Source organism: Blastocatellia bacterium (assembly GCA_016713405.1).
Classification (GTDB): domain Bacteria; phylum Acidobacteriota; class Blastocatellia; order Chloracidobacteriales; family JADJPF01; genus JADJPF01.
The window spans coordinates 230,686-346,028 of sequence record JADJPF010000027.1; the positions used below are offsets into that span (position 1 = coordinate 230,686).

A 115,343-nucleotide genomic window follows, 5' to 3' on the forward strand; every position below is an offset into this window, starting at 1 on the left:
GGGTTAGAATTAAGATTAATAGGATCAATTAATAAAGTACGGATAGTTGTACCTTCAATCATTGCAGCACAACTATTGCTAGTTCCAAAATCAATTGCAATCCAGTCGTTATAATCTTGAGGCTCAATAAATTCAAAAGTTAGCTGTATTGGTAAGGGCCGAACTCGCTCACAAATTAATTGGGGGTCATAATAATGAAGGTTAAGCTCTAAATATTTACGACAGGGTTCAAGAATTTTATTTGAGTCTATTTCTAAAGTAATTAAACAATTTTCATTTGGCCCAAGCTTACTAATATTTTCTGGAGTTAGCTTTGACCAGTCAGGAGCATTTGAAAAAGAAATGTTTTGAGCCGTTCCCTTACCTTCTTTAGTAATTGAATCAAAAAAATTTTTTAGTTGTAAAGTACTAGAAAATATTCCAGAGCCAATAATAATAGCTTGATCTCCAATGTTATAACGCTCTATTTGATCAACAATATTTGGTACTTCTACTACTTGGAGTTTTAATAAAAATTGTCGGCTACCTAGTTCTTGAAACCCTATTGTTAAGTTTAGCTCTTTTTCTTGAACAGGGATTTGTAATTTATAAGGTTGGTCATTTTTTATTTGAACAGGATTATTTATTAAAAACTGTGAGCCAATATTAATAGAACCAATGCTAAGCAAATTTTCTGTGTTAGTTTCTACTTGACATGTAAAAACAGGCTGGCTTATTGGTAGACGTAGGAAAAATCCTTCTGAAAGACTTCTAAAATTAGGCACATCAGGAAAAGTAAGACGAATTTCTGGAGGTTCTTTTAATTGAACAGAAATATCTATGGGTTTATCATGGTAGCGAAATTTTAATCGACCGCTACGACGGCCAAAGGTATTATTTTCTGATACATGAAGATTTATTTGTAAAGACTCATTTTTTCCTAATATAGTTGGCTGATTTGGTTCAACCTTAGCATCTATGTCTATTACCTCAAATGAATCTATTTTAATAGGAATTAACCCATCGTTAGTAATACTAAAACTTTTTGTATAGGATCCTTTATCACTAATATAAACAATTAATTCTTTTGGAACAGAAATGCTTGTAATACTTTTACCACAACCAGAACAATAACTATCTGTTTGAGATAAAATATCCCATTCACAATCAGGGCAGTTAATTACATTACCAATAACAAAATGCTGCCCACTGCTAGTAAGTTGAGAAATTATAGGATTTTCTGTCTTTGCTGGGGGCAAAACATCTTTATTAGATAAATCAGATGAATCATTAGACTCTTCATCAAGATCTAAAAAGAGGTCTTCATCATTTTCTAATGAGTTTATAGGTTTTATAGAGTCATGTTTTTTATCAGCAATAAAGGTGCTAAAAGGATCAAGTTTACTAATATCAGAGATATTTGTATTTGGTAAAAAATTTTTTTCTATAGCTATTTTATTTTCTTCTAGGTTTGTTGGGGGAGTAATTTTTACTGTTGGTGGTACTAATAAATCTGGAGGAGTTAAAACTTGGTTTACTAATGATTGTAATTGTCCCCAATTTCCTACTTCAGCAGGCTTAGAATCAGTTGAGTTGTTTTTAGATATAGCAGGTTTATTTAGGTCATCTGTTTTTGGAACAACTTCTGTTTCAATATTTGGTATAAGAAACTTTTCTGTAGGAGGAACACTAGTTAAACTAGGTTCTACAATACTTGGTAGATTTATACTTGCTATTTTTTCTGTAGGAGGGACTTTTTCTTCTTTAACAGCGGATTTAGTAGTTTCAGCAAAAACAGGTTTTGCCATTGGAGGAGTAAAATTGGGGGGTAAAGGTAAATCGTTAATTGATGCAACAGGTTTGTTATGTGGAACTTGTGGTAGATTAGTTGATTTAGGAGGCGTTCTAACTGGAATTGGACGGGGTGCAGAAGTTATTGGTAAACTTTCAGCTACAACAGGACTTTCTTGATTGCTTTGTAAAGGATCTGAGAGTAAATGCTTGATGCTATTGGGTATTTGCAAATTAGGATTATTTTGTGCATTACGTAAATAATCTATGACTAATTCTGCAATTGCTCGTTGAGCAGGACTTTTACTTTCATTTTTACGCCCTTGATAAAAGCGAAAAGTACGAAAATGGGCTTGTCTGATCTGTTCATCAGAAGCATTTTCATTGGTAATTCCTATTAACCGCCAATAATCTTTCATTTTGCTATTTTTATATAGTTAAACAGTAGTAAATAATGACTGCTTGTAAAACAACTCCAACGATATAAAGCATTCCTACTAGCATTTTTACACCACCAGAAGGTTCTCTAGTTGAACTACTCATAAAAATTTACTCCTAAAAAGATATGGGATTTTAGCATAAATTTTTTCTTACCTGTCTATAGCCTAGCAGGTTTACTTTTTATATTTTAATCACTTAAAAAACACAACTAAAATTTTTGGACAAACTTTGCTTAAATGTGCCAAAAAATAAGCTTTAAAACAAATAAAGCAAGCCAGTAGCTTGCTTTATTTGCTAACTCAAATCTAAATTTTTAGCCACGAACGTCTATTGTTTGGATAAGCAAGAAAAGACGTGAATTAACAGGACGACCATCTTTAGTTCCAGGCTTAAAGGAAGTACGCTTTAACACATTAACAACACGCTTTTCTAATTGCTGATTCTTAGGTGAATCAACAATTTGTACTAGTTCTGCTCGACCTTTAGAAGAAACATCTGCTACTAAAAATAAATCTTGCTCTGGTGCTAAAGCATGTGCTTTGGCTAGGTCTGATAAAGCTCTGGAGGATTGCACGCTAGGAGATGTGTCAAAGTCATCTGGTAACGGCAAATCAATAGTCTCGCCTGGTGTCCAAATTACACTAACATGGCCTTGTAGTTCTCTAATAAAAGCTGGTTGAAAGCTATACATTACCGTAGCAAAAAGTAAACAAGTAACTAAAAAGCCTGTTGCATATGACACATATTGAGGACGAGCATAGAAAAAAGTATTGACTAACCAATTGCCAAACCTAGGATTTGCTGGCTTACAAATGTGAGCAGCATTAATTTGGGCAATAATATTTGGTGCTAAATCTGGTGGAGGCATTGATGAACCCAATTGTTTTAATAACTGGGTTGTATGCCTAATATCATCAACATAATCAAAACAATCTGTACAAGAGTTCATATGTAACAAGAACTCTTGGTTTTCTTGTGAAGGAAGTTGATGATCTAAGTAAGCAGAAGCGTTTTGACGCAAATATAAGCAGTTCATAATTACTCGCTAAAAATTCATCTACTCTCTGACCCGCGAAATGTCTGTAGCAGAGCGGGTGTTGCTGGCCTACGACGTAGCACGTCCTTTTAACACTCTGCACAAACTTCGGCCCATCGGTTACAACAGGTCTATTTGGCGAGTCAGAGGTAGTGAATGTTGTTTATTTGCCTAAAACAGGCAAGTTAAAACCTTTAGACTCTCTATTAATACAAATATCTAGTGCAAAACTGCTAAAACTAAAAAGAACTCTTTAGTAGCTCACGTAATTCTTCACGACCACGAGCAATACGGGATTTTATTGTCCCAACAGAAACTTCTAAAGTCTCAGAAATTTCTTCATAACTTAAACCTTCAATATCACGTAAAATTACTGCAACACGAAAATCAAATTTTAACTTTTCTAAAGCTGTCACAATCATTTTACGCTGTTCGGCTGCTAATGCCCGTTGTTCTGGGCTTTGTCCTGTTGCAGCTAACTTTTCTGAAAGAGGAGTTTCTTCTGGACTACTAATATCTAAAGAAACAGTTTTTTCTCTTCGTCGTCGTCTCCACCAACGTTGTTGGTTTGCTACTTGATTAACAGTGATTCTATAGATCCAAGTTCGCAGTTGTGCATCACCACGAAACCGACCAATATTGTTGTAAACTTTTAAGAAAGTATCTTGAGTAGCATCACGGGCATCTTCCCTATCATTAGAAAGTCTAAGAGCTAAATTATAGACGCTAGTATTATATTTATTAACCAATTCTTCAAAGGCATAACGCTCACCTGCCTGGATACGCGCTATTAAGCTTTCATCCTCTGCCGCTATTACTTCTTGAGTAGTAGCTGATAGATTAAGCTCACATTCTTGGTTAATTGCAACTAACTCACTTGCTCTCATCATGTGGTAGTGGCCCTAGATTTAACAAAAATTATTTTTACTACTTGTTGGTTGGCTTCAGATAACTTAGACCCCGGTTTTTTAGAAAAGTTCCCAAAATCGGAAAAACTTTTTGATAATATTTTTGTGATGCTAAGTTTAAGTTTTACAATAGATAACACAAAACTTCCAATTAGGTCAACGCTACTTTCTGGAATTTTTAGGAAAAATTTTTTATTTTTAGTGAATCCTTTTCTATTTTTAATCTGTAATGCTATTATCAGTAACACCTCTTATATTAATTTAATTTTTTATGAATATTTTTATTGCACCCGTAAAAAGGAGAATTTTTTATGTACGGGAAGAAACCCTGGTTATTAGAACGTAGAGCATTTTTAAGATTAGGGGCCGGTTTAGGTCTAAGTTCTTTGCTTTTTGGGTGGGCAAACCCAATTCAAGCAGAAAATCTTTCTAAACAACGCCCAATTATAAACACAAATGTTACTCCAAGATCATCAGCACGAAATACTTTGCTAATTATGCTTAGGGGAGGTGCCAGCCATATTGATACTTTTGATATAAAAGTAGGTAGTTGGACACCTGATAAATTAGGAGTGGGAAAAAATTCTGCTAATGAGTTATGGCCCGTAGGCGTAATGCCACAATTAGCAAAACAAGCTAATAAGTTTTCTTTAGTTCGCTCCTTACAACATACAGAAGTAGTACATGAAAGAGCCGAGTATTATGTAGAAACAGGCCGACGCTTAAACCCAGGCCTTAGAGCAGAGATCCCGCACGTTGGCGCGGTTGTAGCCTTAGAGCAGGAAGCTAAACGTTCTAATACAGATATTTTTCCTGGATTTATGTTCTTTGGTACAGGGGGTTATACCAATAATGGATTTCTTAGTGCTAGTTTCTCTCCTTTTATCTTAGATAATCCTGGCGAAGGTATAACTAATTTACTTCCTCAAGACGGACTTTCAGCCTTTAACCGTCGCCGAGAAGCCTTAAAATTACTTAATGATGTAAATAATGGTGAGACAAATGCTTCCCGACAAAGTTTTTCTGTCTTTCAAGATCAAGCAGAAAAAATGATGCGTGATCCTATGACAGCCCCTACATTTGTAGTCTCAGAAGATGATAAAAGACGCTATGGAAATAATTATTTTGGGGTCTCAATAGCTGCGGCAAGAAATGTTTTTAAGGCTAATCGAGGTACACGCTTTATTGAAGTAGATCAATATGGTTGGGATAATCATATTAATATTTATGATGATCGTCCCTTTAGCCTTCCTGCCCTTTGTCGTCAATTTGATATGGCGTTGTCTGCTCTCTTAGACGATCTATCAAACACACCTGGACAAGATGGAAAAACGCTTTTAGATGAAACATTTATTGTAGTAACAGGTGATTTTGGTCGTACAGTTGGACAACTTAATACCTCAAAAGGTCGAGATCATTATCCTTATGCTTTTTCCGCTCTCTTTGCTGGTGGAGGTGTAAAGGGAGGTCGCATTATTGGCTCAACTGATGATAGTGGTGCTGGTGTACTTGATTTTGGCTGGAATAAAAACCGTCCTATACACCTACCAGATATTGTAACAACTATGTATTCAACACTAGGTATAGATTGGACAAAAACCTTAACCAACACTCCTTCAGGTAGAGTCTACCGCTATGCAGATCCTGCGGCGGTAGGTGATGAAGATAGTTATGAAATCACAGGGTTATTTTAAGAGGAGTAGAAAAAATGAAACGAATAATACTTTTTTTATTTGTAGTAATAGTAGCAGTATTAATTGTAGTTCCAACACCAAGCCCGCAAGCAAAAAGAAATAATACTAAATCTCCTTGGGTAGCCCTAAAGAAAGCTAATGCTCAGTCTAAAGATCCTCATGCTGGGATATTTACTAAGTATGATACAGTGACAGAAGTTTCTAAACAAACCAGAGAAGTAACCGCTAGTTTACCAAAAAGTAAACGTAATAAAGACTTAGCTGCTAAAACTGCACAACCTGGAAGACTTCCAACTAACAATATTATTGATCAAGAAATTTTTGCTACTCTTGCATTAAAAGGTGTAACACCAGCAGAACTTGCAACAGATGAGGAGTTTTGCAGACGTATTTTTTTAGATCTAACAGGTCGTCAACCTAGCCCAGAAAGATTGTTAAAATATGTTGCAGATCAAGATTCAAACAAAAAATCAAAGCTAATTGATGAGCTTATAGGCTCAGATAAATATGTTGACCGATGGACACAATGGTTTGGGGATTTAACACGTAATTTTGCTATAGCTATGGATGCTTCTGCACGTGATAGAAATGCTCAATATCGCTATTTACGAGATTCTGTAACTAGCAACAAACCATTTAACCAAGTAGCTACAGATTTAATAACTTTTACTGGCAACTATGACCAGGGGCCAGGCGGATTTTTAATAAGACCTGTTTTTGGAACTGAAATTGCGCAAGATGCTTATGATGAAATTGCTGCTGAAGTTTCAAGAACTTTTCTTGGTACTCAAGCAGTTTGTGTTTCTTGTCACGACGGAGCAGGTCATTTAGAGCAAGTAAATTTATATTTTACAAACAAGAAACGTGCTGAATATTGGGGACTAGCTGCTTTTTTTGCTCAAACTAGTTTTAGGATTTTTGGTGCGCAAAATGAACAAATCCGAATTAGCAATGAGCCTCGTGGTCAATACATAGCCTCTACAAGAGAGGGTATGCGTCCACCTCGTGTTGGTGGCACTATTGAACCAAGTTATTTATTTACAGGTGCTAAACCAAACATAAATGAAGAACCTAGAATAGCACTAGCACGGCTACTTACTTCAGATCCTCAGTTTGCAAGAGCTTTTGTTAACCGAGTTTTTGCACATTTTTTTACTGTTGGCCTGGTTGATCCAGTAGATCAATTTGATTTAGCTCGCCTAGATCCTAATAATCCACCTACTGCACCTTGGGAGTTACAGCCATCACACCCAGTTTTATTAAATGAACTAGCAACATTTTTCCAAAAAAGCGGTTATGATTTTCGTGCTTTAGTCCGCTTAATTGCTAATTCACAAGCTTATGCTCTTTCTTCTCGTTATGATGAAAGTGAGTGGAAAGAAGAATATGCCCGTCTTTATGCTCGTAAATTAGTTCGTCGTCTTCAAGCAGAAGAGGTTTTAGATTCTGTGTCTGATTCTACTTTCCGCCCAGGTGCTTATGCTGCAATGGGCTTTTCTCAAAGCTTTCCTTCTGCTATGGCTCTGCAGGTGTTGAAGAACCACTACTAGCAACTATATCTCGTAGTTTACCACCTCAGTCTGATAACCCATATGTTGTTTATAAGTTTTTGCAGGACTTTGGGCGAGGGGATAGAAATACAGTTTTTCGTAACAATAATGGTTCAATTACACAAGCTTTTAACTTATTTAATAGCGAGTTAATAATTAACCGAATCAATAACCCTAATGGACTACCAACACAGTTAGCAAAAACTCTTCAAGATGGTAAAGCTAGTCCAGAAGAAGCTGTAGCATTTCTTTACCTTGTAACTATTGGCAGGCAACCTAGCCAAGGTGAAATAGATCGCTTAAAACCATTAATCAAAAATGGGCCAGAAACAATTTCAGATTTGCAATGGGCATTATTTAATCGCTTAGATTTTCTTTATAACTACTAGAATTTTCTCCTAAAATTCTTGTTTGTTTTTTAAGGCAGCTACTAAAAAAGCTGCCTTTTTAATTTCTATCGAATATCAGAAAAAAATAAGTCTTGTTTCGCATCTTTGCGGCCATAAATATACATTAGTTTTAAGACTCGTAAAGTAGACCGATAAATTCCTAGGCTATAGAATTTTCGGGAGCTAGTAATAGCTGATAAAGGTAAGCAAACAGGCGTAGTTAAACTTAAAATTCTTTGGCTAATTTCAATATCTTCCATAACAATATTTTCACGAAATCCACCTAATTCTTGAAAAAGTTTTTGCTCAATAAATAAACATTGATCACCATAAATAGTTTTTGTAACTCTAAAACGCAAATTATGTATTAAAGAAACAATTTGTAGCCAAGGATGAAGACTATCAAACTTATGCCAAAAACAAGCAACCTTAAAAGAGGGACCAATTACAAGTTCAGAAAGTTTATTGATTGTATTTGGGGCTAAAAAAGTGTCAGCGTGTAAAAAAAGTAGCCAATTTGCTTTAGCTAGCTTTGCTCCAGCATTCATTTGTGAGCCACGCCCTTTATTAGCTTTAATTACTTGAGCTTTAGAGTAAGAAATAGCTATTTCCAAAGTTTTATCCGTGCTACCACCATCAACAATAATTACTTCATAGCTACCTGTTTGACTAAAAAGAGAATCTAAAAACTCTTTTAAGATTTTTTCTTCATTAAAAACAGGAATAATAATTGAAATCATAAGCTTTTTAAGATGTAGCAACTTTTGATGATAAGTTATCGACTTTATCTAACACAACTTGTGTCCAATTTTTGTCATCAGGTTTAACCAAAACAACATGAAATCTATGTCTTTGGCCTTCTATTTTAACTGCTTCAGAGTCGTCTATATGCAAATCTATTCCAAAAGCTGGAGGATATTTAGAAATTCCTTTAGGGGCCATCCCACATTCAATCATTCTTTGATGAATTTCCTGATTAATTATTCCCTCTAGCTTAATTCCATAAAGATTAAACCAAAATCTTAAGTATTTAGTTGAGCGATTAGACGAAGTATAAAGCCAAATTGTATGATTGTTAGCAATTAATTGCTTTATTAAAGCAACTGTACCTAATCTTAGACGTTCTGGAAACCAAAGTTTGAATAAAAAAGCTAGGATATCTTTTTCATGTGGCAAATTTTTGTCGCTACAAATTAAAGTGTTATCTAAATCAAAGGAAATCCGCATAAAATTTAAGTTTCTATTTGAGAAATAGCTATTTTAATTGCTTGAATTGTTGCTTGAACGGCTTCTAAATGAGTGCGAAAGCAAAGTATTGCTACACGCAAGATTACTTGACCATTGATTACAGTGCTAGAGATAAAAGTTTTTTGTGTAGCATTAATTTTAGACAATAATTCGCGGTTAATTTGGTTAATATCACCTGATTTTGGAAGGTAGCGAAAGGCAACAACAGAGAGTTGAGCTTCTGCAACTATTTCAATATTAGGGATTTGTCTTAATTCGTCACATATATAACTGGCTAAATCTAGTTTCTCGTCTAAATATTCACGAAAACTTGCTTCGCCATAGAGTTTAAGCGGTAGCCAAAGGCGAAGTCCTCGAAAACTACGAGTTAATTCTGGAGAATAATCATTAAAATTTATGATTTCTTCTGCCAAATCTAAGTCTTGTAGATAGCTAGCCGTCACTTGATGAGCGCGTTTAAGAAATTCACCGTCTCGTACTAGTAAACAACCTGTTCCATAAGGCAAGAATAACCCTTTATGAGGGTCTAAAGTTATAGAATCTGCATGCTCAATGGCGGAAAAAAGCTCTTTTCCTCGCTCAGTTAATATAAAAAAGCCTCCATAAGCCCCATCAATATGTAGCCAGATGTTATTTTTATGGGCAATTTCTACTAATTTATCTATTGGATCAACTGCTCCTGTGTTTGTAGTACCAACATTTCCAACAATTAAGAAAGGAGTTAATCCGCTTTCCTTATCTTGTTGAATTGCTGTTAGTAAATTATCTGGATTTAATCGAAATTCTTTGTCTGAAGCGATGATACGAACATTTTGAGGTGGAAAACCTGCCATTAAAGCTGCTTTTTGTATAGATTGATGAACTTGATCAGAAGTGTAAATCATTCCTGAAAGAAAATTTTCTGGTAAAAGTGCGCGTCGGGCTGTAACAATCGCCGAAAAATTAGCCATTGACCCGCCAGATGTAAAAATACCCTTAGCTTTATTTGGATAATTGACTATTTTGCATAGCCAGCGAATAACTACCATTTCTGCTTCTACACCAGCAGGGGCAATTCCCCAAACTCCTACATAACGATTAGTTGCTGCTGCAATAAACTCTGCTACAGCCGCCGCAAATATTCCTCCACCAGGTATATAAGCCTGATATGTTCCTCCAGCCGTGTTAACAGAATATTTAAGAATTTGATCTTTTATGAGTGTAAGGATTTCCTCAAGCTCCATTGGATTTTCTGAAATTGGTTGGCGAATAGCGGAAAGTTCAGAATCTATGTTAGTAGGAATATTAGAGGCTTTTTGCTCTAGTATGTTAGATAGATAATTGATAACTAAATCTGCTGATTGGGAAATCAGGTTGTGCATCTGCTCGTTAGTTGGTTCTAAAGACAAAGATAACTTATCCAGACGAGAAATGTCTTTGTTTGACATAGGGTAGGTTTTAATTACTCCTTAAAAATACTTAGGATCTTAATGCTTATTGCCGCGACGTTGTTCGCTACGTCGAACTTCATCAACATCATAATCACGCATTTTGCTACCGGGCCCGCGTTTTTCTTCCATTTCGCTTTTACCACTAGCACGACGCAAGATTCTCATTGCTCGATCTTTTGCTTTTTTAACTTCTTTTCTGCCATCCTCAAATTCTACTTCTACAGCAGGAGAAACAGGATCAGGAATTAGTTTAACTATTGTTCCGTAAAACATACCTTGTGGTGCAGCAAAAGATATTTCATCGCCAATGCGGTATTCAAAATTGCTGTTTGTTTGTGAAACAGCAGGTTTAGCTTGAGGTTTACTATTATTTTGAGCTTTATTAACTGGAGGTTTAACGTTATTTTTCATATGTTCTTAAAAAACACTCCCTATAGTTTTTAGGTAAGATGCTCTTTATATTACTATGATTTTAAGATTTAGGAAAATACCACATCTCACTTCATTAGCTAAATTCTTAAACAAAAGACACTAGAATTTTATTTAATGTATTAAAAATATAGAATTTTATTAATTGTTGCTTAAAAGGATCATTTATGTCACAAGAAAAAATTTTGGTTGGAATCATAATGGGTAGTAAATCAGATCTAACAACAATGCAGGAAGCAGCTAAAGTTTTAGAAGATTTTGCTGTTGGTTATGAAATAAAAATAGTTTCTGCACATCGTACACCTCAACTTATGGTTGAGTATGCTACTACAGCAAAATTGCGAGGTTTGGAAATAATTATTGCTGGTGCTGGAGGTGCGGCTCATTTACCTGGAATGACAGCATCTTTAACCACTTTACCTGTTATTGGAGTACCTGTAGAGTCTCGAACGCTAAAAGGCATAGATTCTTTGCTTTCAATTGTTCAAATGCCTGCTGGAGTACCTGTTGCAACAATGGCTATAGGTAATGCTAAAAATGCTGCTTTGATGGCAATAAGAATATTAGCAATAAAAGATGAAGTATTAGCTAATAAATTAGAAGAATATATAGATAAAGTAGCTGAAGAAGTAAAAAATACTGTGATTTAAAGAAAAAATTAAGCAAAGTTGATATTTTGGTTATAGTCTGTTATTTTTGAACCTGCCTAATTCATAGGGTTTTTAGCAATTACTATAAAGTTATTTTATTTTGAGCTTGGGAGGGGTATACAAAAGTTAAAACTAACAAAATAGCTTTTGTAAAATATTAAGTATGAGTACTGACAATGAACTATGGCAAGTGTTGTTAGCAGGAGAAATTACAGATATTGACCTAATAACTCTAAGACAATGGGTTATTGAAGGAAAAGTTCAAAAAACAGATAAAGTAAGAAAAAATGGTGGTGGGAGTTGGTCTGATGCTGCTCGTACCCCTGCTTTAAGGGGGGCTTTTTCTAGTAATCTCCAACAACAAACAGCACCACCTCCCCCAATACAAGTAGAGACTAATATGCAAGATGTTGCTGCACAAACGGAAAATAATGTGTGGGCAAATCAATATGTAGATAATGCTCAGTATGCTAATAACCCAGCCTATGATGCTAATCAAATGGCTAACCCTATTTATCCGCCACCTGAAACGCTTTCACCTCAAGCAAATGCTTATGCAGAAAGCCAGTCTGTTGAACAACCTTCTTATTTACCAAGTGATTATGTAGCACCAGAACCCACTCCAGAACCACCATCAACAGGAACTGTTTTCCAAGGTGAAGCCCCTCCACAAAAATTTTTACAACCTGAAGCTTTACCAGCAGCTTTTAGAGAAAAACCTAAAGTCAAAAGAGTTTCTTTAGAAGATCATGCTAAAAAAATGCGCTCTCAGCAAAGTTTAGTAGGTTTAATTGGTTCAGGCTTAGGTATTTCTTTTGTATGTGCAGGTCTTTGGGGGATAGTTGCTTTAGCTACATCAATTAAATCTCCTTTTGTTGCTCTACCAATAGGCTATTTAGTAGGTGACACAGTACGTAGATATGGGAAATGCTATGAAAATACTTATGGAGCTATTGCTGGAATTTTTGCTATTTTAGCGTCTTTTTTAGGCCAGTTAGTAGCAACAGCCGTAGTTACTGCTCAACAAAATGGCTTTAATGGTGGACAAACGCTTGGTCATTTAGAACTTTCTGCTGCTTATGTCACCTTAAAAGAAAGTTTTGGATTTTTTAATTTAGTCCTTTACTTAATTTCGGCTTACATTTCCTATTATTTTTGTTTTAGAACAGATACTGATTTAGATTAGTAATTATTTTTCAATAACTTGTAAACCTCTATTTGCCAAGTGAAAATCCAGCACTTGACCACCAGCATTTGTTAAAGCTTTACTGACAGCCATCTTTTTATCTGCTGGAGCAAGGAAAGTTACACAGCCACCACCACCAGCACCACAGACTTTTGCTGACCACGCGCCGTTTTGATGTGCTACATTCATTAAATGCTCAATTGTATCCGTAGTAACACCAGGAGCTAGCACTTTCCGAGTCTGCCATTCTTGATCTAATAAATCTGCTACTTTGCTAATATCCCCATCAAGCAGAGCAGAGCGCATTTCAGCAGTAATATCACGAATACGGTCAAAAAGGCCAAAAATGTTTTTATCTCCATCAATATGAAGCTTGGTAATTTCCCAATTATTTGTTCCGCTAAAATGTGGTTTGCCCGTGTAGCATAAAACTAAATGTTGTTCTAAATTTGCTAAATCTATGGTAAGTGGTTCTAAAACAATATCTTCTACATTTAAGTGAATAGAATTAGCTGCCCCATACATTGCAGGATAATAATCTTGTACTCCGGCAGGGACACGAATAACTTGAGTTTCTAAGTTTTTAGCAATTGTTAAGAGTTCTTTTTGAGAATAATTTCTTTTTGTAAAGTGATTTAATGCACCACAAACAGCAATTGCTAGGGTTGATGAGCCTCCAAGCCCTGAGCCTGCTGGCGCGTTGCAGTCAGTTGTTAATGTCAGACCGCTTTGAGGCTTAAAGAAATCAATAATTCTAGCTAATAATTCTAATTCATTTGCTTCTAACAGCTTATCTAAGCTAGTTTCTACCTGTGTATTAGTATCTTTGGATATTATTTGGACTATATCATCATTTCTGCTAACTAACTGGCAATTGGCAGTTAGGCTTATTGCTACATTAACTGTTTGAGCATTTGGATGAAATAAATAAAGCGGCCAAATGTCTATTGTACCGCCAGCAAGATCAATACGTGTTGGGGCAGATGATTCAATTATCACAAACAAATCCTTTCAATTTCTATTAGTCTTCTTTTGGTGCTTCACTAGCTGTTGGCTTAGGTTTAGGTTTATCTTCGGTAGCAGTATTAGCAGGTTTATTTGGAGTTGCTCCTGCTGTAGATGTTGGTTTAGGTTTTGGTGATTCACCTGCTATTGGATTTGATGTTGCTTTTGGTGTAGGTGGTTTAGGTTTTGGAGTTGCACTTACACCATTAGAATTTTCACTTGTTGGTGTAGCCACAGGTTTCTTTATTGCTGGAGTCGCATTTGGTGTAGCGTTGCTTGGGTTTGTTGTACCGGCTCCAGGTGTAACAGTAGGTCTAGGTGTTCTTATAACTGATGTAGCCGCAGGGCTTGCACCTGGTGTAGGGTTACTAGTTGTACCACCAACAGCAGGTGTTGATCCTGGTCTAGGTGTTGTTATGTTTGAAACGGGTGTTAAAGCAGCAGCTATATAGGTTTGATAGTTTTCCTTAGTAATAACAGCTTCTTTTACAGTTAAACCATTGTTAGGAAGTTTAGCTGGTTGTCCATTAATTTCTAATTGTACTACAGGTAAATTACCAATAGTTACTTTTAATTTATCATTAGCCTCAAAATCTTTTGAGGAGTTAGAAGGTACAATCAAAATTTTAGGTTTAATTTCATCATCTGTTAAAACGCTAACCCAAGATTCACCTTTGCTGGTTTTTAAGGTCAAAACCACTTTTTCTATAGTTGGTGTAGGAGTTGGGCTTGGAGTTGTGTTAACTACCGGGGTAGGGCTAGGTAGTTCTACTGTTGGTGTAGGTGTATTGCTGACTTGAGAATAAAAATTATTTTTATTTAAGTATTGCAATATTCCATAAGTGCCACCACCAATTAAAGCTAATAAAACTATTAAACCTACCCAAAGTGATATGGGGTTTGAGTCATTGGAAAACTCTTTGTAGTTTTTCATTGGTTCAGCAGGTTCTTCAACAACAACTTCATATTTACGGTAGCGAGCTAAGATGTCTTCTTCATCTAAATCTAAATATTTGGCGTATGTGCGGATAAAAGATCTTGTGTAAACGCCTCCAGGTAGTGCTGCAAAATCATCTGCTTCAATTGCTTGAAGAAAACGCACGCCAACACGGGTTTCTTCAGCCACTTCTTTTAAGCTAACTTTTCGCTCTTCTCTTTTGCGTTTAAATTCTTGCCCTAGAGTTTCCACTGCAAAAACTCCTGCTAGTTTAATTTTGGGTTTATCTTACTCGCTCAAATATCAAAAGTCAAAAATAGCATATAATTATTGAGATAAAATAATTTTTATCTCACACTATTTAATTACTTAAGATACTTTAATTACTATTATAGTACAGTCATCACTTTGTATTACATTGCCAGAAAATTCACGAACCGTTTTATAAATAGTTTTAGTCAATTCTTTAGCTGTTAAATAAGAATAAGTTTTCACTGTTTCTACTAATCGTTCAATACCAAATTCTTCTTCAAGTGATTCTATTGGAGTGCTTTCTGTTATTCCATCAGTATAAAGTAGAATGATATCACCTGATTTTACTGGATGACTATATTGTTGATATTGCTGCATTGGAAAGAGTCCTAGCAAGAGATCAGCAGCGGCTAAAGTTTCATAACTACCATCAGAATGTAAAATTAAAGGTCGATTATGACCAGCATTTAAGTAAGATACTGTGTGATTACTTTGATCTAAATCCAAATAAACAGCCGTAACAAATTGATCTAGGAAATTGTTTTGTCTAAGCAGTTCATTCATTTGGTAGAAGGTTTTTGATAAAGAGCATTCGCTACAAAGCTGGGCCCTTAGGCTAGCTCGAAAAGATGCCATAATTAAGGCTGCTGGTACACCTTTACCAGAAACATCAGCAATAACTATACCTAAACGGTCTTCACTTATTTTAATAAAATCAAAATAATCTCCTCCAACTTCTGCTGTAGGTTGGTTAAGACCAGCGATTTCATAATGACCTAAAACAGGGTCATTGGTTGGAAGTAAGGTTTGTTGAACTTGTCTAGCAATAGCAAGTTCTGCTTCTAGGCGTTGTTTTGCAAGTAAGGCTTCGTGTAGACGTGCTTTTTCAATTGAAATAGCTGCTTCATTAGCAAAAAACATTAACATCTCTAAATCATATTTAGTATAAGCACCTAAATGATCAGACTCTAAATTAAAAGCTCCTATAATTCTTCCATTAACTCTAATTGGTGCAACAATTTCTGATTTAGTAGTTCTACGACCTGGTAAGTAGCGTTTATCAGAGCTAACATCAGGCACAACAGCACCATTGCCAGTTTTTATAACCCAACCTACAATCCCATCCCCAACTTTCATATAAACACAAACATCTGTTTTAACATCGTGATAACCTCGGATGGTATGAGCAACAACACGTTTTTGTTTGCTAACACATTCAATAATATAAATACCTGCTGCATCATAATCGATAAAGGATCGTACCATATCAATTATATGGTCAAGAATTTGGTCTAAATCCAAGCAAGAGCTAATCTTACGGGTTAGATCCATCATTAATTTTAGTTTAGTTTCTGCCGGTAATTGTTGGCGTTTAGTTGATACTTTTGCGGTCATAAAACCTCAATAGATTTTAGCTCACTTAAAACTTGAGCAATTGTCTTGTAATCAATAAGTTGCTGTTCTTTACGTCGTCTACCATTTACAACGTGCGGGCTAGGATGATACAGGGGAACTAATTTGCGTCCATACCAGTCAAATGCTTTGCCTACATCATTTAATGAAAGTTTATGTGTTTCAATAGCTTTTAACGCGCTTAAGGCTACTGTGCCTAAAGTAGCTATTATCGGAGGTTGAAGAAGATTAATTTGACGTAACAAAAACGGCTGGCAATTCTTAATTTCCTGACTGCTAGGGCGTACATTACAATCGCCTTTGCGTGGGTTACACATTACAGCATTAGTAATAAATATATCCTGACGAGTTAAATTAGTAGCTGTAAGAAATAGATCAAAATTACGTCCCGACATATCACCTACTAATGGAATCCTAGTACGATCTGCTCCACGTTGACCAGGTGCTTCAGCAATAAACATTACTTTTGGTTGTAGTGTCCCATTAAGCTCACTTAATACGGCAGTCCGATCTTGTAGTCTAGTACATAGACTACAAGCAGCAGCTTCTTTTGATAATTGAAAAAAAGCTGTTTCTAAACTGACCATTAAACTTAACTCCTACTTAATCTTAAAAGAAACTTTATTTCCTCCTGAGTTAGCACTTTCATCATAACAACGTAAGGTGATTATATGCTCGCCAGGTTGGAAAAGCTCTACTTTTACTACAAAATTTTCTTTACGTGAATCAGCTATTCCATCTTCAGGAAATATTACTTGCCAACTGCCTCCATCTAAACTGTATTCAGCACGACGCAAAATACTTAAATTATCTGTAACAGAAAAAGTAACTTCTATTTGACGACCATTAATTTTAGGTTGGGAGACAGAGACTTGAGGCGGAATATTGTCTATGTCAATTGTGTCGCTTATTAACTCACCTTTTAATGCTCGATCTGAAGAATTACTTGGGCTATCACTAGCTAAAACACGAAAGCTATATTTACCATCAGCTAAGGAATCAGCATCTAATGTGTAGTAATTATTTTTTAGGTCAGTTGCTAGTAAATGCCAATCAGATTCATTAGTAGTTTTATAGTAAAGAGAATAAGTTAAGCTATCACTATTACGGTCTTGAGCTTCCCATTGAATTGACCGCGCCCCTTTTTGGAATACTTTACGAGGTTGGATATTAATTGGCAGACCAAAGCTAGTTGGATCAAGTCCTGCTGAAATAATGCCTGGGTCTATTGGTTGCTGAGGAATATCTTGTAGTGCTACACCGGCAGGTAAAATACTAATTTTAGTAACTTCAGGAGCAACATTTCTTGGTAAATAGGCGACTTTTACACCTGTTAATGAGCCATTAGGAAGAAGTTTTGCTTTCCATTGAATAAATCTAGCCGCAGGGCTAGAAATTGGTTTTCCTTCAGTTCCTTGATAGGGACTTGACCAGTCGCTCCAAGTATTATCTGGTATAGTAGTATTACCGCTTCGAGTTTGCAATTCTACATTTCCATTACTCCGCCAGGAGATTTGCCCCCAGCTAGCTGTTAACTTAGTGTCATGAATTGGAGAAGTATAAAAACCTTCTTTAGCTGTATCTGACCCTAAGCGAAATAACTTACCACTATTACTTGATGCTACATAAATATTGTTTTGACTAGAGATAAGCGAGCTAGTTTGTTCTTCAGATGATTGGACTAGCAAGGTAGATTTTTTAGTTTTTGGGTCAATAGAATAAATTCGCCCTTTTTGTGTTGTTCCTACTAAAACTTGACCATCATTTTTTATAGCCAAACTAAGTGCTGTAGTATCTTTAGTTGTCCAAATTACATCATTTCCACCATCAGGAGTAATTTGATAAAGAACAGCTTTAGAGCCACTTGTATCAGTGCTACGGCTTTGAGTAGTAGTTGTTGTGGTAGTAGTTGTGCTAGAGCTATCTGCTACTATTATGTCATCATCAGTAGCGGCTGAAATTGTGACTGTAACAGTTTCACCAGCAGTATCATTGTTTGTTGTAGTGCTAGCAGTACTGGATTTATCAGGGTTTTGACCGCTAATAGCTAACGCATAAATAGTTCCATCGGGTGCTTGTGCTAGTTGATGAATTTCTTGTAAAGGGCTATCAAAAAGAGCAAACATTTTTCCAGTAGGGGCAAATCTTAAAACTAGACCATTTCCATCAGTTCCAGCTAGCAAGTTACCATCTCTATCAGGAGTAAGACAAATAATATGCTTTTCATTAGTTTTAGCAAAAACACTATTTTTACCTTGAGAGTCTACTTTGTAAATAACTCCTTTATCTCCTGTACCTACAAAAAGATCCCCGTTTTTATCAAAAGCAAGAGACCAAATATATTTATCTTCAGGGTCAAAAAACTCTTTAACCTTGCCATCAGGGTTAATGCTATAGACTTTTCCATCTGGTGAAGTACCGACGTAAAGATTGCCAAGTTTGTCAGTTGTTAGGGCGGTGATATCTAGTTCTGAGGAATCAAAAAAGACTGAGCCTTTGCCGCCTTTATCTACTTTATAAACTCGTCCGTCATGACCTGTACCAAGATAAATATTTCCTGATATGTCAGTGGCAGTTGCAAAAATAAAAGGTTGTTCGGTGTTAAAAATCTCGCTAAATGCAGGCGAAAGGCTTATTAACCCATCATCAGAAATTGAGACACCTTGTAGATCACCTTTTTGAATATCTGTTAGTTTATCAACTTCCCAAAAAGCTACCCCTCCTAAAGCTAGGGCTAAGTTAGTTGTTAATAATAAACTTAAAACACAGCCTATTATTTTTATTGTTTTCAAGATAAATTCCTTTCTGCTTAAGCTTTTAGCATAAGAGTTTTAATATTTTTAATTGTTTAATATTTCTTTTATTGCACCACTTTAATAGTAATTGTTTGTTGACCACCAATTAGAAAACTAGCTGGAGGAACTTCTTGAGTAAGAACATTTGCAACAGGTAAAGCCAGATAGCCGCCAGTTGAACGATCAGAGTCTAAAGTAGCCATCATTGAAGGCGGAAGACTAGGCATTGCTTGGTTATTGATAATTGCGCCTGTGTCAGGATAATAAAGCTTAACATATAGCCGGTCGTTTCTTGGTAAATTGCTAATAGCCTTAACTAAAGCGGCTAGATCTTTTGGGTTAGCATTGATTAAAGTGCGTTGTTCTAAAACGGCCATTGCAGTTCCATCACCTATAGTTAAATTTAACTTGCCCAAAGGAGCATCCATTGGAATGGTGACAGGGATTTTTTCTATATAGGTTTCTCCCTTTTGGTTGCGAGCAAAAGCTTGTACTAAAACTTTTTCTCCTCTTTTAACTTCTGTTTTATCAAGAGAAACACGTAGCAAAGACCCACTAGCACGACGGTCATTAGATTTAATATCTATTTCAATTTCTTCTACATCTACAGGAAAACCACTACTATAAAGGGTTGAAATTGGATAGCCAGCATAAAGTATTGCTGAAAAATAAGAGCTAGCCGCAGAAAAACTATTACCAAAGCTAATTTGTGGTTGATCCTTTAGTTTAATTTTTCCCTCTAAATTAATAGTTAAATCCCCTAAACTTCGTTCAGTGGCTACAATAGAGTTTAATGTAGAAAACTGTACCAAAAGAGGTGTTAGAAAAGGATCTGAGGCAATTTCCATTTTGTAAGTCTGTTTTTTTCCTCGGCTAGTGGTGATATTTACTTTTAAGGGTACTAACTTAGCTTCAACACCTAATCGGCCATAAATTCCTGTAGCGCGGTCTTGAACCATAGCACCAACTAGTTTTTCGCTAACACCTAGCTTAAAAGAATTTGAAATGCTTGGAACAATTGTAACTACACTAGATTCTGACATAGGTAATGTGCTACCACCAATTCCGCCGGGAGCAAAAAAAGGATGTCCAAAAGCATATATTTTATCTTTATCGCGCCAGGTGACTGTACCAAAAGCAGCCGCGCTTAAGTCGCCTCTTGCGAAATATTGAAATGCTGTTGGGTCAATACCACTAACGGCTAAAGGTGTAGCAATTGGCATCAAATTTTGCCCTAAAAATGGGGTTAAAGCTGGGACGGATAAAATAGCTTGGGTATCTATTGGAAGAGGAGTTAAAGCCATTTTAGGTTGAGTAAAACTAAAGCTATTTGCAGTATTAAAGTTGTTATTGATATTAAAATTGGGATTTACGCTTGCTGCTACAAGCTCTTGAAATGACATGCCAGCATCATAACGTTCTTCAACGCTTTGTTCAGCATTTGAAAAAACAGATAACATATCTTGAATAGGGGTAATTGCTCCAATAGGCTCTTTTGAGAGCGGAAAACTATAAGCAATTGCTCCAAGAAGTTTTCCATTAATAAATACTGGGCTTCCACTCATACCTGAAAAAACGCCGCTACGGTCTGTTTGTGGGCTTTTAAGCCGCATAATGATGACCGAGCGACTAGGATGGGCAACAATGCTTGGATATTTGCCTAGTATTTCTACTTCAAATTCTTCTGTTTTATCTCCAGCAAAGATAGTGCGTCCCACACCTTTTAAGCCAGGTTTTACTTCTGATAAAGGAAAAAATTCTGTTTCATTTATTTCTTGTGCTAAAGAGGTGTTAAGAAACAATAACATTAAAAATACCGTTAAAAATAGCTTTTTCATAAACTTACCTTTGTGTTTTCAGTTTGTTTAGTAAAACTAAAAAATTTATAGTTTTGCTAGACAAATTTTCTTTATGCTTTTTCTGAAATTTTCGCTTGAAATATTTCTAAAAAATGAATATAACTTTCGCTCGCTAAAGGTGTCAACTAGGCTTTTAATGTTTCTTAAAAGTTAAAGATAAACAATAGCATTAAATTTTATTATGTTAGAATGTATACATTTGTTTGTATATAAAGTAGACAAATTCTCTTAAATTTAAGCAATAAAACTTTTAGCAATAAAAAGTATCAACTAAGTTTATTTTATTGAAAATTAAATAGTTGGCTCTATATACTGTATCTACTTTTTTCCTTTCTTATATTGGCACGGAAAATGCTTTCTTACGTCTAAAGTCCCTAACCTTATAATAAAATATCTGGCTAAAATAAGATTTAACAATAAAACTGACTACAAAGTAGCCAACTTGGTATTTGCTTTGGGTAACTTAAAAACTTTTAGGAGTGAAAACAATGAAGACCAAGTTATTTATTTTAATAGCTATTTTTTCGTTAGCTATTTCGTTAGCTTTCTTAAACTCTAGTTACACAACAGTTACGGCAAATCAAAAAACATTTAGTGAAACACAAATAATACCTTTAGCTCCTGTACAAGTGACAAACACGGCAGATAGTGGAGAAGGTTCACTTAGAGCAGCAATTGCAATTGCCAATCAAACTGCTGGCACAATGATACAATTTAACATTCCAAAAACAGACCCAGGCTTTAATGGAACAGTTTTTGTTATTAGGGTAAATACAGCACTCCCAACAATTACGCAAGCCACAACTAGTATTGATGGCACAACACAAACTGCTGTGGAAAATACTAATCCATCAGGCCCGGAAATAGTTCTGGATGGTAGTTTGGCACCTAGTATGACAGATGGTTTAAGAATAGGTGCTAGCTCTTGTACAGTAAAATCTATAAATATTCGTAATTTTTTTGGAGGCAGTGGAATTTCTGTTATTGCTGCTAGTCGTTCTACTACAGTCAATAATTGTTTTATTGGAACAGATGAAACAGGAGCCATTGCAGCAGGTAATCTAAATGGTATCAGCATTTTAGCTGCTTCAAATGGAAGTATAATTGGAGGAACTTTAGCTACAGGTAATATTATTTCCGGTAATATTGCTACAGGTATTATAATTAATGGAATAGGTTCAGATAATAACTTGGTTGCAGGAAATATTATAGGGTTAGATTCTAATACTAGCCGTAATCAACTGCCTAATTTAGGTGATGGGATTATGGTTGCTGGAGGTGCTAAAGCTAATATGATTGGCATGAACACTTCAGACACAGCTAACATTATTGGTGGTAATCTAGGTAATGGAATAAATTTTTTGGGTAGTGGTACAAACAATAACACTGTTGCAGGAAATTTTATTGGGGTGCTTAGTAATAATGCTGCTCGGGGGAATGCGTTATCAGGTGTAATGTTTGCTGATAACGCAAGCATTAATACTGTAGGCCCAGCTAATGTTGTTGCTTTTAATTCTCGTAATGGTGTTACTGTTGGACAAACGATAACTGGAAATGGAGTAAATAGAAATACTATTACTCGTAACTCTATTTTTAGTAATGTTGGTTTAGGTATAGATTTGGGTAATAACGGGCCAACAGCAAATGACGATAATGATGTAGATAATGGCCCTAACACATTAATAAATTTTCCACAAATTACGTCCGTTGTTAATAATGGAAATTCAATTATTGTTACAGGTACAGTTGATGTTGCTAATCCTATGACTGCTAGAGTAGAAATATTTACTAATGCTTTACCTGTTCCAGGTAGCGACCCTACAGGTTTTGGAGAGGGTCAAACCTTTGTTGCTTCACCTACTCCTAATGCACAAGGAATGTTTACAGCTACTTTTACTTCTAGCCCAAACATTGTAGTAAGTGCAACTACAATAGATTCTATGGGTAATACTTCAGAATTTTCTGCTGTTTTTCAATTAGGTGGAGGTCAGCCAGATTTAGTAGTTAGAATGCTAGTAGTTACCCCTACAACGGTTAATGCTGGTGGTATGGTTCAAGTGGCATTTACTTTAGCTAATCAAGGATCTGCAACTGCTGGTACTACTCGCCAAGATATAGTTTTATCCACAGATAACACTATAAATGCTCAAGATACAGTTTTAGCCTCTGTAACAGCACCTGTTCTTAGCCCACAAGCTACACAACCATTTACACAAATGGTAACTATTCCAATGACCTTAATGTCAGGACAATTTTTTATTGGAATAATTGCTGATGCTGGTGTGGCTGTAACAGAATCGGACGAAACTAATAATACAGCTAACACTATGATAACTGTTAACTCTATGCCAGATTTAGTAATTAGTGGTTTTAGAGTTACACCCACTAGTGCTAATCCTGGAAATAGCTTAAGAGTGGAATTTACTATATCTAATCAAGGTAGTGATAATGCTGCGGCAAATGTTACAGAAATTAGATTATCTTCAGATCCTATTTTTGGTAATGCAGATGATAGCTTACTTAGAATGGAACAGGTAGCAATGCTTAGACCTGGTGATGTAAGTAGATTTTCTATTGATACGACTATACCAAATGCTACTTTGCCAGGAAGCTTTACTGTAGGTGTGATTGTTGATGCTCGAAACACAGTTATAGAATCAAATGAAATGAACAACACTGCTACAGGAACAATTTCTGTTGGTGGTTTGGTAGATATTAGTTTAACAAACTTAACTTTAACTCCTAATCGAGGTGGAGCAGGTACTATGGTAATGGCTAATTTACAATTAGCTAATCGGGGAAGTTTACCAACTCAAGGAGTAGCAGTAGAAATTAGATTTTCTACAGATCCAACCATTACCGCTACAGATCCACTATTAACATCCCTTACCAGCAATCCAACTAATGCAGGTGATACACTTACTTTAAGTGCTAGTTTCTCTATTCCAGATAATGTTAACCCAGGACAAGTATTTATTGGGGCGATTGCTGACCCACAAAATCTAATTACAGAAACTAATGAAGCTAATAACAGCGTTAGTGCTAGCTTTATGATTGCAGATCAAGCAGCACCAGTTGTAAGAGTAACTAGTCCTAACGGGGGAGAATTAGCTACCGCAGGTGATACATTCAATATTCAATGGACTTCAATGGATGATGTAGCAGTAATTTCACATGATATTTTCCTTTCAACAGATGGAGGAAGTACTTTTAATTTAGTAATTACTACAGGTTTATCTGGTACAGCTAATAGTTTTGTTTGGAGTGTTCCAATGGGCTTAAATACAGGGCTTGCTAGAGTTCAAGTTCTTGCTCGTGATGGGGTAGGAAATATTGGAATGGATGCCTCAGACAACAATTTTGCAGTTGGAATAAGACCAATATTACTTGGGCCAACATTTAAGCAAGGAAAATTGACTTTCCTAGTTTCTAATTCAAATATTGCTACTGGTGCTACATTAACTATAGTTAATGGAAGTAGCCGAGAAACTTTTGCTACTACGCTTAACAATACAGGTACAAGATTTGTAGTTAAAAGAGGACTTCTAGTACTCCAGGCAGGATCACCTTAACACAAGCCATTCCTCAAGGTGTACCAGTAATGTTAATTGTTACTAATCCCAATGGGATAGCGTCACTACCCACTACTTTCCAAAGATAGTAAGAGGGTTAAATTTGACATTTGCAGCAGCATTTTCATAAACTTGTAACTTAGCAGTATGCAGGCAAAAAGTTGTAAAAAGTTGTAAATTTATCAAGAAGTTAAATTAGTTAAATTTTGTTTTGGTAACTGTAGTAATAAAGCGCAGTTACTATAAAACGAGGAGGAGAATAAATGAGGAGCAAGCGAAAATTTTGGGTTATTGCATTAACCCTAGCCTGCTTTTTTGTCGGAGTATCTTTTTTGCTCCTGACGCCCAACAAAGGAAAGGTTAGTGCGGCGGGCGCATCAGCAGATGCTTCAAAAACTAGCCCGGCTAGGATTACTTTGCATGTAAGTGGTAGACATAAAGATCTTCAATTTGAAGATGCAGCAGACCTACCAGAAGCCTTAAACGCTAGTCCAGAAAGTCTTGGTCAAGCACTTACATTAGCAAGGTTTGATATTAATAATGATGGTACACCAGATTTACTTTCTACCTATTCTACTAATAGAGGAAATGAATTACGTGTACGCTTAGGCAATTCTAATGGTTTAGATTCTTTAGCCACTAGCTTTCCAATGGGTAACGATTTACCAAAAGCAATGGCATTTGGCGATTTTAACCTAGATGGTTTCCAAGATGTTATTACTGCCAATGCCGAAGCAGGGACTTTTTCGCTGCTCTATGGCAATGGACAAGGAGCCTTTACCACAGGGCCAGTTGTTAATGTAGGTGGCAGTCTTTCTGCTTTAGCTGTTGCAGACATTGACCATGATGGTATTGATGATGTTATTTTATTAGATGAAGCTAATAGTAACCTTCGTTATTTTCGTGGTAATGGAGATTTAGAAAAAGCTGAAGCTAAAGTTATTACTCCAAAAGATTTAGGTCGTTTAGCTGATGTTAAAATAGCTGATTTTAATAATGACTATTTCTTGGATTTAGCTATTGCTAGCAATTCAGGTGTTTCTATTACTTATGGTGATGGAAAAGGTAACTTTGGTCGGGAACGTCGTTTGGAAAATAGTAATACTGTTACAGGTATGTTAACTACAGACCTAAACGGTGATCATTTCCCAGACCTTGCAATTTCTACTCCTGATAGGGTAATGGTTTGGAACAATCGTTTAGAAAAAGGTTTTGCTAAACCAAAAAGCTTTGCTGCTGGTCAAGGAGTCAAAGGGCTAGTTTCTGGTACTTTTAATGGGGATGATTTAGCCGATTTAGCTGTTATTAGCCAAGATAGTAGCCAAGTTTCTGTACTCTTAAATGAAAAAGGTCGTAACTTTTCTGCTCCTTTAGCAATGGATGTTGACGGCGGTGCAGCATTAATAACTAGTGGTAATTTTAGAATGCATATGGCCGAGATGGTATTGCTATTGCTAAACAAGACGGCTACAACGTTTTAGCTATTCAACCTAATGTAATTACTCTTCAAGTATCCACATTATTTGATGAAAATGATTGTCCAAGCTGTACCTCTGCACAATTAAATGCTTTACTTGGCCCACTTGGTGCAAGAGGCGGCGGTACAGGTATAAGCTTACGTGAAGCTATTACAGCCTTAAATAATGACTTTTTAGTTAATGGAACTATAAATCAAGGTGCTGGTTTCCAAACTTTATCTAGCACTTCAGGCCCAACTAATGTAAACGTTGAGTCTGATACTCGTTCTTTCTGCGGGCCACAAGCCAACGGCCAAATGTATTGGTTTATTGCTTTAACAGGCGACTTACCACCAATTCTAGCTCCTAGTACTATGATTGATGGCACTGTAGTTAATACAACTACAGCAAGTGGTGTTAATAACACTTTAGGCCCAAGAGTTGTTTTAAGTGGTGGCGGTTTTGTTATCACTTCATCTGCTCCTAACTGTACTATTAGAGGTTTATCTATTATCAATACTCCAAACAATGGTATTGTTTCTAATAGTAACGGTAATATGATTAATACAAATAACATAGGGTTAGATTGTGATACTATTACCCCTGGCCCAATTAATGGTAATGGCATAGTCTTAAGTGGCTCTTCTAACAGCACTGTGTCAAATAACTTTATAGGTACTGCTGCACAAAATGGTATTTTGGTCAATGGTATTTCTATACAAGTTCCTATTCCACAAAATAATACTTTTAATAATAACCGAATTGGTATTAACCGAGTTGGTACTACTTTAGTTCCTGGTACTATCTTAAGTATTGCTAATAGTTTAGATGGTATGCGTATCCAATCAGGTGCTACTGGTAACAGAATTACTAATTGTACTATTGGTGGTAATTTAGGCTATGGAATTAATGTTAGAGATAATATTACAAGCAGTGTAACTATTCAAAATTGTAATATTGGTATAGATCCTAGCGGTCAAATGGCTAGACCTAATGTTTTAGATGGTATTGGTCTATCAACAGTAGGAAATGCTAAATTTAACACTGTCACCCAAAACCTAGTTTCAGGTAATGGTGTTATGGGTATTACTCCTATAGGTCTTGGTAATGGTATTTCTTTAAGCAGTGGAGATACACAAGCACAATTTAATACTGTTGCTATTAACAGAATCGGTGTTAATTCTACAGGTTCAGTTCAAATACCTAATTTTGGTGCAGGTATTTCATTTACTGGTGCTGCTAATGGGAATACTATTGGTGGTACACAACGTGCTAACTTTAACCAAATTTCTGGTAATGGTGGCCCTGGTATTATATTAGGTAACATAGGTACTGTAGGTGTTGCAGGGATTCCAAACCCAAATAACAATGTCATTCAATTTAATGATATTGGAGGTAATAACTTAGGCACTGGTGCGCCGTTTGATCCGGTCACTCCAGCAATGCCAGCACCACGTAGTAATAAAGGTGGTGGTATTTTTGTTGGTTTTGCTGCTTTTGCTAATGTTATTGCTAACAATAACATTGCTTTTAACAATGATACAGCATCACCACTACAACCTAATCCTGCTACTACACCTCCTTTTGCACCAACTAGTGGTATTACTTATCTTACTAGCACTACTGGTGTACCAGGTAATTTTAATACATTTACCCAAAACAATATTTTCTTGAATCCTCCAGATGTACCCCCAACTACACCAAATATTTTTGGGTTGGCTGGTAATGAAAATATGAATAATGCGCAAATTATTGCTCCTACCTCTCCAAATGCGCTAAGTTCTTTAATTAAAATAGATTCTGCTATAACTATTACCAGCACTGGTCAAACAACAATTAAAGGTACAGCAAATTTCTTAGATAATGGTGTACCAGGTAATATTAACAATGCTGTAATTGAAGTATTTGTAAGCAAACGAGGTGCAGAGTTTAATGCTCCTTTAGGTAATCCATTAGATCAGTTTGCAGAGGGGCAATTATTCTTAAATGGTGTAATTTCCTTCCAACCAAATCCAGTAAATAACAATGCTGTTGATTGGTCAGCAAGTTTAATTATTCCTGCTCCATTCTTAACACCTGTACAAACGCCAACAGTATTTTTAACTGCTACAATTACAACAGGTGATGGAAGCACTTCTCCTTTCTCTATTGGTGTAACGCCTCAATTTGTTAGTGGTGTTGGTCAATGTTCATTTACTGCAACACCTAGCCCAATAACTTTTGCTAATGTTCCTGTTAACACTACAAGTAATCAAACAGTAACTTTAACAAATACTTCAAACTCATTAATTACCTTTACTAATATAGCTTTCTCAGCAAATAATGCTAGATTTGCTTTAAGTGGTTTACCTAGCCTTCCATTTACTTTAGGAGCTAGCCAAACGCAAACCTTTACAGTGTCATTTACACCAACGGATAATACTAACCAGAGTATAACGTTAAATATTTCAAATAGCTGTACAGGGACAACATCAATCAATATAACAGGTAATGGATGTCAGTCTACTATTGCTGTTACTCCAGCCTCAGTAGATTTTGGTACGGTTAATATTGGTAGCAGTGTAAATATGACAGTTACTGTTACTAATAGTGGTTGCCAACCTCCAAATACTACCTTTACCTTTACTGCTGCTCTTGCTGCTACAAGTGGTGCTGCATTTAACATTGTTGGTGTACAAGGTAATGTGATTACTTTATCGTTTACTCCAGGTATAGCTACACCTACAGGGCCTCAAACAGGTACATTATTAGTTTCCAGCGTTGGTGCTTCTAATACTCCTGTAAGTGTTCCATTAACTGGTAATGCAGTTAATCCTCCAGCACCTGTTTTAAGAATACAACCTAATAACGTTAACTTTGGAGATGTTCCTGTTAATACTACAGCAACACAATCAATTACTTTAGCAAACGGTGGTAATGCTACATTAACTTTAAGCAATCCAGTTGTCCAAGCTGGTGCAAATCAAGGGTTTTCTGTAACTGCTCCAGCACGTTTAAGCCTAGGGCCAAATGAATCAACTACTTTCCAAGTTTCCTTTACTCCTGGTCAACCAGGTGCTGCTAATGGTTTAGTAGCTGTTGCTTCTAATGTCCCAACACAAACTATTACATTATTAGGTAATGGTATTGCTCCATCAGCTAACCTTGTTACAACAAGTGTTGATTTTGGTTTAGTACCAACCGGTCAAGCTGCTCCACAACAAGCCGTAACTATTAGTAATAATGGTACTGCACCTCTTACTATTAGCTCTATGTCTATTTCTGGTGGTAATGGATTTTCTGTTATCACAGTTGCTCCTGTAACAATAGGAGCAAACACAATAGGAACAATTACAGTTGGCTTTACACCTTCTAGCCCAGGGCCTAAGAATGCCACATTAGTTATGTCTACTAATGATACTCAAAAACCAACTTTAAGCGTCCCGCTTACTGGAAGTGGTACAGATAATGTTGCTCCTATAGTACAAGTTCTTTCACCTTCTGCAGGTTTAGCTGTTGCCGCAGGACAATCATTTATGGTTAGTTTTAGTGCTACAGATAATATTGCAGTAGCTAACTTTGAAATTAGACTTTCTACTAATGGTGGTGGTAGTTTTGATACTACTATTGGTAGTGGAATAGCACAAAGTGGTCAAAATAACTTTAATGCCATTGCTCCAAATGGCATAGAAACAACAGCCGCTAGAGTTCAAGTATTAGTTAGAGATACTAATAACAATGTTGGTATGGGTAATAGTTCAGCTAACTTTACAATTGGTCAACCACCAGTTCTCTTTAACCCAACAATTGCTAATGGTAGATTTACTTGTTTCTCTACTAATTCTAACATTCAACCAGGGGCAGTACTTGTTATAGGTAATAGCACCTTCCCATTAAGTCTTACCAACAATGGTAATAGATTTAGAGTGGGAAGAAATGTTGTTGGATCTTCAGGACAACGTATTAGTGATTTAGCACGTCCAGGTTCATCAATTACTATTACTGTCCGAAATCCAAATGGAATTTCTTCTTCTCCTGCTAGTGTAGTTGCTCAATAACTTAGTCTATACTACAGAAATCTTATTTAGCCGAGGTTTGAAACCTCGGCTTTTTTATTTTCGCTTTAAACAAAATTTTCCGTCTATTGCTAAAAAATAATTAACTTATCAATAAATGGAGATTATTATGTTTAAGCTATATAAAAGTAATTTTTGTTGTGATTGTGGAGAAAAACTAATAAAAAAATATTTCTGGCAAAAAATATTTTTTTATAGCTATTTTTGTAGTAAATGTATTAAAAAATTGGAAAAAAGCTTTCTACTAAAAAAAATTTTATTAATTTTTTTGGTTAATATTATTTTTCCAATAATACTAATAAATATTTGTATGTCCAATAGGTCACTAGATATAACTGCTAGGGTTTCACCTACTCCTATGCCTTTTGTAGATAGTAAACCTTTAGCAAGTAAACTTGTTGTTGAAGAAGAACGACTATGTGGTGCTAAAACCCGTAAAGGCAAAAAATGCCAACGTAGAATAAAAAAACCTGGTTATTGTTGGCAACATAAAAATTTAGATAAATAGCTTAAAGCCTAATATGGTAAATACTTGTACAGATAAAATAGAACAAAAATTATTAATTGATGGTTTTAATTTGATTGCTGGAGTTGATGAAGTTGGCCGAGGTGCATTAGCGGGGCCAGTCCTTGCCGCGGCAGTGATTTTAGATCTAAATAATATACCTAAAGGGTTAAATGATTCTAAACGTTTGAGTCAAAAACAAAGAGAAAAATTAGCAGTAGAAATTAAAGCATCAGCCCTAGCTGTTTCAATTGCTGAAGTTTCTCCAGAAGAAATAGACAAAATTAATATCCATCAAGCTAGCTTAAAAGCAATGACCAAGGCCATAACAAACTTAAAATTGCCCCCTAACTATCTTTTAATAGATGGATTTGCATTATCAAAACTCAAAATAAAACAACAAGCTATTATCAAAGGTGATAGTTTATCTGTTTCAATTGCTGCTGCATCAATTGTTGCTAAAGTTGCTAGAGATAAACTAATGTATAATTATGCACTCTATTGGCCTAATTATGGATTTGAAAAGCATGTAGGATATGCAACTGTCTTACACTTAGATAGCTTACGTAAATATGGCCCGTGTGATATTCATCGTCGTAGTTTTCGGGGAGTAGAAACATTAGACTTACAACCTACTTTACCATTAATTGTTAGTTGATAGTAAAATAACCCTAAAGATGGCTAAATGCTACACTTTTGGCTTTCTAGCGTTTTAGACAAAGCGGTTGACAATAGAGCAATCTGTATGTTAGTTTTTAGCCTTAAACCCTTAATAAAACAGTCAACTCAAAAACTAGTCTTCACTGCGGAGCGGCCGGAGTATGTCATTCAATAAAGCAAAGGTATTAAAATCGGCTGAGAAATATGTCCAGCAAGGAAAAATCGTTGCTGCAATAGACGAATATAGAAAGATTGTCGATGCCGACCCTAATGATCTTACTATGATTAACACCTTAGGGGATCTTTGTGTTCGTGCTGGCCGAACAGAAGAAGCAATTCAAAATTTTTCTCGTATTGCAGAAAATTATCGTGAAAATGGCTTTACCCTAAAAGCCATTGCTATGTATAAGAAAATCAGTAAGTTAGAACCATCCAACTTTGAAACGTCCTTAAAGTTAGCCGATCTTTATGCAAAACAAGGGTTAATTGTTGATGCTCGTCAGCAGTATTTAATTGTTGCTGATGCCTATAAACGTAACGGACAAGCCAAAAGAGCCTTAGAGGTACTACAAAAAATCGCTGATTTAGATCCAGAAAATACGGCTGTTAGACTTAAGCTAGCAGAAAACTACCATTTAGAAGGACTTAATGATCAAGCACATGATGCTTATTTATATGCTGGTCAAGAGTTTGCTAAAAAAGGGAAACTACCTGATGCTATCTCTGCTTTAACTAAGGCTATTTCAATAAATCCTTCTGGAAAAGCGTCCTTAAAATCTTTGGCAGATGTGTATATTCAACAAAATGATATTCATAGTGCTGTAAATATGTTGTCTGCTGCTCTTGAACGTAACCCTAATGATGTAGATATTCTAGTAATCTTAGGCCGTACATATATTAGTGCTAAATTACTAGAAGAAGCAGAAGCTACCTTTAGCCATTTACTTGAATTAGATAAATCTCGCTATGATTACTTAATACAAGTTGGACGAGCTTATTTAGAAGTAGGCAAATTTGATCGCACTATCGGAGCAATTGATCGCTGTATGGATCTTCTTATTGCTCGTCGTCAAGAAGAAAAGGGTGTTACTTTATTAAAAAATATCCTAGAGTATGATGCTAACAATATGTTGGCATTAAAACGGCTAACAGATATTTATACACGTATTAGAGAAGATCATAACCTAGCTTCAACACTTAATCTAATTGTAGATGTAGCACTACGTAAAGGACAAAAAGATGAAGCTATTAAGTCCTTAAGACAACTAGTTGAAATTGAACCAGATGAACCTTCCTATAAACAACGTTTAGCTAGCTTAGGCGCAGCAGTTGAACCAAGTAAACCTGCTTATTCTATACCTACAAGTTTTGAACCAGCAATTGCTGCAACTACACCACTTTCAGCTAATAAACAACCACAGACAGATAGCCAAATAATTGAAAGACAACTACGAGAAGCAGAAATGTTTGCTAGTAGAGGTTATGCTGATAGTGCTGCACAGATATTAGAAGACCTAATTAATCAGTATCCTAATCATATTGAATCAAGATTAAAAATTAAACAGCTTTATATAGATGGGGGATTGGAAGAAAAAGCCGCTAATCAATGCTTAGAGTTGGCTAAGCTTTATGAAGCAAAAGGGGATAGGGCCCTTGCTTCTGACCTAGTGTCAGAAGCATATGATCTTAATCCTGCTTTAAATAAAACAGCTAAAAATAATGGGCAAAATTTTGCAAAAACAGCTTCTGATGGAATTGAAATAGACTTAAATGCTAGTTTGGACGGAGATTTTAATTTTGAGCAACCATCATTTGCCCAACCAAAATCCGATCCATTTAATGTAGCTGCTAAGCCTCAAAGTACAACCTATCAACCACAAGCTTCTACTCCTAGCGGATTTGATTTATTTAGTAAACCTGCTACTCCATCATCAAACGCAACTTCAAATTCTTCTTTGTCCTATGGGTTGCCAGATCTATTTAACCAACCACCCGGCCCATCTGCCTCAACACCTGCTCCAACAACTCCTATGGGCGGATTTGATTTCTTTAACCAAACACCACAATCATCACCACAAGGAGGAATGCCAGACTTATTTAATCACGCAGCAGCGTCTCAGTTTCCCTCTAAGTCATCTGCACAACCTCCTTCATCAATTGCAGATATTTTTTCAGTTAGTTCACAATCATCATCAAGTGTGGCGGCTGTTCCACTAGGTTCAAAAGGCGAAACCCCTGCGTTACCTAATGCTAATTTTGAAATCAATATTGAGGATACTAATACAGGTAAAATTGCTAAAGACAAAATTCTTAAAGATGAATTAGAAGGTGTAGATTTTTATATTGCTCAAGGTTATATGGAAATAGCCCGGAGTACATTAGAAGACCTTGAAAAGCAGCATCCTAACCATCCTGAAATTTTACGACGCTTTGCCCAAATGGGTATTAATCGCCAAACACCTGCATCAGCACCAGTTGCTAATTTATTAAAAACTAGCTCAGATTTGGAAGTAATAGAGGAATTACCTAATTCAGCAATCCTTGAATCAAAACCAAAAGAAGGTGCAGGATTTGAGCTTTTTGGAGGTATATCAAATACCTCTTCACAACCTCCAGCAATACAAAGAACTGCTCCACCTCCACCAACACCAGCACCTATTCCAGATGCTTTATCTGCTCGCGCTCAAACAGCTATGCCTCCTCAAGGAGGATCGCTATTTGATGATTTGATTTCTAATGTTGAAGCAGAGCTAGATGATATGCCTACTAGCGATATGATGCCAATAGCCGCAGCTAATAATAAATCTGCTGTTGATAAATCAACTTCTTCGACCTCATCCTCTGCTATCTCTGATCAATCAGACTTAGGTTCTATATTTAAAGATTTTGTTAATGAATTTGAAACTGCTGATAAACCAGATTATGAAACTCATTATAATTTAGGCTTAGCTTATAAAGATATGGAACTCTTTGATGATGCAATAGAGCAGTTCCAATTAGCTTTTAAGGCTACTTCTCCAACTAGTGGGGATGGAAATTATTTTAACTGTTGTAATATGCTAGGATATTGTTTCTTAAGAAACAATATGGCACGCCCTTCTGCTGTTTGGTATAAAAGAGGACTAGAGGCTCCAGCACGTTCAGAAGAAGAATATCAAGCAATGCGTTTTGATTTAGCAGAAGCTTATGAGCATTTAGGTGAGAATGATAAGTCATTAGAATATTTACAAGAAGTTTATGCCTTAGATATAAACTATAGGGATGTTGGTACTAAAATTCGTGAATTACAAGAAAAAATGCGCGAAGAACAATAAATCGTTGCTTACCTAATAAGCTTTTAGTAGTTTATTAGCTATGTTGGGGGCTTGTGTCAGCAAAAGTAACTGTTATTTTTTATATTGCAATCTGTTTTGAGATAGGTATTGTACTACTTATTGCACCTTGGTCAGGGTTTTGGGTAGATAATTTTTTCCTGGAATACATCACTTCTTTTTTACATTGGCAAAAATTAGTTGGTATTGTTCAAAGTGGTTATGTTCGTGGTGCAGTCTCTGCTTTAGGTGTTGTTAATTTGGTGTTTTGTGTTTGGGAAATAAAAAATTTTCACAAAACAGTGGCTACACTTTCTCAAATAGAAAAAAAAGAAGATGAATCTCCCCAACATCAAACTATGTCTGATAACTGATCGTAAACAATTACTTTCTACACTTCTTAATCATCAACTTTTTGATTTAGACACAACACTTTCCCAACTACTAAATTTCTGTCAAACTGCTGCACAAGCAGGAATAGATATTATTCAAGTTAGAGAAAAAGATATTCCAGCAGATAAACTTTCTAATTTTGTTGCTAAATTAACCAAAGAAACAAAAAATACTAATGCTAAAGTTTTGGTAAACGATCGCTTAGATATAGCTTTAAGTTATGAAGCAGATGGAATTCACCTTCCAAGCAATTCTTTTCCTATTAATAAAGTAAGAAAACTAGTAGGTAAAAAGTTTATTATTAGTGTTGCTGTACATAGCATTAAAGAAGCTCAACTAGCAGCTAAAGAAGGGGCAGACTATGTTTTATTTAGCCCAATATTTGATACTCCTTCTAAAACTATTTATGGCCCGGCTCTAGGTTTAGCCGCTTTAGAACAAGCAGTAAAGTCTGTAAAATGCCCTATAATTGCGCTTGGCGGAATAAATCAATCAAATGCCAAAGAGGTATTAGATTCTAAAGTGGCAGGTTTAGCTGCTATTAGGTTATTTTTAGAAACTTCAGATTTACCCAAATTAGTAAATGAGCTTAAAAGGTAAAAAGCAACCTGTAGTACTATCTATTGCTGGTTTTGATCCAACATCTGGTGCAGGGGTCACTGCTGATATAAAAACTTTTGCTGCTTTTAATTGTTATGGCTTAGCTGTCACAACTGCAATTACTGTTCAAGATACAGCAAAAGTACATAGTTCTATGGTTTTAAGTGCTGATTTGGTTACAAAACAACTTAATGCTTTATCTGAAGATATTGCGTTTGATGTAGTAAAAATAGGCATGTTAGGTGACAATGAAATTGTATTAGCAGTAATAGATTTTTTAGTTTCCCAAAAAACAAAATTTGTCATAATAGACCCTTTGATTTATTCAACTAGCGGGTATCCTTTACTTGAAGAAACAGCTAAAGAGCTAGTTATAAATAAGTTATTCCCATTAGCTACTTTGATTACCCCTAATTTAATGGAAACTGCTATATTGCTTAATGAAACGATTTTAGATTTAGAAGATATGAAACAAGCCGCAGCAAAACTAAATTTAATCAGTAAAACAGCAGTTTTAATTAAAGGGGGACATCTATCAGGAGATCCAATAGATTTGTTTTATAATGGCAAGGATTACAAGATTTTTTCTTCTCCACGTATAAAACAAACTGCACATGGAACAGGTTGCGCCCTTTCTTCCGCTATAAGTGCAGCCTTAGCTTGTGGAAATGATTTGATAAAATCTATAGAGATTGCTAAAAACTTTCTGACTAATTCTTTAATGTCAGCACAAAGATTAGGGCGAGGAGATAATTTGCTTAATCATTTTTCTAGCTTTTACTAATATGCCAAGCTTAGAACCAATAGACGAAAAAATATTAAGTGAATACCCTATACCATTAGCACTAAAATATCAAAGAGTGTTAATGGAGGAAGATTCTTTTGCTAAAGCAAGATCACTAACAGGTGCATTTGAAGCATTATTGAAATATTGTTTATGTATCACAATACAAGATAGTTACCGTACACGCTTAGTTACACCTCAATTTTCTAGTGCAAATCTTGAGCAAATACTTAACCTAAAAGCAAGCTCTATATTTAAGTTACTAATAGATAATTTATTTTTATTTAATCATAGCCAAGAAACTATATTTGAACCAGAACTATACCTACTGTTTTATTCTGAATTTAACCCTAATGCACAATTACGAAATGATACTAGTGGGCTGATAATGGCACTCTTAGAATTTGCTAAGGAATATCCTTATAGAGGGGAAGTTAAAGCTAATGAATTTGAAGCAGAGGCAGATTTTCAAAGCTATTTGCCTTTATTAAAAGGGCTTTATGGGCAAGCTATTTTTCTAGCAAATTTACCTTCACTTTATTTTCATGATCCTATGGATGAAATTGAGGCAATAGCACAACCTTCAACAGCTAGTTTGGCAACGGCTGAAATACTGATGGGGGCATATGCTATTAGTCAAGCTATGTCAAATAGACGATTTCCCGGCTGTCCTTTTGGCCGAATAGCCTTAAAATCTCGTCGTAGTAATATTTTACTAAGTCTTCATCCATTAGTAATGTTAGTAGAAACGATAGAACTACTTTCTACAACTTCAGATGATAGTTTATCTATCGGGCCCTATAGTCATATTTTATGATGAAATTCGAGGAATAGACCAGGAAAAATTATTAAAATATTGGTACTCGGAAATTTCTAAACAAGCTCAAACGTCAGAAGCTCCTAAACTTGCCTTGACACCACAAGGAGGTATTTTTAATAAGCTTACTGAGTGGATAAAAACTAATCGAAGTTCTAATAAAACCCGTATCCAACTAGCACAACAAGTTAGCAAATATATTGAGCAACGTAATTTTAATGCTGCCATCACAGAATTTGAAAAAATTGCTGAAGCTGAACCAGATAATTTAGCTATAGCGGCTAGATTAGCAGAACTTTATTTGCCAGCTAATAAACGTTTAGAAGCTAGTTATAATTTTGGAAAAATTGCAGAACGTTGCTTAGAATTAGGTTTAATCCCTCAAGCTATGTTGATGTATCAAAGAGTACATAGACTTAACCCTAAGGATATAACTTCTAGCTTAAAACTAGCTAATATATGTTCAGAACAAGGTTGTAAGGAAATAGCTTTACAACAATGTGAAAGGATTGTTGAGAATGCTAGTCAAATTAATGATAATGAAGGAGTTCTTAAAGCACTAGAACTTGCTGTTAGTCTCTCGCCAAACGATGCTAATAATCAAAGACGTTTAGCTACTATTTATTTAACAAAAAAACAAAAACCACAAGCTCTAAAATGTTTACTTGCAGCAGCAGAAACACTTTATGCACAAAATGAATACAAGCAGACAGCAGAAGTTTATGAAGAAATATTAACGGTTAAACCTTTTCATCAATTAGCATTTACAATGCTTGGTTATATTTACTTACAACTAGGTGATAATGAAAAAGCTATTGAAATGTTAGTTCCGTCTTGCCAAAGTGAACCTACTAATGTTGATTTACTAAGAGCTTTAGCACATGCTTACTTAAAAGCTAATGAATTAGAGAATGCTTATAAGACTTTTTCTTCTTTATTTAGATTAGATAAAAATTTTGCTAGTGAGTTCCTAGAACTTGGACGACGATTTTTATATGATGGAAATTTAGATTATGTAGGGTTAATTGTTGATGAATGTTTACAAATATTAGTTTCAGAGCAAAAATCCCAACAAGTAGCAAGTTTACTTGAAAGTTGTTTAAGTCAAAACTCTCATCACCTACCTACTATAAAACGCTTGGTTGATTTTTATATATTAATTAATGATGAGGTTAATCTAAAACGCTTACTTCAATCTTTAGCAACAGAAGCACGCTCACAAGGGCTTTTGGAAGATGCTAAAACGGCCTTAAAACAATTAACTAGTTTGGAACCAACAAATCGTAGTTATCTTATTCAACTACAAGATTTAGACCGATATCAGCTATAAATTTTCTAGCACTTAAAAATCCTTTTTTAGATATCCCTAAAAACTACTGTAGCAATAAGCTTTGTGATGTTGCAAAAAATAAGCAAAGCGAGTAAATTGACTTTATTCTATGACAAACTTTGAGCGAATCCTTATTTATTATCGACGTTATTGGGGCAAGTTAACTGTAGGCTGTCTAATAGTTATACGTTTTGCAATTGATGACCTACAAATTCAATTAACCCAAAAAAAACTTTTTACTTATGGACTCCTGGTTTTAGGTGTTGCTACTCTAAAAGGGATTTTTCTATTTAGTCAACGCTGGATTTTAGTTGTAATGTCTCGTGATATTGAAAACGATTTACGGAATGACTATTACGAAAAATTACAACAATTACAATATAGTTTTTTCCAGCAAAACCGGGTTGGAGATTTAATGGCTAGGGCTACTAGCGATATTAACGAAGTAAGAATGTTAATTGGCCCAGCGATTATGTATTTTCTTAATACAGTAGTTGTAACCATTGTTGCTATTCCTGTAATGATTGCTATTAGCTTAAAACTAACTTTGTTAGTACTAGGAAGTTTACTAAGTGTTTCTTTAGTAACTAAGTATTTTTCTACACAAATACATGATCGTTTTGAGAAAATCCAAGAATATTTTGCTTCCATAACTGCACGAGCGCAGGAAAATTTAACAGGTGTTCGGGTAATTCGTGCTTATAGGCGAGAAGATTATGAAATAGAAAAATTTCAAGAATTAAATAAAGAGTTTGTCATAAGAAACCTGGGTTTAATTAGAATACAAGCATTGTTTATGCCAGTACTTCGCGCTTTGGTAGGAATTGGCCCAGTAGTTGTGCTTTGGTATGGTGGTAGTTTAGTTGTTAATCAAACTATTAGTTTAGGCAGATTTGTAGAGTTTAATATGTATTTAACTTTATTAATTTGGCCGATGATTGCTTTAGGTTATGTTATTAGTCTTTACCAACGTGGTATGGCTAGCATGAAACGAATTAATAATATTTTAAATACAGAAGTTACTATAAAAGATGAAGGTAAAGAACAAATTAAAGAAGTAAAAGGTGAAATAGAATTTCGTAACCTAACTTTTAGCTATGGTGAAAAGACAGTACTAAAAAATATCAACTTAAAAATTGAAGCAGGGCAAACTATTGCAATTGTTGGTCATACTGGCTCTGGCAAGTCTACTTTAATTAATCTAATTCCACGTTTATTTGACTCTGCTCAAAGTCAACTTTTTATTGATGGTTATCCAATTCAAGATATACCTCTAGCAACTTTAAGGCAAGCAATAGGCTATGTCCCACAAGACACTTTTCTTTTTGGAGACACAATTGCAGGAAATATTGCTTTTGGAGTAGAAAAAGCAGATCCTAAAGAAATTGAAAATGTTGCTGAACAAGCAGGGCTTTTAGCAGATATTAAAGCTTTTGCAGAAGAGTTTAATACAATGGTAGGAGAGCGGGGAATTACCCTTTCTGGCGGGCAAAAACAGCGAACTGCTATTGCTCGTGCTTTGATTCGTCAACCTAAAATTTTAATTCTGGATGATTCTCTTTCTGCTGTTGATACTGAAACAGAAGAGCGTATCTTAGGACACTTAAAAGGTGTAATGTCTGGTCGAACAAGTATTATTGTTTCCCATCGGATTTCTACTGTAAAAATGGCAGATTTAATAGTTGTACTTTCTGATGGAGAAATTATTGAACGTGGCACACATGAAAAACTTTTAACTCGTGGTGGTGCTTATGCAGAACTTTATGAGAAACAGTTACTAGAAGAGGAGTTAGCAGCAACTTAATGGCTAGCGAAGAAGAAGTTAAAGGGAAACTTTATGATGGGGTTTTAACAAAAAGGCTTTTAGGCTATGTACACCCTTACATCAAATATATTGCTATTGCTGTTCCATTAATTACTTTTAATTCTATTGTTGAATTAATTGGGTTAAATATAACAATGATGGCAGTAGATCTTTACTTAAAACCTATTGCAGAATCACAGTTAAATTTTATTTCCCGTCTGCTACAACAATCTTTCAAATTGCTAGATTGGAACCCTTCTATTTCAGAAGCTTTACTCTTTTTTACAGGGCTTTATCTCCTCGTAGTTATACTAGGGTTTATTTTATCTTATTTACAGGTAGTTATTCTTAATACAATGGGACAGCATATTATGTATGATATGCGTAAAGAAATATTTACACAGTTTCAAAAACTCCCATTACAATTTTATGATCAAAATCCTGTTGGACGTTTAATTACTCGTTTAACTACGGATGTTAGCTCACTTAATGAGTTAATGACATCTGGTTTTGTTGCACTAGTTAGTGATGTTTTAACTTTAGTTGGAATTTTAACCTTTCTATTTTTAGTTAATTGGCAACTGGCTTTAGCGATTTTACTTGTTTTACCAATGATGATTGGTGTTACAGCTTGGTTTAGGAAAAATGCTTCTGTTGGTTTTAGAAAAGTTAGGGTAAAAATAGCTCTGCTTAACTCTTTTTTACAAGAACATATTATGGGAATGGCTATAGTACAACTATTTAATAGAGAAAAAAGAGAATTTGAGCAATTTAAGACCATAAATGATGAGCATCGTCAGGTAAATATAGAAACAATATTTTATTATGCAGTTTTTTATCCAGCTATTGGTTGGGTAAGTGCTTTAGGTACAGCAGTTATTGTTTGGTATGGAGGGCTACAAATCTTAGAAGGCACATTAACTTTAGGAGCATTGATTTTCTTTATTCAAGCCACACAACGCTTTTATGAGCCTATAATGGACTTAAGCGAAAAATATAATATTCTTCAAGCTGCAATGGCTTCTGCTGAAAGAATTTTTAGCCTTTTAGATACACCTATAACTATTATTTCTCCTGAAAAACCCTATAAAACAACAAAAATTAAAGGGGCTATTGAATTTCGCAATGTTTGGTTTGCTTACCAAGATGAAAATTGGATTCTAAAAGATTTGTCTTTTAAGATTGAGCCAGGCCAATCTATTGCAATTGTTGGTCATACTGGTGCTGGTAAAACAACTATATCTAGCCTACTAATGAGATTTTATGATATTCAAAAAGGACAAATTTTTATTGATGGGGTAGACATTAAAGAATTTGACTTAAAAGAACTAAGACAAATTTTTGGGGTTGTATTGCAAGATGTATTTTTATTCTCTGGTGATATTGCTACTAATATTACTTTAGGCGATAAAAATATTACTGAACAAAATATGCTGGACGCAGCTAAACAGGTACATGCTGACAAGTTTATTTCTGAGTTAAAAAATACTTATAAATCCGAATTAAATGAACGAGGATCAACTTTATCCGTAGGCCAACGTCAACTACTTTCTTTTGCTCGTGCGCTAGCATTTAACCCTAGAGTATTAATTTTAGATGAAGCTACTTCGTCAGTTGATACAGAAACAGAATTATTAATTCGGGATGCGGTTAAAACTTTGCTTGCAGGTCGAACTTCTTTAATTATTGCACATCGTCTTTCTACTATTCAAAGTGCAGATAAAATTATGGTAATGCACAAAGGACAATTACGCGAAATGGGCAATCATCAAGAATTACTAGCTAAACGGGGTATATATTATAAACTTTATCAACTTCAATATCGGGAGGAGCCGGTAAGTACCCGGTAGTATAGTTTTGTTTTGGAAATACCAACCTAGTAGCTTAGTTTTTACATTAGCTAGCATTGCCTGGGTATTGATTATTAGTAGTTTTTCAACTAGCAGTTTTGGAGCTAATAAAACTGCTTCTTATATTGAGGTTTACTTAAGAGAGCTATTTCCTACCTTTCAAACTTCTACAATTCATTTAATTCATATAGCGATTCGTAAACTTGGGCATTTTATAGAGTTTGGGATTTTTTCAGCACTAATTTTTGGGATTTTTGCGGCAAAAAAAAACTCTTGGAAAATAAACTGGCTACTATTTAGCACAATTATTGTAATAATAATTGCACTCTTAGATGAATACCATCAATCATTTGTAAGAAATCGTAGTGCTTCATTACAAGATAGTTTAGTAGATATTTTAGGTGGGCTAACAGCGTTATTAATACTTTTTAAGATAAAAAAGACTAAATTTAACAAATAGGATTTCCAGAAATACAAACTAGCAATAACGCTCTAGGCTTTAATTTTTATTTGGTTTATGATTTTTTGAAAAATTAACTTATATATTTTATTTTTTAGGAGATATTTGTGTTATATACCGCTTCAGAATTAAAAAAAGGCATGTTAATTGAGCTTGATAAAGTTCCTTATTTAATAACAGATGTTGCACATCAAACCCCGTCGGCGCGAGGTGCTACAATGCTGGTAAAAGCTAAGTTAAAAAACATGCTAAATAAACAAAGTTTGGAAAAAACTTTTCGTGCTGCTGATAAAGTTGAAGAACCAAATTTTGAAACTAACCCTGGGCAATTTCTTTATTTAGAAGGGGATAGCTATGTTTTTATGGATTTAAGCACCTATGAACAATTTAATTTAACAACTGAAGTTTTAGATCAAGCCGTTTATTTTCTTAAAGATGGGCTAGATTTAAGACTCCAAATTTATAATGGTGAGGCAATAGGGATAGAATTGCCAAATTCCATTGATTTAACTGTAACGGAAACCGAACCAGCCTTAAAAGGTGCTACAGCATCGGCTCAAACTAAATCTGCTACTTTAGAAACAGGGCTTCAAATACAAGTCCCTCCTTATATTGAAATTGGAGAAGTTGTTAAAGTTGATACTAGAACACAAACTTTTGTTTCTCGTGGTGGAAAATAGTAGTGAAATAAAGATAAAATATTGCTAAAATAGGCTTGTTTTATCATCTGTTAACCAAATTAAAATATCAAAAAGGAAGAAAAATTATGTCAGTATTAATTGAGACAACAACAGATGACTTCATTTTTTACCCTGAAAGTGATGGCAAGCCTATGGCGGAAAATACTAAGCAATTTGAATGGATAGTGACAATTAAAGAAGGGCTAAATGCAATGTTGCCTAATGATTTTGTTGCAGGTGATTTGCTTTGGTATCCAGTAAAGGGAAATCCAAAAATTTCCCAAGCCCCTGATGCAATGGTAGCAATAGGCCGTCCCAAAGGTCATCGAGGTTCTTATAAACAATGGGCAGAAGAAAATATTGCTCCACAAGTTGTTTTTGAAATTCTTTCTCCTGGTAATACTGTCCCAGAAATGCTAAGAAAATTTAGCTTCTATAACCTTTATGGAGTAGAAGAATATTATGTTTATGACCCAGATGATAACTTGTTTTGGGCCTGGGTACGTCAGGAAGGGAATTTACAGGAAATTCTTAATGTTACAAATTGGACTAGTCCAAGACTAGGTGTTAGGTTTGAGCTAACTAATGAAAAACTAGAAATTTATCGACCAGATGGAGAAAAATTTCTAACTTATGAAGAATTAGATAGAATTGCAAAAACTACCCAAGCCGAATTAGCTAGAACTCAAGTTACAACTCACAGCTAGAGACAACCCAATCAGAGCTAGAAAAAGAACGATTAGAAAAAGAACGACTTAAGCAAAAATTAAAAGAATTGGGGATAGAGTAACTTTACTTATAGTAAATGTCTTCCGCCATCAACCCGAAGGCATTCGCCTGTAACAAAGTTAGTACGGATAAAAAATTTTACAGCTTCGGCGATTTCACTTGCTCCACCCCAACGTTTTAATGGGGTTTTGGCCGCAACTTCTGTTACTAATTCTGGAGGTAGATTAACTGGAGGTATGATTGGGCCTGGGGCAATGCTATTAATTAGTACTTCTGGAGCATACTCTAAGGCAAAAGCTTCTGTTAAACCAATTACAGCTTGTTTAGCAGCATAATAAGAAACAAAGCTTGGGTATTCGGTACGTCGGCTTGCAACTGTCCAATCAACAAAATTAATTATACGTCCTGCGCCTTGTTTACGCATAATAGGAGCAAGTTTATTTATACATAAAAAAGTATTGGTAGCATTAGAGTTATAGTCAGCTTGCCAATCAGCTAAAGTTAAATTTTCTGTTGGTCGTGCAATATAAGTTGAAGCCATATTAAGTAAAATATCGATTTTGCTAAACTTTGCTAAAGCTAAATCTATCACTTCATTTATAGCAATTTCTTGGCTTGTATCTACTTGTTTAAGAATAACTTTAGCTCCTAAATCCTCTAATTTAGTAGCAAGTTCTTTCATTACATTTTCAGAGGTTAAGTAAGTTAGCAAAAATGCAGACACGCCTTCTTGAGCAAGGGAAATTGCTACTTCTTGCCCAATACGCGCCCCACCTGTTAACATCACAACTTTATTAAAAATTTCCATATATACTTTAATTACTATGGTTTATTAAAAATTTTATCTTCTACTCCAGCATTTATAATAACTTCTTTTACTGTTGTTGCTGCAAAATCTTGACCATTACGTTTTAATAGGCGTTTCATAGGAATTTGAACACCATTAAATGACTTAAAATCTAAGAAAAGTTCTTCATTAGTAAAAGTATTGCCGCCTACCTTAGCTTGAGATGATTTTCCAATAATCATATTAGTTTTTGGCTCAAGGTAAACTTTAATTTCATGTCCTGTGTTTGTAGTTAATAAAACTGTGTTAACGCTTTGTTCTTGCCATGTATTTTCATCTAAAAATGTTACTTGATAATTTTGCTGGTCAAAATTATTAAGTATGGAAATAGGATCACCTGCTAAAACATTTTGAAATTCTAGGGTTTTATCTCCTACTAATTCTTGGATTCCGCCTGGGGTTTGTGTCCAAGCAATTTCTCCATTATAAGCATTTTTAATTACACCAAAAGGGCCTGAAATAACGCTTAAAGTTTTATTTGGAAATTTAATAGTAGTTTCATTTGTAGCTTCAAAACCATTACCTCCTAAAAGTAATTGTACAGAGCTAATAGTTTTGATGTCTTTAATTTCGCTTAAAGGTTTTTCGCTTTTTGCCTTACGTGCTGATAAAAGTAAGTTTTTTGCTTTTGCTACTAGATCAGCTTTTTCTATATTTTTATCTTGAGGTTGAAAAGACTGTTCTTGTTGTGAAAAAGCTAAAAAGTTTAATGTTAAAACTAAAGAAAAGCTAAAAATTAGTAACAAACTTTTTTTCATAACTTACCGCCTAAAAATTTTTATTAAGGTTTAGTTGCAAGCAACAAAGGAAAAGGAGATGGAATTTTATCTAAAACTTCAAAATCTATTAACCCTACATCCTCAGTCCATTGTTTATATTGTGAGACAGGAAAAACATCCCCCTCGCTAGTAAAAACAAGCATATTTAATGAAAAAAGCAACGCGCTTAAAGGTGCTGTATAGTCTTCATTTGGCAGGACTTCAGCAATTAATAGTGTTCCACCGGATTTTAATGCTTGAGCAGATTTTTTTATTAATTTTCTACTACGTCTTTCACCTTCGCTATGACAAATATGCCCCAAAATTACTAGATCATAACAATTTTTACCAAAAGAAATCGTGTTTAAGTCTCCAGCTAAATAGTCATATTGTGAATCTATTCCAAGTTGTGAGCTATATTGACGAGCCACATCTAAGACTTTAGGAAAATCTAATGCAGTTACCTTTGACTCTGGATATTGTTGGGCAAAACCTAAACTCCAAGCAGCAGATCCAGCAGCAACATCTAAAACGCTTTCAATATTTTTTTTCTTCTTCTTAAAAGCGGCAGCAGCAGCACAAGAAACTGCAAAGTTAGCAGGAAAAAGAGCTTTAACTAAATGGCTAAAAAACTCTTCTCCGTTCTTTTGACTATCAAATTGAAAAGAAGATTTTCCAGATTCAATGCTTTGAGGGAGGTTCTTCCAATTATTTAATATATCTACTCCATGCGCTACCATATCACCTAAATAAACAGGGCGGCCACGAACTAAAAATGCGTCTGCGTCAGGTTCTAAAGCATAAATTTTTCCTGTTTTGGTTAATAACTCCATCCCTACTAACACATTAAGCAACCGCTCAATAGCATTAGCAGAACATTTAGTTATCCGTGCTAGATCACGAGGCGAAGACTTACCATTAGCAATATGAGTAAAAAGATCATAATAGACCGCTGTATTTAATGCTATTGTTTCTGTTCCAGCCCAAATAATCCGTCCAATTTTTTCTGGTGTCACCATACGCGGTTTGCTGTTAGTCATAATGTTTCCTTTTTCAAGAGGTTCTAAATATCTATTCTAAATCTCTGATACAAATTATTTCTCCCTCAGATAGTTGTACACGAACCTTGTCGCCTGGTGCAACTTGGTTTGGGCGTTTTACTAGTTGATTATTTTCTGTCCAAACCAATGAATAACCACGAGATAAAACAGCTAATGGGCTAAGAGTTTGTAATTTAGTAATATTACAGTGAAATTGATCTGTTAGTTTTTGTAGCTGTTTATTTAAATTGGTTTGTAATTGCAAAGAGAGTTTTTGTAATTGATTTTTAGATTGCTGCAAAGAACTTTTTAATTCTGTACTAGCTAAGCGGAGTGCTAAATTGTTTACCTCATCTTGCTCTAATGAGAGTTTTTCTTGGAGAGATCTTTCTAAACGGTGAGTTAAATTAGATAACCTATGTTGATATTGAGATAATTTTTTCGGTAAAACATCAAAACCAGGCTGAGACTGCAAACTTGTTAGTTTGTTATGTTGGTTAAGTAGTAAATATTCTAAATTATTAAGTAATATTTCCTCGTAGTAAGAAACTAAATTTGATAATTCGTCTTGGCGTTCAGCTACAATTTCAGCCGCTACAGAAGGTGTTGGGGCGCGATGGTCAGCAACAAAGTCTGAAATAGTAAAGTCTATTTCATGCCCAACGGCTGAAATAATAGGGATACGAGATGCAAATATTGCTCTTGCTACAATTTCTTCATTAAAAGGCCAAAGATCTTCAATTGAACCCCCTCCGCGACCTACAATCAACACATCAATATCATCACGAGTATTAAAATAATTTATCCCTTCAGCAATTTCTGCTGCTGCTGTTTCCCCTTGAACATGTGCTGCATAAATTGAAACATTGACAGATTTATTACGTCGATAGAGGACTTGCAAAATATCTTGGATTGCTGCTCCAGTTGGACTTGTTACAATGCCAATAGCTAAAGGAAATTTTGGCAAAGGTTTTTTATATATTGCATCAAAAAGACCTTCTGCTAATAGTTTATTCTGTAACTGCTCAAATGCTTTTTGTAAATCACCTTTTCCTATAGGCTCAATGCTGCTAACAATTAGCTGATAATCTCCACGATTTTCATATAAAGAAATCTTACCGCGAAGTTTAGCTTTTATTCCATCACTTGGACGAGGGCGAATATAAATATTTTGATTGCGAAATGCTGCACAACGTAGTTGGGCTGAATTATCTTTTAAGATAAAGTACCAGTGACCAGAGCTATGAACCTTAAAATTTGAAATTTCACCTTCCACCAAAATATCATAAAATTCTGCTTCTATAAGATCTTTAATTTGAGTAGTTAACTCGGATACTGTAATGGCTTTAGGCTGGTTTATAAGTAATTCTAATAAAGACATGCAATGCTAGCAGATTCCTAATGATTTTAAGATATCTTTCCATGGAGTTTGTATTGTTTGTTGCTGAGAAGTTACATTAAGCTCAACTTGATATTTACCTTCTGTTACTGAAAAGGCTCGGTATAGTGCTTCCATGCCTGTACTAGCATCACAACGAGCATCAATAATGTTTCCATTATCAAAATATATTTCTGCTTTAGTTTTATCACTAGTTAGTTTGACACAAGCACGAGTTCGACCAAAACAATGAATCATAATTAGATCCGTAACAGATAATTCTGGTATTCGCCCCTTTAATGCCATACGGCCTCCAAATCCCTAACAAATCAATGACGCTAGATATAATATTTTTTTGATTATTTTTATTAAAAGTAGATTGTGTCTTTGTGTTAATAACAATAATACACGATGGCTTAAGGTGCAAGTCTAAAATCTTAGCTACAAGTTGATTTGTTATTTTATTTTTCTGCAAAAACTTTCCAAAATTTTCCAAACTTTTTTCTATAAGTTGTCTTCTAACTTGGTACAAGCATAAATTACTTACTAAAGATATAATATTGGAGTTATTATGCGTAATAAATTATTTTTATATTTAATTGCTTTTTAGCTCTAACAGGTTCTTTTACATTATTTACAACTACAACAAATGCACAAAATTTTGATCCATTTTCTTTTACTGTTGATGCTAAAGAATAGGTCATAAAAAGTAATTTTATGGTAGAAGGACAACAACGAGTAATAGATTTGATTAACAAAGATTAACGATAATTTTCGCAAGCCTCAATAAAACTAATCCAGTAAAAACACTTGCTAGGTCATAACTAAAAAAAGTTGTGACCTAAATTTATCTAAGCAGGTTTATTTAATTTTTCTAAATCACGCAAGCTTTCGGATGTTGTAATAATTAAAAGTTTTACACCTGTTTCTAGGATGAAACTTGGGTTTGGATTCCAATCTACTTCTACTTCTGTTTGATAAAGTGCAATGGTAAGTTCTAATCGGCTACGCAGTTGATCCAATGACCAGCCAATTAGTTGGGATCTTTCGCTTACAACAAACTCTACAGTGTTAAGTTGGACATTATTAAATACAAAAGAATTTATTACATTATGCTCTGTCACTGCTGCTGCAAAAACTGGTGCAGCAATAGCGGAAGTGCTAAAAACACAATGAATATTAAAGCTTTTAGCAATTTTACGGGCTAAAGTTTCGTCAAACATTCGCATAACAATCCGAATATTAGGCGATAGAGATCGAGCATCAATAGCTATTTCTAAATTTGCTAAGTCGTCATCTGTAACAACAATTATTGCTTGGGCTTTAGAAATATTTGCTTGTTTTAAGACTTCTTCCCGACGTGCATCAGCAATAATTACAGGAATATCTAGTTTACGAATTTCTTCTACAAATAAAGATTCTTTCATTTCTATAACTACACACTCTAGGTTATTACGTAGTAGATTTTGCACAATTCTATAGCCAACATGCCCTAAACCGCAAACAATTACATGATCTGTATAAGTTGAAGCTAGCAAAATATGCCATTCCTTTCTTTGGCTACGTTTTTGGAAAAGCAAACTACCTAAACGTGCAATAGTATCTGTAATTATTAGAACTCCTAAAATAGGGAGCAAAATAAATAAGTATTCTAAATAAGAATCTTGTGGATAAGCTAAGATGGGTTCTCCAAAAATAGCATGAATTGTGTAGTAAAAATCTTCTGTCCAATTTGTTCTTCTATTGTGCGGGTAAGGGTAATAATAATGAATTAAAGTCGTTCCTAAAGTTAACTCAATAATAAGTAGCCATAGAGAAAAGCGAAATTCATGTTGAATGATACGCAGCAATCTCAGTTCAGTAATAGCATACCTTTTTAGTTTGCGAGCGAATTTTTGAGCCGATTTATATAATTTTGAATATTTATAAATTGGCACAAATTATTTAGCTAAAGTTAAGTTGATGGATTTTAATCGCTCATTGTCTACTAGCCATTGATTATCAAATCGTCTAATTTGATAATCTCCTTCAAAGGTTTGTTTTGTTGCATCTGTGTCAATAAGTCTAAACTGAATCCGCAGTAACGCGCTAGTTTCACTTTTAATCATTACTTTAAGTGTGTTTAGTTCTACAGCTTTGATTTCCTTAAACCGACGACGAAGAGAATCTATAGTTTGTTGACCTTGCATTTTTGCTGATAAGGTTTCATAAGCTGCATTTAATTTTGCATTAGCTGCTTCTTCTGTTATTCCTAATTGAACCGCAGCCGTTAAATTAGCATAAAAAGAAAGAAGTGCTAGGGCTGGATGATTTGGAACTTGTGAAAAATCTTTTCCATCCCATCGGTAAATCGTGTAGCTACTATCTCCTTTTCCTTGAGTCTGTAACATTATTAAATCATCTTGTTTATCAAAGTCTATATCTGTTATCAAAGCTGGTTGCCAAGCTTTATCTGTTGTAAATGGAGAACCTTTTTTATAAAGGTTTGCTGACTGAGCAATTTTTTGAGCAACTCCATTTTTATCAATATTAAATAAAACTGCGTAAGTGCCTGTTGGGTAAGGTGCTTTTGGATCATTGCCACTTTCTACAGCAATAAAAGCTAATACTTCTTCTGTTTCAGCTTGTGTAAATTTGCCTATTGTTCGACTAAGAACAGAGATTTGATGACTTTCTATATCACCTACTTGATAGCGAATTTCCCGGCTAGGTTTTTCTTTATCTTCTGAAGGAGTTTGATAGCTTAAAGATTGATTGGGATAAAGTAGCCTTAAAACCCCAACATCATCAAGTTTGACATATTTTTCTAATAGGCTATTAGTATTATTCTGAGAGCTATTTTCTTGCGGATTAGAAAATACAACATTATAAAAGCAAATGGTGAGAACTAAAGCTAGTAAAGCTTTTTTAAGCATATAGTTTTAAGCCAGTAAGTTTTTAGTTTACTGGCTAAACCTCCTAGAATTTTTATTTTTATTTTAATTTTGAGCCGTTTGTTCTCGGCGATAAGGTGCGCTTAAATACTGTTGAGCAATTTGTTGTGCATTATCATGATTATCGCCTACTTGAATTGCTTTTTGATATTCAGCAACAGCACGTTCTCTTTGTCCTAAAGCATCGTAGCAGTTGCCACGCTTAATATGTGACCAAACTTGCACCCAACGCGGTTGTAAGTCTAATTCTAAAGCTTCACCAAAACAATCATTAGCTTTAGGGTAATTTCTTTGCTCAAAATAAAGTAGCCCTAAATTATACCAAGCCCAAGAACTACTGCGGTTTAATTTAATAGCCGCTTGGAATTGTTGCTCTGCTTCAGGATATTCTTGATTACGAAAATGCTCAATTCCTCGTCGGACAATAACAGAAATGCGAATTTCTTCAGATACTTTTAGCAATTTGCTATCAGGATCTACTATAACATCTAAAGGTTTTCCCTTTGCTTCAAAGCTAAAATCTACACTTCTGCCTGTCATATTTAGCTGAGTTCTTTCTGAACCACCTTCATAAAGAAGTTCAACATCTATAGGCATACTAAAAGTGTCCACTTCTTGGTTTATTGTTCCACGAATCCTAAAAGTGTTATTTTTAGTTCTTAGCATTTGATAATCAGCGCGAAACTCTGGAACGCCTGTAGCATCAACCCATTGACCAAAGAAGTAGCGCATATCTTTTCCTATTACTTTATTAGCCAATGATTCAAAATTAGAAATAGCTGCTGGTTTTCCTTGGTATTCCTGGTAATAAGTTTTAAGTAATTTATCAAAAGTTTCTTCACCTACAACTAGTTTAAGCATTCGATAAACAAATGCGCCTTTGTAAAACATAATTGATCGATAGGCTTCTGATTGATCATCAAGCTCTAAAGGAGCGCGAGCAATAGAGGTTTGTGATTCAAATGCCATGGCTCTTTCCATTGCACCACGAGCAACTTCACGAAAAACTGTTTCTGGGGTGTTAGCTTCTAAAACAGCTAAAGCACTATATTGAGCTAAACCTTGAGAGAGCCAAACTTCATCAAAAGACTTAAGCACTACAGCTTGACCCCACCATTGATATGCAGTCTCTCTATAAAGTAGTTCTCTAGGAACATCTGTTAAGCGAAAAGTTTTTTCTGAAAGAAGTGTAACCCCAGCACCAGTTAAACTATCTAATGATTCGTTATCAATCTCAGCAAAAACTAATTTGTCACCAAAAGCATAAGCACCAAATTTATTATTATAAAAATCAACTGCTTGGCTAACTGCTTCAGCATATTTTTCTGCTGCTGCTTCACTACCAGGTTTAATATAAAAATTTATTTCACCTGTAGATGTCTTAATATTTCTGGTGATATAACGAGCTATAGCAAATGTTCCTGGCAGTACAGCTTTAGTGCTAACAAAAGTATGTATATTTCTTGGCCCACTTATTGGTGCCGTAGGTTCTTGGTTGTTTGCAACAACATAAGAAACTGGTAAAACTGGTAGTGTTGGTTTACCTGTTTTAGGAGTAGGTTTTGTAGTAGCAGGTTTAGTTGTTTTACTAGGTCTTTTTGGAGTTGGCTTAGTTGGTTTTTTAACTGGTTCTGGTTCTGGCTCTGGTTCAGGTGCTGGAGGGGGTTCTACAACAAAAGGTTTTGTTTCTATCGCTTCTGTGCTTAATCCTGCAACTAAATAATCTACAGGTGTAATTAAAGAGATTTGATAAGTTGCTGTATCAGCGGCATAACCATGAAAAGGAAACCAACGTGCAGCATAGCTTAAGTAAGATCCTTCTTGTCCAATATATGCAAGCCGCTTGTTTGCTAAAACGCCTCCTTGAGGAGATACTAAGATTCCTTCATAAATAAAATTTAGTGTTACAGGTTGATTTGCCGCTATTGATGTTCCTAGATCAATACGAACATTTAGCGCGTCTACTGTATCTTGAACAAATTGTAATTCTTTGCCATCTTGATTAGTGATTTTACTAATTTTCAATGCTCCATTTATTTCAAAAATTACTGATAGAGTGTTCTTCAATGCTTGAAATGTAACGGCAGTATTAGCACGCAATGTATTAGTCTCAGGAATTAATTCAGCTTCAATTTTATAATTAAGAATATCAATAATAGGTTGATTAGGTTGATTTTGATTTGGTAAAGCAAATACATTATTAAAAATTAGAAAAAATACTAAAATTAATCCAAAAATATTTATTAAACTCCATGGCATTTTTTTCATCACAAGAAAAGGTGAACTCTATTTTCTCGATAAATTACTTAATTAATAGACTTACACCAACCTCCAAGTTTTTGGAATAAAGTAGTTTATAGACATACTTAAGTCTAAAGACTAACCCTAGCGGAAAATTTATTTTTTATATTTAATTTTTTATATTTGATAAAGCAAACTGTTAAATTATCTGTTAGAGAAAAAAACACTTAATAAAAAATAATAGTTCGATTATATCACCAGAGCAAAGAATTGCAATTATCTGCTCATCTTTTGTAAGGCTAAGATGCTACAACCCTATAATTTAGTTGTGTTTAGATCGGCGGCTAGATAAGCTTTAGGGCTTATCTTTTTTAGTAAGGTAGGGCAACAGTTAATAAACTATATAATTAAAAATCTGCTGAAATATTTAAATGTTGTTTTATTAAACCATAAATTTGCAGTGGGCTAAAAGGCTTAGTTAAATAGCCTGTCACCCCAATTTCCTTTTGTTCCTCATCTGAAGGGCTTTCCCCTTTAGCCGAAAGTAGGAAAATAGGTATTGATTGAAACCGGCTATCTTGTCTTAAACGACGACAAACAGAGATCCCATCCATGCGAGGCATTTCTATATCTAAAAATATTAGATCTGGTTGGTGTTGATAGGCTAGTTCTAAACCATCTTCGCCATTAGAAGCACTAATAAGTTCTAACTCATCACTTCTAAATAATTCAGTAAAGATTGCTACAATAAATGGCTGATCATCGATAACAAGTAACTTAGGTTTTTCACTCATTATTTTATCCTAAAGAGTTGACTTAGTATTATTAAATGAAGATCGAAAATTAGCTGATAATAAGCCTACCTATAGAGATATGTCAATAGGCTATGATGAGCTATGCTTAGCTATTTTCTTTTTAAGATAAAAATATACTCATGCTTAAAAATATAAAAACCCCCAACCAAAGCACGATACCGCCATAAGTCTTTTTGATTTCGTTTGCCAGTAGTGTCTTCAAAATTTTTGACTACAATGCTTTTTAATGAAAAACCTAAATTTAATATTTCATTCATTGCTAAAAAACCAAGCGGAATCCAATCACCATCAACATATTTATCGCCAATAACTAGAACTAAATAGCGTCCTTTGTCCAAAATACTAGCTGCATTTGCTGCAACATTTTTTAGCATAACCAAAAAATTACTTACAGAATTAGCATTAGACAAATCTTTTGGATCCTCACTAAACTTAATAATGTCAAAATAAGGTGGGTGCATTATTACTAGTTGGACAGAATTAATACCTAGTTGTTTTAGTATGCAATTGTAATCAATTGCAGCACTATCTTGATTAAGTATTTTCCAAGTAGTTAAATGATTATTAGGCTCGCTATTAATAAAATTAGTAGCTTTTTCTACAATATTTGCTTGAAGTTCTACACCAATGCAGTTTCGTCCAAGTCTTTGAGCTTCAATTAAAGTTGTCCCACAACCTAAAAAAGTATCTAAAACCCAATCACCTTTTTTAGTATATCTTTTCATCATTTGGTTTGGAATTTGTGGAATAAAATTTCCCCAATAACCAGCAGAATGTACTCCGCTACTATCTCGTCTATCTATTATCCATAAACTATCAGTTAATATTTCATCATATTCTTTCCAGCGATTTATGTTTATATCATTAATATCACTAGTTTTTATGCTTGTTACAGCTTTTTCTAGCCGCTTAATATAATAAATTGCTCGGTCTAAAGTTTGAGCATCTTTTATTTGTAATAATTCCTTAGTCAAATAATCTTGGTTAATTTCTATTGATTCTATATTTAATGAGTTTGGAAGAAATAAAGAATTATTATCTGTGTCTGATAAATTAGTGATTAGTTGAGTAATGTTATTTTTTAAGTCAGTTATGTTTAAGGAAAGCTTTAGTTCTTCAAGGATCTGTAAGAAGTTATTTTTGTTGAGTTTAATAATTTTAGAAAGAGTAGACATTTTAAGAAACTATATGGGAGTACAAACGAAATTCTTGTACTCCCAAACTTTGTTAAAAAGTTTTATTTAAGCTGTTTGAGAGTTGGCTTTTCCTTCGCTTAAAACAGCTTGAGCCGCAGCAAGTCGCGCAATAGGAACACGATAAGGTGAACAGCTAACGTAATTTAGCCCTGCACGATGGCAAAAAGCTACGCTGCTTGGTTCGCCGCCATGCTCGCCACAAATACCAACTTTAAGATTTTCTCTTGCACCGCGTCCTAGTTGTACAGCCATTTCAACTAGTTTTCCTACACCTTCTTGATCTAGGACTTGGAAAGGATCTTCGGCAAAAATCTTTTTCTCTACATAAAGTGGTAAAAAGCGACCAGAGTCGTCTCGGCTTAAACCGTAAGTTGTTTGAGTTAAATCATTTGTGCCAAATGAGAAAAATTCTGCTACTGTAGCGATTTTATTTGCTGTTAGTGCGGCGCGAGGTAGTTCAATCATTGTTCCAACTAAATAATCAACGCTAAGACCTTCTTTTTCAAAGACTTCTTGAGCCACTTTGCGAACTAGGGTTGCTTGTGAAATTAGCTCTTTTACATCGCTTATAAGCGGGATCATCACTTCAGGAATAACCGTTACACCTTGTCGTTTAACTGTAACAGCAGCAGAAAAGATTGCTCTAGCCTGCATTTCGGTAATTTCTGGGTAAGCAATACCAAGACGACAACCACGATGCCCTAGCATTGGATTAGCTTCATAGAGGCTTTTAATTTTATTGGTAAGCTCAGCACTTGGAATGTTTAGCTTTTGTGCTAGCTCGTCAATTTCTTCTTGTTCATGTGGTAAAAATTCATGTAATGGTGGGTCAAGTGTGCGAATTGTTACTGGATAGCCATCCATTGCTTTAAAAATTCCAATAAAATCTTCTGTTTGGAATGGTTCTATTTTGCTAAGTGCGTGTTGTCTTTCTTCTTGAGTTTTAGCCACAATCATTTCTCGCATAGCATCAATTCGGTTGCCTTCAAAAAACATATGTTCTGTACGACATAGCCCAATGCCTTCAGCACCAAATTTTCGTGCTACTTCAGAGTCATGCGGAGTATCGGCGTTGGTTCTAACTCGCAGTCTTCTAAATTCATCAACCCAAGTCATAAATTTATGGAAATTTTCATCTGGACGAGGGTCAATCAATTTAACTTGACCTAAAATTACACGTCCTAAAGTGCCGTCTACAGTGATGTAATCACCTTTATTTACTACCTGAGTGCCAACTCTAAATAGCTCTTTTTCATAGCTAATACTTAAATCACTACAACCAGCAACACAGCATTTTCCCATTCCTCTAGCTACAACAGCAGCGTGACTTGTCATTCCACCCCTAGCCGTTAGGATTGCTTGAGCAGCAACCATTCCATGAAAATCATCTGGCGCGGTTTCAATTCTAACTAAAATTACTTTTTCGCCCTCTTTAGCTAAAGTTTCTGCTTCATCTGGAGAAAAGACAACTTTACCACTAGCAGCACCTGGGCTAGCAGGCAAGCCTTTAGCTAAAACCTCTAATTTTTCTGATGGGTCAATCATTGGATGAAGTAACGCATCCAAATGGCCTGGCTCTACTCTAGTGACGGCTGTAGCTTTATCAATAATTCCTTCTTCAACTAAATCAACAGCAATTTTTATTGCTGCTGCACCTGTGCGTTTAGCATTTCGGGTTTGAAGCATCCATAATTTGCCACGCTCAATAGTAAATTCTAAGTCTTGGACATCCTTATAATGTCGCTCTAGCATTTCAGCAACTTTAACAAATTGGTCATAGACTTCTGGCATATCTTCTTTTAGTTGTGAAATTTTCTTTGGTGTACGAATGCCTGCCACAACATCTTCACCTTGAGCATTAGCTAGATATTCGCCAAAAAGTTCTTTTTCACCTGTTGAAGGATTACGGGTAAATGCTACACCTGTGCCAGAATCATTTCCCATATTGCCAAAGACCATTGCTACAACATTTACAGCAGTTCCAAGATCGTCAGAGATTCTATGAACACGACGATAATCTATAGCGCGTTTTCCATTCCATGACGCAAAAACAGCACGAATTGATAACTCTAATTGTTGAAGGGGATCTGTTGGAAAATCATTACCAGTTTCTTTTTTAACTAACTGCTTAAATTGGTGGCAAACTTCTTTTAATGAATCAACTGTTAAATCAGTGTCTTCTTTGACTCCAACTTTATGTTTTTGGTGGTCAAAAATATGCTCAAATTTTTCTGGGCTTATATCAAGTACAATCTTGCCAAACATTTGTATAAATCTGCGGTAGGCATCATAGGCAAAACGTTCATTTTGGGTTAAAGCAGCAAGACCTTGAAGGGTTTCTTCATTAAGCCCTAGATTTAATACTGTATCCATCATACCAGGCATACTAAATTTAGCTCCAGAACGAACGGAAACAAGTAGCGGATTTTCTTTATTTCCAAACCCTTTTCCAGTGGCTTGTTCTACCTTATTTAATGCTGCTAAAGTTTCTTCCCACATTCCTTGAGGAAATGCTTGATCGGCTTTGTAATAAGCTGTGCAAGCTTGTGTGCTTATAGTAAATCCTGGTGCAACAGGTAGCTCTGCATTAGTCATTTCTCCTAGTCCAGCACCCTTCCCCCCAAGTAAATCTTTCATGCTTGCATTACCATCTGCTTGCCCATTGGCAAAAGATATACATAATTAGTCATAATAATGGCCTCACCTTATTGAAAATAAGATATTTATTGTTAGTAGTTAAGTAAGTTTAGATTCTGCTTGTACTTGATTCATCAAGCTATAAGAACGCAAATCTCGCTCAATAGTACGACGAATTAAACGGTAACTGATATCTTCTATTGCTGTTAAATGCTCAGTTGGGTTAGTTTGCCCAGCAAAAATACTTGGATTATTACGTAGTATTGATGCAAAGCATTGTTTTAACTCACTAGAAATTGCTATTCCTCTTGCACCACTACAACCATAGCATTGAGGCGCACCGTCAGGTGCTAGCCAAACGCCACTAGACTCAGCAATTTCACTACTACAACCAACACATTTATTTAAGTCAGGAAAAAATCCAGAAATTTTAAGTAACCAAACTTCAAAATATCTTAATAAACTTGATAGTGAAAGCTCTTTGCTCATTGCCTCCATTGTAGCTGTAACTAGCCTGTAAAGTTTTTCATTTTTTTCATGTGCTGGGGAAAATTCACAAAGTAGTTCTGTAAGATAAGAAAGTGCTGCTGCATTTTCTGTTTTGCCTGCATAATGAAATGGAGAGCGCAGAATTTCACAATTAGAAATTTTTACAAGCTCACGGCCTTCTTTTTCATGATAGGTTAAACTTACTTCTGTAAATGGTTCTAAACTAGCACCAAAACGGCTTTTCATCCTTCTTGCTCCAGAAGCAACCCCTCGAATTACACCAGAAGACCGAGTAAGTAATACACAGATTTTATCTGCTTCTGAAAGTGGAAAGGTACGTAAAATAAAAGCGGTTGTTTGATGAAGAGGCATAATTTTATAGGTGTTTTAGAGGTTAGGTTAAATTTTTAGTAAATTAAGAATTTACCTGTTATAAATTAATTAAAAATCATATTTTGGAGGGCTATCTTTTACTTCAATATAGCTTTCAGACATAGAAATTATTGATCCTGTAGCTTGTTTGATGTAATAAACTTTAATGCCTTTTTTTAGTCCTTTGCCTTTAATTTCTCCTACATAACTACCATTTTTACTTACATAAGCATGTTTTCCTACAACCTCATCTTCCTTACGGTCATTAACTACCATTAAATAAATAGCTAACATTACCGAAGAAGCAAAAACAGCAATAAGGACTTGTTTTAGAATGCGTTTCCATAAAGCTTCTGAGCGAGGCATATCTTCCGTATTTGATGATGGTGATGATAGTAATGACATAGTTTTATCCAACTAACTTGTAATGACCAAGTTGCTCAACAACTTGACCTGATTGGATTAACTTTTCCAAATGTGCAAGAACAGAACGTTCGGCAAGTTTGTGCATTTTTTCTGGCACATCTGTATAAACTTGTTTGACGATTTCTGCAACAGTACTTGAGCCTTGTTCAATGGCTTTTATTATATTAGTTTCGCGGGCAAGACGATGAGAAATATATTGATTTACTTTTGCATGTGCGCCCCCCATTGGCGCACCATGCGCACCAAAAATAGCGGTTATAGGAAGTTGACCAACTCGATTTAATGAATCTAAATAATGCTGCATATTTCCTTCAGGCGGATCTATTACTACAGTTCTCATTCCAACAATTAAATCGCCAGAAATTAATGCTCCAGTGCGTTCTTCAAAAAAGCAAATATGATCTTGAGCATGTCCTGGAGTGTAAATTGCTCTAAGTCGCCAATCTAGATCTCCTGGCAATAGAATTAATTCATTATTTTCAATTATTTGGTCAATATGAAAAGCTTCTCCAACTTTTTTGTGTAAGTGGATGCGCTCGGACAGGAATATTTAAGCGATTTTTTAAGTTTGCTACCCCACCAACATGATCTGGATGAAAATGTGTAAGCAAAATTTCGCGGGGTTTACAGCCTTCTGCTATTAAGCTATCAATAAAATTAGCTAGTTGAACTTGTTCTTCTTCATATGGTGAAGCAGGGTCAATAATAACAAATTCTTCTCTACCAACAATATAACAATTTGTGTGGGTTGCAGGTGGTAAGGTAGGTGTTAGAACAGGAAAAGCAAAATCCCATCATACATTTCAATTTTACGTACAATACTACGATTAGCTTCAGGAACTGACATTAAACGTGCGCTTATATCTATTGATAAACCTTCAGTCAAAGTACGGATTATATGAAGTGTTGGTGGGGCTAATAATACTTCGCCCTTTTGCCATGAGTTTAATGCTTGTTGAGGAGCTATCCAACCACCTTTTACTAGTTCACCAATAATAATTTCTGGCTCTTGATTCTTAGGCAACCATCCAAGAAAAAACCAAGTATCAAAACGACGTGGAGCAAAAGGAGGTGTCACCCAACGGCCTGCTGGAGTAAGCAAATTAGCATCTAGGCTTGCTCCAGTTGTCATTAAAATAGATTTAAAACTACGTGATCCTTTTAATAAATCTTGTCTAAGGGAAGCTAGTTGCTCTTTGGAAATATGCTCTATTCCTAAGGCAATTAACACTCCAGTTTCTTCAAACATTTCTCTTATAGCACAAGTTATCATTTGTGCTGATTCAGGGCTTTCTGCATTTAAGACAGGAATTTCTCCATCTGCTGTATCACGTTGTCCACCAGGAAAAGCTGTTACTCCAGCCATAAAAGCTAAAGTATCAGCCCTTTTTACCCAATACAAATGAGGATCCCTAGTGTTACGCATTAATACAATAGATGCAGCATCTTTTGGGATACTTGGTTTAGCAGTTCCTGTCATAATTTGTTGTTTTTACCCTAAATAAGTATAGTTAGTAATTTTCTTTTCATATTCATTATGTAGCTCGGCTGCTTCTGCTTCAGTCAATCGACCTATTTTAACTTGTTCATGAAGTTGTTTTTGGAAATTTTCCCAAAGAAAATTTTTATCATATCGAGCTAAAGCTAGCACATCTCCTAAGTTACTGCCAGTAATAATTTTTTTGATTAAATAATTTTCTCTGTTAATAATGACATGCGCTTCGTTTAGTGTTCCAAAAAGATTATGAAAATTTCCCATTACTTCTTGATAAGCACCTATCATAAAAAATGCTAAATAATAAGGATCTTTAGGTGAAAAATGATGTAGCTCTAAGGTTTCCTTAATATCTTTTAAGTCTACAAACTTGTCAATAATACCATCTGAATCACAAGTAAGATCTACTAAGGTTGCATGCTCAGAAGGTTGAGAGTTAAGCTTATGGATTGGCATTATTGGGAAAAGTTGCTCAATTGCCCAACTATCAGGAACAGAACGGAAAATGCTAAAATTGCAGAGGTATTTAGCACTAAGAATTTTTTGAAGATCATCAAACTCTTCACTAATAAGCTTAGATTGTTGAGCAAAACGGTTAGCTCTTTCGCAAACTTCCCAAAATAAAGCTTCACCTTTTGCACGGTCTTCTAGTGTGATCAAACCTAAATTAAATAAAGTAAATAGCTCTTCTTTATGCTCTAAAGCATCATGGTAGTATTCCCGATAATTTTTAGAGCTAACATGCTCTACTAAATCTTTTAATTCAATAACTACCTGTGGGTCATCTTCATTAGTAGTTACTTTAGAAATATCATCTAATACGGTTTCGATTTCATCTTGAATATTAGTAATAATCATTGCATGAAATGCTGCAACAATTCGTCCAGATTCTGTAACAATATTTGGTTCCGGGATATCTTCGTCCTCACAAACGCCTTTAATTGTATAAATTACATCGTTTGCAAATTCCTGCATTGTATAGTTTGCTGAGGAATCAAAACTAGTTTTGCTACCATCATAATCTACTCCCATACCTCCGCCTACATTAAGGTATTCTACGTCAATATGCATGGCACGAATTTTACAATAAACACGGGCTGCTTCTTTCATAGCATTTTTAACACGTTTGATATCAGTAATTTGTGAACCAATATGAAAATGAAGCATCTTCAAACAGTCCAGCATATTATTTTCTCTAAGTATGCGGACGACTTCTAGCATTTCGCTTGTTGTAAGACCAAATTTAGCAGTTTCTCCACCAGATTTTTCCCAACGTCCTGACCCACGAGAATAAAGTCTGGCACGAATACCAATATTTGGCTTGATATTAAATTCTTTTGCTTGATGTAAAATTATGTCTAACTCTTCTACTTTTTCTATAACTAAAATTAATTTTTTTTCCCGCTCGAAGTCCGATAAAAGCAAGTCTTATATAGGCTTCATCCTTAAAACCGTTACAAACTAGTAAAGAATCTGGGGATTGTTCTACGGCTAAAGCACCGTAGAGTTCAGGCTTTGAGCCTACTTCTACACCAAAATTATAGCGTCGGCCCTCTCTTAAAACTTCTTCTAAAACATCTCGTCTAGGGTTAACTTTCATTGGGAAAACACATAAATGATTACCCTTATAGTTATATTCTTTAATAGAGTTCTGAAAACTACTAGTAAGCTTACGGACTTGGTGAGAGAGTAGCTGAGGAAAACGAAGGATTATAGGTAATTTAACGCCACGACGTAGCAGATCTTCTACTACTTCTAAGACATCAACGCTAGAAACATCATCCTCGGCAGGTCGGACGATAAGATGCCCTTTTTTATTGACACCAAAAAAACCTGCACCCCAATTTTCAATGCCATAAGTTTGTATTGTTTCCTCAAGCGTATTTTTCATGTATTTTTTTTCTTTCTGCCTCCAACTATAAAAGTAAATTTATTTTATTTTATAAGCGACGAAATTTAGCAAATTAACTAAAGGGTGTCAAAAGCTTTTTTCTTGTTTCTTAGGTGATTTATCTGCTAGAAAAACCGTGATTTATCGGTACTTTTCCTTGACATAAGCTTGCTGCTTCCGTTTAGATAACTTGTTTAGTTATCCAGACGGTGACTAAGAGGTTAATGCTAGTAATTTATACTAAATAATATCTTTGTTATTTTACGTAAAATTTAATTTTTGGAGGATTACCATGGACGCAAAAACGGTACTCCGTTTTGCTGTTGATAAACAAGTAAAATTTGTAGATCTACGTTTTACTGATCTAGTTGGGCAATGGCATCATATGACTTTTCCCATAAATCAACTTTCAGAAGATTCTTTTGTAGACGGTTTTGGGTTTGATGCTTCTAGTTTAAGAGGATGGGCAGCAATTAATGAATCAGATATGTTACTACTACCTGATGCTAATCGTTGTTGGGTTGATCCATTTTTTGAGGAATCAACACTTTGTATAATTGCTGATGTTGCTGATCCGATCACTAAAGAACCTTATTTTTTAGACCCTCGTGGTGTGGCTAGACGTGCTGAGAGCTATTTGCAATTTACTGGTGTTGCAGATACTTGCTTTTTTGGCCCAGAAGCAGAATTTTTTGTTTTAGATAGTGTTAGCTATCAAAATGACCCTAATCATTGCTTTTACCTAATTGATAGTGAAGAAGGTAATTGGAATAGTGGACGACAAACTAATAATTTAGGTTATCGTATTCGCCATAAAGAAGGTTATGTTCCTGTCCCACCTGTAGATAAACTTCAAGACTTGCGCTCGGAAATAGCTCTTAATCTAAATGAAGTTGGTATTGAAGCAGAATGCCACCATCATGAAGTTGCTTCTGGTGGTCAATGTGAAATAGATTTTCGCTTCTCTACTTTGCTTGCTACGGCTGATAATGTAATGCTGTTTAAGTATATTGTCAGAAATACTTGCTATATTTATGGTAAAGCAGCTACCTTTATGCCCAAACCTTTGTTTGGCGATAATGGAAGCGGAATGCACTGTCATCAAAGCTTATGGAAAGGTGAAAAGCCGCTTTTTGCTGGTGAAGAATATGCAGGGCTTTCTAAAACAGCACTTTACTATATTGGCGGACTCTTAAAACATGCTCCTGCACTAGCTGCTTTTGTTGCACCTACGACTAATAGCTATAAACGATTAGTTCCAGGCTTTGAAGCACCAGTAAATTTAGCTTATTCAGCGCGTAATCGATCTGCTGCTGTAAGAATCCCAATGTTTTCACAAAATCCTAAAGCAAAGCGTATAGAGTTTCGTCCACCTGATCCAAGTTGCAATCCTTATCTGGCTTTTGCTGCTTTATTAATGGCTGGGCTAGATGGAATTCAAAATAAAATTGACCCAGGTCAGCCGCTAGATAAAGATATTTATGATTTGCCAGCAGAAGAGCTAAAAAATGTTCCTAGCTTGCCAGGTTCATTAGAAGAATCTCTAAAAGCACTTGAACAAGACCACGATTTTCTTCTAAAAGGCGACGTTTTTACAGAAAATTTAGTCTCTCGTTGGATTGAATATAAACGTAAAAAGGAAGTTGATGTCATCCGCCAACGTCCACATCCTTTAGAATTTGCTATGTATTTTGATATTTAATTTTTTCTAGGATCGTCAATTTAATTTAAGCTTAGATTGACGATCCTATTAGAAAGAATCCGCAAAGACTGTGGATATTGCCCAAATGATTGCTATTTGAAAATCTACTAAGAAGTTTTTATAAAATTATAAATACCTATAACTACTTTGTTTATAAATATTTACAATTATATTTAATAGCTCTTTTCTTAAAACAAAGTTTTGAAAATCAATAATTGTTAACTAAATTACTTGGCATAAATATTGCTGAATGATTGTTGAGAACTAATCAACAAAAGGAGGCTTTATGGATCAACTTAATAGCCAACAACCTATTATTGATTTACAACCTGGACAAGGACAACAACCATATTATTCCCAGCAACCTTTGGCAAGTAATAAAACTCAAGTACTTTCCTTAGATTTTAATATTGCTGGGCTACTTTGTTATGTTCCTTTTGGTGTAATTTTTGCAGTAATCTTTCTAGCTACAGAACCTAAAGAAAGCCGTTTTGTACGCTTTCATTCTCTACAATCAGTGATGCTTTTAGCTGTAGCTATTGTGTTTTCGATTGTACTTAGCATAGTTGGTACTATTTTTAGCTATGTGCCTGTTATTGGTTGGATGTTAGCACTATTGATGATTCCTGTTTCTTTAGTAGTTTCACTAGCCTTTTTGGTAATGGCTATAATCGCTATGATTAAGCCTATCAAAATGAAATGTGGAAAATGCCAGTTATTAGCAAACTGGTAGAAAATTTTGAAGCAAAACAAACTTTTTAAGAATTTGTTGCTAGTTTTATAACTTAATTGTTAAAAAGTTGTGCTATGACTAGTGGCACAACTTTTTAATTAAAAGTTTTATTCTAAATAATCTATTTGTAACCCTATTGGGTCAGCACCTGCGGCTTTGATATTATCAATTACATTAGTAACAAATTCATAACGAATATCTTTAGGGGCCTTAATAAATAGAGTGCGTTGGTCTAAACTACGTTGTTGTAAAATTGTGCTTAATTGGCTACTTAACTCTATTAACTCCATAGGCTGAGAATTAAGCGTAAGTTCAAGATTACGACTAATACTTACTACTAATAAAGTTGGAGAAGGGGCTAAAGACTCTTGGCTTAGATCAGGTTTTTCTGGGGTCTTAGTGTCAAATTTATGTGGTTTAACAGGCGTAATTACCATAAAAATAATTAGTAATACTAGCAAAACATCTATTAAAGGTGTTACATTAATAGATGGAGAAGTAGAAGGGGAAGTCTTAGGTTTTTCCATAAAATTTTCTCCAAAGTAAAAATTAGAAAGATTGATTTTTTTGACCCCAAAGATAAAATTTTGTTCCTAAAACTAGCATAGCTAAAATTAATAGTTGAAAATTTTTAACTCAAAATTTAACGGTTCACTTTTGGAAAAAAATATTTCTAACCAATCAAAAATTGCTGTAATAATTCCCGCACTTAATGAAGAAAAAGCTATTGGAAAAGTGTTGGCAGAACTACCAGCTATTTACCAAATAATTGTTGTAGATAATGGAAGTAGTGATCTTACTTCAGTAGTAGCAAAGGGCTTTGATGCTGAAGTAGTATTTGAACCAAAACGAGGTTATGGAAAAGCTTGTTTAAGTGGGCTAGAGTTGGTTAAACCAGAAGTAGACATTATTGTTTTCTTAGATGGGGATTATAGCGATTATCCAGAGGATTTACACTTAATTGTTAAACCTATTATTATTGATAATATGGATTTAGTAATAGGTTCAAGGGTTTTGGGAAATAAAGAAAAAGGTGCGCTTACTCCACAACAAATATTTGGTAATTGGCTGGCTACTAGGCTAATTAAGCTATTTTGGGGTTTTAACTATAGTGACTTAGGGCCTTTTCGAGCCATTAAAGCAAGTAAGCTAAAAGATTTACAAATGAGCGACTTAAATTTTGGTTGGACAGTAGAAATGCAAATTAAAGCCTTAAAACATCAACTAAAAATTAAAGAAGTTCCTGTACGCTATAAGCAACGCTTAGGTAAATCTAAGATTAGCGGTACATTAAGCGGAAGTATTAAGGCTGGAGTTAAGATTCTCTATCTAATTGTAAAATATGGTTTAAATAGCCAATTATTTACTTTAAGACAAGAAAATAAAGTAAATAATCTGTTATTATAGAAGATTTACTAATAGTAAAACTATGTCTTTTAAGATATTAATAGCAAAACAAAAATTCTAACTATCGTATTTCAGCTAACTGTCTTTTATGAATAAACAAAAAGCTGTAATTGCTGGGGCAGGCCCAGCAGGTATTACTGCTGCATATGAATTGCTTAAGCGCACTAATATTAAACCTGTTATATTTGAATCTACTTCGGCCATAGGTGGGATTGCTCAAACCTTTAATTACAAAGGAAACCGAATTGATATAGGAGGACATCGTTTTTTTTCTAAAAGTGAACGTATAATGCAATGGTGGTTTAATATTTTGCCGCCTCAAGGCGCACCTGCTGCCGACACAGCAGAAAAAAATCATGATGTTGAGTATGCTGTAGAAGTTTTGGTGGATTATATTTGTCCGGAAGCAAATAATGGGTATCAAGTAAGTAACTATTTCCCTAACAATTTAAGTAACTCTAAAAAACGTGTAGCACCTGACCCAGAAAAAGAAGAACAAGTCATGTTACACCGACCAAGACTTTCTCGGATTTTCTACCAACGAAATTTTTTTCCTTACCCTCTAGGAATAACCTTATCTGTAGCTAAAAAGCTAGGTTTTTGGAATACCTTTCTTATAGGATTAAGCTATATTAATGCACAAATTTTCCCAGTAAAAGATGAAGTTTATTTGGATGAGTTTTTTATTAACCGTTTTGGACATCGACTTTATAGCACTTTTTTTAGAGACTATACAGAAAAAGTTTGGGGAGTAAAATGCCATGAAATTCGTGCTGATTGGGGAGCGCAACGAGTTAAAGGTTTATCATTAAAACGAGCCTTAACGCATGCTATAAAAGATTTGCTAAGTAGTGATTTTCAAAAAGCACAAAAAGAAAGAGAAACTAGTCTAATTACCAGGTTTTATTACCCTAAGTATGGGCCGGGTCAAATTTGGTAAACCGCCCTAGATCAAGTGCTTTCCTGTGGTGGAGAAGTTTCTTTTCGCTCTCGTGTTTGTGGGGTAGAACTTGTGGAAAATAAAGTTCAATCTATAAGCGTTGAATGTTTGGAAACAGGAAAAAAACAACAAATTAGCTGTGATTATTTCTTTTCTACAATGCCTATCAAAGAATTAATTAATATGATTACACCCCGACCGCCAGAAAAAGTTATACAAGTTGCAAATGGGCTGCAATATAGAGATTTTTTGACTGTAGGATTGCTTGTAAAAAAGCTTAATATTAAAGAAAAAGATGGCCGAATAGATACCGAAGTACCAGATAATTGGATTTATATTCAAGAAGGTGATGTACGGGTAGGACGAGTGCAAATCTTTAATAATTGGAGTCCCTACATGGTGGCGGATAGAAAAAATACTACTTGGATTGGCTTAGAGTATTTTGTTAGCGAAGACGGAGAATTATGGAAAAAGCCTGATAGTGAGCTAATTTCTTTTGCAATCAAAGAGATGGAAAAAATTAGTTTTTTATTAGCTGAAGATGTGTTAGATGCTTGTGTACTTCGTATGCCTAAAGCCTATCCAGCTTATTTTGGTAGCTATGATGAACTAGATGTAGTACGCAATTATGTTAATCAAATTCCAAATTTATTCTTAATTGGACGTAATGGAATGCACCGCTATAATAACCAAGACCATAGTATGTTAACCGCTATAACTGCGGTAGATAATATAATTGCTGGTAAAGAAGATAAAACAAATCTTTGGGATATTAACCTAGATATGGTTTATCATGAAGAAGCCGGATAATTTTATGTCATTTCTATAATGAACTATCTTTAAGTTGGCACTGTTATAAGGCTTATAAATAATTAAATTTTTAGGAAAGTTTTATGGAAAAAGATTCAATAAATTTAGTAGCAATTGGAGGAGGTACAGGACTAGCCAGCCTACTTTCGGGCTTAAAACATTATGTAAATGATGGAAGAAATTATGATAATTTTTGGGGTATTTCCTTAGCACAATTAACAGCAGTAGTAACTGTAACTGATGATGGAGGATCTTCAGGACGTTTAAGGGAGGAATTTCATATTTTGCCACCTGGAGATATACGTAATTGTATGGTTGCACTTTCTGAAGATGACCAATTGCTAACAAAATTATTTCAATATCGCTTTTCTGGTGATGGAAACTTAAATGGTCATAGTTTTGGAAATCTTTTTCTTACAGCCCTAACAGGTGTTACAGGTGATTTTTTACAAGCAATTAAGCTTTCTAGCGATGTTTTAGCCATACGAGGGCGTATTTTTCCTTCAACAACTACAGATGTGGGTTTAGTTGCAGAACTTGACAACGGCCAAGTTATAAAAGGAGAAACAACTGTATCTAAGTTTGGCCCCAGAATAAAACGAATAGGTCTTTCACCAGAAAAATGCTTGCCATTAGAAGAAACCCTCCAAGCCATTCATCAAGCAGATATTATTACTTTAGGCCCAGGGTCACTTTTTACTAGCATTATTCCTAACCTACTTGTTTCAAGCATTCCAAAAGCAATTGCTGAATCTTCAGCGATAAAAATCTTTATTCTAAACATCATGACTCAACCTGGAGAAACTACTGGCCTAGGTGTTAAAGAACATTTATCAGCAATTTTTGATGCTGCTCCAGCACTAAACCTTGATTATATAGTAATTAACTCTGAACCAATACCTATAAGCTTACAAGACACTTATTTAGCTGATGGTGCTGTCCAAATAGGATTATCTGAGTCTAGGGAACAAGAAATTTATTTTTTTCAACAAGAAATTAATGTAATAGCAAGAAATTTATTAGATGAAACGTCTGATAAAGTAAGACATTGCCCTAAAAGCCTAGCTACAGCCATCTTTGAGGCTTACCAAGACAAACTTAGAAAACAAACCACAAAATCAGAAACCCTTAAATTAGAAGAACTTAATGTTTAGTTTCAAGTTCCAATTAAAAGTAATTCCTTAGAGTTGGAATTAGTAGATAGAGCATACTTATACTTACCATAGTATTCTATTTTAACAACCTGCTTATACTTTTTCATAAGCTCTATAATCTCTAATTCTGATGGTATCCCATCACTTCGATAAGAAACTACCAAAATACTATTTTGATAATGGTTAAACAGCTTATCAAAAGCAGATAAGATTTTATTTTTGTCTGTCCATTCATTAGCTTGTCGAACAAAACGCCGATGCTTAGATTTATAGTCAATTTTAGTTTTCCAGTTGGGATAATCTGCAAGACCTTCTAAAAAATGGTAAAAATTAAGATAATCAACTGCTATGCCTTTGTTAGAGATGTAAGGCGGATCTATATAAACTAAATCATAACTTCTATTTAGATTTAGCGCGTCTTGATTATAAACAATATTTTCTTGTCCATTGTCAAAAACAGCTTGATTAGCTTGCTGAACAAAATCTCTAAACCATTTATCAAGCGGTCTATCCCATGAAGTTTTATTCCCAAATGAGCGTTTAACATCTGCTAGGCGGATATAAAGATTTTTTCTATGAAAAAGATTATAAGGTCTTTTAATTATGCAAGCTTGGCAAAGTGCAAAAAAAGCAACGGCAAATTTATATTTATTGTCTAAGTGTCGAATATTAGTAATTATTACATCAATTAGAGCATTTTCATCATCTGTAAAATATATTTCTGAAAAATTTTCTTGGACAAAATCAGAGTAAGTAATATTTGGATGTTTTTCTAATAACCAGCTTATTTCATCATTAGTTAAAAGAATATTTTTGTTTTCTATTAATGCTAGTCCAATATAGTAATTAAAATTTAGTAAATCGTTATAAGTAACTTGTTTATTTTTTGTTTTGAACAAGTAAGAAACAGAAGCTGTTCCACCAAAAGCATCTAAAACACTTGTAAATTTCAAATCAGAAACTTGTTGCCAAATCCATTCTATTAATTTAAGTTTGCTTCCTTGATAGCGTGTAGAAGGAAATATGGCTTTTTGAGATAAAGTTTTTTGTTTGTGAGAATTTCTTAACATGCAAACAGTTTAACATTTCCTTACATAATTTTATGTTTTTAAGTACACTGTAAACTAAGTTTTTTGACATTTTTATTTCTTAAAGCCCCAACGGGGCGACAGATATGTAGCGTAGGGTTTTAACCCTAGGTATAATAATTAGGCATTTTCAAAGTGCCGTGTTTTTCTTTAAGCAAGCTCAGTCCCAAAAATAAGTATTCTCAATATTGCTAAAAATAAGTAATTATAGGGCTAACCGATTAGCCCTATTTTTGTTTTATGCAAAAAATATGATATTGCTATTGACTTTTAGTTTACATTTTGCGAACATTACTAAAAATAATAAAGATTTGGCTTAATAAACCTAATAAACTAATCAAAGTCCACCACGGAGATATACTATGCAGCAAATAAGCAAATTAATAGAAGGTATATTTGAATATGAGCTTTATTATTCTTTCTTACAGCAGGATTCGAGAATTCAGTCTGATTTATCCAGACGCAAAAGAACCTTTAGATAGATGGTATGAAATAACAGAAAAAGCAGACTGGGAAAGTATTTCCGACGCTAGACAAGAACTTCCTCATGCTGACGCTATAGGCGATTGTACTTGCTTTAATATTGGCGGCAATAAATATCGACTGATTACCAAAATTATTTACAAAAAGAAAAAAATATTTATCAAACATATTCTAACCCATTCAGAATACGACAAAGGACACTGGAAAGATGATTGCTGAACCTATTCTCAATACAGAAAAATACACCCAACTTTTAGCTAAAACTATTCCTGTGGTTATAACTTCTGAGCAAGACTATGAGCGTTTACTTAAAACGGTTGAGGTTCTTTTTGACAAATCTATGAAACAAGACCTTTCTCCTGAAGAAGACGCTATTTTTGAGCTATTAACCACTCTTGTCCATAAGTATGAAAAAGAACACCTTGTTAAGATTAAATCTGACCCCGTTGGAATGCTTAAGTTTTTTATGGAACAACACGACAAACAACCTAAAGATCTTTGGGATGTTATTGGCTCTAAAAGTATTGTTTCTGGAAATTTTTAGTGGCAATCGTAGAATAAATATCAGTCATCTTTAAAAAACTAGCTAAGTTTTTAATACTTCTCCTACGCATTTTCTTGATTTGGGTGCATGAAATTTCTTTTAACCACTGCACCCACTCCTCTACATCTCCCTTCTTCACCCTCCATTTATTGTTAAGCTTAGTTGCCTTCAACTTACCTTCTTTAACCAGTGTCCTCACCGCACCAACTGACTGAGATGTCACTCCTGCGACTTCCTCAAGGGTCAATATAAGTTTTTGCTCAACAGGGAAAATTACACTGTTAGCATGCTTGGGTTAGCTGTGCTTCTTTGGAAAACTTTTCAAAAAAGCAAATAAGCTCTCTAACATATAAATGTTAAAAATAGATTATTTTTTGCGGGTTGCTGTCAAGGTTGCTGTCAAACTAAAAAAGCCACTTTGTTAGTGGCTGTAAGTTATTGATTTTATTGATGGAGCTAAGCGGGATCGAACCGCTGACCTCTTGAATGCCATTCAAGCGCTCTCCCAGCTGAGCTATAGCCCCTAAATGAAACTTTAAAAATTTTGCTAAGAAGTTGATATTTATATACCTTTTCAAATTTAGGTTTCAATAACTTTTTCCGGTTTTTTAAGTTTTTAATACAATAACTTATCTGTTACTCAGACTTGCGCTTAAGTTCTGTCAGCGGTTAGACTCCTATAATTTCCTACAAGAGAAATATAATTTCCTAGAAGTAAATTTAGGTGAAAGCTATGTTAGAGCAATATATCTTGGCCCTTGACCAAGGAACTACTAGTTCACGAGCAGTTATTTTTAATAAAAAAGGTGAAATTGTTTCTTTAGCCCAATATCCTTTTGCACAACATTATCCACAACTTGGTTGGGTTGAACATGACGCTAAAGAAATTTGGTCAACTCAACTTGCCGCAGCAAAAACAGTAATAGAAAAGGCTGAAATTACACCTAATCAAATTGCTGGTATTGGAATTACTAATCAGCGTGAAACTGTAGTTTTATGGGATAGAGAAACAGGAGAGCCTTTATATAATGCGATTGTTTGGCAATGTAGGCGTACATCTGCTTTTTGTGATGAGCTACGCGCAAAAGGATGTGAAAATTTAATTCAAGAAAAAACGGGGCTTCTGATAGATGCTTATTTTAGCGGTAGCAAGATTCGTTGGTTGTTAGATAATGTGCCAAACGCCCGTGAAAAAGCTGAAAAAGGACAATTAGCTGTAGGAACTATAGATAGCTGGTTAATTTGGCAACTTTCTGGCGGACGGCTTCATGTAACGGATCCTTCTAATGCTAGTCGGACAATGCTTTTTAATATTCATACAATGGAGTGGGATGACGAGCTATTAGCTTTATTTGATATTCCTAAAGCTATTTTACCTACAATAGTTGCTTCTAGTGCAGTGGTTGGAGAAACTGACCCATCAGTTTTAGTGACTAATATACCTATTTGTGGAGTTGCTGGAGATCAGCAAGCTGCTCTTTTTGGACAAGGATGTTTTGAGCGTGGGCAGGTAAAAAATACTTATGGAACAGGCTGTTTTATGCTCTTAAACATAGGGGAACAGGCTGTTAAATCAAATCAAAAGCTACTTACTACAGTAGCTTGGCAAATAGGAAATGAAAAGCCGCTTTATGCTTTGGAAGGGTCGGTTTTTATTGCTGGTGCTGCGGTGCAATGGTTAAGGGATGGGCTACAAATCATAGATTCAGCAGCAGAAACAGAAGAATTAGCAGCAAGTGTTGCTGATTCTGGAGGAGTTTATTTAGTACCAGCATTTGTTGGACTGGGTGCGCCTTATTGGGATCAATATGCTCGTGGTGCAATAGTTGGAATTACTCGCGGCACAACACGCGCTCATATTGTGCGAGCGACTCTTGAAGCAATTGCTTATCAAACTAGAGATTTAGTAGAAGCTTTTTGTCAGGATGCGAAATGTGAATTAAGCGAAATTAGGGTAGATGGTGGGGCTACGGCAAATAATTTGTTGTTACAACTACAAGCTGATATTTTAGGTTTGCCTGTAGCACGTCCAAAAATGGTAGAAAGCACTGTAGCAGGGGCAGCTTATTTAGCTGGTCTAGCTTGTAATTACTGGAAAGACAAAGACGAATTATTAGAATTAATTGGCTCGTCTCTAACAAGGTTTAAGCCTAATTTGGAAGAAGAAAAACGAAAGCTAAATTATAAGAATTGGCGACGTGCTGTAGAAAGAGCAGCAAATTGGGAAATAGAGTAATTAAATTTGTGTAGTTTTATTAACTAGTTATGAAAGTTATTATTTTAGGAACAAGTTCTGGAACACCAACTAAAGATCGTAATGTTTCATCCTTAGCTATTTTTATTAATGGGCGATGGTTATTGTTTGATTGTGGCGAAGGAACTCAATACCGGCTTTTACGCGCACCAGTTAAACTTGGACAATTGGATGCAATTTTTCTTACTCATTTGCATGGAGATCATATTTTTGGGCTGCCTGGGCTACTTGCAACTTTAAGTATGCAACATCGGGAGCAAGAACTTTCTATTTATGGGCCTCGAGGAATTAAAGATTTTATTACTAGTAGCTTAAAATTTTCATTTACAAGATTATCTTATGAAATAAAAATTACAGAAGTTGAGCCAGGTATAATTCGTCAAATAGATGGCTATAAGATTTCTTGCCTACCGCTAGATCATCAAGTCTTAGATTTTGGTTATGCAATACTAGAAGATGACCCTCCAGGAAAATTTGATTTAGCTAAAGCAAAAGCCCTAGGCATACCACCTGGCCCAATGTATGGTAAATTACAATTAGGAGAGAGTGTTGTTTTAGCTGATGGTCAAATTATAACTAGTAATCAAGTTCTAGGGCCACCACGCAAAGGGCGCAAAATTGTTTATTGTACAGACACTAGACCTTGTGAAAATAGCATTACACTAGCACAAGAGGCTAATTTGCTGATTCATGAGGCTACTTATGCAGAAGATTTAGCAAGTGAGGCACGTCCGCGAGGTCATTCTACAGCCTGTCAAGCAGCTACAATTGCACAGAAAGCAAGAGTAGAACAGTTATTAATTACGCATTTTAGCCCACGTTATTTAGATAGTAGTATGTTACTTTCAGAAGCACGTAGTATTTTTCCTATGACAATTGCTGCTCGGGATTTACTAGAAATAGAAATAGCAAGGAAAGACTGAGCTAAATATAGGGAAATAGTCCATTAAAGATAGGTTTTGCTAAAACTTGGTAAAAGATCAAGAATTTCTTGGAACCTCTAAAAAAACCTTGCGTATATGCCGGCAACCAGTCAAACAAAAATTTCATTTTTAATTTAATTAAAAATCCTAAATATCTTGTAGTCATTTTTAGAGGAAAATTTATGAAAAAAGCCCCTTTTTTCTTTTGTCCTTTCTTTAACTTTAGGTGGTTCTTTAACTAGTTTTGTTTCAGGTGCTAATGAACAAGATGAGATTAGAAAATCTTTTAACCTTAATCCACAAGCAACGGTTTCTTTAGACAATGTAAATGGTTCTGTAACAATAAAAACTTGGGATCAACCAAAAATAGAAATAACTGCGATTAAAACAGGAGATTCCAAAGAAAAAATAGATTTAGTGGATATAGTTATTAAGGCGCAACCCGATAGTGTAGATATTGATACAATTTACCCTAAAGGTATTAAAAATGTTAATGTTGCAGTTAAATATGAAATTACTGTACCCAAAAATGTTAATCTTAAATCTATTCAAACGGTTAATGGTAGCATCAATATAACTGGGGTAGAAGGTCGAATTCAAACAGAAACAGTTAATGGTTCAATTACAATTACTGGTGGAAATACAGTATCTGCTGAAACGGTTAACGGTAGCATCAAGGCTACTTTGCTTCAACTTCCTGTTAATGAAAAGGCTAGCTTTGAAACAGTTAACGGTAGTATTAACTTATATTTACCCAATAGTATTGATCTTGATCTAAGTGCAGAAACGGTAAATGGAAAAATTAAGTCTGATCTACCTGTTATGGTTACTAGTCAAGTAAGCAAAAGGGAATTAAAAGGAAAAGTTGGTAGAGGTGGAGCTAAATTAAATTTAGAAACAGTTAATGGGTCAATAACACTTAGTCAAGGCTCATTACAATAGTAGAAATTATTAGTTATATAAAATTCTCCTAAATAAAATTGTAAGGCTTGTTACTACTGCTCCAAAAAGTTTTCAGACTGGGGTTTGAGCAATAGTAACAAGCCTTATGTTTTATGAGAGTTTGTAAAAATACTTGTTAAAGCAATAGTTTGACACTACAAGGGTTTATTCATATAATAACTTGGCGATTAAAAAAGTCTAAAATTACAATTTACAAGTAAAATTTCCTAACATTAATTAAGTTATGAACCATCTCCCTACCGCCGAAGTAGCAGCAGGAACTATTATCGACGGCAAATATAAAATAACTACCCTCCTTGGGGAAGGTGGAATGGGTAAAGTTTTTCGTGTTGCTCATGTAAATTTAGGTAAAACATTTGCTCTAAAACTAATGAGCTTTTCTTCTTTAGATGGTGAGTCTAGGCTTGCTAATAGTCAAGATGCTAATCGTTTGGTACGCTTTAGAAGAGAAGCTGAAGCCTTAGCCAAAATTAGCCATCCTAATGTAGTTAGCATTGTAGATTTTGGTGTTACTCCAGACGAACTTCCTTATATTGTTATGGAGTTTATAGATGGTAAGGCTTTACGTGATTTACTGGAAGAAAAACTCTCTCTGAAAAACAAGCAATAGCAATTACTAAACAAATTTGTGCAGGTATTTATGAAGCACATAGTTTAGGTATTATTCATCGAGACTTAAAACCAGAAAATATTATGATCCAACGTCTTGCTACTGGAGAAATAATGGCTAGAGTGTTGGATTTTGGTATCGCCAAAGTAAAAAAAACTACAGATGAAAATATTAATGTAACAGGTGATGATACTCCAGGTACTATGCGTTATATGGCACCAGAGCAGTTTATGAATCTGGACATAGATGCTAGAGCAGATATTTTTACTATTTGTTTGATCATATACGAAATGCTTACAGGGAAATTCCTCCTGTAATGATTGGGAAATATAAATCATTAAAAGAAATGCGACCAGGTGTTACACCTGCATTAAGTGATTTAGTAAGTAAGGGATTATCTTTATCTCCTGAAGATCCTACAAACAGTTTTAGAATTAAGAAATGAATTAGAAAAAATAGAAAAAGATATTTTAGATAAAACAAGTAATGATAATCTTGTTGAGTTTAAAGAAAAAAATGCTTCTCAAGTAAATCAACCATCTACTCATACTTCACCTTCAAATTCAGTAAAAACTTCACCTTCAAATAATAGTGAGCATGCTGTTCTTGATACAGCTAATTATGCTCGTACTAGTGCGGTAAATAGTATTGTTAGTATTAGTCCACCAGAAACCAAACCTATAAGTTGGTTCCGTTATGTTACTATTGGACTAGTAGTGTTACTATTATTAGGTGGAGCAGGTTTTGCGTATATAAAATTAAACCCCAAAAATGCGACTGATAACACAGTAAAATTGGCTGAAAGCTTGATTCCAACAATGGTTACTATTAAAGCAGCCCAATTTACTATGGGAACTAATAAAGGGGATGATGTTTTACAACCAGAGCATCCAAGGAAAATAGCAGCTTTTCAAATTTCTAAGTTTTTAGTTACTAATAAACAATATGCTGAATTTGTTTTACAAACAAAGTACACTCCTCCGCCACATTGGAAAGCTCTAACACCGCCAGCAAATATTATGGATGAGCCTGTAGTAAATGTTAGTTGGTTGGATGCTAAAGCTTATTGTGATTGGTTAACAACTAAAACAGGTAAAGGCTATCGTTTGCCCCTAGAAGCCGAGTGGGAATATGTTGCTCGTAATAAAGAAAAGTTACGTATAGAAGAATTATTTAAGCATTGGGAATGGACACAAGATCCAGTTCGTCTTTATCCAAACTCTAAAGCTAAATTACCTGCTGACTTAACAAGTACAGATAATGTTCGCATTATTCGGGGCAATACAGATGGCGCACCCGTTCATAATACGGAAACTTTTCGTAGTTGGCAACTAGATCGTTATATTAATGAGACAGTTAGCTTTCGAGTAGCATATGAAGAACCTGGGAGTTAATTAAATAGAATGAGTAATTCTACAACAAAAAGTTATTATGACAATTTAATAGGTAAAGAAGTTAAAGGTTATCTAATAGAGAAAAAATTAGGTGAAGGTGGGATGGGAGCAGTATTTAAGGCTATTAGAATAACAGATAAAACTTTAATAGCCATCAAAGTTATTTCTCCAATGCTACTAGTTAATTCTAGGTTTGTTAAACGTTTTCAAAGAGAAGCAAAAGTTGGTAAAGCCTTAGCACATAATAATATTATCCAAGTTTTAGAGTATGGAGAGACTGAAGATGGATTGTTATTTATGGCTATGGAATTTGTTGATGGTGAAACACTTAGAGCTTTACTTTCAAATTCTGGGCCTCTACCAACAAAACGTGCTATTGAAATTATGAAACAGTTATGTGAGGCCATAGATGTAGCTCATAAAAGAGGTATTTTGCATCGAGACCTAAAGCCAGAAAATGTAATGCTTACTAAAGATACAAATGGAAAAGAAATTATTAAGCTAGCCGACTTTGGTTTAGTGAAAATGATGCAACCTGATGGAGAAATTACTAAAGGCTCTGCCTTAACAGAAGTAGGAGAAGTGTTTGGGACACCTCATTTTATGCCACCAGAGCAAATAATGGGACAAACTGTTGGCGCGCCAGCAGATATTTATAGCTTAGGTGTAATTCTTTACCAAATGTTGACAGGTAAGACCCCTTTTGAAGGCTCTGATGTACGCAATTTGTTAGTCACAAAAGTAAGTCAAGATCTTCCACCCCCTTCTAAGAAATTTTCTTTTATTAACCCAGCTTATGACAAAATTTTTGGTACTGTTTTAGCTCGTGACCCAGAAAATCGTTATAAAAATGCTATGGATTTTTATAACGATTTTCAAACTACTGCTCAACAGATAGAAAATGGGGTCTTACCGGCTAATGGACTAATAACAGAAAAAAATAGCCCAATAACAGAAAAAAAGCCTGTGACTACTTCTAGTAATGAGCAAAATAATACTACTGTTACTCAAGCTGTAACTGCTGAGACAAAATCTAATGCTATGTATGTCATTATAGGAGCAATAGGTTTAGCTATATTAGCTGTGTTAATAGTTGTTTTAACAAGATAAACAAGGTTTCTTATTAGTAAATAACAGACTAGTTTTAATCACTAATTTTAATTAAGTAGGGCTTTATGTTAAATCATTGGCACTTAACAGGAAAAAAGGCTTTAATTACAGGTGGGAGTAAAGGAATAGGCCGAGCAATAGCCGAGGAATTTTTGCAACTAGGGGCAGAGGTTTGCATTGTTGCTCGTAGTGAAGAAGAAGTTGAAAAATAGTAAATGATTGGAGAGAACAAGGTTATTTAGCTCAAGGACTTGCAGCAGATATTGCTGACCTTACACAACAAGAGGAAATATTTACTACTCTTAAAAGTTATTGGGATAAGCTTGATATATTAGTTAATAATGTTGGTACTAATATCCGCAAAAAGACCCTGGAATATAGCATAGAAGAATATCAATCAGTTTTGCATACAAATCTTACTTCAATGTTTAAAGCCTGTCAGTTAGCCTATCCTATGTTGAAAAATAGTGGAAATGCTAGTGTAATTAATATAGCCTCTGTTGCAGGTCTTACACATATTCGTACCGGTTCACCTTATGCTATGAGTAAAGCGGCTATTTTACAACTAACACGCAATTTAGCTATAGAGTGGGCAAGCGATAATATTCGAGTTAATGCTGTTGCTCCTTGGTATATTCATACTCCACTAGCAGAAAATGTACTAAAAAATCCAGAATATTTAGCAGAAGTTTTAGCTAAAACGCCAATGAAACGTATAGGAGAACCTAGGGAGGTTGCTACTACAGTGGCATTTCTAGCTATGTCAGCCTCATCTTATATTACTGGGCAATGTATTAGTGTTGACGGTGGCTTTTTGGTTGATGGGTTTTAACTTCTTTTTATGAAAAGCGAAAAAGTTAAATTTTTAGTAGGTATTATCTTAGGCGCGATAGTTATTTTAATTGCTTTTAATTATCAGTCTATTTATCAATACTTTTTTACTAAAGAAATAACAAAAATACCTGAAAAAATTCCTACTCCAATAATAGAATATAAAGAAACTAAAGTAACATTCTTAGCTGTTGGCGATATGATGATGTCACGTGGAGTTAATAGCGTAATTGCTAGAACTAATGACACACTACGCCCATTTAGTGGGCTTGCAGAATTACTAGATAGCACAGATTTTAATTTTGGGAATTTAGAATCTCCTATTTCTGGCAGTGATAAACCAGGCCCTCCACATAGTCTTGTTTTTAATACCCCTATTAGAAATGTTGAAGGATTAAAAAGATATAAATTTAAGGTACTGAATTTAGCTAATAACCATGCTTTAGATCAAAGAGCCGCAGGACTTGAGAATACTAGAAAAGTTTTGGCAGAAAATGAAATTACTTATTTAGGTGTAGGAGCAGATTTAAGCGAGGCTTGGAAGCCTAAAATTATTACTGTTAATGGCTTAAGATTAGGTTTTCTAGGGGCTTCCTACGCTTCTGTAAATGATGGTGGTGTAGCAAGAAACAACCTAGTAGCACGTATTGAAGATACAGAATACTTAAAAAACAGCTTGGAAAGCTTAAAAAAAGATGCTGATTTTATTGTAGTTACTATGCATGCTGGAGTAGAGTATGTACGCCAACCACATCAACCACAGATAGATTTTGCACATGCAGCAATTGATTATGGAGCAGATTTAGTTATAGGCGCACATCCTCATTGGATACAAATTATTGAAAAATATAAAGATAAATATATTTTTTATTCTTTGGGCAATTTTATTTTTGACCAAGAATGGAGCCAAGACACCAAAGAAGGTCTTGTCTTAAAGGTTTCTTTAGAAGGTCAAATAGCTATTAATCCACCACTTAACACATCAAATTTTAGGGAAAAAGCTAAACTAAAAGAAATAGAATTAATTCCAGTAATTATTGAAAATTACAGCACCCCACGCCTGGCTAAAGAAGAGGAAAAAACTAAAATCTTAGCTAAAATTAGCCTAACAGACACAATTTTAACAACAGACACACAATTGCAAGAGATTGTAAACAAAAAATAATGTATTAAAAATATTACTTATCAAGGAGATTTGACAATGGCTAAAAGCTGCGCAATAACTAGATCTGAATTTCGTGAACACGCCAAAGCAGTTAAAGTAGAAATTAATGGTGTTCCTATGTTAGCAGAAGTAAAGGAGTTTTCTACAGGCTCTTTTGGTTGGTATTTAAGCGGAAAATCAGTAATAGATATAAATGGTAAACAAGTAAGTGTTCAAATAGGGATGAATTTAACTATCGTAGGTAGTAAAGATGTTCCTAAAGATGAGTAATTATTAAAATTTAATTATCCATAAATTTTGCTAATATTTCATTATTAACCTGCTTATTTTTCTTTAATCAAGAATAATCTTATTCAAAAGCTTTGGTTAGGTTGTTTATTACAACTTAACCAATTTTTCTTTTAATCCTCAATAATTTACATTTCGCTTAAATTTTAAGAGAAATAAAAAATTCCTCTTGAAGATTCGCTTATATTTTTAGTAAAATATATTTGAAATTAAAAAGTAATAAAAATTTTTTGATGCTAGAAAATTCAATTTTTATTTACTAAAAGCTTATTACTTGTGAAATAAGTAATTATGGTTATTTTAATAGCTATTATAATTATAGCTTTATATTCAAAAAATAAAATAAGCAAAATTAATTGTATAAAAATCTAACAATATAGGAGACAAAATAATGGCAACAACACAAAAACCCAAAATTAATCCTTTAAGCCGCCGTCCTCGTCAACAAAGACTTGTTATGGCAATTAGAGGAGGTGCAGGAGTAGGGAAAAGTCATTTTGTTCGTAGTATGTCAGAAGCACAAATGGGGCGTTTATGTATTTTTGATGTTGAACGTAAAACCCGCTTACTTAAAGGAGTTGGGACTTTATTTGATGGTATTGAAATAGAACATTCTGATGAACTTCCAGAATTTATTGACTGGGCAATCTTTGGCGAAGGACTAGAACAAAATTATGGATGTTTTGCGCTAGATTCCTGGGCATCTTACTTTAGTGCTAAACATAGCGAAATGATTGCTGCTGTCAGGGAAAGAACCAATGACCCATTAGCACAACCTAGTGCAGAGGAATTAGCCGCAGATCAAATGATTCTCCAAGGTGTTTTAAGAAAGTTATGTATTGAAAGCGGTAAATCAGTAGTTATTATTGACCAAATTCCAGCTAAAGGTAAGGAAGCAAAGGAAGATAATGAAGTTGGTCGAGTTCTACCTATGACTGCTAGCGGTTTAGAATATTTTGTTGACATTATGGTAGAAGTTTCTTTACAAGAACGTGACGGAGAAATAGTTAGAGTTTTTCAAGTAATAAAAAGTAATTCTTCTGCCTTTGAAGTTGGTTTTGAAATGGTTGGAAATGTTACTTTTAAGGACTTTTTAGACCATATGAAAAAAGAAACTACAGAACTACCTATGGACGTGCCAAAACCAATTACAGTGCCAATTACTTTAGAAGAAAAAACACCAGCTTTATCAGTTGTATCATCAACAATTACTATAAAAGACTTAATTGAAAAGGCTGTAAAAAATGGTTTTAAGCAAGCTGATATTATAACTGCTGCTAGGGTTTATCATAATCAGCCTAATATTTATCACTTAAGTACAGAGCAAATCTTAGACCTAGACCATCGTATGACAGCAAGGATTGAAAAACTTAAATCCCAACAAGATATTTCTGTTGTAGAAAAAGAATTACCTGTACCAATCCCAACAGAAAAAATTGCTGCTCGTAGCCTTAAAAGAGCTTAAGTAAAAGATAGGAAATTTTGCTAAGGGTGACATAAAAAATGTTGCCCTTATTGTAATCCAATCAATTGCCTAAATTTTTCATACATTATATTTAAGGAAAGCTTGCCTTTAAGAATAGCCTTATAATGTTGAGTTTTTTGGTTGATGATGTCAGCTTTTAATGCTTCTAATTGGTTGGTTAACTCTGTTTGTAACTCTAAATTAAGGGTTTTGGCTTGATCTAAATTTAATATTTGTGTTGGTTGATTAAAAGATATAAATACTTCTGGCAGTTGTTCATTAAGAAATTCATAGCGAAAAGTAACTGCAACTAACTGCACTTGAGGAACATGTTTTATTAACCAAACTAAACCGCGTAAAAATTTAATAGGTCTAATATCATTAGGTAGTAGTTCGCCTTGAGGAAAAATCCATACTGCACAAGTTTTCTTGTTTGAATTATTTAACAAATTAGCTGCATACTCTAGTGAACGATAAGCACTAATGGGGGACTGACGATCTATAGAAAAAGCTCCTATCCAGCGAAAAAAGCTATATTTGCGTAGTTGTTTTGCCATCATCATTAAATAACCATCAAATTTAAGCAAGTCCCGAGTAAGATAAAAAGCAATAAGTCCATCCCACCAATTACTATGATTAGCATAAAAAATTACTGGATATTGTGGATTAATATTTCTTAAGTTTTCAAATCCTACTGTCCAAATTTGATGAAAATGGCGTTTAAGCATACCTCGATTAACTAGGGCAAAAACCCTTTCTACATTAACATCTTTGCGAGCGGTAATTATTGGTTCCATTTAATCTTAAATTCTTTAGCAATAAGCATTGCACAAGAAACACCTGAAGCCGCTACAGCACTAACACCTTGGCCAGGAAAACAACTATCTCCAGCACAATAAAGATTTTTTAATGGGGTAAGGTTTTTAGGCTTAAAAAGCAAATCTTTTCCATTAGTAAAAAGCGGGCCATAGCTGCCTTCTTTACGTGCAAGATATCGTTCATTAGTCAGGGGACTAGCAGCAATATAAAAGTGTGGAGGTGATTTTAATGGGAGTCTTTCTAGTAATTTTGCAGCCGCTTTTTCTTTCCATTCTTTATAATCTTTATCTCTTTTACCATTAATAAAGCTATGCACAGTAAAGGCATGTACATTATGACAATCACTAGGTGCAATACTACTATCTAAAATAGAAGGTATAGAAAGATAAACCGTGCCTCCATCTTTTTCCATTTCTTCCCAATCTTCTAAAATAATATGATGTGTTGAATAATCTGAAGGAATAGCTGATGTAGGTACACCACAAAATAAACTAAAAAAGCTACGCGAGGCAGGAAATTTTTTATAAGGTTTAAGTAAGTTCTTAGCTACGTTTTCATCTGTAAGCATTTCTGCTGTATTCCATGCAGTTGCATTAGAAACAATTACACGTGCTTTAATTTGCTCTCCATTCTTAAATTCTAGTCCAACAGCTTTAGAATTTTCACAAATTATTTTTGTAACTTTTTGGCGGCAATAGACTTTACCACCAAATTTTTCTATTCCTCTAACCAGAGCATAAGGAATTTGATTTACTCCACCAACTGGGTAGCGAACCCCTCCAACATGTCTATCTGCAATAACTATTGAAGCATTAATTAAAGGTGTTTCTTTTGCTCCAACCAAAGCCCAGCTATAACATTCTAGGTCGATAAAGCGTAGCAACAATGGATCTTGAAAAGTTTTGCGGGCTAGTGTCCCTAAATCCTTAAAGGAATTAACCGCCAATTTAATAGCACTAAATGGACGCTGAAAAGTAAATCGCATTCCTGCTGAAGGATCTTCTAAGGAAATATAATCTAGGCTATCCATCATCGCAAAAATATTTGCTAATTTATCATAGAATTTACGAATAGCATCTTTTTCCTTTGGAAATAGGGTTGTAAGCTCTGTTAAAAAGCGTTCTCGGTCATAATGGGCGCGAACTTGCCAAGCGTTTGGCAAATGATAATGTATTTGAATAGGGTCAAGTATAGATGTTACAGGCTCGTCTATTTCTGCCAAAATTTTATGTAAAAAATTAGCTTTTCCTGTTTTGCCTAATGTGTAAAGAAGTGAAGCACCAACATCAAAACAATAACCTTTGCGGTTAAAGTGCGATGCACTACCCCCTGGAACATAATGTTGTTCATATACCGCAACTTTTAAGCCACGCCGAGCAAGTAAGGCTGCTGTAGTTAATCCACCAACTCCACTACCAATAATTGCTACATCTACTATTTCATCCATGAAAAATACTAACTTTCTGATAAATTTTATTTTATTAATTGTAAGATTACCGACTAGATAACTATTTGCAATTAAAAGAGAAATAAAAATTTTTGTGATTTTTAGATTTTTTCTTTCCTGATTTTTTATAAACTTTGGTAATATTTACTAAATTATTTATTCAAAACAATAACATTTTAGTTTGTCTAAACTTTAGACACAAGCCATTACTAGTTGTTGCCTAGTTGGTTAACCAACAAAGATTTTAAGCTTTGATTTAGTATTTTATTTTCAATGCCTTGAACAAGAAAGGAAATTTTATGAATAAAGTCAATTTTGCTATTAATATGCAAACAATAAAAATTTTTATTGTTTCATCAAGTCGCCCCATTATTGCTGGCTTAACAACTTTGGTAATGCTAATTGCTATTCAAGCAGCAGTTTCTGCACAAGGCAATACAGGGATTAATTTTGTTGGAGTAGGTTCTTATGCTGTTACAGGTAAATATATTGATATGAAAGTAGATAAAATAGTTAATAAAAGAGCAGCTAAGAGTAAAACTGGCAGTTTACGAGTCAGCGTTTGGGCAACAAAAGAAGCTTATAATGGTGGAACTATAAATGGTTATGTATTAGGGCGTTATAGTATGGAACCCCTACAAGGTGGTTTTACTAGAAGCAATGTTGCTGTTAGTGTACAGTATGCACCTCCTCCTAAAGGTACTTATGTAATTGTAATGACTTTGGATGAATTTGACAGTAGTCGTCAATGGGTTACAGCAGACTTTATTACTTTAAAAATTACAAGCTTTCTAGCTCTTGCAAAAAATAAATTTATTGATAAAAATGCAGGTTTCTACGACCTGCATTTTTTATTTTATCGGCAAATATTTTAGACAAAATATTAAAAATATTAGACAATATTTAGACAAATATAAAACATAGCTATATGTATAGTTAAATCAATTTTGTAGTTTTGCCTTTTAATGGAAACACAAAATTTTATGAGTAAAAATAATTCGGTAATAATTATTGGCGGTGGGCTTGCAGGATTAACAGCAGCAAAAAGGCTTTTAGATTCAGGTTATCAAGTGCAGCTTTATGAAGGAAGAAAGCTTTTAGGTGGAAAGGTTTCTGCTTGGCAAGACTCGGACGGCGACTGGGTGGAAAGTGGATTACATGTTTTCTTTGGTGCTTATGAAGAAATTTATGAGTTAATGAAAGAGCTAAATGTTTACAATCAAATTATTTGGAAAGAACATGTTTTAACTTATACTTTGGATGAGGTAGAACGCTTTGAATTTCGCACTACTTCCTTGCCCAGCCCATTTCATTTACTGCCAGCAGTATTTCAAAACCGATATTTTAATTGGTTAGAAAAACTTTCTTTAGCTAAAGCTTTACAACCAATGCTTTTTGGGACAGATAATTATTTTCGTAGCCAAGATAGCAAAACTTATAGTCAATGGCATAGGGAGTTTGGCATAAGTGAAAAGATGTTAAAGAAAATGTTTTTACCTATGTCTTTAGCATTAAAGTTTTTACCTCCAGAAGAACTTTCTGCAAAAATAGTTTTAGATGTTTCTGGTACTTTTTTACGTACACCTACAGCATCTAAAATGGGCTTTTTAAGCGGTTCACCAGCAGAAAAATTAACCGGCCCTTTAGCTAAATATATTACTGATAAAGGTGGAACAATTTACTTAAATAGTCCAGTAGAAAAACTTAATCTAGGGTCAAATAAAATTACAGGTGCAGTACTAAAAAGCGGGGAAGTGTTAAAGGCAGATTATTATCTATTAGCTTTACCTATACATAAATTACAAGCAATTTTGCCCAGTAGAGTTAAGGAAGAAAAATTTTTTAGTAATCTCTATGAATTTGAAGGAGTTCCAGTAATTACTACACAACTTTGGTTTAATCAACAAGTTACAGGTATAGACAATATACTTTTTTCTCCAGATGGAATTATTCCTGTTTATGCTGATCTTGGCAATACTACTAAAGATTATTCTTGTCAGGGAAAATCTAGAATTGAAGCAGTTGTTGCTCCGGCTCGTCAAATTTGGGATTGGGATGACAAAAAAATTGTTGCAGAAGTTTTTGCTAATATTAAAAGCTATTTTCCAAAGTTATCAACAAATGCTAAAGTAATTAAATCAACTGTGGTAAGAATCCCAAGATCAGTTTATTGGCCTAAGCCAGGTGTTGATAAATTACGCCCCACACAAACTACACCAATAGGGAATTTATTTTTAGCTGGTGGTTATACACAACAGCGTTTCTATGACAGTATGGAAGGTGCTGTTAGTAGCGGAAACTTAGCTGCAAAAGCTATTGAGCAAGCTACTAGTAAACAATTAAACTCAAAAGCAGCGGTAAAATCTTAGTATGATCCAGGTAAATGTTAATGAGTAGAGATTCTTTTGTTGCTGCCAAAGAAGCTTTTGAATATTGTGAAAAAATTGTTCGCCATCATGCAAAAAGCTTTTATTTTTGTAGTCATTTTCTTCCTTATCATAAAAGAATAGCAATGTTTGCTATTTATGCACTTTGTCGTACATTAGATGACATAGTTGATGAATCCGCCCCAGAAAATAAGCTTATAACTCACCGTTTGTTAGATGAATGGCAAGAAAAACTAGATATTTTATATAGTAATAAAACTGTAAAAGAACCTATTTTAGTAGCTATGAGAGTTGTACTAGATTCTTATTTGGTCAATAAACAACATTTTTTAGACTTAATTGCTGGTGTAAGAATGGATTTGGAACCACAACCATTTAAGAATTTTGATGAACTTCGCCTTTATTGCTATAGAGTTGCTGCAACCGTGGGGCTTATGGCATCAGAGGTTTTTGGCTATAGTGACGCTAGTGCTTTACCTAGAGCGGAAAGTTTAGGAATTGCTATGCAGTTAACTAATATTTTGCGAGACGTTGGAGAAGATTTAGAAATAGGAAGGATTTATTTACCTACAGATGAGCTAAATAAGTTTAATTATTTAGAATCAGACCTAAAGGCTAAAAGAATTAATAAAAATTTTATTGCCTTAATGAAATTTCAAATTCAGCGTGCTTATAGCTTTTATCAAGAAGCTGAACTAGGTATTAAATTACTTAGTCCTGATAGTCGTTTTACAGTGCTAGCTGCTAGTAGACTTTATGGAGCAATACTATCTAAAATAGAGAGTAACAATTATGATGTGTTTTCGCGTCGTGCTAGTCTAAGTTTATCAGCTAAGTTATTATATTTGCCTAATATTTGGGTAACACGCCAAATTAAATTTGCCTAAAACATTATAAAGACATGTCTAAAAGTGCCTTAGATTTTGAACTTTTAATAAAAGATTGGTCGCCTATAATTGAAAAAAAGTTGGAGGAAATACTTCCTAGCTTTCCTAATATTTCCGATCCTATTTGGCAAAAAGCTATTAGATCTGCTGTTTTTGATGGAGGAAAACGTACTAGACCTTTTTTAACTATAATGGGCTGGCAGACAATTAGCTCTAATGAAAATTACCAAATAGATTTGATGCTTGAAGTTGCTGTTGCCATAGAATTAATACATTGTAGCTCTTTAATTTTTGATGATTTACCTTGTATGGATAATGCTACGCTAAGACACGGGACTAAAGCTTTACACTTAGAAATTGGCGAAGATAAAGCTATTTTGGTTGCATTAGCTTTGCTATTAAAAGGTATTGAATTAGTAATTTTAGTAGCAAATTCTTTAACTTCTTTTAAGCAATCTAATGCTTTAGTAATAAATTTAATGCAGACAATTGGAACAAATGGATTAATTTGTGGGCAGTGGTTTGACCTTTGTGCTAAACAAAGTGTTAGAAATGAAACAACCGATGCTAAATTGCTAGCACTTCGTAACTTAAAAACTATGCCTTTGATTAAGTTTTCTCTTTTAAGTGGAGCAATTTTAGCTGATGCTAATGAAGAACAGCAAATAGCTCTTAGCCAATTTGCTGAATATATAGGGGATGCCTATCAACAAGTAGATGATTTACTAGATTTTATTGGAGACTCAATTTTACTTGGCAAAGATGTTGAAATAGATAAAAAAAATGACCGTCTTAATGATGCTTATCTTTCTTTAGACCAAGCTGTAATTTCTATAGAGGAAAAACTTGAGCAAGCTCGTAGTATTATCAGAGGTAATTTTTCTACAAAACAATATCCTGATAAATTTACTGGCCTAATTATATTTACTTATTATCTTAGTCGGCGTTTTCAAAATATTGTAGCCCAAAACACTGATAAATAAAGAGTTTAAGTTAGTAAGCTAACCAAAGAATTGCACGCCTTAGCACTTGAATATTTTGATGTTGAAGCCCAATATCAAATTTATCGCATTGCTGACTACGTTCCAGAAAAATTTCCCATAGTTGGTTAACTTCTTCGTTTGCTTCCTGTTCAATATGCCTTAAAGTTTCATTTAATTCAAAATTAATTTTATCTAAGGAAGTATCTACACTACCGCGAGATATTTTAGGCTTTAATGCACGTTTAGCACTATTAAGGAACATAGAAGTTAAGCGAGTTTTACTAGTAAATATTTCTGAGCGTTGTTCAATATTTTTTAGTAAATTTGGTTCAGGTAAGGGGTCTTTACGACCTTTGCGCTCTTGGGATTCTCTAACTTGTTCTAATTTTAATTCTACTTTGCGCATTAAATCTCTTAGTTCAGGTTCCATTTCTGTTAAAGCAATTTCTGAAACCTTATCTAAAAACTCATCGCGTGTTTGTCCTGGTGTTGAGTAAATTTTGAAAACAGGGTTATAGAGTAAAGAAAATTTTTCTTTTCGTACTAAGCTACTGATTAACTCATCTTGCATTTCCGCCAAACGACTAGCAGTAAATAAAAAGTTTCCAGTTTGTTTGGGTAAGTCTGAAAGTGGAATACTAGAAAATTTAGTTCCTGGGGCTAAACTAATTATTGGCTCATCCCAGTTTATAGGCAAGTCATTTTCTGGATACCAGGCTGTGTAAATACGTTCTTCGCTATGGTGATAAGTAGCTCTTAGACTACGAAATGTTAATTTACACTCAATCATTATAGCAGGGTAATAAGCAGATGTACCGGCTGCAACAGGGTTATTTAACCAAAGGTGAGGAACAAGAGCAGAATCTTGACTGCTAGATCTCATAAGTATTGATATTTAAGAATAATTTAGAGTTAAAATTAAAGATTTTTATTAATTTAGTAGGCGAACTATAGCGAATTGTTAAAAATAATTCAAATGCAAAATTTTAATAAAAGCGAATTTTCGGCAAATTATTCCAAAAGACGTTGGCCTGCTTCTTGAGGCTTAACCATTATGGTCTTGAAGTCTGTAAGAAGTGCCATTCCAGCTTTAGCTTTTCTGGGACGAGTAACATTTTTTTTTCTCTGTATATCTTACGGCTGCTAAATTTTCTTCTTTTGCTTTAGAAAAAATGCTGCTAATGCGGCTGCCCTCATAAATTGTCCGGCTTGGTATTATGCTACGCTGTGGGTTACGGATTAATAAGATGAGAACCTGGATAATCAGCTGTATGAAGCCAAATATCCAAAGGTTTAGCTAGTTGAAAAGTTAGTTGCTCGTTGCCTTTATCATTGCGTCCAACAAGAATTTCATAACCATCAGAAGATAAATAGCAGCGTAGCCCACTTGGTAGGGTGGATTGTTTTTTAACGTCCGTTTTCTTAGTTACTTTACTGTCAGCAGGTTTTTCTATATTGTCTAAGTCTAGTTCTGTTTCAGCAGCTAGTATTCTACTAAGTAAATTTTCTTGCTTAGCTAGCTCCTTTTCTGTCTCAGCTAGACGTTTAGCTACAGCTTGTTGACCTCGTTTAGCACGTTGATATTGCTTAAAGTAATCTTCTGCTAGCTGTTTTGGAGATTTATTTTCTGTAATAGATAAACTTATTTCTTTTTGTTCTGGGTCAAAATAATCTATTAAAAAGAGCTTGTTATTTTCTTTATGTAAAGTACCTAGATTAGCTAAAATTAGCTCTCCTAAACGTTTATACTCTTCAGCTTGAGAAAACTCTTTTTCTTCGTTGTGGAGTTTTTTAGTTAAAGATTCTAATTTAGTAATGGCTGATTTGGCTTTAGCTTTTAAGCTATTAAACCGATTTTGAAAAACTGTTAATTTTGCAAGTAAATTAAAATAGTGTTCAGTTGCCTCATTAAGGGATAAAAACTTTGTTGGAACCAAGTTTTTAGCTATTGCTAAATCTAAATAAGTTAAAATTAAGTTCTTACGAATATCTACTTTTCCAATAGATAATTTACTTAGAGATTCTAAAGCATAAATACGCGCCTGTTTTGGTTCAGATAATTCTTTTAGAATAGATTTTAATGCTTCAAATGGTGGTTGGTTTGCAGAACGAAAAATAAGCTCTTTTACTAGAGTAGGGGAAAATCCACTTAATTTGCTTGCTAGTTCTGGTAATTTAGTAGTTTTAAGTAATTCATTAAATTGGCTTTCTGTTAACTCCTTAGCAGGTAGTAAGTTTTTTTCTAAAGGCAGTAAAGAAATATTTATATGCTCTGGAACTTCCCGTAAACTAGCTAAATAAGCATTGTCTACAAAAAGATGAGCATTAGCACCGCGTCCCATTAAATCTAGTAGTAAGGTTAAAGTTATTGCTTTTCCTGTAATATCAAAATTAGAAAAGTTAATTCTAATACGGCGTTCATCAGTTTCTTTTACTAGTTCAGTTAATGTTGCACCAGTAAAATACTTACGCATAAAGTTAGTTAAATGGCTGGCAGAATGTTCTGTTGCTAAATTTTTAAGTTTATAGGTTAGAAAAAATGCAGGACGATTTGGAAGTAAAGAAAAATAAAGGCTTAAGTTATCTGAGCGACGTAGATTTACTAGAAATTCCATTGCCGAAGGTTCATATATTCGGCCAACTAACTGATTTGTAACTAATGGCACTGCTTCAAGTACAATCTGATCTAAGAGATAATTTTCCAGTGCCATAGTTTAAGTTTTAATAATCACGTACTACTAAAGTACTAGAAACAATATCGTGCAAAGTGCGTTGTTCAGGGTCTAAAAACATCCAAACAAAGCCTAGACCTACTAAAGCTACAGAAACAAAATAGCTAGCTGCACGAAGTAGAGATTGAATAAAAGAAGGTGATTCAAAAGTGTTGCTATTTACAACTCTTGTGCCTACAAACATCATGCCAAAGGTGCGAGCCGCAACAAATACCATCATGGTTAAATAGATTAAGCCAGTAAAAAAGCTAGTACCTGACAAAATATATATTATTCTTTGATCGGAGAAATCGACTCCTAACGTATAGCTAGTTGCCCAAAACATTGCACTGACTAACAAAATAATAAAAAGGTCTATTGTTGCAGCAATTAAGCGTTGTGATTTATTAGGTCTTTCGCTTGAAAGAGTTCGGTTTTGTTCACAAACTGCTATTAATTCATCTAAGTAATTTGGGCCTGATTCAGACTCCCTAATTACTCTTACAGATGGTTGTTTGGGTTGCTCTATTGGCTGTTCTAGCAAACTTTCTAAAACTGATTCGGCTTCTTGTGCATTAACTTGTGGAATTTCTATTTCATCAGTTATAGGCAGTAAAACAGGAGTTTCTACAATTTCTTCTATTATTACAGGTGCTACGGCTGTTGCTCCTACTGTTGGGGTAGAAACGGTTTTTGCTGATGTAGCTACGGTTTTAACTACAGCAGAAGTAATCTTAGCTTTTACACTTGGAATTGTAGTTATTATTTCAACATCTGGTTTAATAATTGGAGAATTATCCACTTCTATGTTAGGTGTAGGGCTAACAGCTAAAGAACTAAGATTATGTGCTTCTGGTAAAGCAGTAGATTTGGCTTTAGCAATTTGTTGTGGTTGAGGGAGTGTTGAAGGACTATTTACGGTTTTACTTGCTGCTATTGCTGCTGCTGCACCTATATATTGTTGACGTTTTACAGCTATTTCAGAAGCACGTTGAACCCTTTTAAGTGCTGCTTCAACTACTGGATTACTAGTGCGATCTTCAGAATCAATATTAGCATTAATACTATCAATACTGGTACTAATGCTATTAATAGCTAAGCCAGTGTTATTTATTGGGGGGTTAGTTTGTTGATAGCGTTGGGCTGCGGCTTCTAGTTCTGCTTGCAACCGCCCACGAGCTTCTTGCATATTGCGACGCTCTTTTACTTCTCGCACTTTAGCACTTAGTTCAGCACGCCAATTATTATTGGGGTTAGCAGCTTGCTGCTTAGTTTTATCAGCCGGTTTGTTTGCTGCTAAAGGAAATTCAATTAAAGTAGAACGTTCTAAAGAAGTTTCTTTGATTTCTTTTGCTTCTTTAAGTTCCTTTGGAAATCTAAACCCACAATATGGGCAAACGCTAGCTTTTTCGCTTTGTTCTTTAGCACATTTAATACACTTCATGACTATATTTAGATTGACCCCTCAGAATCTAATATTTTTATTTTTTGGGCAGATTTTTTGAATACTTGGTGAATTTATATGAGTCTCTAAGATGAGCAAACTATAACAAAAGCTTTTGTCAAGATCAACCTTCTTATACAATTAAAAGTTGTATCTATAAGGATATAATCTATATATAGTTGATACATAACAGTTAAAGTGGAAAATTAAAAAAGATCAGAAAGCTAGCTTTTAACTTTCTGATCTGGTTAGGCTGATCACTGTAAAAACTCACTAGTAATTTTAATTCACAGATCCTTCATAGATATTATTATCTGGTGCCTTAGGTTTATTATTTGGTAAAGGTGCCAAATTTGGTGCTTGGCTTGGGTCTGTTAAAGGTAGATCAGCAATTTTTTGAGGTTTAACTTTTAGTTCTTCTTTATTAATATCAAACATGCGTACAAACTTTGATTCTTGATAATCTTTAGCCGAAACCGTAAATTCATACTTTGCTTCTTGTTTTGGTGCAAGTTGTGCTGGTTCCAATGTAACTACCTTTTTATCTGTTAAACGTACATCTCCACGCTTAGTAAGTAAAAATTCTAGCTGTACTTGATTTATAGGCTCTTGAGAAAGATTAGTAACTACCCCACTAAAAGTAACTGTATTCTCTGTTGGATTAACAGAGTAACGGTATTCTTGCATTGAAACTAATGGCACTACTTTCTTAACTAATCCCAGCTTAACAGAAATATATGGAGGTAACTTTTCTCCAATTATATTACGTAGGTTTGGAACAGAATAAACTATACCAACGAAAACCCCAAACAAAACAAAAATAGGTAATGTCCACAAAATAAGGGATTTAACCCTAGCAGCCTTGGTCTTAACTTCTGGAACAGGGTCAGAAAATTGGTTAATGCTATTAAAAAGTGGCATTTCAATGGGTTTATTAGCTGATTGAGAATTTTCTAAAATAAGATCTTCAATAGCTTGAGTTTGAAGAGTAGAGCTTTCTAAATCTACCTTTTTGGTGTCAGATGCTTTGGCTAACTCTATGGGTTTTTCTGCCCAAGAAGATGCTTTTGCTTGCTCGGTAATTTTGTTTGTTAGAAACTCATTATTTTTATTATTTTCTGAAGCTTCTATTTTGTTAACTGCTTGTTGAATAGGTGCTGGATCTGCTTTTTTAACCTCTGTTTTGAGTGGTTCAATGGCAGGGTTAACTTCTGTTTCTTTAGCAACTTCTTTAGCAACTTCTTTAAGAATTTCTTGCACTACTTTATCTGAGGTTTTTGCAGTAGTTTCTGTTGGGCTTATTTTATTTATATTTTCTGATGCTAACTTAATTGTTGCATTAGCTGGGGTTTTTTCACTATTTGCTACATTTGCTATACTTGCTAAACTTGCAGTCTGATTTGATAGTATAGATTGAGAAGCTAGGCTTAAGGGGGTTGTGTCTGATAAACTAGCAGCTTGTTCTACTATTTCAGCGTTTTTATCTAATTTGTCAGTAAGAGATGTAGCTAACAAGTCAGTGTTGAGAGAGCGTTTTTTAGCAGAAGGGACTTGTTCTAAATTACCAGTGGTTTTACTACTTTTAAGAGCTTTTGTTTCGCTATGTTTAGGGTTTTCTTTCATAACTTTTTAATCCTAAGTTAGGTTCTAAAAATCTAATGTCTTAAACTTAGTAGTCAATACGTTTGACTAAACTTTCTAAAATTAAATTTTCCCAAATACCTTTTGATTCACATACAACCCAAGTGCTACCTGTCATTGTTTGCCTTTCGCCTTCAATTTTAGCACTAACGCTTATTTTTGAACGCGATGGATCTAATGGTTCTATAACCATTTGTAGTGTATGACGACCGCGCGACCAATTACGAGATTCAATTGCCGGACAACTGGAAAAATGCTCTAGTTGGCTAACTGTAAGTGTGCCTCTGGTAAAGATGACTGGCTTTGCTACCAAGATGCCTTCCTCTTTTTTAGATTTCTCTGTATCTAAATCAATATTCATATCTTTCAACATTGCTATGGTTGCTTCTACTACTACATCTCTAGGCGAAGTAGCTGTGTAAGGATTTGGTAATAAACCTTTTTCTTTTGGCTTATCAAAGTTAATTTGTGCAATACAAATACTAACACTCAGAAAAAGCACTGCGATAAATATACTAAGTTTACCCATATAAAATATCCTTCAGCTTTATAAAATTAATGTTAGAGTAACAGTCTAGCTTTAGGCTTTCAAGTTAGTTATGAGGAATTTTAGTTTAACTAATTTATCTTTCTTTAATACTAGAAAATAATGAGGTTAGTAAAGTAAAATAATAATATATAATATTTTACTATAATAAACATCTTTCTTAGATTCGTAAGTTATTATAAGTATTTATCTGTTTAACTTCTTCTCATTTATAGCCTAAAAAGTACTTTATGGAAATAGCGGAATAATTTCCAGCAAAAACTATAATTTCAGCGAAAATTCGCTTGACGAGAAATTTCGTTTTGCTTATATTAGGTCGATCACTCCATACAAAATTTTATAACCTTGCAATTTGTTGAAAGGAAAGGTGTATCTAAACCTATGGGACAAGATAGTCAAACCCAAACAGATAAACAAAAAGAGTTAAATCAACTATTGCAAGAAGAAAAAATTGCAGTTCTAGCACCTGTTAGCACAGAGTTTGCCGAAATTCTTACTCCTGAAGCCCTTAAGTTTGTAGCTAAATTAGTAAGAAATTTTTCTAATAAACGAGAAGAACTTTTAGCCAATCGATCAGCTAGACAAATTGAGCTAGACAATGGAAAAATGCCTGATTTTCTTGCTGAAACTGCTGCAATACGCTCTAGCGATTGGCAAGTTGCACCACTTCCCAACGACCTACAAGATCGACGAGTTGAAATTACTGGCCCAGTAGATAGAAAAATGATCATCAATGCCTTAAATTCTGGTGCTAAAGTCTTTATGGCTGATTTTGAAGATTCACACTCGCCAACCTGGGATGCAACAATTCAAGGGCAAATTAATTTAAGAGATGCTATTAGTGGGGCTATTACTTACAAAAGCCCAGAAGGAAAACAATATAAATTAAATCAAAATAGAGCAGTTTTAATGGTGCGTCCTAGAGGTTGGAATCTTTTGGAAAAGAATGTTTTGATTGATGGCAAACAAATTTCTGCTTCAATGTTTGATTTTTGGCTATTTTTCTACCACAACGCTAAAAATTTAATAGCTCAAGGCAGCGGCCCTTATTTTTATCTTCCTAAAATGGAAAGTCATTTAGAAGCAAGACTTTGGAATGATATTTTTATAATGGCTCAAGACTCTCTTTCCATTGCTCAAGGTACAATTAAAGCTACTGTTTTAATTGAGACAATTTTGGCTGCTTTTGAAATGGATGAAATTTTATACGAGCTAAAAGAACATTCTGCTGGGCTTAATTGTGGACGTTGGGACTATATTTTTAGCTTTATAAAGAAATTCCGTAATCACCCAGATTTTATCTTACCTGATCGTGCGTTAGTGACTATGACAACGCATTTCCTCCGTAGCTATTCTTTATTGCTAATTAAAACTTGTCATCGTCGTCGAGTCCATGCGATGGGCGGTATGGCTGCACAAATCCCAATAAAAAATAATGAAGAAGCAAACAACATTGCAATTGGAAAAGTTCGTGCAGATAAAAAACGAGAAGTCACCAATGGACATGATGGAACCTGGGTTGCTCATCCTGGATTAGTCGCTATTGCTATGGAAGAATTTAGCTTAATGACTACACCTAATCAAATTGAACGATCAAGAGACGACGTTGAGATAGTTGCAAAAGATTTATTAACCGTTCCTACAGGCAGCATTACTTTATCAGGATTAAGAACAAATATTAATGTTGGAATGCTTTATTTAGAATCCTGGCTAAAAGGCTTAGGATGTGTCCCGCTTTATAACTTAATGGAAGATGCTGCAACAGCAGAAATCTCACGCGCACAAGTTTGGCAATGGGTTAAACATTCTGCCAAGTTAGACGATGGACAACCAATTACAAAAGATTTAGTTAAACAAATTTTGGCCGATGAATTAGAAAAAATAAAAACTTCTGTTGGAGAGGAAAATTTTTCTGCTGGCAAATATAGCCTAGCAGGGGAAATTTTCCAAAAAATTGCTACAAATGATGAGTTTGTAGATTTTCTTACTTTACCTGCTTACGAATTTATATAGAAATTATGAAAGGGCATTTTTTATGAGTAATTTAGATAAACTTAAACAAGAAGCTAATTTATTAGAACAAACTTGGAAAACCGATCCACGTTGGAAGGGCATTACCAGAACTTATAGTGCTAGTGATGTTGTTCGGCTACGTGGTTCTATGAGAATTAATTATACTTTGGCAGAAGTAGGATCTAAGAAGCTGTGGGATTTACTCCATTCAGAAGATTATGTAGCTGCATTAGGTGCATTAACTGGTAATCAAGCCGTCCAACAAGTCCGAGCAGGCTTAAAAGCTATTTATCTTAGTGGTTGGCAAGTTGCAGCAGATGCTAATAATGCGGGCCAAATGTATCCAGACCAAAGCCTTTATCCTGCTGATAGCGTTCCAAATGTAGTACGTAAAATTAATAATTCCTTAACAAGAGCCGATCAAATTCAACATTCTAAAGGAAAAGATGATGTTTACTGGTTTGCTCCAATTGTTGCTGATGCTGAAGCTGGTTTTGGTGGCTCATTAAATGCTTTTGAACTAATGAAAGGGATGATTGAAGCTGGTGCTTCGGGAGTACACTGGGAAGATCAATTAGCGTCTGCTAAAAAATGTGGTCATATGGGCGGCAAAGTCCTAGTTCCAACTACGGAATTTATCCAAAAATTAATGGCAGCACGTTTGGCTAGTGATGTTTTAGGTGTTCCTACAATAGTAGTTGCTAGAACTGATGCTAATGGCGCACATTTAATTACTAGCGATATAGACCCACGCGACCAAAAATTCTTAACAGGTGAGCGCACCGCAGAAGGTTTCTATCGTATGCGTGGCGGTTTGGATGCTGCAATTGCTCGTGGCCTAGCTTACGCTCCTTATGCTGATATGATTTGGTGTGAAACCTCTTCACCTAATGTTGAAGAAGCTAGAAGATTTGCTGAAAGCATTCATGAAAAATTCCCTGGAAAATTATTAGCTTATAACTGTTCACCTTCCTTTAACTGGAAACTAAAGCTAGACAATGCGACCATTGCTAAATTCCAAAAAGAATTAGGTGCAATGGGTTATAAATTCCAATTTATTACCCTAGCAGGTTTCCATGCTCTAAATTACTCAATGTTTGAGCTAGCTAGAAACTACCGTGATACAGGAATGAGTGCCTATGCAGAGTTTCAAGCTAATGAATTTGCTGGTGAAGCTAATGGTTATACAGCAACTAAACACCAAGAATTTGTTGGCACAGGCTATTTTGATGAAGTTGCGCAAGTTATTTCTGGTGGTGAAGCCTCAACATTAGCCCTAGTTGGTTCTACAGAAGAAGAACAATTTCATGACAATGCAGAAGTTGTAGAAGCAGCAGCAAAATAAATTCTCAAAATAAATTTTATTTTACAAAAGGCAAGGCCATGAGGTCTTGCCTTTTATGTTTTTAGAGATTTTGTATATAAGCGAAAATACTAAAAATTTTTAATATGTATTTTTATATAACTTAACCGCAGTTTTTTTCTTGACAACACAGTTGTAATGCTATACGGTTGGCTTGTTTTGTCCTAAAACTTTTTCTATTAAATTTCTAAATATAAATAAATTTTAGCTTCAATAATTGCGGAGCCGCTATTTTATGACAGATTCAATCTTAAAAGTTAATACTGAACAAGAACTAGTTGATTTAATTCGTAAAACTGCTGAAGGTGAACTTACCCTTCAACAATTCTTTGAATTTAGTAATGAAGATATAGATCATATGGCACTTCTAGCTAATGCACTCTATGAAGAAGAGCGTTATGATGACGCTTTGGTTATCCTAGAAGGCTTGATTGCTCTTAATGATAAGGATTCTCGCTACTACAATGCTGCGGGAGCAATTTTTATTCAACAAGAAAAATATGATGAAGCTTATGAAGCTTTGACTAAATCCTTAGAACTTGACCCAAATAACCTGGATGCTTATGTTAATCGTGGCGAAGTATTTTTGGTAAATTCTCGTTTAGAGGAAGCAGCAGCGGACTTTGAAAAAGCTATTTCTATGGATCCAAGAGAAGAAAATCCTTCTGCTAATCGCGCCCGTCAGCTTGTTTGGGGAATGTATCAGTTTTTACAAGAATGTGAAAAACAAGGGCTACTAGACCCGGATTTTGACATAAATAGTTTGCATGAAGAGATTGATGATGATAAACCAAGTAATTTAGGTTAATTGAGTTTATAAAAATAAAGTCATCAAAAGCATAGAAAAACTGCCCAGTGATTTATTGCTGGGCATCTTTACGTTATGAAAAAAGATTTACTAGAAAAAAAACGCTCCATATCTAAATCAACCTTAAAAGAGATTTTCTTACAAACTCAACAAAAACCTTTTTTTCCTCATCCCCGCTATAAACAACCGCACTTAATGACTTTAGCTGGGCATTTTTGGCCTAGGGATAAATCGATCACAGAAACTACTCAAGAACGTATTTTTCAAATAGATGAGGAAGCTAAAGTTCTAGCACATTGTCATTGGCAAAAAAATTATACTCAAAAACCTACTATTGTTATGGCACATGGCTTAGAAGGTTCAAGCCAAACACATTATATGATTGGTACTGCAATTAAAGCCTCAAAAATGGGTTTTAATGTTCTAAGAGTTAATCAACGTGGCGGTGGTGGCACACATTATCTTTCGCCAAGTGCTTATCATCCAGGCTTAAGCGATGACTTACGAGCTATCATCAAAGAATTAACTACAGTTGATAAACTGCAAACAATTTATTTACTTGGTTTTTCTATGGGAGGCAATCAGTCGCTAAAATTAGCTGGGGAATATGCTAATGAATTTCCCTTAGAGCTAAAAGGAATTTGTGCTATTTCTCCTCCAATAGATTTAGAAATGGTCACTAAAGCACTAAATAATCCTAAAAACTATTTTTTCCAAGCAAATTTCTTACGTGTTTTACATCGTAGCTTAAGGCGTTATCATAGACATTACCCTACACGCTATGATATTAGCAAAGAATGGAAAGCCTTTACCCTGCGTCGATTTGAAGAGCTTTTTACTGCTCCTTGCAATGGTTTTTCTAGTGTAGAAGAGTATTACCATTTAGCTAGCTCTAAACGACTAATAAATAAAATAAAAATCCCTACTTTGGTTATTCATGCTCAGGATGACCCATTTATTCCTTTTCAAATGTTTGAAAAAGCAAGCTTTAGTGCTACAACATCTTTGCTTGCTCCACAATATGGTGGGCATATGGGTTTTTTGCGCGGAGAAGTAGACGAAGAAGACCGCTACTGGGCAGAAAACCGCGCACTAGACTTTTTTAAGCTCTTAGAACAAGAAAACAAAGAAGAAACGGATTTTTAAGTTAAACTTAAGCACAATCTTTTTATTTTCTCCGATAATAAACTTTGAAACTGAATCAGCATTCATTTTTATGTCAGAAACAGAAACAACCCTAACACGTGAACAAGAAGAAGTAATTGATGACATTGTTCGTCATCTTGCTATAAAACGCGAGTGCCTAGAGTTAATGACAGTAGCATTAACAGATTGGCCCGAAGGTATTGCTATTTACTATATTTTCCGCAAAGACCGACATGGACGAATTTTCTATCATTACTTATGTTATGAGGGTGAGGTTTATTCACCCTTTACACCTGACGGGTTAGAGTTGTTATTAAAAAGATTGCTTTCTTCAAGACGTTTTACTTTAACTGCGGAACAGCTAGTTAACATTATTTTGATGTATAAACGACCTGAGCCATTAATGACGATTATTACAGATGTTAAAAAAGAACTTTCTGCAAGCAGTCGCCATGCTTTAGAGTATTATTACGGTTTAACGGATTTATCTGCACAGTTAACAAGATTAGAGGAAGATTACAAAGTAGTTTTTTGGACACTTAATTTTAGACGAGAAACCTTAAAGCGTTGGAATGCTTTTATTTATGAAGGTGGACGGTTGCGTTTAACAGAAGATGTTGTAATTGAACTGCGGGACGCTCGCGCCGGCCAACAATAGATTAGATATTATATTGTTTAAGGAGTTGTTATGGTTGACATTACCAATCCAAGTTTTATCCCATCCTATGAGCCTTTAGATTTACAGCAACAAACTGTTGAGCAAACAGAGACACAAGATGCTAGTTTTTCTGCTCCAGCACCAGAGGCAGAAGAAACTAGTAGCGGTGGGGTGACAATTTTGTCTAAGTTAGGCAAAAAGGAAGACGAAGCTATCACGGATGAAGAAAAGCGTAGGTCAAAGGAAAAGGATAAAAGCCAAGTTGAGTCAAACCTAACTGCTCGATACTTAAAACCACGTCGTAGCTTTAATACAAACTCTCTTAAAGACCAGTTATCACAACGCTTGCAACAATCTAAGCCTCAAGGCGAGCCTGCAAAAGCCACAAATCAGCCTACTGACCAAACAAATCAAGATGCCAGCGTGTCAGAACAGCCTGATATGATGATGTCAGATGGGTTTGTCAAACTTCCAACAACTAATAAAGGGCAACAAGTTAGCAACCCTAAAGAAGGCAATAACTTAAGTCAACCAGGTTACTCACAAACTCCAACGGCTGATAGCATTTTTCGCGGGCAAGGGCAAAGCCCAAAGCAAAATCCTTTAGCCCAACCTGGTCAAAGTGTAATTCGTGATGGTCAAGGTCTAACAAATACATTTGGATTACAAAGAAATACTCAAGACGGACAATCTAATCCAGGTGTATCAAGTGATGGTAAAACACCTGGACAAAATAACAATGCTGGACAAGATCAATTGTCAAGCGGAGTACAAAAAGGTACACCTAGACAATTTCCATCTCCATTAGGTACAAATATTAATCAATTAGCATCATCTTTAACATCAAGCATATTGTCATCTCAGCTAAAACCATCAACAACCACCCAAAGCACCCCAGTCACCCCAAACAACACAGCCGACAGTAGCACTATGCCAAAGTCGCCTGTTTTTGGCCGACCTGCTGGACTTTCTTCCCAGGGCTTTCAATCTCCATTAACTCCACAACCTCCAAGCTCATCTCCTAATCCTTTAGGTCTACCAACAGAAAAACCTGGAGTTGGAAAAACATCTACACAAGACACAGACGCGCTATCACAAGCTAATGCTAAAAGTCCTTTTGGAGCAATAGTTAATAAGCCTGTTTCTATGTTTGAAGACAAGTCTAGCTATAGCCAAACTTCACTTGCAACCAATGACAAAGAACAAGTCAAAATGGCACTTGCAACAAAATTTCCTACTTTCGCAACTTTGCCGCCAAATATTCAAAATTCAATTGCTGAAGTTTTTGTCTCACAGCCGGATTTACCATTAGAAACAGCCGAAACCTTTATTCAATTTGCTGAAACTAATAGTTTTCAAAAATTAGGCACAAATGACAAAACACTAGCACTTAAGATGCTTGGATCGCTTATGCAAAATCCAATGAGTGGTGCTAATGATGGTCGTATGGCTCAAGTCTTAAATGATATAGCAAGCGGAATGATGGACTTACAAATTTATCGTTCTCCATCAAATGAGCCGGGCCGAAGTGATTCAACAGGTTTTGCACTTAATCTTGGTTCTCCAGAAGTTGCCGACGCTGTTAATCAAGCAATGAAAGGCGATAGCAGCAAGTTAGCCAATATTTTCTTAAATCTAGTTAAAGTTGTCCCAAATGTTCAAGCTCAAGATCCTACTTGGCAAACATTAATGTCCCAACCAGATTTCAAAGATTTACAAGTAGGAAAACAGGAAATCTTCCAAACAATGAAGCAATTTCCAGATGCTAATGCAAAACAGCTAGTTGAATATGCTGCTTCTCCTTCTGCTAAATTTGTTTTAGCGTCTCCAACAGATAAAACTAATGAACTAAAACTAGTTGCTTCAGTAAATACACTAAAAGAAGGTGAAACAAAAGACGTTAATGGCGAAACTGGACAACCTGCTAGAACTACTGGTTCAGGTTTAAGATTGCCAGGTCTTTCTGCTGGCAAACTGGATGCAACACCCGGCACAACTCAGCAAATACCCCTAGATGAGCTTGTTCAAGAGGGAACTGTTAACATAGGACTTTACCGAGCTAATGACGGTAAGAAAAATGTTGTTGAAGAAAATAACATCAAGCTTAATATTGCTGATCCAAGTGTCCAACGTAGCCTTGCAACGGATGGAAAACTTGCTGGTGCTGCTGCAACTAGAATGACTGCGGTTGCTGCAAAAAGTGTAGATCAAGCAATTAATGAGCTTAATAACAATCCTGCTTTTAAGAAGTTAGATGAAAAAACTAAACGTCTGCTAGCTAGCGCGTTAAAAGAACATCCTAAAGCTGATGTTGAGCAGTTACTTAAATTTGCTCAGTCTGATAGTTATACAGAAATTCCGCCAGATAAAAGCTCACGTGAAAAGGGCCATTTGATGAGAATGGTTGCATCCTTGCTACATCAATTTGCTGATAATCCTAAGCAATTAATGATGCTTTATAACTCTCTACAACGAATGTTTAATAATGATATTAAATTTGATGGGTTTCTTAATGACAGCAAATATATTAGCAATAACCAAGGTGGTGGAGTTTCTATTAATTCCAAATGGGTAGAAAATGAGCGAGAAGCCGCAGCCGTCTTTGTTACAGAAGTTAACCATGCCTTGCATGAACGTCCAAATATGAATTGGGGCGGGACAATAGCATTTTTTGCTAATCAATATCGCTCAGCTTATACAGAAACTCTTTTCCGTACCAATGCACAACCTGAGCCAGAGCAGATGCGACAATTTATTACAGGACTGCTAAGTCCTCAACCTTCAAGCGTTTATGCTCATCTTTATAATACTTATCAAACTGACCCAGTTTTTACCAATCTAGTAAAATGGATAGAAGATAAATTAAATGATGATGAAGTAGTTAAACCAGAAGAACTACGTCAAACTTTATTGGGGATGGTTGGTAAGAGTCCAAATATTGAGAGTGAAGAACCTTTTCAAGATTCTTGGTTTATCGATAATGAAAGCCCATTCCCAGATGCAGCAGCAGTTGTAGCACAGGTTTCAAGTCAAGTTGCGCTTGATCAGCTTTCTACCAAGGAACAAGCTGTAGTAATAAACTTAGTCCGTAAATATGAAGCTGACCCATGCATTTTTCATGAATTGATGCAAATGCCACGTTTTCAACAAGCTGATGAAGCAGAAAAAACTTGGCTACTTCGTTTAGTTGGTGGGCTTTCTTCAGAAGCCTCTAAAGAAGGAAAAGGATCCACTGCGCAAAGAACACTTGCACAAGTTCTTGGTGGTAAAGTAGATATTCAATTTTATGAAAATCAAACAGATCCACGCCTTCAACATTTAGAAAAAAATGTCTTAAATATTAATTTTGATAAGCACAAAATTTGTTGGTTGATGATTGGGTTGCAGGATTTAATGATGCTGCAATTGATTCAATCCTTGGCACAAGAAAATAAACTTAATTTTTTAGTTTTATACCAGCTTTTCAACAAAAACAGGTGTTGGAGACATAAAAGCTGGTTTTATTTTTGCACTTATAGACATTGTACTTAAGTTTTTTTTGTAGCAAGTTTAAGATTTGCTATAAGTTTTTGCTGGTGGGCTATATAGCTATTAAATCAAGCTAGATAAATCTAACTGTTTTATAAATTTATATTTTAAGGTGTAGAAATTATGACTAATAGTAATCGTGTAGGTGGAAAAGTTGCTCTAGTGACTGGTGCTGGTTCAGGAATTGGTAAGGCTACAGCTATTTTATTGGCTCAAGAAGGTGCAAAAGTTGCTGTTACAGATATTAATCTAGCTAGTGCTGAGGCAACTAGAGATGAAATTTTAGCAAATGGCGGTGTGTCAATGGCTTATGAGCAAGATGTTAGTTTAGAAGAGCCTTGGCAGACTATTACAAATGATATTTTGGCAAATTGGGGAAGCTTAAGTATTTTAGTTAATAATGCTGGAATTGCTATAACTAATAATTGTGATGAAATGTCTTTTGCTGATTGGCGCAAGTTAATGTCTATTAACTTGGACGGAGTTTTTCTTGGTACAAAATATGGTGTAATTGCAATGAAAAAAGGCACGGGTGGCAGCATCATTAATATTTCTTCTGCTGCTGGACATAAAGCGATACCAGGCGGAAGTGCTTATTGTGCTAGTAAAACAGCCGTGCAAATGCTGTCAAAATCTGTTGCTTTAGAGTGTGCGCAAAATGATAGCAATATTCGTGTTAACAGCGTTTCACCCGGCGGGGTAATGACGGCTATTTGGCAATCAACAGACTTTTGGAAAAAGTTAAAGAAAAAGTGTTGATGATAAAGTTTTTTGGGACGCAATGGCAAAAGGTATACCACTAAAAGATTTGCACAATCTGAAGAAATCGCCCAAGTTATTCTTTACTTAGCGTCGGATGCAAGCGGTTTTGTTACTGCAACAGACTTTTTAATTGATGGTGGTTATAGTGCTTAGTTATTTTGCTAGCCACCAAATTATTAAAAATAAAGCCACTATAGCTACAATAATTTTTAGTGCTGTTAGGATTTTGCCTAGCAGCACTAAACCTCGCATAAATTTTACTGCTGATGGATCCATTAGCTTTATTTATGTAGCACTATTTCGTAGATTTTTGATTCAATAAATAGATTAAATAAATCGCTATCTATTTGTCCTAATTTAACTTCGCTTTCAATGATGTTAAGAGCTTTATCTACAGGAACAGCCTTTTTATAAGGGCGATCTGAAGCTGTTAGCGCGTCAAAAATATCTGAGATTGTCATCATTCGAGATTGGATTGGAATTTCATTAGCCGAAACTCCATTAGGATAACCACGTCCATTTAGTTTTTCATGGTGATAGCCGGCAATTCGGGGAATATTTTTCCATTCTTCTAACCAAGGTATTTGAGAAAGAAAAACAAAGGTGTGATAAGCGTGTTGCTCTATTTCTCGACGCTCCTGATCGTTAAGTGAGCCTTTTGGAATGGAAAGTGTCCGAATTTCTTGTTCATTTAATAACGGCATAGTGTTTCCATCATAGGTTTGAAGGCTACGTTGAGCAATTTCTATCAGTCTTTCAAAAGAACCTTCTGCTAAAACCGTTGGCTCATTACTTTTTACTATCATTTGCCACATTTCATCTAAATGCTTCATTTCATTAGCTAAATCTATGTCTATTTCTGGCAAGTTAGCTAAATAAGCGTCTTGGCCTTTTTTTAGCAAATATTCTAGTTTTCTTTCTGAAAATCCTAGTTGAACAGTACGACGATAAAAATCAAAACGCCATTTTAATAGCTCAAATTGCAATGGATAAAGCTTTTTAGCTTTTATTAATACTTCTTCTCTTACCCCTACCTTACCAAAATCATGTAGTAAAGAAGCGTAACGAATTTCAGTTAATTGATCACGACTAAAACTTACACCTCCAAAAGGTTTGCGGTCGTATTTATCCACTAGTTCAGCTAGTCCAACGGTTAAATCCGCTACTCGAAAAGAATGTCCTGAAGTTGTAGGGTCGCGTTGCTCAATAGCTTTTACTGAAGCACTTACAAAACCTTCAAATAAATTTTTAATATTTTGGTAGAGTAAAGAATTTTCTAAAGCTACAGCGGCTTGTGAGGCTAGGGAAGTTGCTAAATCTACTAATTCCTGCGGGTAAGGATTAACAAAACGGTTTGCAACTTCAATATTATTAATTTTTACTTTGGTAGCAATTTTATGATTAATTAGCTGTAGAACTCCTATGACATAGTTAAAAGCATTAAACATAGGTACAACTAACATTGATTTTGTATGGTAGCCACTACGCTCATCAAATGAACGATTAAAACCATAAGGTGCTTCTATTGGGATTTGATAAACGTCTTCAATATTTAATGGAATGCCAGATTCAGCAACAAATCCAGCAATTGATTGATAAGAAACAGGAATGGTAAATTCTTGAAATTGGGCTTTGGATTCAATTGCTAAACTTTCGTTAAGTGTATACTTAAAACGTAGTTGCTCGCCTCCTTTGCCGTCTGGCTCAACTAAATAAAGGCTTGCAGCATCTGAACGTGTTACTTCTCTAGCTTTACGTACAATCATATCTAGCAATCGTTCGGTGTTTCGTTCAGCAGAAAGAGCCATTCCAACGCGGTTAAGCTCGTACATTATTTGGGTTTGTCCCTCTAGGCGAATACGTGCATTTTCTACAACTTCGCGTGAATGCAGAAAGGTGCAGGCATTTTCCATTTGCTTGCCTGTCATTAGTGCAGAAGAATTTGATGGCAATAGACAATATATTTTTTTGATTAATTCTGCTGGTAGCTTTTCAAAGTCTAATTCTGTACCAACAACAATTAAACATCGGTTTGGATGGGGTTCAATAAATGGAAAATTTTCTGAAATTAAGCTAATAGGGGCTAATATAATGCCATAAACAGTTGATGTTAAGATGTTTTTTTGTACTATACCAATCTTAAAGTCGCCTTTTAGAGGAATTAGTTCATAGTCTTTTTCTAGTATTTTTACAATATTAGATAGTTGCTGATGAACAAAATAGTAAATAGGCTGTTTCATTTCTCCTCCGGGGGCAGAGTTTCTTTATAAAAATATTTTAGTGATATCTTGGATAAAATATCAAAACCTATTAAGAAATTGAAGGAATAAAAATAGATGAATGAAGAAATTAGGAAATTATTCCCAATCACACAAAATTATCTTTACTTAAATCATGCTGCTGTGACTCCTTATTCTACAATGGTAGAATCTGCAATAAGTAAAATTGCTAGTGATATTGCTCAAAATGGTTCTGTAAATTGGCATCAATGGATTGATACAGTTAATAATACTCGTCTTTTAGTAGCTAAATTACTAAATGCAAAAGCAGAAAATATTGCTTTTATGAAAAATACTTCTGATGCTATTTCTGCCGTAGCTAATGGAATTAATTGGGTTAATGGGGATAACGTTATTAGTTGTGATATAGAATTTCCTGCAAATATTTATCCTTGGATGAGATTAAAGCAACAAGGTGTAGAGCTAAGACTAGCTAAAACAATAAATAAAAAAGTTTCTCCTGAAAATTTATTTCAACTAGTTGATAGCCATACTAAAGTAATTGCTCTTAGCTGGGTACAATATTCTAGTGGATTTCGTGCTGACTTAATTACTATAGGTAAATTTTGTAGGGAAAATAATATTTTATTTTGTGTTGATGGAATTCAAGCTTTAGGGGCATTAGAGCTAGATGTAGAAAGAGATTTTGTAGACACATTTGCTGCTGATGCACATAAATTTTTAATGGGGCCAGAAGGCGTTGGAGTTATGTTTTTATCTAATAGAGCTTTAGAATTAATTCAACCTACTACAGTAGGCTGGCTATCAGTAAAAAATTGGTGGAATTGTTTTGATGAAGATTTTGAATATAAACTAGATTATTTACCTTCAGCACAACGCTTTGAATGTGGAACACCTAACACAGTAGGTATTTATGGATTAAAAGCAGCTTTGGAACTAATGCTAAAAATAGGTGCAAAGGAAATAGAAAATTATCTATTAGATTTATGTGAGTATACTTTCAAAGGCTTACAAGAGTTAGGTTTTGAAACTCTTGCACCAACTAAACGAGAAGAAGCATCAGCAATTGTTTGTTGCCGGCATAGTAAATTTACTCCAGAACAATTCTATAAAGCGTTGCTAAAGGAAAAAATTGTTTGCGCCCCTCGATGTGGTTGGCTAAGAATTTCTCCTCATTTTTATATTAACCAAGCAGATATTGATCAACTGCTAACAACTCTAAGGAAATTAATTAGCTAAATTAACGACGTTTTTTAGACTTAATGCTAACATTACGACGACCATAAGCCTTTTTACTAGGAAAGTTTTTAACTTCGGTTAAAATTGGCGCACTATCAGGAAATATATTTTCAAGCCTTACTACTTTTGGAGTTAAAGATAAATCTGTGACAAGTTCTTTTAGTAAAGTATCTTGTTCATTACGAAAGTAATTTACTTTACCTACCATATTAAAAATAGCAAATAGCACTGGGCCATGTTCCTTAGTGTAAAGTACACCTTGGAGAATAGATGCTCCTTCATCAGTAATATGCAGTGTGCCAGTTTTAGCTACAACAGCACCTTGTAAAGAGCTTTCTACTAAACGAGTTACTAATGTTCCTGAGTCAACCCCCATTACAGGCATAATGTCTTCTATACGCATTTTGTAGGATCTTAGGAGCTTAACCATTTTCTCAAAAATTTTTATTGAAGCACGAGGAGTTATACGATTGTAATCTAGGCCAGAAGCATGAGTAATAATTAGCTCTTCTTCTTTTAGCTTAAATTCTGATTCTAATTCTTTTTCTATTACTTCAATTCCTCCAAGCATTTGCCCTAAATGTTCAGCATAGTAATTATCACTATGAGCATTCATATAAAGAAGCAATTCTTTTAGTGATTGGGAATTATGGACACCAAGTAAAATCCTGGAATCGTCTTTTTTGGAAGTTTCGCTGGTTTTGGTTGGTTTAGTAAAACGTAATCCTAAACTAGATCTTAATTTTGTATTTACATATATTTGATTTGAAGTATGGCGCAGTAGCAATGGGCCTTTTATAACTAACTCTCCTATTATAGTTTTAATTCCTTGGCTACGAATACTAGCAGCTAAATTATTAGCATCAGCAAGGGTAAAGTTTGGATCTCCTTCTGTTTCAATAATTAAATCACCATAAAGAACTTGTTTAGATTCATCAATTAATCCATAGGTATAAGCTACAGTCTTAAATTTATGATTTGGATCAAAACGCTTAAGTGCTAAATATGATACAGATAATTTCATTACGGAAGCTGGATTAAGTGGAGTATCTGCATTATGCTCAACTAAAACTTTACCTTCAAGTGTTTGCATTAAAATGCCTTGTGATTCTGTTGGTGCGCCGCTTTCACTTAAACGGTTAAGATAGCTTTCTAGTGATAAAAGCTTTTTAGGAGGTTTTAATTTAGCTATATCAATATCAGCATTAGCAACAGTTTCATTAGCAGGTTTAGTTTTTTTTCCAAAAAACTTTCCGCTAAAGGGTAAAAACAGCAGTAATAATAAGCTGATAGCAGACAAAGTAAGAATCGCTTTTTTCACTCTACACAAACTCCTCAGACTTAAAAATTTATTAATTATTGTTAAATTTGAAACGGGTACAAAATAGTTTTGTTTGAAGAAATAATTTGTTGTCTCTACAAATAGCGTTTACAGCCTAAAATATATTGCGATATAGCTTAAAAACTCAAGAATATTTTGCCAAATTTGGCAGAGTTTGTTTTGTCAAATTTGACTACATTGCCAAAAATGGCGTGTGTGCCAAAAATGATTAAAACAGCAAAAATTATTTATTTTTAACAAAGCTCTGTAACATATTGATTTATCAATTAGATAAATTTATTAGCTAGAATTATTTTATTTACCTGGAGCTAAGAAAAAATTTTTGTTTTTGTGGTATAGAATTTGTTTTCAGGTTTGGCATACCAGAAAAATTAGATTGTTTTTAGGAGACAAAGGTTATGTTATGCCAATCTTGCCAAGTGATATTTCCCTTCTATCTTAGCTACTGCCGTAGATGTGGAGAAAAATTAATAAAAGAAAAAGCTAAAAAATCACATACAACACAAATGGCAAGTTTAGTTAAACGTGCTGAAATGGGCAAAAAAGTTAAAGCAGAATATGTTACTGCTCCTATGACTCAACAAATGGGACAAGCTCAAAGATCAGTCGCTGAAAAACTACAAAATATTTTAGATGAATTTCCTTCATTAGAAACAACTAAAATTTCACAAATCTTCCTACCCACTTATGTAAGAAAAATGTCTTATAGCGAACAAATGAGACAAACTTTGCGTGAGTTTGATATGTCAGAACTCCAGTATTTAGAAAGAAATAGTGGTGTTTTATCAAACAATAATAGTTATCCTACAGAATATAAAACCAATGATAATAGGACATTAGAATTTAAGCGTCCTAGTACACATTTAGGTGAGACATTACCTTTTGCTAGCAGTAATAGTAGTTATACAGGTACAATTGACCAGCTTTTTAATAACAAAACAAAATATGGTTTAGGTAGCGACCGTCTTGGTCAAACTCGCCCCTTACCAGCAAAATTACATTTACCAACCTCACAACCATTAATTATTCCAACTCCTAACAGCGGTGGGATAGCTCTAAGTTTTAGACAAACATTAAGCAATCTTTGGTTTCGTATGCGAGATTTAGCAGAAAATTTGGCAGTAAATTTTTCTATTAAGAAAAATGCTTAAGGATCAAATTTTAACTTGCTGATTCTAAATAAGAAATATCATCGATATCTCTAATAAACAAAACCTGATGATGAACTAGCAGTTTATTATTTTGGTTAAAGGATTCAATAACTTAATTTTCTAAAAATAGGTAGTTTATGAATAGAAAAGCTTTTAATAATTTATTGAAAATGGCTATAGAAGATGGAGTAACAGATGTAATTTTAGCTGTTGGAGAACCCCCAATTTTTCGCTACCACAATACATTGATGGATGTAAAGGCTGAGTTTTTAGAAGAGCGAGACACAGAATTAATTGCTCGTTTGTTACTACAACATAGATTAGAAGACATAGCTAGTTTTACTGCTGCTGATATTACTTATGAAGTGCCAGATGTTGGACGGTTTCGAGCTAGCGTTTTTAAGCAGCGTAATGTTTTTAGAATAATTTTAAGAGTCATACCTATTGAAATAAGATCGTTTGCTGATCTTCACCTACCTATTGAACTAGCCGACATTACCAATCTACAACGAGGCTTAGTTTTAGTTACTGGTGCTACTGGACAAGGTAAATCTACTACTTTATCAGCAATAATTGAACACATTAACCGAACCCGCAAAGCACATATTATTACTATTGAAGACCCAATTGAATTTACTTATCAAAAAGCAAGAGGAATAGTTACTCAAAGAGAAATAGGAGAAGATGTAGCAGATTATAAAACTGCTCTACGTCAAGCCTTACGTCAAAGTCCTGATGTAATAATGGCCGCAGAAGTACGAGATAGCCAAACCTTTGAAGCCGTCTTAACTGCTGCTGAGACAGGGCATTTAACATTAGCTGCCATTCATACAAGTGATACACAAAGAACTTTTACCCGTATTTTAGGTTTTTATCCAGAGCAAGAAAGGCAATCTCTTAGGGAAAGATTATCTAGTAACTTAGCTGCTATTATTAGTTTAAGGCTACTAATGAAAAAATCTTTAGATGAAAGAATACCTGCTGTTGAAATATTAAGAGTAAATAGCGTTATTGCTGAATGTCTTCGTAACCATGAAAAAGTCAATGAAATCTACCATCATATGGAACGAGGGCGAAATTACTATGGTATGCGTAGTTTTGACCAAGATATTGTAGATCTCTATGAAAAAGGATTAATAGATTTAGCTACAGCAATAAAATCAGCCACTCATCCAACTAATGTAGAGCGTGCAATATCATTTAATGGAAAATAATTAATTATTTAATTTTTAGGCTCTGTATAAACTTTACGGTACTGAATTACTAATTTTTGATCATCTCGTTTAGCATCACCGTCAATATCAACATGTACTTCTACTTTACGTTTTTTTCCTTCCTTTCTTGTATTAGTAGGAGAATAGCCTATGCTATATTGGCTACGTAGTAGAAATGAAATAGATTTTAGTGTAGTGGGTATTTCACCTTGAAAAGTAACAGGAAAATAACGTCCACCAGTAAGTTCTGAAAAAGACCTTAATTGATTAGCTGCTTGATAAAAACCTAATCTTTGTTCGTCTGACATTCTTGCTTCATAAAGCTTAAAAAACAAATTTCCAATTCCTATTGAATAAATTGGAATGCCAGCATTTTGTACTAGTTTTAGAGCTTTGTCATAAGTGATTTTGCTAAATGTATCAAAGCCAGAACTAACTAAAAGAATGGCTACACGTCCTGGAATTTCTTGCACCCCACCATATTCAACCTTATCTAATTTGCCACCTTCAATAACAAATTTAAGAGCATCATAAAGATTACTATCATTAAGAGCAGGAACATTACGAGCTAGTAGGTTAACGGAACTAGCAAGTTGCCCAGGGTTATCTGTAAAGTCATTAAGTACAGCAGGACGAGCATCATAAGCAACTATAGCAATTTGATCTTTTGGTTGTACAAAACTAGTAACAAATTGACCTGCTGGGTTAATTATTTCATTACGAATTATGCTAATTTGACGGCTGTATTCTAGTACCATTACTAAAGTTATAGGTGCTTCAAGAGCAGCAAAGTTAGTAATTTGTTGTAAGACTCCATCTTCATATACAGCAAAGTTTCCTGCTTTTAAGCCTTGGTAAATACCACCGCTTTTTTTATCTGTTACAGTAACTTCAACATTAGTTAAAGCAGCATCAATCTTTATAGCATCGCCTTTTTGATCAATAATCTCTTCTTGGTTTTTGTCTTTGTCTTTTGGACGAACTTTGCCAGATTGAGCATTAGTATTTGGGACAGGGATTAAATTAATAGATAAAGATAGTAAAATGATAAAGATAGTAAGCAGTCTTTTTAGCATAAATAAATCCTTTTTAATCTTGCGGTTAAAGTTACTAGATTTTAACAGCGATTATTATTTGCAGCAAATAGCTTTCTTGCATCAAAAAGCTGATGCAAAATCAAACCAATTTCTTATTCAAAGCTTTTTGGTAAAGTTATTATAAAAGTTATTATAATTGTTTGATTGTCTTAAAAGCCTATATGTTGGATGTTCAAGCAATTTGTCAATACTTAATTTTTAAAATTTTTTCTGGAGAAATTCTTATGGATGATATTAACTCAACAGAAAATAGCCCTAAATGCCCTATGGGAAAACATCCTTGGCTTGCAACTATTGTTTTACTAGCTTTTTTAGCTCTATTAGCTGGTAAGCTTATGGGAATGATGTAGCTAGAAAATATACTTTAAATAAGGTTATAAATTATGGATTTAATTTTACGTAATTGCTTATTAAGAGCTAATTTATCACTTGTTGATATTGCTATAAATAATGGTTTTATTGAAGAAATTGCACCAAATCTATCTAATAAAGCTAGTCAAGAAATAGATTTAGCAGGCGCAATTGTTTTACCTCCTTTTTCTGATCCACATGTGCATTTAGATGCTGTACTTACAGCCGGAACACCTCGCCATAACCAAAGCGGAACGCTACTTGAAGGTATTCAAATCTGGAGTGAAAGAAAAAAAAATCTAACTTTTTCCGATGTCTATCAACGTGCTGTAGAAGCAATAAAATGGTCAATTGCTCAAGGAACGCTAAACATCCGAACACATGTTGATACTTGTGATGAAAGCCTAACAGCATTAAGAGCCTTACTTCAAGTAAAGACTGACTTAAAAGACTATGTAAATTTACAAATAGTTGCTTTTCCTCAAGAAGGGGTACTTTGTTATCCAAAAGGCGTAGAATTACTAGAAGAAGCCTTGCAACTTGGTGCTGATTGTGTTGGGGGCATACCACATTTTGAATGGACAAAAGAGGATGGAATAAAAGAACTAGAAATAGTTTTCCAGCTAGCAACTAAATATAACTGCTTTGTTGATATTCATTGTGATGAAACTGATGATGATGAGTCTCGATTTTTAGAACATGTTGTTGCTTTGGCTAAACGCCATAAAATAGGAAAACGGGTTGTTGCTGGGCATACTACAGCAATGCACTCTTATAATAATGCTTATGCTTTTAAGCTTATTCGTCTTCTAGCACAAAGCGAAGTTTCCATTATTGCTAACCCGCTAGATAACTCAATTTTACAAGGTAGGTTTGATACTTATCCTAAACGTAGGGGTTTAACTAGAGTAAAAGAATTACTTGCAGCAGGGGTTAATGTTGGAATTGGTCATGATTCAATAATGGATCCTTGGTATCCACTTGGCCGAGCGCAAATGCTACAAGCTGCTTTTGTTTTGCTACATATGTGCCAAATGAGTGGAAGAGATGAACAAAGCGCGATTTTAGATATGATTACTTTTAGCAATGCTCGTGCTTTAGCTCTTGATAATTATGGTATAGCAATTGGAAATAAGGCAGATTTGGTAGTACTAAATGCTTATAGTGAATTTGATATTTTAAGG

Annotated in this window: 93 protein-coding genes, 1 tRNA gene and 4 pseudogenes (2 of these 98 only partly in view); 54 read left to right on the forward strand and 44 right to left on the reverse strand. The window is 34.7% G+C overall.

Annotated features, from left to right (window positions below):
* The 3 genes from IPK14_26760 to IPK14_26770 form a co-directional block, all read right to left on the reverse strand.
* Positions 1–2,189 carry the 5' portion of an Hsp70 family protein gene (locus IPK14_26760; GenBank protein MBK7996840.1) on the reverse strand. 1,492 nt of this gene lie to the left of the window's left edge, so only the first 2,189 of its 3,681 coding nucleotides appear in the window; its start codon is at positions 2,187–2,189; the stop codon falls past the left edge of the window.
* Between the two features lie 335 nt (positions 2,190–2,524).
* Positions 2,525–3,247, reverse strand: a complete 723-nt coding sequence (locus IPK14_26765) for an energy transducer TonB (GenBank protein ID MBK7996841.1) — start codon at positions 3,245–3,247, stop codon at positions 2,525–2,527.
* Positions 3,248–3,486: 239 nt separating this feature from the next.
* Complete coding sequence (locus tag IPK14_26770) at positions 3,487–4,137, reverse strand: sigma-70 family RNA polymerase sigma factor (GenBank protein MBK7996842.1); 651 nt, start codon at positions 4,135–4,137, stop codon at positions 3,487–3,489.
* 329 nt (positions 4,138–4,466) lie between these two features.
* On the opposite strand from IPK14_26770, the gene IPK14_26775 reads away from it, so the two are divergent.
* Genes IPK14_26775 through IPK14_26785 form a run of 3 tightly spaced genes read left to right on the forward strand, consistent with a single transcriptional unit; the run spans position 4,467 to position 7,788 of the window.
* Positions 4,467–5,849 carry a DUF1501 domain-containing protein gene (locus IPK14_26775; GenBank protein MBK7996843.1) on the forward strand — a complete coding sequence of 461 codons (1,383 nt, stop codon included), beginning with the start codon at positions 4,467–4,469 and terminating at the stop codon, positions 5,847–5,849.
* Between the two features lie 14 nt (positions 5,850–5,863).
* The gene (locus IPK14_26780; protein ID MBK7996844.1) at positions 5,864–7,399 is read left to right on the forward strand and encodes a DUF1549 domain-containing protein; all 1,536 of its coding nucleotides are present in this window, start codon (positions 5,864–5,866) and stop codon (positions 7,397–7,399) included.
* Between the two features lie 59 nt (positions 7,400–7,458).
* Complete coding sequence (locus tag IPK14_26785) at positions 7,459–7,788, forward strand: hypothetical protein (protein ID MBK7996845.1); 330 nt, start codon at positions 7,459–7,461, stop codon at positions 7,786–7,788.
* A 65-nt stretch (positions 7,789–7,853) separates the two neighbouring features.
* Here the strand turns inward: IPK14_26785 and IPK14_26790 are convergent, their stop codons facing one another.
* From IPK14_26790 to IPK14_26805, 4 genes are read right to left on the reverse strand one after another with little or no spacing between them, the layout of a single operon-like run.
* Positions 7,854–8,528, reverse strand: coding sequence for a TIGR04283 family arsenosugar biosynthesis glycosyltransferase (locus IPK14_26790; GenBank protein MBK7996846.1), 675 nt, complete (start codon positions 8,526–8,528; stop codon positions 7,854–7,856).
* 7 nt (positions 8,529–8,535) lie between these two features.
* Positions 8,536–9,015 (reverse strand): hypothetical protein, encoded by a 480-nt coding sequence (locus IPK14_26795; GenBank protein ID MBK7996847.1) that lies wholly within the window; start codon positions 9,013–9,015, stop codon positions 8,536–8,538.
* A 5-nt stretch (positions 9,016–9,020) separates the two neighbouring features.
* Entirely contained in the window at positions 9,021–10,463 is a 1,443-nt protein-coding gene (locus tag IPK14_26800) for an aminotransferase class V-fold PLP-dependent enzyme (protein MBK7996848.1), read from the reverse strand.
* A 39-nt stretch (positions 10,464–10,502) separates the two neighbouring features.
* A complete protein-coding gene (locus IPK14_26805) occupies positions 10,503–10,877 on the reverse strand; it encodes a hypothetical protein (protein MBK7996849.1) in 375 nt (124 codons plus the stop codon).
* A gap of 185 nt (positions 10,878–11,062) precedes the next feature.
* Here IPK14_26805 and purE point away from each other — a divergent pair, with 185 nt between their 5' ends.
* Positions 11,063–11,545, forward strand: a complete 483-nt coding sequence (gene purE / locus IPK14_26810) for a 5-(carboxyamino)imidazole ribonucleotide mutase (protein ID MBK7996850.1) — start codon at positions 11,063–11,065, stop codon at positions 11,543–11,545.
* Positions 11,546–11,708: 163 nt separating this feature from the next.
* Positions 11,709–12,731: a hypothetical protein gene (locus tag IPK14_26815; protein ID MBK7996851.1), complete on the forward strand. Its 1,023-nt coding sequence runs from the start codon at positions 11,709–11,711 to the stop codon at positions 12,729–12,731.
* A gap of 3 nt (positions 12,732–12,734) precedes the next feature.
* Here IPK14_26815 and IPK14_26820 read toward each other — a convergent pair whose 3' ends face one another.
* The 6 genes from IPK14_26820 to IPK14_26845 all read right to left on the reverse strand — a co-directional run bounded on the left by IPK14_26820 (position 12,735) and on the right by IPK14_26845 (position 20,971).
* Positions 12,735–13,730, reverse strand: coding sequence for a GHMP kinase (locus tag IPK14_26820; GenBank protein MBK7996852.1), 996 nt, complete (start codon positions 13,728–13,730; stop codon positions 12,735–12,737).
* 22 nt (positions 13,731–13,752) lie between these two features.
* Positions 13,753–14,925, reverse strand: coding sequence for a DUF4115 domain-containing protein (locus IPK14_26825; GenBank protein ID MBK7996853.1), 1,173 nt, complete (start codon positions 14,923–14,925; stop codon positions 13,753–13,755).
* Between the two features lie 117 nt (positions 14,926–15,042).
* A complete protein-coding gene (locus tag IPK14_26830) occupies positions 15,043–16,320 on the reverse strand; it encodes a SpoIIE family protein phosphatase (GenBank protein MBK7996854.1) in 1,278 nt (425 codons plus the stop codon).
* Positions 16,317–16,925, reverse strand: coding sequence for a uracil-DNA glycosylase (locus IPK14_26835; GenBank protein ID MBK7996855.1), 609 nt, complete (start codon positions 16,923–16,925; stop codon positions 16,317–16,319). Before IPK14_26835 ends, IPK14_26830 begins: the two co-directional genes overlap by 4 nt.
* Before the next feature lie 12 nt (positions 16,926–16,937).
* Positions 16,938–19,130 (reverse strand): hypothetical protein, encoded by a 2,193-nt coding sequence (locus IPK14_26840; protein ID MBK7996856.1) that lies wholly within the window; start codon positions 19,128–19,130, stop codon positions 16,938–16,940.
* A gap of 68 nt (positions 19,131–19,198) precedes the next feature.
* Positions 19,199–20,971, reverse strand: a complete 1,773-nt coding sequence (locus tag IPK14_26845; GenBank protein ID MBK7996857.1) for a hypothetical protein — start codon at positions 20,969–20,971, stop codon at positions 19,199–19,201.
* Positions 20,972–21,480: 509 nt separating this feature from the next.
* On the opposite strand from IPK14_26845, the gene IPK14_26850 reads away from it, so the two are divergent.
* The 16 genes from IPK14_26850 to IPK14_26925 all read left to right on the forward strand — a co-directional run bounded on the left by IPK14_26850 (position 21,481) and on the right by IPK14_26925 (position 43,977).
* Positions 21,481–24,564: a hypothetical protein gene (locus IPK14_26850; protein MBK7996858.1), complete on the forward strand. Its 3,084-nt coding sequence runs from the start codon at positions 21,481–21,483 to the stop codon at positions 24,562–24,564.
* A gap of 332 nt (positions 24,565–24,896) precedes the next feature.
* A complete protein-coding gene (locus IPK14_26855; GenBank protein ID MBK7996859.1) occupies positions 24,897–26,045 on the forward strand; it encodes a VCBS repeat-containing protein in 1,149 nt (382 codons plus the stop codon).
* Between the two features lie 293 nt (positions 26,046–26,338).
* Complete coding sequence (locus tag IPK14_26860; GenBank protein ID MBK7996860.1) at positions 26,339–30,058, forward strand: choice-of-anchor D domain-containing protein; 3,720 nt, start codon at positions 26,339–26,341, stop codon at positions 30,056–30,058.
* A 328-nt stretch (positions 30,059–30,386) separates the two neighbouring features.
* Complete coding sequence (locus IPK14_26865) at positions 30,387–30,584, forward strand: hypothetical protein (protein MBK7996861.1); 198 nt, start codon at positions 30,387–30,389, stop codon at positions 30,582–30,584.
* A gap of 13 nt (positions 30,585–30,597) precedes the next feature.
* On the forward strand, positions 30,598–31,239 hold the full coding sequence (locus IPK14_26870) for a ribonuclease HII (protein MBK7996862.1): 642 nt from the start codon (positions 30,598–30,600) through the stop codon (positions 31,237–31,239).
* A gap of 163 nt (positions 31,240–31,402) precedes the next feature.
* A complete protein-coding gene (locus IPK14_26875) occupies positions 31,403–34,555 on the forward strand; it encodes a tetratricopeptide repeat protein (protein MBK7996863.1) in 3,153 nt (1,050 codons plus the stop codon).
* 53 nt (positions 34,556–34,608) lie between these two features.
* Positions 34,609–34,926 carry a hypothetical protein gene (locus IPK14_26880; protein ID MBK7996864.1) on the forward strand — a complete coding sequence of 106 codons (318 nt, stop codon included), beginning with the start codon at positions 34,609–34,611 and terminating at the stop codon, positions 34,924–34,926.
* Positions 34,889–35,545 (forward strand): thiamine phosphate synthase, encoded by a 657-nt coding sequence (locus tag IPK14_26885; GenBank protein MBK7996865.1) that lies wholly within the window; start codon positions 34,889–34,891, stop codon positions 35,543–35,545. Before IPK14_26880 ends, IPK14_26885 begins: the two co-directional genes overlap by 38 nt.
* Positions 35,529–36,329, forward strand: a complete 801-nt coding sequence (gene thiD / locus IPK14_26890) for a bifunctional hydroxymethylpyrimidine kinase/phosphomethylpyrimidine kinase (protein ID MBK7996866.1) — start codon at positions 35,529–35,531, stop codon at positions 36,327–36,329. The genes IPK14_26885 and thiD overlap by 17 nt, the downstream gene beginning before the upstream one ends.
* A 1-nt stretch (position 36,330) precedes the next feature.
* Entirely contained in the window at positions 36,331–37,146 is an 816-nt protein-coding gene (locus IPK14_26895) for a hypothetical protein (protein MBK7996867.1), read from the forward strand.
* A complete protein-coding gene (locus tag IPK14_26900; protein ID MBK7996868.1) occupies positions 37,106–38,476 on the forward strand; it encodes a tetratricopeptide repeat protein in 1,371 nt (456 codons plus the stop codon). The genes IPK14_26895 and IPK14_26900 overlap by 41 nt, the downstream gene beginning before the upstream one ends.
* Positions 38,477–38,585: 109 nt before the next feature.
* Entirely contained in the window at positions 38,586–40,280 is a 1,695-nt protein-coding gene (locus IPK14_26905; protein MBK7996869.1) for an ABC transporter ATP-binding protein, read from the forward strand.
* Entirely contained in the window at positions 40,280–42,130 is a 1,851-nt protein-coding gene (locus tag IPK14_26910) for an ABC transporter ATP-binding protein (GenBank protein ID MBK7996870.1), read from the forward strand. The genes IPK14_26905 and IPK14_26910 overlap by 1 nt, the downstream gene beginning before the upstream one ends.
* A 7-nt stretch (positions 42,131–42,137) precedes the next feature.
* Positions 42,138–42,590 (forward strand): VanZ family protein, encoded by a 453-nt coding sequence (locus IPK14_26915; GenBank protein ID MBK7996871.1) that lies wholly within the window; start codon positions 42,138–42,140, stop codon positions 42,588–42,590.
* A gap of 140 nt (positions 42,591–42,730) precedes the next feature.
* Complete coding sequence (gene efp / locus IPK14_26920) at positions 42,731–43,270, forward strand: elongation factor P (protein ID MBK7996872.1); 540 nt, start codon at positions 42,731–42,733, stop codon at positions 43,268–43,270.
* Between the two features lie 86 nt (positions 43,271–43,356).
* Positions 43,357–43,977, forward strand: coding sequence for a Uma2 family endonuclease (locus IPK14_26925; GenBank protein MBK7996873.1), 621 nt, complete (start codon positions 43,357–43,359; stop codon positions 43,975–43,977).
* 89 nt (positions 43,978–44,066) lie between these two features.
* Here the strand turns inward: IPK14_26925 and IPK14_26930 are convergent, their stop codons facing one another.
* The 17 genes and pseudogenes from IPK14_26930 to speA all read right to left on the reverse strand — a co-directional run bounded on the left by IPK14_26930 (position 44,067) and on the right by speA (position 62,517).
* Complete coding sequence (locus IPK14_26930) at positions 44,067–44,807, reverse strand: SDR family oxidoreductase (protein MBK7996874.1); 741 nt, start codon at positions 44,805–44,807, stop codon at positions 44,067–44,069.
* Between the two features lie 14 nt (positions 44,808–44,821).
* Entirely contained in the window at positions 44,822–45,604 is a 783-nt protein-coding gene (locus IPK14_26935) for a hypothetical protein (protein ID MBK7996875.1), read from the reverse strand.
* A gap of 23 nt (positions 45,605–45,627) precedes the next feature.
* Positions 45,628–46,644 (reverse strand): methyltransferase domain-containing protein, encoded by a 1,017-nt coding sequence (locus IPK14_26940; protein ID MBK7996876.1) that lies wholly within the window; start codon positions 46,642–46,644, stop codon positions 45,628–45,630.
* Between the two features lie 31 nt (positions 46,645–46,675).
* Positions 46,676–48,025: an exodeoxyribonuclease VII large subunit gene (locus IPK14_26945; GenBank protein MBK7996877.1), complete on the reverse strand. Its 1,350-nt coding sequence runs from the start codon at positions 48,023–48,025 to the stop codon at positions 46,676–46,678.
* A gap of 6 nt (positions 48,026–48,031) precedes the next feature.
* Positions 48,032–48,328: a DUF4388 domain-containing protein gene (locus IPK14_26950; GenBank protein ID MBK7996878.1), complete on the reverse strand. Its 297-nt coding sequence runs from the start codon at positions 48,326–48,328 to the stop codon at positions 48,032–48,034.
* A gap of 545 nt (positions 48,329–48,873) precedes the next feature.
* Positions 48,874–49,959 (reverse strand): TrkA family potassium uptake protein, encoded by a 1,086-nt coding sequence (locus IPK14_26955; GenBank protein MBK7996879.1) that lies wholly within the window; start codon positions 49,957–49,959, stop codon positions 48,874–48,876.
* Between the two features lie 3 nt (positions 49,960–49,962).
* Positions 49,963–50,937, reverse strand: coding sequence for a hypothetical protein (locus tag IPK14_26960; protein ID MBK7996880.1), 975 nt, complete (start codon positions 50,935–50,937; stop codon positions 49,963–49,965).
* 63 nt (positions 50,938–51,000) lie between these two features.
* Positions 51,001–53,214, reverse strand: a complete 2,214-nt coding sequence (locus tag IPK14_26965; protein MBK7996881.1) for a tetratricopeptide repeat protein — start codon at positions 53,212–53,214, stop codon at positions 51,001–51,003.
* A gap of 389 nt (positions 53,215–53,603) precedes the next feature.
* Complete coding sequence (locus tag IPK14_26970; GenBank protein MBK7996882.1) at positions 53,604–53,990, reverse strand: response regulator; 387 nt, start codon at positions 53,988–53,990, stop codon at positions 53,604–53,606.
* Positions 53,991–54,100: 110 nt separating this feature from the next.
* Entirely contained in the window at positions 54,101–55,186 is a 1,086-nt protein-coding gene (locus IPK14_26975) for a DNA methyltransferase (protein ID MBK7996883.1), read from the reverse strand.
* A gap of 66 nt (positions 55,187–55,252) precedes the next feature.
* A complete protein-coding gene (locus IPK14_26980; GenBank protein ID MBK7996884.1) occupies positions 55,253–57,844 on the reverse strand; it encodes a pyruvate, phosphate dikinase in 2,592 nt (863 codons plus the stop codon).
* A gap of 99 nt (positions 57,845–57,943) precedes the next feature.
* A complete protein-coding gene (recO, locus tag IPK14_26985) occupies positions 57,944–58,705 on the reverse strand; it encodes a DNA repair protein RecO (protein MBK7996885.1) in 762 nt (253 codons plus the stop codon).
* Between the two features lie 69 nt (positions 58,706–58,774).
* Positions 58,775–59,110: a hypothetical protein gene (locus IPK14_26990; protein MBK7996886.1), complete on the reverse strand. Its 336-nt coding sequence runs from the start codon at positions 59,108–59,110 to the stop codon at positions 58,775–58,777.
* Positions 59,111–59,114: 4 nt separating this feature from the next.
* The gene (locus IPK14_26995; protein ID MBK7996887.1) at positions 59,115–59,591 is read right to left on the reverse strand and encodes an MBL fold metallo-hydrolase; all 477 of its coding nucleotides are present in this window, start codon (positions 59,589–59,591) and stop codon (positions 59,115–59,117) included.
* A 31-nt stretch (positions 59,592–59,622) separates the two neighbouring features.
* Entirely contained in the window at positions 59,623–59,862 is a 240-nt protein-coding gene (locus tag IPK14_27000) for an MBL fold metallo-hydrolase (protein ID MBK7996888.1), read from the reverse strand.
* 38 nt (positions 59,863–59,900) lie between these two features.
* Entirely contained in the window at positions 59,901–60,611 is a 711-nt protein-coding gene (locus tag IPK14_27005) for an NUDIX domain-containing protein (protein MBK7996889.1), read from the reverse strand.
* 12 nt (positions 60,612–60,623) lie between these two features.
* Positions 60,624–62,517 (reverse strand): annotated as a pseudogene (speA, locus tag IPK14_27010) (biosynthetic arginine decarboxylase).
* A gap of 292 nt (positions 62,518–62,809) precedes the next feature.
* Here speA and glnA point away from each other — a divergent pair.
* On the forward strand, positions 62,810–64,219 hold the full coding sequence (gene glnA, locus IPK14_27015) for a type I glutamate--ammonia ligase (GenBank protein ID MBK7996890.1): 1,410 nt from the start codon (positions 62,810–62,812) through the stop codon (positions 64,217–64,219).
* 286 nt (positions 64,220–64,505) lie between these two features.
* Positions 64,506–64,952: a hypothetical protein gene (locus tag IPK14_27020; protein ID MBK7996891.1), complete on the forward strand. Its 447-nt coding sequence runs from the start codon at positions 64,506–64,508 to the stop codon at positions 64,950–64,952.
* Between the two features lie 107 nt (positions 64,953–65,059).
* On the opposite strand, the gene IPK14_27025 is transcribed toward IPK14_27020, so the two are convergent.
* Positions 65,060–65,479, reverse strand: coding sequence for a biopolymer transporter ExbD (locus IPK14_27025; GenBank protein ID MBK7996892.1), 420 nt, complete (start codon positions 65,477–65,479; stop codon positions 65,060–65,062).
* Positions 65,480–65,579: 100 nt separating this feature from the next.
* On the opposite strand from IPK14_27025, the gene IPK14_27030 reads away from it, so the two are divergent.
* The 3 genes and pseudogenes from IPK14_27030 to IPK14_27040 all read left to right on the forward strand — a co-directional run bounded on the left by IPK14_27030 (position 65,580) and on the right by IPK14_27040 (position 69,263).
* Complete coding sequence (locus IPK14_27030; protein MBK7996893.1) at positions 65,580–66,359, forward strand: glycosyltransferase family 2 protein; 780 nt, start codon at positions 65,580–65,582, stop codon at positions 66,357–66,359.
* An 88-nt stretch (positions 66,360–66,447) separates the two neighbouring features.
* Positions 66,448–68,109 (forward strand): annotated as a pseudogene (locus tag IPK14_27035) (NAD(P)/FAD-dependent oxidoreductase).
* Between the two features lie 83 nt (positions 68,110–68,192).
* On the forward strand, positions 68,193–69,263 hold the full coding sequence (locus IPK14_27040) for a YvcK family protein (protein MBK7996894.1): 1,071 nt from the start codon (positions 68,193–68,195) through the stop codon (positions 69,261–69,263).
* Positions 69,264–69,265: 2 nt separating this feature from the next.
* Here IPK14_27040 and IPK14_27045 read toward each other — a convergent pair whose 3' ends face one another.
* Positions 69,266–70,333, reverse strand: a complete 1,068-nt coding sequence (locus IPK14_27045; GenBank protein MBK7996895.1) for a DNA adenine methylase — start codon at positions 70,331–70,333, stop codon at positions 69,266–69,268.
* A 420-nt stretch (positions 70,334–70,753) separates the two neighbouring features.
* Here IPK14_27045 and IPK14_27050 point away from each other — a divergent pair, with 420 nt between their 5' ends.
* Together IPK14_27050 and IPK14_27055 are read left to right on the forward strand one after the other, a co-directional pair.
* Entirely contained in the window at positions 70,754–71,053 is a 300-nt protein-coding gene (locus IPK14_27050) for a type II toxin-antitoxin system HigB family toxin (protein MBK7996896.1), read from the forward strand.
* Entirely contained in the window at positions 71,043–71,378 is a 336-nt protein-coding gene (locus IPK14_27055) for a transcriptional regulator (protein ID MBK7996897.1), read from the forward strand. Before IPK14_27050 ends, IPK14_27055 begins: the two co-directional genes overlap by 11 nt.
* Here IPK14_27055 and IPK14_27060 read toward each other — a convergent pair.
* Both IPK14_27060 and IPK14_27065 read right to left on the reverse strand, forming a co-directional pair.
* Positions 71,350–71,601 (reverse strand): helix-turn-helix domain-containing protein, encoded by a 252-nt coding sequence (locus IPK14_27060; GenBank protein MBK7996898.1) that lies wholly within the window; start codon positions 71,599–71,601, stop codon positions 71,350–71,352. The genes IPK14_27055 and IPK14_27060 overlap by 29 nt on opposite strands.
* Before the next feature lie 228 nt (positions 71,602–71,829).
* A tRNA-Ala gene (locus IPK14_27065) sits at positions 71,830–71,902 on the reverse strand.
* 209 nt (positions 71,903–72,111) lie between these two features.
* Between IPK14_27065 and glpK the strand changes: the two genes are divergently transcribed.
* The 11 genes and pseudogenes from glpK to IPK14_27120 all read left to right on the forward strand — a co-directional run bounded on the left by glpK (position 72,112) and on the right by IPK14_27120 (position 82,381).
* Positions 72,112–73,614, forward strand: coding sequence for a glycerol kinase GlpK (gene glpK, locus IPK14_27070; protein ID MBK7996899.1), 1,503 nt, complete (start codon positions 72,112–72,114; stop codon positions 73,612–73,614).
* Between the two features lie 29 nt (positions 73,615–73,643).
* Complete coding sequence (locus tag IPK14_27075) at positions 73,644–74,555, forward strand: ribonuclease Z (protein ID MBK7996900.1); 912 nt, start codon at positions 73,644–73,646, stop codon at positions 74,553–74,555.
* A 417-nt stretch (positions 74,556–74,972) separates the two neighbouring features.
* Entirely contained in the window at positions 74,973–75,497 is a 525-nt protein-coding gene (locus IPK14_27080) for a DUF4097 family beta strand repeat protein (protein ID MBK7996901.1), read from the forward strand.
* Between the two features lie 244 nt (positions 75,498–75,741).
* On the forward strand, positions 75,742–76,128 hold the full coding sequence (locus IPK14_27085; protein MBK7996902.1) for a protein kinase: 387 nt from the start codon (positions 75,742–75,744) through the stop codon (positions 76,126–76,128).
* A complete protein-coding gene (locus IPK14_27090) occupies positions 76,125–76,445 on the forward strand; it encodes a protein kinase (GenBank protein MBK7996903.1) in 321 nt (106 codons plus the stop codon). The genes IPK14_27085 and IPK14_27090 overlap by 4 nt, the downstream gene beginning before the upstream one ends.
* Positions 76,446–76,844: 399 nt before the next feature.
* Positions 76,845–77,522, forward strand: a complete 678-nt coding sequence (locus IPK14_27095; protein MBK7996904.1) for a formylglycine-generating enzyme family protein — start codon at positions 76,845–76,847, stop codon at positions 77,520–77,522.
* A 9-nt stretch (positions 77,523–77,531) separates the two neighbouring features.
* Positions 77,532–78,632, forward strand: coding sequence for a serine/threonine protein kinase (locus IPK14_27100; protein MBK7996905.1), 1,101 nt, complete (start codon positions 77,532–77,534; stop codon positions 78,630–78,632).
* A gap of 65 nt (positions 78,633–78,697) precedes the next feature.
* Positions 78,698–79,464 (forward strand): annotated as a pseudogene (locus IPK14_27105) (SDR family oxidoreductase).
* 9 nt (positions 79,465–79,473) lie between these two features.
* Positions 79,474–80,628 (forward strand): CapA family protein, encoded by a 1,155-nt coding sequence (locus IPK14_27110; protein MBK7996906.1) that lies wholly within the window; start codon positions 79,474–79,476, stop codon positions 80,626–80,628.
* A 36-nt stretch (positions 80,629–80,664) separates the two neighbouring features.
* Entirely contained in the window at positions 80,665–80,898 is a 234-nt protein-coding gene (locus IPK14_27115) for a hypothetical protein (protein MBK7996907.1), read from the forward strand.
* A 409-nt stretch (positions 80,899–81,307) separates the two neighbouring features.
* Positions 81,308–82,381 (forward strand): hypothetical protein, encoded by a 1,074-nt coding sequence (locus tag IPK14_27120; GenBank protein MBK7996908.1) that lies wholly within the window; start codon positions 81,308–81,310, stop codon positions 82,379–82,381.
* Positions 82,382–82,428: 47 nt separating this feature from the next.
* On the opposite strand, the gene IPK14_27125 is transcribed toward IPK14_27120, so the two are convergent.
* Together IPK14_27125 and IPK14_27130 are read right to left on the reverse strand one after the other, a co-directional pair.
* Positions 82,429–83,178, reverse strand: a complete 750-nt coding sequence (locus IPK14_27125) for a lysophospholipid acyltransferase family protein (GenBank protein MBK7996909.1) — start codon at positions 83,176–83,178, stop codon at positions 82,429–82,431.
* Positions 83,166–84,647: an FAD-dependent oxidoreductase gene (locus IPK14_27130; protein ID MBK7996910.1), complete on the reverse strand. Its 1,482-nt coding sequence runs from the start codon at positions 84,645–84,647 to the stop codon at positions 83,166–83,168. Before IPK14_27130 ends, IPK14_27125 begins: the two co-directional genes overlap by 13 nt.
* A gap of 299 nt (positions 84,648–84,946) precedes the next feature.
* Between IPK14_27130 and IPK14_27135 the strand changes: the two genes are divergently transcribed.
* The 4 genes from IPK14_27135 (at position 84,947) to IPK14_27150 (ending at position 88,904) form a co-directional block, all read left to right on the forward strand.
* Complete coding sequence (locus IPK14_27135) at positions 84,947–85,522, forward strand: hypothetical protein (GenBank protein MBK7996911.1); 576 nt, start codon at positions 84,947–84,949, stop codon at positions 85,520–85,522.
* A 108-nt stretch (positions 85,523–85,630) separates the two neighbouring features.
* Positions 85,631–87,016: an FAD-dependent oxidoreductase gene (locus IPK14_27140; GenBank protein MBK7996912.1), complete on the forward strand. Its 1,386-nt coding sequence runs from the start codon at positions 85,631–85,633 to the stop codon at positions 87,014–87,016.
* A gap of 14 nt (positions 87,017–87,030) precedes the next feature.
* The gene (locus IPK14_27145; GenBank protein MBK7996913.1) at positions 87,031–87,921 is read left to right on the forward strand and encodes a phytoene/squalene synthase family protein; all 891 of its coding nucleotides are present in this window, start codon (positions 87,031–87,033) and stop codon (positions 87,919–87,921) included.
* 14 nt (positions 87,922–87,935) lie between these two features.
* Positions 87,936–88,904, forward strand: a complete 969-nt coding sequence (locus IPK14_27150; protein MBK7996914.1) for a polyprenyl synthetase family protein — start codon at positions 87,936–87,938, stop codon at positions 88,902–88,904.
* Between the two features lie 10 nt (positions 88,905–88,914).
* Here the strand turns inward: IPK14_27150 and IPK14_27155 are convergent, their stop codons facing one another.
* From IPK14_27155 to IPK14_27175, 5 genes are all read right to left on the reverse strand, one after another.
* Positions 88,915–89,787, reverse strand: a complete 873-nt coding sequence (locus IPK14_27155; protein ID MBK7996915.1) for a hypothetical protein — start codon at positions 89,785–89,787, stop codon at positions 88,915–88,917.
* Between the two features lie 349 nt (positions 89,788–90,136).
* Positions 90,137–91,615, reverse strand: a complete 1,479-nt coding sequence (locus tag IPK14_27160) for an NFACT family protein (GenBank protein ID MBK7996916.1) — start codon at positions 91,613–91,615, stop codon at positions 90,137–90,139.
* Positions 91,616–91,625: 10 nt separating this feature from the next.
* Positions 91,626–93,059, reverse strand: a complete 1,434-nt coding sequence (locus IPK14_27165; GenBank protein ID MBK7996917.1) for an RDD family protein — start codon at positions 93,057–93,059, stop codon at positions 91,626–91,628.
* A gap of 282 nt (positions 93,060–93,341) precedes the next feature.
* Positions 93,342–94,682: a hypothetical protein gene (locus IPK14_27170; GenBank protein MBK7996918.1), complete on the reverse strand. Its 1,341-nt coding sequence runs from the start codon at positions 94,680–94,682 to the stop codon at positions 93,342–93,344.
* A 46-nt stretch (positions 94,683–94,728) separates the two neighbouring features.
* Positions 94,729–95,229 (reverse strand): hypothetical protein, encoded by a 501-nt coding sequence (locus IPK14_27175; protein ID MBK7996919.1) that lies wholly within the window; start codon positions 95,227–95,229, stop codon positions 94,729–94,731.
* 399 nt (positions 95,230–95,628) lie between these two features.
* On the opposite strand from IPK14_27175, the gene aceB reads away from it, so the two are divergent.
* The 7 genes and pseudogenes from aceB (at position 95,629) to IPK14_27210 (ending at position 105,678) form a co-directional block, all read left to right on the forward strand.
* On the forward strand, positions 95,629–97,260 hold the full coding sequence (gene aceB / locus IPK14_27180) for a malate synthase A (GenBank protein ID MBK7996920.1): 1,632 nt from the start codon (positions 95,629–95,631) through the stop codon (positions 97,258–97,260).
* 22 nt (positions 97,261–97,282) lie between these two features.
* A complete protein-coding gene (gene aceA, locus IPK14_27185; protein MBK7996921.1) occupies positions 97,283–98,605 on the forward strand; it encodes an isocitrate lyase in 1,323 nt (440 codons plus the stop codon).
* 253 nt (positions 98,606–98,858) lie between these two features.
* Entirely contained in the window at positions 98,859–99,431 is a 573-nt protein-coding gene (locus IPK14_27190; GenBank protein MBK7996922.1) for a tetratricopeptide repeat protein, read from the forward strand.
* Positions 99,432–99,506: 75 nt separating this feature from the next.
* The gene (locus IPK14_27195) at positions 99,507–100,577 is read left to right on the forward strand and encodes an alpha/beta fold hydrolase (protein MBK7996923.1); all 1,071 of its coding nucleotides are present in this window, start codon (positions 99,507–99,509) and stop codon (positions 100,575–100,577) included.
* Between the two features lie 70 nt (positions 100,578–100,647).
* Positions 100,648–101,235, forward strand: coding sequence for a hypothetical protein (locus IPK14_27200; GenBank protein MBK7996924.1), 588 nt, complete (start codon positions 100,648–100,650; stop codon positions 101,233–101,235).
* Between the two features lie 30 nt (positions 101,236–101,265).
* A complete protein-coding gene (locus tag IPK14_27205; protein MBK7996925.1) occupies positions 101,266–104,766 on the forward strand; it encodes a hypothetical protein in 3,501 nt (1,166 codons plus the stop codon).
* 120 nt (positions 104,767–104,886) lie between these two features.
* A pseudogene (locus IPK14_27210) lies at positions 104,887–105,678 on the forward strand (SDR family oxidoreductase).
* A gap of 128 nt (positions 105,679–105,806) precedes the next feature.
* Here the strand turns inward: IPK14_27210 and IPK14_27215 are convergent.
* Complete coding sequence (locus IPK14_27215; GenBank protein ID MBK7996926.1) at positions 105,807–107,765, reverse strand: GAF domain-containing protein; 1,959 nt, start codon at positions 107,763–107,765, stop codon at positions 105,807–105,809.
* 96 nt (positions 107,766–107,861) lie between these two features.
* Here IPK14_27215 and IPK14_27220 point away from each other — a divergent pair, with 96 nt between their 5' ends.
* Positions 107,862–109,004 carry an aminotransferase class V-fold PLP-dependent enzyme gene (locus tag IPK14_27220; GenBank protein ID MBK7996927.1) on the forward strand — a complete coding sequence of 381 codons (1,143 nt, stop codon included), beginning with the start codon at positions 107,862–107,864 and terminating at the stop codon, positions 109,002–109,004.
* Position 109,005: 1 nt separating this feature from the next.
* Here IPK14_27220 and IPK14_27225 read toward each other — a convergent pair whose 3' ends face one another.
* On the reverse strand, positions 109,006–110,325 hold the full coding sequence (locus tag IPK14_27225) for a D-alanyl-D-alanine carboxypeptidase (GenBank protein ID MBK7996928.1): 1,320 nt from the start codon (positions 110,323–110,325) through the stop codon (positions 109,006–109,008).
* Between the two features lie 419 nt (positions 110,326–110,744).
* Here IPK14_27225 and IPK14_27230 point away from each other — a divergent pair, with 419 nt between their 5' ends.
* Positions 110,745–111,497 (forward strand): hypothetical protein, encoded by a 753-nt coding sequence (locus IPK14_27230; protein MBK7996929.1) that lies wholly within the window; start codon positions 110,745–110,747, stop codon positions 111,495–111,497.
* A gap of 137 nt (positions 111,498–111,634) precedes the next feature.
* On the forward strand, positions 111,635–112,711 hold the full coding sequence (locus IPK14_27235; protein ID MBK7996930.1) for a PilT/PilU family type 4a pilus ATPase: 1,077 nt from the start codon (positions 111,635–111,637) through the stop codon (positions 112,709–112,711).
* An 8-nt stretch (positions 112,712–112,719) separates the two neighbouring features.
* Here IPK14_27235 and IPK14_27240 read toward each other — a convergent pair whose 3' ends face one another.
* Entirely contained in the window at positions 112,720–113,787 is a 1,068-nt protein-coding gene (locus tag IPK14_27240) for a VWA domain-containing protein (GenBank protein MBK7996931.1), read from the reverse strand.
* A 404-nt stretch (positions 113,788–114,191) separates the two neighbouring features.
* Here IPK14_27240 and codA point away from each other — a divergent pair, with 404 nt between their 5' ends.
* A protein-coding gene (gene codA, locus IPK14_27245) for a cytosine deaminase (protein MBK7996932.1) crosses the window boundary here: on the forward strand, positions 114,192–115,343 show its 5' portion. Its footprint extends 129 nt past the window's final position; only the first 1,152 of its 1,281 coding nucleotides appear in the window; the start codon lies at positions 114,192–114,194; its stop codon lies off the right edge, out of view.

Excerpts from the sequence above, each read along its gene's own strand:
- IPK14_26765 (MBK7996841.1), bottom strand. The coding sequence starts at position 3,247 with ATGAACTGCTTATATTTGCGTCAAAACGCTTCTGCTTACTTAGATCAT.
- IPK14_26770 (MBK7996842.1), bottom strand. The coding sequence starts at position 4,137 with ATGATGAGAGCAAGTGAGTTAGTTGCAATTAACCAAGAATGTGAGCTT.
- IPK14_26775 (MBK7996843.1), top strand. The coding sequence starts at position 4,467 with ATGTACGGGAAGAAACCCTGGTTATTAGAACGTAGAGCATTTTTAAGA.
- IPK14_26780 (MBK7996844.1), top strand. The coding sequence starts at position 5,864 with ATGAAACGAATAATACTTTTTTTATTTGTAGTAATAGTAGCAGTATTA.
- IPK14_26790 (MBK7996846.1), bottom strand. The coding sequence starts at position 8,528 with ATGATTTCAATTATTATTCCTGTTTTTAATGAAGAAAAAATCTTAAAA.
- IPK14_26795 (MBK7996847.1), bottom strand. The coding sequence starts at position 9,015 with ATGCGGATTTCCTTTGATTTAGATAACACTTTAATTTGTAGCGACAAA.
- IPK14_26800 (MBK7996848.1), bottom strand. The coding sequence starts at position 10,463 with ATGTCAAACAAAGACATTTCTCGTCTGGATAAGTTATCTTTGTCTTTA.
- IPK14_26805 (MBK7996849.1), bottom strand. The coding sequence starts at position 10,877 with ATGAAAAATAACGTTAAACCTCCAGTTAATAAAGCTCAAAATAATAGT.
- purE (MBK7996850.1), top strand. The coding sequence starts at position 11,063 with ATGTCACAAGAAAAAATTTTGGTTGGAATCATAATGGGTAGTAAATCA.
- IPK14_26815 (MBK7996851.1), top strand. The coding sequence starts at position 11,709 with ATGAGTACTGACAATGAACTATGGCAAGTGTTGTTAGCAGGAGAAATT.
- IPK14_26830 (MBK7996854.1), bottom strand. The coding sequence starts at position 16,320 with ATGACCGCAAAAGTATCAACTAAACGCCAACAATTACCGGCAGAAACT.
- IPK14_26835 (MBK7996855.1), bottom strand. The coding sequence starts at position 16,925 with ATGGTCAGTTTAGAAACAGCTTTTTTTCAATTATCAAAAGAAGCTGCT.
- IPK14_26845 (MBK7996857.1), bottom strand. The coding sequence starts at position 20,971 with ATGAAAAAGCTATTTTTAACGGTATTTTTAATGTTATTGTTTCTTAAC.
- IPK14_26850 (MBK7996858.1), top strand. The coding sequence starts at position 21,481 with ATGAAGACCAAGTTATTTATTTTAATAGCTATTTTTTCGTTAGCTATT.
- IPK14_26860 (MBK7996860.1), top strand. The coding sequence starts at position 26,339 with ATGTATTGGTTTATTGCTTTAACAGGCGACTTACCACCAATTCTAGCT.
- IPK14_26865 (MBK7996861.1), top strand. The coding sequence starts at position 30,387 with ATGTCCAATAGGTCACTAGATATAACTGCTAGGGTTTCACCTACTCCT.
- IPK14_26870 (MBK7996862.1), top strand. The coding sequence starts at position 30,598 with ATGGTAAATACTTGTACAGATAAAATAGAACAAAAATTATTAATTGAT.
- IPK14_26875 (MBK7996863.1), top strand. The coding sequence starts at position 31,403 with ATGTCATTCAATAAAGCAAAGGTATTAAAATCGGCTGAGAAATATGTC.
- IPK14_26885 (MBK7996865.1), top strand. The coding sequence starts at position 34,889 with ATGAATCTCCCCAACATCAAACTATGTCTGATAACTGATCGTAAACAA.
- thiD (MBK7996866.1), top strand. The coding sequence starts at position 35,529 with ATGAGCTTAAAAGGTAAAAAGCAACCTGTAGTACTATCTATTGCTGGT.
- IPK14_26895 (MBK7996867.1), top strand. The coding sequence starts at position 36,331 with ATGCCAAGCTTAGAACCAATAGACGAAAAAATATTAAGTGAATACCCT.
- IPK14_26900 (MBK7996868.1), top strand. The coding sequence starts at position 37,106 with ATGATAGTTTATCTATCGGGCCCTATAGTCATATTTTATGATGAAATT.
- IPK14_26905 (MBK7996869.1), top strand. The coding sequence starts at position 38,586 with ATGACAAACTTTGAGCGAATCCTTATTTATTATCGACGTTATTGGGGC.
- IPK14_26910 (MBK7996870.1), top strand. The coding sequence starts at position 40,280 with ATGGCTAGCGAAGAAGAAGTTAAAGGGAAACTTTATGATGGGGTTTTA.
- efp (MBK7996872.1), top strand. The coding sequence starts at position 42,731 with ATGTTAATTGAGCTTGATAAAGTTCCTTATTTAATAACAGATGTTGCA.
- IPK14_26925 (MBK7996873.1), top strand. The coding sequence starts at position 43,357 with ATGTCAGTATTAATTGAGACAACAACAGATGACTTCATTTTTTACCCT.
- IPK14_26930 (MBK7996874.1), bottom strand. The coding sequence starts at position 44,807 with ATGGAAATTTTTAATAAAGTTGTGATGTTAACAGGTGGGGCGCGTATT.
- IPK14_26935 (MBK7996875.1), bottom strand. The coding sequence starts at position 45,604 with ATGAAAAAAAGTTTGTTACTAATTTTTAGCTTTTCTTTAGTTTTAACA.
- IPK14_26940 (MBK7996876.1), bottom strand. The coding sequence starts at position 46,644 with ATGACTAACAGCAAACCGCGTATGGTGACACCAGAAAAAATTGGACGG.
- IPK14_26945 (MBK7996877.1), bottom strand. The coding sequence starts at position 48,025 with ATGTCTTTATTAGAATTACTTATAAACCAGCCTAAAGCCATTACAGTA.
- IPK14_26950 (MBK7996878.1), bottom strand. The coding sequence starts at position 48,328 with ATGGCATTAAAGGGGCGAATACCAGAATTATCTGTTACGGATCTAATT.
- IPK14_26960 (MBK7996880.1), bottom strand. The coding sequence starts at position 50,937 with ATGCTTAAAAAAGCTTTACTAGCTTTAGTTCTCACCATTTGCTTTTAT.
- IPK14_26965 (MBK7996881.1), bottom strand. The coding sequence starts at position 53,214 with ATGCCATGGAGTTTAATAAATATTTTTGGATTAATTTTAGTATTTTTT.
- IPK14_26970 (MBK7996882.1), bottom strand. The coding sequence starts at position 53,990 with ATGAGTGAAAAACCTAAGTTACTTGTTATCGATGATCAGCCATTTATT.
- IPK14_26975 (MBK7996883.1), bottom strand. The coding sequence starts at position 55,186 with ATGTCTACTCTTTCTAAAATTATTAAACTCAACAAAAATAACTTCTTA.
- IPK14_26980 (MBK7996884.1), bottom strand. The coding sequence starts at position 57,844 with ATGAAAGATTTACTTGGGGGGAAGGGTGCTGGACTAGGAGAAATGACT.
- recO (MBK7996885.1), bottom strand. The coding sequence starts at position 58,705 with ATGCCTCTTCATCAAACAACCGCTTTTATTTTACGTACCTTTCCACTT.
- IPK14_26990 (MBK7996886.1), bottom strand. The coding sequence starts at position 59,110 with ATGTCATTACTATCATCACCATCATCAAATACGGAAGATATGCCTCGC.
- IPK14_27005 (MBK7996889.1), bottom strand. The coding sequence starts at position 60,611 with ATGACAGGAACTGCTAAACCAAGTATCCCAAAAGATGCTGCATCTATT.
- glnA (MBK7996890.1), top strand. The coding sequence starts at position 62,810 with ATGGACGCAAAAACGGTACTCCGTTTTGCTGTTGATAAACAAGTAAAA.
- IPK14_27020 (MBK7996891.1), top strand. The coding sequence starts at position 64,506 with ATGGATCAACTTAATAGCCAACAACCTATTATTGATTTACAACCTGGA.
- IPK14_27025 (MBK7996892.1), bottom strand. The coding sequence starts at position 65,479 with ATGGAAAAACCTAAGACTTCCCCTTCTACTTCTCCATCTATTAATGTA.
- IPK14_27040 (MBK7996894.1), top strand. The coding sequence starts at position 68,193 with ATGGAAAAAGATTCAATAAATTTAGTAGCAATTGGAGGAGGTACAGGA.
- IPK14_27045 (MBK7996895.1), bottom strand. The coding sequence starts at position 70,333 with ATGTTAAGAAATTCTCACAAACAAAAAACTTTATCTCAAAAAGCCATA.
- IPK14_27050 (MBK7996896.1), top strand. The coding sequence starts at position 70,754 with ATGAGCTTTATTATTCTTTCTTACAGCAGGATTCGAGAATTCAGTCTG.
- IPK14_27055 (MBK7996897.1), top strand. The coding sequence starts at position 71,043 with ATGATTGCTGAACCTATTCTCAATACAGAAAAATACACCCAACTTTTA.
- glpK (MBK7996899.1), top strand. The coding sequence starts at position 72,112 with ATGTTAGAGCAATATATCTTGGCCCTTGACCAAGGAACTACTAGTTCA.
- IPK14_27075 (MBK7996900.1), top strand. The coding sequence starts at position 73,644 with ATGAAAGTTATTATTTTAGGAACAAGTTCTGGAACACCAACTAAAGAT.
- IPK14_27085 (MBK7996902.1), top strand. The coding sequence starts at position 75,742 with ATGAACCATCTCCCTACCGCCGAAGTAGCAGCAGGAACTATTATCGAC.
- IPK14_27100 (MBK7996905.1), top strand. The coding sequence starts at position 77,532 with ATGAGTAATTCTACAACAAAAAGTTATTATGACAATTTAATAGGTAAA.
- IPK14_27110 (MBK7996906.1), top strand. The coding sequence starts at position 79,474 with ATGAAAAGCGAAAAAGTTAAATTTTTAGTAGGTATTATCTTAGGCGCG.
- IPK14_27115 (MBK7996907.1), top strand. The coding sequence starts at position 80,665 with ATGGCTAAAAGCTGCGCAATAACTAGATCTGAATTTCGTGAACACGCC.
- IPK14_27120 (MBK7996908.1), top strand. The coding sequence starts at position 81,308 with ATGGCAACAACACAAAAACCCAAAATTAATCCTTTAAGCCGCCGTCCT.
- IPK14_27125 (MBK7996909.1), bottom strand. The coding sequence starts at position 83,178 with ATGGAACCAATAATTACCGCTCGCAAAGATGTTAATGTAGAAAGGGTT.
- IPK14_27130 (MBK7996910.1), bottom strand. The coding sequence starts at position 84,647 with ATGGATGAAATAGTAGATGTAGCAATTATTGGTAGTGGAGTTGGTGGA.
- IPK14_27135 (MBK7996911.1), top strand. The coding sequence starts at position 84,947 with ATGAATAAAGTCAATTTTGCTATTAATATGCAAACAATAAAAATTTTT.
- IPK14_27140 (MBK7996912.1), top strand. The coding sequence starts at position 85,631 with ATGAGTAAAAATAATTCGGTAATAATTATTGGCGGTGGGCTTGCAGGA.
- IPK14_27145 (MBK7996913.1), top strand. The coding sequence starts at position 87,031 with ATGTTAATGAGTAGAGATTCTTTTGTTGCTGCCAAAGAAGCTTTTGAA.
- IPK14_27150 (MBK7996914.1), top strand. The coding sequence starts at position 87,936 with ATGTCTAAAAGTGCCTTAGATTTTGAACTTTTAATAAAAGATTGGTCG.
- IPK14_27155 (MBK7996915.1), bottom strand. The coding sequence starts at position 89,787 with ATGAGATCTAGCAGTCAAGATTCTGCTCTTGTTCCTCACCTTTGGTTA.
- IPK14_27160 (MBK7996916.1), bottom strand. The coding sequence starts at position 91,615 with ATGGCACTGGAAAATTATCTCTTAGATCAGATTGTACTTGAAGCAGTG.
- IPK14_27165 (MBK7996917.1), bottom strand. The coding sequence starts at position 93,059 with ATGAAGTGTATTAAATGTGCTAAAGAACAAAGCGAAAAAGCTAGCGTT.
- IPK14_27170 (MBK7996918.1), bottom strand. The coding sequence starts at position 94,682 with ATGAAAGAAAACCCTAAACATAGCGAAACAAAAGCTCTTAAAAGTAGT.
- IPK14_27175 (MBK7996919.1), bottom strand. The coding sequence starts at position 95,229 with ATGGGTAAACTTAGTATATTTATCGCAGTGCTTTTTCTGAGTGTTAGT.
- aceB (MBK7996920.1), top strand. The coding sequence starts at position 95,629 with ATGGGACAAGATAGTCAAACCCAAACAGATAAACAAAAAGAGTTAAAT.
- aceA (MBK7996921.1), top strand. The coding sequence starts at position 97,283 with ATGAGTAATTTAGATAAACTTAAACAAGAAGCTAATTTATTAGAACAA.
- IPK14_27190 (MBK7996922.1), top strand. The coding sequence starts at position 98,859 with ATGACAGATTCAATCTTAAAAGTTAATACTGAACAAGAACTAGTTGAT.
- IPK14_27195 (MBK7996923.1), top strand. The coding sequence starts at position 99,507 with ATGAAAAAAGATTTACTAGAAAAAAAACGCTCCATATCTAAATCAACC.
- IPK14_27200 (MBK7996924.1), top strand. The coding sequence starts at position 100,648 with ATGTCAGAAACAGAAACAACCCTAACACGTGAACAAGAAGAAGTAATT.
- IPK14_27205 (MBK7996925.1), top strand. The coding sequence starts at position 101,266 with ATGGTTGACATTACCAATCCAAGTTTTATCCCATCCTATGAGCCTTTA.
- IPK14_27215 (MBK7996926.1), bottom strand. The coding sequence starts at position 107,765 with ATGAAACAGCCTATTTACTATTTTGTTCATCAGCAACTATCTAATATT.
- IPK14_27220 (MBK7996927.1), top strand. The coding sequence starts at position 107,862 with ATGAATGAAGAAATTAGGAAATTATTCCCAATCACACAAAATTATCTT.
- IPK14_27230 (MBK7996929.1), top strand. The coding sequence starts at position 110,745 with ATGTTATGCCAATCTTGCCAAGTGATATTTCCCTTCTATCTTAGCTAC.
- IPK14_27235 (MBK7996930.1), top strand. The coding sequence starts at position 111,635 with ATGAATAGAAAAGCTTTTAATAATTTATTGAAAATGGCTATAGAAGAT.
- IPK14_27240 (MBK7996931.1), bottom strand. The coding sequence starts at position 113,787 with ATGCTAAAAAGACTGCTTACTATCTTTATCATTTTACTATCTTTATCT.